101 protein-coding genes and 1 tRNA gene (2 of these 102 running past the window's edge) are annotated in these 115,343 nt (G+C 72.7%); 53 read left to right on the top strand and 49 right to left on the bottom strand.

From position 1 onward, the window contains the following. From GFH48_RS04380 to GFH48_RS04335, 10 genes are all read left to right on the top strand, one after another. Positions 1-712, top strand: the 3' portion of a protein-coding gene (locus tag GFH48_RS04380) for an NmrA family NAD(P)-binding protein (protein WP_153286984.1). Its footprint begins 194 nt before the window's first position; only the last 712 of its 906 coding nucleotides appear in the window; its start codon lies off the left edge, out of view; its stop codon occupies positions 710-712. A 188-nt stretch (positions 713-900) separates the two neighbouring features. Beyond that, positions 901-2,184, top strand: a complete 1,284-nt coding sequence (locus GFH48_RS39870) for a methyltransferase domain-containing protein (RefSeq protein ID WP_322746974.1) — start codon at positions 901-903, stop codon at positions 2,182-2,184. 458 nt (positions 2,185-2,642) lie between these two features. Continuing rightward, the gene (locus GFH48_RS38450; RefSeq protein ID WP_194280491.1) at positions 2,643-2,870 is read left to right on the top strand and encodes a hypothetical protein; all 228 of its coding nucleotides are present in this window, start codon (positions 2,643-2,645) and stop codon (positions 2,868-2,870) included. Positions 2,871-2,969: 99 nt separating this feature from the next. Further along, a complete protein-coding gene (locus GFH48_RS04365) occupies positions 2,970-3,659 on the top strand; it encodes a M24 family metallopeptidase (protein WP_153286983.1) in 690 nt (229 codons plus the stop codon). 278 nt (positions 3,660-3,937) lie between these two features. After that, on the top strand, positions 3,938-4,666 hold the full coding sequence (locus GFH48_RS04360) for a DUF1684 domain-containing protein (protein ID WP_381920611.1): 729 nt from the start codon (positions 3,938-3,940) through the stop codon (positions 4,664-4,666). Positions 4,667-4,713: 47 nt separating this feature from the next. Beyond that, positions 4,714-6,234, top strand: a complete 1,521-nt coding sequence (locus GFH48_RS04355; RefSeq protein WP_153286981.1) for an ABC transporter substrate-binding protein — start codon at positions 4,714-4,716, stop codon at positions 6,232-6,234. Beyond that, positions 6,234-7,199 (top strand): ABC transporter permease, encoded by a 966-nt coding sequence (locus GFH48_RS04350; RefSeq protein ID WP_153286980.1) that lies wholly within the window; start codon positions 6,234-6,236, stop codon positions 7,197-7,199. The genes GFH48_RS04355 and GFH48_RS04350 overlap by 1 nt, the downstream gene beginning before the upstream one ends. Next, on the top strand, positions 7,196-8,074 hold the full coding sequence (locus GFH48_RS04345; protein WP_228120344.1) for an ABC transporter permease: 879 nt from the start codon (positions 7,196-7,198) through the stop codon (positions 8,072-8,074). The genes GFH48_RS04350 and GFH48_RS04345 overlap by 4 nt, the downstream gene beginning before the upstream one ends. After that, positions 8,071-8,871 (top strand): ATP-binding cassette domain-containing protein, encoded by an 801-nt coding sequence (locus tag GFH48_RS04340; RefSeq protein WP_153286979.1) that lies wholly within the window; start codon positions 8,071-8,073, stop codon positions 8,869-8,871. The genes GFH48_RS04345 and GFH48_RS04340 overlap by 4 nt, the downstream gene beginning before the upstream one ends. After that, positions 8,868-9,632, top strand: a complete 765-nt coding sequence (locus tag GFH48_RS04335; protein ID WP_153286978.1) for an ABC transporter ATP-binding protein — start codon at positions 8,868-8,870, stop codon at positions 9,630-9,632. Before GFH48_RS04340 ends, GFH48_RS04335 begins: the two co-directional genes overlap by 4 nt. A 242-nt stretch (positions 9,633-9,874) precedes the next feature. On the opposite strand, the gene GFH48_RS04330 is transcribed toward GFH48_RS04335, so the two are convergent. Beyond that, positions 9,875-10,429, bottom strand: a complete 555-nt coding sequence (locus GFH48_RS04330) for an AAA family ATPase (protein WP_153286977.1) — start codon at positions 10,427-10,429, stop codon at positions 9,875-9,877. A 191-nt stretch (positions 10,430-10,620) separates the two neighbouring features. On the opposite strand from GFH48_RS04330, the gene GFH48_RS04325 reads away from it, so the two are divergent. Beyond that, entirely contained in the window at positions 10,621-10,806 is a 186-nt protein-coding gene (locus GFH48_RS04325; protein ID WP_187285469.1) for a CsbD family protein, read from the top strand. Positions 10,807-11,045: 239 nt separating this feature from the next. Here GFH48_RS04325 and GFH48_RS04320 read toward each other — a convergent pair whose 3' ends face one another. Beyond that, positions 11,046-11,816 carry an SDR family NAD(P)-dependent oxidoreductase gene (locus tag GFH48_RS04320; RefSeq protein ID WP_153286976.1) on the bottom strand — a complete coding sequence of 257 codons (771 nt, stop codon included), beginning with the start codon at positions 11,814-11,816 and terminating at the stop codon, positions 11,046-11,048. A gap of 194 nt (positions 11,817-12,010) precedes the next feature. Next, entirely contained in the window at positions 12,011-12,559 is a 549-nt protein-coding gene (locus GFH48_RS04315) for a hypothetical protein (protein ID WP_153286975.1), read from the bottom strand. Between the two features lie 456 nt (positions 12,560-13,015). Here GFH48_RS04315 and GFH48_RS04310 point away from each other — a divergent pair, with 456 nt between their 5' ends. Beyond that, positions 13,016-13,666 carry a DUF4360 domain-containing protein gene (locus GFH48_RS04310; protein ID WP_153286974.1) on the top strand — a complete coding sequence of 217 codons (651 nt, stop codon included), beginning with the start codon at positions 13,016-13,018 and terminating at the stop codon, positions 13,664-13,666. Positions 13,667-13,760: 94 nt separating this feature from the next. On the opposite strand, the gene GFH48_RS04305 is transcribed toward GFH48_RS04310, so the two are convergent. After that, the gene (locus GFH48_RS04305) at positions 13,761-13,967 is read right to left on the bottom strand and encodes a hypothetical protein (RefSeq protein WP_153286973.1); all 207 of its coding nucleotides are present in this window, start codon (positions 13,965-13,967) and stop codon (positions 13,761-13,763) included. Between the two features lie 223 nt (positions 13,968-14,190). Here GFH48_RS04305 and GFH48_RS04300 point away from each other — a divergent pair, with 223 nt between their 5' ends. From GFH48_RS04300 to GFH48_RS04285, 4 genes are all read left to right on the top strand, one after another. Beyond that, positions 14,191-14,427, top strand: coding sequence for a chaplin (locus tag GFH48_RS04300; protein WP_153286972.1), 237 nt, complete (start codon positions 14,191-14,193; stop codon positions 14,425-14,427). Between the two features lie 1,538 nt (positions 14,428-15,965). Then, positions 15,966-16,844, top strand: a complete 879-nt coding sequence (locus GFH48_RS04295; protein WP_153286971.1) for a hypothetical protein — start codon at positions 15,966-15,968, stop codon at positions 16,842-16,844. Between the two features lie 103 nt (positions 16,845-16,947). Further along, positions 16,948-17,199, top strand: a complete 252-nt coding sequence (locus GFH48_RS04290; protein WP_153286970.1) for a hypothetical protein — start codon at positions 16,948-16,950, stop codon at positions 17,197-17,199. An 11-nt stretch (positions 17,200-17,210) separates the two neighbouring features. Then, entirely contained in the window at positions 17,211-18,410 is a 1,200-nt protein-coding gene (locus GFH48_RS04285; protein ID WP_153286969.1) for an SPFH domain-containing protein, read from the top strand. 214 nt (positions 18,411-18,624) lie between these two features. On the opposite strand, the gene GFH48_RS04280 is transcribed toward GFH48_RS04285, so the two are convergent. The 13 genes from GFH48_RS04280 to GFH48_RS04225 form a co-directional block, all read right to left on the bottom strand. After that, positions 18,625-18,864, bottom strand: coding sequence for a hypothetical protein (locus GFH48_RS04280; protein WP_153286968.1), 240 nt, complete (start codon positions 18,862-18,864; stop codon positions 18,625-18,627). A gap of 510 nt (positions 18,865-19,374) precedes the next feature. Further along, positions 19,375-20,997 (bottom strand): NADase-type glycan-binding domain-containing protein, encoded by a 1,623-nt coding sequence (locus GFH48_RS04275; RefSeq protein WP_153286967.1) that lies wholly within the window; start codon positions 20,995-20,997, stop codon positions 19,375-19,377. Further along, positions 20,994-21,551: a phage tail protein gene (locus tag GFH48_RS04270; protein WP_153286966.1), complete on the bottom strand. Its 558-nt coding sequence runs from the start codon at positions 21,549-21,551 to the stop codon at positions 20,994-20,996. Before GFH48_RS04270 ends, GFH48_RS04275 begins: the two co-directional genes overlap by 4 nt. Then, positions 21,548-23,506: a putative baseplate assembly protein gene (locus tag GFH48_RS04265; RefSeq protein ID WP_153286965.1), complete on the bottom strand. Its 1,959-nt coding sequence runs from the start codon at positions 23,504-23,506 to the stop codon at positions 21,548-21,550. Before GFH48_RS04265 ends, GFH48_RS04270 begins: the two co-directional genes overlap by 4 nt. After that, positions 23,506-23,946, bottom strand: coding sequence for a GPW/gp25 family protein (locus tag GFH48_RS04260; protein WP_153286964.1), 441 nt, complete (start codon positions 23,944-23,946; stop codon positions 23,506-23,508). Before GFH48_RS04260 ends, GFH48_RS04265 begins: the two co-directional genes overlap by 1 nt. Before the next feature lie 40 nt (positions 23,947-23,986). Next, positions 23,987-25,894, bottom strand: a complete 1,908-nt coding sequence (locus GFH48_RS04255) for a VgrG-related protein (protein ID WP_153286963.1) — start codon at positions 25,892-25,894, stop codon at positions 23,987-23,989. After that, positions 25,894-26,631 (bottom strand): CIS tube protein, encoded by a 738-nt coding sequence (locus GFH48_RS04250; RefSeq protein WP_153286962.1) that lies wholly within the window; start codon positions 26,629-26,631, stop codon positions 25,894-25,896. Before GFH48_RS04250 ends, GFH48_RS04255 begins: the two co-directional genes overlap by 1 nt. A 58-nt stretch (positions 26,632-26,689) precedes the next feature. Beyond that, complete coding sequence (locus GFH48_RS04245) at positions 26,690-27,115, bottom strand: phage tail protein (protein WP_153286961.1); 426 nt, start codon at positions 27,113-27,115, stop codon at positions 26,690-26,692. Between the two features lie 43 nt (positions 27,116-27,158). Then, entirely contained in the window at positions 27,159-27,539 is a 381-nt protein-coding gene (locus tag GFH48_RS04240; protein ID WP_153286960.1) for a hypothetical protein, read from the bottom strand. Positions 27,540-30,779: 3,240 nt separating this feature from the next. After that, positions 30,780-30,938 carry a DUF6760 family protein gene (locus GFH48_RS38445; protein WP_194280490.1) on the bottom strand — a complete coding sequence of 53 codons (159 nt, stop codon included), beginning with the start codon at positions 30,936-30,938 and terminating at the stop codon, positions 30,780-30,782. Continuing rightward, entirely contained in the window at positions 30,935-31,420 is a 486-nt protein-coding gene (locus GFH48_RS04235) for a hypothetical protein (protein WP_153286959.1), read from the bottom strand. The genes GFH48_RS38445 and GFH48_RS04235 overlap by 4 nt, the downstream gene beginning before the upstream one ends. Next, positions 31,420-31,863 (bottom strand): phage tail protein, encoded by a 444-nt coding sequence (locus GFH48_RS04230; RefSeq protein WP_153286958.1) that lies wholly within the window; start codon positions 31,861-31,863, stop codon positions 31,420-31,422. Before GFH48_RS04230 ends, GFH48_RS04235 begins: the two co-directional genes overlap by 1 nt. 93 nt (positions 31,864-31,956) lie before the next feature. Then, positions 31,957-33,537 carry a phage tail sheath subtilisin-like domain-containing protein gene (locus GFH48_RS04225; protein WP_153286957.1) on the bottom strand — a complete coding sequence of 527 codons (1,581 nt, stop codon included), beginning with the start codon at positions 33,535-33,537 and terminating at the stop codon, positions 31,957-31,959. Between the two features lie 230 nt (positions 33,538-33,767). Here GFH48_RS04225 and GFH48_RS38440 point away from each other — a divergent pair, with 230 nt between their 5' ends. From GFH48_RS38440 to GFH48_RS04210, 3 genes are all read left to right on the top strand, one after another. Beyond that, the gene (locus GFH48_RS38440; protein ID WP_194280489.1) at positions 33,768-35,414 is read left to right on the top strand and encodes an eCIS core domain-containing protein; all 1,647 of its coding nucleotides are present in this window, start codon (positions 33,768-33,770) and stop codon (positions 35,412-35,414) included. 197 nt (positions 35,415-35,611) lie between these two features. Then, a complete protein-coding gene (locus tag GFH48_RS04215) occupies positions 35,612-37,039 on the top strand; it encodes an RICIN domain-containing protein (RefSeq protein ID WP_153286956.1) in 1,428 nt (475 codons plus the stop codon). Positions 37,040-37,178: 139 nt separating this feature from the next. Next, entirely contained in the window at positions 37,179-38,588 is a 1,410-nt protein-coding gene (locus GFH48_RS04210) for a hydrolase (RefSeq protein ID WP_153286955.1), read from the top strand. 129 nt (positions 38,589-38,717) lie between these two features. Here GFH48_RS04210 and GFH48_RS04205 read toward each other — a convergent pair whose 3' ends face one another. The 3 genes from GFH48_RS04205 to GFH48_RS04195 all read right to left on the bottom strand — a co-directional run bounded on the left by GFH48_RS04205 (position 38,718) and on the right by GFH48_RS04195 (position 42,472). After that, entirely contained in the window at positions 38,718-40,910 is a 2,193-nt protein-coding gene (locus tag GFH48_RS04205) for an ATP-binding protein (RefSeq protein WP_153286954.1), read from the bottom strand. Continuing rightward, on the bottom strand, positions 40,907-41,662 hold the full coding sequence (locus GFH48_RS04200) for a DUF4255 domain-containing protein (RefSeq protein ID WP_153292711.1): 756 nt from the start codon (positions 41,660-41,662) through the stop codon (positions 40,907-40,909). The genes GFH48_RS04205 and GFH48_RS04200 overlap by 4 nt, the downstream gene beginning before the upstream one ends. 147 nt (positions 41,663-41,809) lie before the next feature. Continuing rightward, a complete protein-coding gene (locus tag GFH48_RS04195; protein ID WP_153286953.1) occupies positions 41,810-42,472 on the bottom strand; it encodes a helix-turn-helix transcriptional regulator in 663 nt (220 codons plus the stop codon). 189 nt (positions 42,473-42,661) lie between these two features. Here GFH48_RS04195 and GFH48_RS04190 point away from each other — a divergent pair, with 189 nt between their 5' ends. Next, positions 42,662-45,490 carry an AAA family ATPase gene (locus GFH48_RS04190; RefSeq protein WP_153286952.1) on the top strand — a complete coding sequence of 943 codons (2,829 nt, stop codon included), beginning with the start codon at positions 42,662-42,664 and terminating at the stop codon, positions 45,488-45,490. A gap of 293 nt (positions 45,491-45,783) precedes the next feature. On the opposite strand, the gene GFH48_RS04185 is transcribed toward GFH48_RS04190, so the two are convergent. Beyond that, positions 45,784-51,213, bottom strand: coding sequence for a hypothetical protein (locus GFH48_RS04185; RefSeq protein ID WP_153286951.1), 5,430 nt, complete (start codon positions 51,211-51,213; stop codon positions 45,784-45,786). Between the two features lie 416 nt (positions 51,214-51,629). On the opposite strand from GFH48_RS04185, the gene GFH48_RS04180 reads away from it, so the two are divergent. After that, positions 51,630-51,896, top strand: coding sequence for an SH3 domain-containing protein (locus GFH48_RS04180; protein WP_153286950.1), 267 nt, complete (start codon positions 51,630-51,632; stop codon positions 51,894-51,896). 40 nt (positions 51,897-51,936) lie between these two features. Here the strand turns inward: GFH48_RS04180 and GFH48_RS04175 are convergent, their stop codons facing one another. From GFH48_RS04175 to GFH48_RS04160, 4 genes are all read right to left on the bottom strand, one after another. Further along, positions 51,937-52,404, bottom strand: a complete 468-nt coding sequence (locus tag GFH48_RS04175) for a peroxiredoxin (protein WP_153286949.1) — start codon at positions 52,402-52,404, stop codon at positions 51,937-51,939. Next, a complete protein-coding gene (locus GFH48_RS04170; RefSeq protein WP_153286948.1) occupies positions 52,401-52,781 on the bottom strand; it encodes a DoxX family protein in 381 nt (126 codons plus the stop codon). Before GFH48_RS04170 ends, GFH48_RS04175 begins: the two co-directional genes overlap by 4 nt. A 171-nt stretch (positions 52,782-52,952) precedes the next feature. Beyond that, entirely contained in the window at positions 52,953-53,417 is a 465-nt protein-coding gene (locus tag GFH48_RS04165) for a cyclic nucleotide-binding domain-containing protein (protein ID WP_153286947.1), read from the bottom strand. A 268-nt stretch (positions 53,418-53,685) separates the two neighbouring features. Further along, entirely contained in the window at positions 53,686-54,264 is a 579-nt protein-coding gene (locus tag GFH48_RS04160; protein ID WP_153286946.1) for a TetR/AcrR family transcriptional regulator, read from the bottom strand. Positions 54,265-54,580: 316 nt separating this feature from the next. Here GFH48_RS04160 and GFH48_RS04155 point away from each other — a divergent pair, with 316 nt between their 5' ends. Together GFH48_RS04155 and GFH48_RS04150 are read left to right on the top strand one after the other, a co-directional pair. Continuing rightward, positions 54,581-56,029, top strand: a complete 1,449-nt coding sequence (locus GFH48_RS04155; RefSeq protein WP_153286945.1) for an MFS transporter — start codon at positions 54,581-54,583, stop codon at positions 56,027-56,029. A 383-nt stretch (positions 56,030-56,412) separates the two neighbouring features. Continuing rightward, on the top strand, positions 56,413-56,784 hold the full coding sequence (locus GFH48_RS04150) for a hypothetical protein (protein ID WP_153286944.1): 372 nt from the start codon (positions 56,413-56,415) through the stop codon (positions 56,782-56,784). Positions 56,785-56,808: 24 nt separating this feature from the next. Here the strand turns inward: GFH48_RS04150 and GFH48_RS04145 are convergent, their stop codons facing one another. Both GFH48_RS04145 and GFH48_RS04140 read right to left on the bottom strand, forming a co-directional pair. Further along, the gene (locus tag GFH48_RS04145) at positions 56,809-57,276 is read right to left on the bottom strand and encodes a hypothetical protein (RefSeq protein WP_153286943.1); all 468 of its coding nucleotides are present in this window, start codon (positions 57,274-57,276) and stop codon (positions 56,809-56,811) included. A 286-nt stretch (positions 57,277-57,562) separates the two neighbouring features. Then, complete coding sequence (locus GFH48_RS04140; protein ID WP_153286942.1) at positions 57,563-58,477, bottom strand: EamA family transporter; 915 nt, start codon at positions 58,475-58,477, stop codon at positions 57,563-57,565. 68 nt (positions 58,478-58,545) lie between these two features. Between GFH48_RS04140 and GFH48_RS04135 the strand changes: the two genes are divergently transcribed. The 12 genes from GFH48_RS04135 (at position 58,546) to GFH48_RS04080 (ending at position 67,434) form a co-directional block, all read left to right on the top strand. Beyond that, positions 58,546-59,400, top strand: coding sequence for a LysR family transcriptional regulator (locus GFH48_RS04135; RefSeq protein ID WP_153286941.1), 855 nt, complete (start codon positions 58,546-58,548; stop codon positions 59,398-59,400). Between the two features lie 101 nt (positions 59,401-59,501). Further along, entirely contained in the window at positions 59,502-60,821 is a 1,320-nt protein-coding gene (locus GFH48_RS04130; RefSeq protein ID WP_153286940.1) for a tetratricopeptide repeat protein, read from the top strand. Between the two features lie 123 nt (positions 60,822-60,944). Next, on the top strand, positions 60,945-61,109 hold the full coding sequence (gene rpmG, locus GFH48_RS04125) for a 50S ribosomal protein L33 (RefSeq protein ID WP_153286939.1): 165 nt from the start codon (positions 60,945-60,947) through the stop codon (positions 61,107-61,109). 47 nt (positions 61,110-61,156) lie between these two features. Further along, positions 61,157-61,417 (top strand): type B 50S ribosomal protein L31, encoded by a 261-nt coding sequence (locus GFH48_RS04120; protein WP_153286938.1) that lies wholly within the window; start codon positions 61,157-61,159, stop codon positions 61,415-61,417. A 38-nt stretch (positions 61,418-61,455) separates the two neighbouring features. Beyond that, on the top strand, positions 61,456-61,578 hold the full coding sequence (gene ykgO / locus GFH48_RS04115) for a type B 50S ribosomal protein L36 (RefSeq protein ID WP_148014371.1): 123 nt from the start codon (positions 61,456-61,458) through the stop codon (positions 61,576-61,578). 403 nt (positions 61,579-61,981) lie between these two features. After that, on the top strand, positions 61,982-62,461 hold the full coding sequence (locus GFH48_RS04110; protein ID WP_153286937.1) for a DUF5707 domain-containing protein: 480 nt from the start codon (positions 61,982-61,984) through the stop codon (positions 62,459-62,461). Between the two features lie 134 nt (positions 62,462-62,595). Further along, a tRNA-Arg gene (locus tag GFH48_RS04105) sits at positions 62,596-62,665 on the top strand. A 537-nt stretch (positions 62,666-63,202) separates the two neighbouring features. Next, complete coding sequence (locus tag GFH48_RS04100) at positions 63,203-63,853, top strand: GntR family transcriptional regulator (protein ID WP_153286936.1); 651 nt, start codon at positions 63,203-63,205, stop codon at positions 63,851-63,853. Positions 63,854-63,901: 48 nt separating this feature from the next. Further along, positions 63,902-64,651 (top strand): PIG-L deacetylase family protein, encoded by a 750-nt coding sequence (locus GFH48_RS04095; RefSeq protein ID WP_153286935.1) that lies wholly within the window; start codon positions 63,902-63,904, stop codon positions 64,649-64,651. Then, positions 64,648-65,373 carry a 4-carboxy-4-hydroxy-2-oxoadipate aldolase/oxaloacetate decarboxylase gene (locus GFH48_RS04090; RefSeq protein WP_153286934.1) on the top strand — a complete coding sequence of 242 codons (726 nt, stop codon included), beginning with the start codon at positions 64,648-64,650 and terminating at the stop codon, positions 65,371-65,373. The genes GFH48_RS04095 and GFH48_RS04090 overlap by 4 nt, the downstream gene beginning before the upstream one ends. Then, positions 65,370-66,458, top strand: a complete 1,089-nt coding sequence (locus GFH48_RS04085) for a 4-oxalomesaconate tautomerase (RefSeq protein WP_153286933.1) — start codon at positions 65,370-65,372, stop codon at positions 66,456-66,458. Before GFH48_RS04090 ends, GFH48_RS04085 begins: the two co-directional genes overlap by 4 nt. A 10-nt stretch (positions 66,459-66,468) precedes the next feature. Then, a complete protein-coding gene (locus tag GFH48_RS04080; RefSeq protein ID WP_153286932.1) occupies positions 66,469-67,434 on the top strand; it encodes a catechol 2,3-dioxygenase in 966 nt (321 codons plus the stop codon). Between the two features lie 114 nt (positions 67,435-67,548). Here the strand turns inward: GFH48_RS04080 and GFH48_RS04075 are convergent, their stop codons facing one another. Next, positions 67,549-68,220, bottom strand: coding sequence for a response regulator (locus tag GFH48_RS04075; RefSeq protein WP_153286931.1), 672 nt, complete (start codon positions 68,218-68,220; stop codon positions 67,549-67,551). Next, the gene (locus tag GFH48_RS04070; protein WP_153286930.1) at positions 68,189-69,490 is read right to left on the bottom strand and encodes a sensor histidine kinase; all 1,302 of its coding nucleotides are present in this window, start codon (positions 69,488-69,490) and stop codon (positions 68,189-68,191) included. Before GFH48_RS04070 ends, GFH48_RS04075 begins: the two co-directional genes overlap by 32 nt. Positions 69,491-69,772: 282 nt before the next feature. Here GFH48_RS04070 and GFH48_RS04065 point away from each other — a divergent pair, with 282 nt between their 5' ends. Both GFH48_RS04065 and GFH48_RS04060 read left to right on the top strand, forming a co-directional pair. Continuing rightward, the gene (locus GFH48_RS04065; protein ID WP_153286929.1) at positions 69,773-70,543 is read left to right on the top strand and encodes an ABC transporter ATP-binding protein; all 771 of its coding nucleotides are present in this window, start codon (positions 69,773-69,775) and stop codon (positions 70,541-70,543) included. Continuing rightward, positions 70,543-73,113, top strand: a complete 2,571-nt coding sequence (locus tag GFH48_RS04060) for an FtsX-like permease family protein (protein WP_153286928.1) — start codon at positions 70,543-70,545, stop codon at positions 73,111-73,113. Before GFH48_RS04065 ends, GFH48_RS04060 begins: the two co-directional genes overlap by 1 nt. A gap of 108 nt (positions 73,114-73,221) precedes the next feature. Here GFH48_RS04060 and sthA read toward each other — a convergent pair whose 3' ends face one another. From sthA to GFH48_RS04045, 3 genes are all read right to left on the bottom strand, one after another. Beyond that, complete coding sequence (gene sthA, locus GFH48_RS04055) at positions 73,222-74,625, bottom strand: Si-specific NAD(P)(+) transhydrogenase (RefSeq protein WP_153286927.1); 1,404 nt, start codon at positions 74,623-74,625, stop codon at positions 73,222-73,224. A 422-nt stretch (positions 74,626-75,047) separates the two neighbouring features. Further along, on the bottom strand, positions 75,048-76,376 hold the full coding sequence (locus GFH48_RS04050; RefSeq protein WP_153292710.1) for an enolase C-terminal domain-like protein: 1,329 nt from the start codon (positions 76,374-76,376) through the stop codon (positions 75,048-75,050). Between the two features lie 78 nt (positions 76,377-76,454). Next, positions 76,455-77,411: a 5-dehydro-4-deoxyglucarate dehydratase gene (locus GFH48_RS04045; protein ID WP_153286926.1), complete on the bottom strand. Its 957-nt coding sequence runs from the start codon at positions 77,409-77,411 to the stop codon at positions 76,455-76,457. A 106-nt stretch (positions 77,412-77,517) separates the two neighbouring features. Between GFH48_RS04045 and GFH48_RS04040 the strand changes: the two genes are divergently transcribed. Continuing rightward, on the top strand, positions 77,518-78,306 hold the full coding sequence (locus tag GFH48_RS04040; protein WP_153286925.1) for an IclR family transcriptional regulator: 789 nt from the start codon (positions 77,518-77,520) through the stop codon (positions 78,304-78,306). Positions 78,307-78,340: 34 nt separating this feature from the next. Here the strand turns inward: GFH48_RS04040 and GFH48_RS04035 are convergent, their stop codons facing one another. Genes GFH48_RS04035 through dnaK form a run of 6 tightly spaced genes read right to left on the bottom strand, consistent with a single transcriptional unit; the run spans position 78,341 to position 85,060 of the window. After that, positions 78,341-78,607: a UBP-type zinc finger domain-containing protein gene (locus GFH48_RS04035; protein WP_153286924.1), complete on the bottom strand. Its 267-nt coding sequence runs from the start codon at positions 78,605-78,607 to the stop codon at positions 78,341-78,343. Positions 78,608-78,648: 41 nt separating this feature from the next. Next, positions 78,649-81,291: an ATP-dependent chaperone ClpB gene (gene clpB, locus GFH48_RS04030; protein ID WP_153286923.1), complete on the bottom strand. Its 2,643-nt coding sequence runs from the start codon at positions 81,289-81,291 to the stop codon at positions 78,649-78,651. After that, positions 81,282-81,677 carry a chaperone modulator CbpM gene (locus tag GFH48_RS04025; RefSeq protein ID WP_153286922.1) on the bottom strand — a complete coding sequence of 132 codons (396 nt, stop codon included), beginning with the start codon at positions 81,675-81,677 and terminating at the stop codon, positions 81,282-81,284. The genes clpB and GFH48_RS04025 overlap by 10 nt, the downstream gene beginning before the upstream one ends. Beyond that, positions 81,674-82,615, bottom strand: coding sequence for a DnaJ C-terminal domain-containing protein (locus tag GFH48_RS04020; RefSeq protein ID WP_153286921.1), 942 nt, complete (start codon positions 82,613-82,615; stop codon positions 81,674-81,676). Before GFH48_RS04020 ends, GFH48_RS04025 begins: the two co-directional genes overlap by 4 nt. A gap of 6 nt (positions 82,616-82,621) precedes the next feature. Then, positions 82,622-83,155 carry a nucleotide exchange factor GrpE gene (locus GFH48_RS04015; RefSeq protein ID WP_153286920.1) on the bottom strand — a complete coding sequence of 178 codons (534 nt, stop codon included), beginning with the start codon at positions 83,153-83,155 and terminating at the stop codon, positions 82,622-82,624. A gap of 9 nt (positions 83,156-83,164) precedes the next feature. After that, positions 83,165-85,060, bottom strand: a complete 1,896-nt coding sequence (gene dnaK, locus GFH48_RS04010; RefSeq protein ID WP_153286919.1) for a molecular chaperone DnaK — start codon at positions 85,058-85,060, stop codon at positions 83,165-83,167. A gap of 274 nt (positions 85,061-85,334) precedes the next feature. On the opposite strand from dnaK, the gene GFH48_RS04005 reads away from it, so the two are divergent. Further along, on the top strand, positions 85,335-87,161 hold the full coding sequence (locus GFH48_RS04005) for a PucR family transcriptional regulator (RefSeq protein WP_228120339.1): 1,827 nt from the start codon (positions 85,335-85,337) through the stop codon (positions 87,159-87,161). A gap of 207 nt (positions 87,162-87,368) precedes the next feature. Here GFH48_RS04005 and GFH48_RS04000 read toward each other — a convergent pair whose 3' ends face one another. Further along, positions 87,369-87,989: an L-threonylcarbamoyladenylate synthase gene (locus tag GFH48_RS04000; RefSeq protein WP_153286918.1), complete on the bottom strand. Its 621-nt coding sequence runs from the start codon at positions 87,987-87,989 to the stop codon at positions 87,369-87,371. A 997-nt stretch (positions 87,990-88,986) separates the two neighbouring features. Here GFH48_RS04000 and GFH48_RS03995 point away from each other — a divergent pair. Beyond that, a complete protein-coding gene (locus GFH48_RS03995) occupies positions 88,987-91,257 on the top strand; it encodes a M4 family metallopeptidase (RefSeq protein ID WP_153286917.1) in 2,271 nt (756 codons plus the stop codon). A 75-nt stretch (positions 91,258-91,332) separates the two neighbouring features. Here the strand turns inward: GFH48_RS03995 and GFH48_RS03990 are convergent, their stop codons facing one another. Continuing rightward, positions 91,333-92,436: a PP2C family protein-serine/threonine phosphatase gene (locus GFH48_RS03990; protein ID WP_153286916.1), complete on the bottom strand. Its 1,104-nt coding sequence runs from the start codon at positions 92,434-92,436 to the stop codon at positions 91,333-91,335. A 270-nt stretch (positions 92,437-92,706) separates the two neighbouring features. On the opposite strand from GFH48_RS03990, the gene GFH48_RS03985 reads away from it, so the two are divergent. Continuing rightward, entirely contained in the window at positions 92,707-93,054 is a 348-nt protein-coding gene (locus GFH48_RS03985; protein ID WP_153286915.1) for a PRC-barrel domain containing protein, read from the top strand. A 239-nt stretch (positions 93,055-93,293) separates the two neighbouring features. Further along, entirely contained in the window at positions 93,294-94,535 is a 1,242-nt protein-coding gene (locus tag GFH48_RS03980) for an NAD(P)/FAD-dependent oxidoreductase (protein ID WP_153286914.1), read from the top strand. Positions 94,536-94,814: 279 nt separating this feature from the next. Here GFH48_RS03980 and ligA read toward each other — a convergent pair whose 3' ends face one another. The 4 genes from ligA to GFH48_RS03960 all read right to left on the bottom strand — a co-directional run bounded on the left by ligA (position 94,815) and on the right by GFH48_RS03960 (position 98,818). Then, on the bottom strand, positions 94,815-96,920 hold the full coding sequence (ligA, locus tag GFH48_RS03975) for an NAD-dependent DNA ligase LigA (protein WP_407698609.1): 2,106 nt from the start codon (positions 96,918-96,920) through the stop codon (positions 94,815-94,817). A 100-nt stretch (positions 96,921-97,020) separates the two neighbouring features. Beyond that, positions 97,021-97,407 (bottom strand): roadblock/LC7 domain-containing protein, encoded by a 387-nt coding sequence (locus GFH48_RS03970; RefSeq protein WP_153286912.1) that lies wholly within the window; start codon positions 97,405-97,407, stop codon positions 97,021-97,023. Between the two features lie 197 nt (positions 97,408-97,604). Then, positions 97,605-98,471: a hypothetical protein gene (locus GFH48_RS03965; protein WP_153286911.1), complete on the bottom strand. Its 867-nt coding sequence runs from the start codon at positions 98,469-98,471 to the stop codon at positions 97,605-97,607. Continuing rightward, the gene (locus GFH48_RS03960) at positions 98,468-98,818 is read right to left on the bottom strand and encodes a hypothetical protein (RefSeq protein ID WP_153286910.1); all 351 of its coding nucleotides are present in this window, start codon (positions 98,816-98,818) and stop codon (positions 98,468-98,470) included. The genes GFH48_RS03965 and GFH48_RS03960 overlap by 4 nt, the downstream gene beginning before the upstream one ends. A 160-nt stretch (positions 98,819-98,978) precedes the next feature. Here GFH48_RS03960 and GFH48_RS03955 point away from each other — a divergent pair, with 160 nt between their 5' ends. The 3 genes from GFH48_RS03955 (at position 98,979) to fusA (ending at position 103,046) form a co-directional block, all read left to right on the top strand. Beyond that, on the top strand, positions 98,979-99,344 hold the full coding sequence (locus tag GFH48_RS03955; RefSeq protein ID WP_153286909.1) for a hypothetical protein: 366 nt from the start codon (positions 98,979-98,981) through the stop codon (positions 99,342-99,344). Between the two features lie 168 nt (positions 99,345-99,512). Continuing rightward, positions 99,513-100,259, top strand: a complete 747-nt coding sequence (locus GFH48_RS03950; protein WP_153286908.1) for an alpha/beta hydrolase — start codon at positions 99,513-99,515, stop codon at positions 100,257-100,259. Positions 100,260-100,934: 675 nt separating this feature from the next. Further along, positions 100,935-103,046, top strand: coding sequence for an elongation factor G (gene fusA, locus GFH48_RS03945; RefSeq protein ID WP_194280488.1), 2,112 nt, complete (start codon positions 100,935-100,937; stop codon positions 103,044-103,046). A 762-nt stretch (positions 103,047-103,808) separates the two neighbouring features. Here fusA and GFH48_RS03940 read toward each other — a convergent pair. Continuing rightward, a complete protein-coding gene (locus GFH48_RS03940; RefSeq protein WP_153286907.1) occupies positions 103,809-104,690 on the bottom strand; it encodes an RNA polymerase sigma factor SigF in 882 nt (293 codons plus the stop codon). 244 nt (positions 104,691-104,934) lie between these two features. Here GFH48_RS03940 and GFH48_RS03935 point away from each other — a divergent pair, with 244 nt between their 5' ends. Continuing rightward, positions 104,935-105,891, top strand: a complete 957-nt coding sequence (locus GFH48_RS03935; RefSeq protein WP_153286906.1) for a sensor histidine kinase — start codon at positions 104,935-104,937, stop codon at positions 105,889-105,891. 99 nt (positions 105,892-105,990) lie between these two features. Here the strand turns inward: GFH48_RS03935 and GFH48_RS03930 are convergent, their stop codons facing one another. After that, a complete protein-coding gene (locus tag GFH48_RS03930) occupies positions 105,991-106,569 on the bottom strand; it encodes a Dps family protein (protein WP_153286905.1) in 579 nt (192 codons plus the stop codon). Positions 106,570-106,632: 63 nt separating this feature from the next. Continuing rightward, positions 106,633-106,803 carry a hydrophobic protein gene (locus GFH48_RS03925; protein WP_153286904.1) on the bottom strand — a complete coding sequence of 57 codons (171 nt, stop codon included), beginning with the start codon at positions 106,801-106,803 and terminating at the stop codon, positions 106,633-106,635. Positions 106,804-107,585: 782 nt separating this feature from the next. Here GFH48_RS03925 and GFH48_RS03920 point away from each other — a divergent pair. From GFH48_RS03920 to GFH48_RS03890, 7 genes are all read left to right on the top strand, one after another. Then, positions 107,586-107,909 carry a hypothetical protein gene (locus tag GFH48_RS03920; RefSeq protein ID WP_153286903.1) on the top strand — a complete coding sequence of 108 codons (324 nt, stop codon included), beginning with the start codon at positions 107,586-107,588 and terminating at the stop codon, positions 107,907-107,909. A gap of 177 nt (positions 107,910-108,086) precedes the next feature. Then, entirely contained in the window at positions 108,087-108,263 is a 177-nt protein-coding gene (locus tag GFH48_RS03915) for a hypothetical protein (protein WP_148014566.1), read from the top strand. Positions 108,264-108,428: 165 nt separating this feature from the next. Continuing rightward, complete coding sequence (locus GFH48_RS03910) at positions 108,429-110,123, top strand: PP2C family protein-serine/threonine phosphatase (RefSeq protein WP_228120337.1); 1,695 nt, start codon at positions 108,429-108,431, stop codon at positions 110,121-110,123. Positions 110,124-110,641: 518 nt separating this feature from the next. Continuing rightward, entirely contained in the window at positions 110,642-111,007 is a 366-nt protein-coding gene (locus tag GFH48_RS03905; RefSeq protein ID WP_153286901.1) for a PRC-barrel domain containing protein, read from the top strand. Between the two features lie 210 nt (positions 111,008-111,217). Beyond that, positions 111,218-111,589 (top strand): STAS domain-containing protein, encoded by a 372-nt coding sequence (locus GFH48_RS03900; protein ID WP_153286900.1) that lies wholly within the window; start codon positions 111,218-111,220, stop codon positions 111,587-111,589. 46 nt (positions 111,590-111,635) lie between these two features. Continuing rightward, entirely contained in the window at positions 111,636-112,145 is a 510-nt protein-coding gene (locus GFH48_RS03895; RefSeq protein ID WP_153286899.1) for an ATP-binding protein, read from the top strand. A gap of 291 nt (positions 112,146-112,436) precedes the next feature. Then, positions 112,437-113,642 carry a cysteine desulfurase-like protein gene (locus GFH48_RS03890; protein ID WP_153286898.1) on the top strand — a complete coding sequence of 402 codons (1,206 nt, stop codon included), beginning with the start codon at positions 112,437-112,439 and terminating at the stop codon, positions 113,640-113,642. Positions 113,643-113,888: 246 nt separating this feature from the next. Here GFH48_RS03890 and GFH48_RS03885 read toward each other — a convergent pair whose 3' ends face one another. Both GFH48_RS03885 and GFH48_RS03880 read right to left on the bottom strand, forming a co-directional pair. Then, a complete protein-coding gene (locus GFH48_RS03885) occupies positions 113,889-114,914 on the bottom strand; it encodes a MerR family transcriptional regulator (RefSeq protein WP_407698698.1) in 1,026 nt (341 codons plus the stop codon). Between the two features lie 221 nt (positions 114,915-115,135). After that, positions 115,136-115,343, bottom strand: the end of a protein-coding gene (locus GFH48_RS03880; RefSeq protein WP_153286896.1) for an ATP-binding protein. 1,826 nt of this gene lie beyond the right edge of the window; only the last 208 of its 2,034 coding nucleotides appear in the window; the start codon falls outside the window, past its right edge — the gene reads right to left on this strand; its stop codon occupies positions 115,136-115,138.

Here is a 115,343-nt window from a genome sequence, read left to right as displayed (position 1 = left end):
GCTGCGGGGGGTCGGGAGGATGTACTTCGCGATGCCCGTGTCACCGGACCACCTGCTGGCGACGACCGTGGTGGCCACCGTGGCCCGCGACTGCGCGGAGCTGGACGTACTGGTCGGCATGTCCCAGATGACGGTGTCGCAGATGACCGCGACCAGCACCGCGGAGTCGAACCAGCAGCGGCTGCACTGGCTGGGCGAGCAGGTGCTGAACTGGTCGGGTCTGCCGGTGGTGCACATCCGCCCCACGTCGTTCCTGGACAACCCTCTCTTCACCACGCTGGCGGCACGGTCCATCCGGGAGAACGGCACCATCGCGCTGCCCTTCGGCACGGGGCGCACCTCGCCCGTCGCCGTCGACGACGTCGCCCGATCCGTCGCCGCGGTCCTTCTCGATCCGGCTCCGCACATCGGCCATGTCTACGAGCTGACCGGCCCCCGCTCGGTCGACATGACCGAGATGGCCGAGGAGTTCTCGCGAGCCCTCGGGCGTCAGGTGTCCTACGTCGACGTGCCGCTGGACCGGTGGCGGAGCGAGGTGCTCGCGCGGGCGGGCCTGCCGCCGCACACCGAGCAGCACATCGCCACCATGGCCCGGCTGCACCACGAGAACCGCTACGACCGGACCTCCGGCGACGTCGAACGTCTGACGGGGAGGCCGGCCCAGTCGGTCGAGGCGTTCGTGGCCGCGCACAAGGACATCTACCTGGGCTGACCCCGCCACGATCCGCGGGCCCGGAGCGTTCGCCGGAGGGAGCGACCCAGTGTCACGCGCTCAGCGGAGCGCACGGGACGCGGCCCTCGATCGAACAGCGAATGCGAACCGACATACGCGCATTGACTTGCACCTACGATGTAATCACCCTGGTCAGGGTTGTATCTGCCGACTGAGGGGGCGAGGCTGTGGGCGTACTGGTGGTGCAGCACCTGCGGGAGGAGGGCCCGTACGCGGTGGGCGAGGCCCTGGCCGCCGCGGGGCTGCGGATGCGGCCCTGCCGGGTGTGGGCGGGGGACCCGTTGCCCGAGAACCTGGCCGGAGTCGAGGCGCTCGTGGTGATGGGCGGCCCGATGGCCGCGTACAGCGACGCCGGCTTTCCCACCCGGACCGCCGAACTCGACCTGCTGCGCGCGGCGCTGGCCGCGGAGGTGCCGGTGCTCGGGGTGTGCCTCGGCGCGCAGCTGCTGGCGGTGGCGGCGGGCGGCACCGCCCGTACGGGGACCGGGGCACAGGTGGGCTGGGGCGAGGTGCGGACGCGTCCGGCGGCGGCCAGGGATCCGCTGTTCACGGGTACGCCCGAACGGCTGCGTGTACTCCACTGGCACGCCGACACCGTGGAACTTCCGCCCGGGACAGTGCCGTTGGCGTCCTGCGAGCGGTATCCGGCGCAGGCCTTCCGGGTAGGGGGAGCCGCCTGGGGGCTCCAGTTCCACCTGGAGGCGGACGAGGCGGCCGTGGCCGCGTTCGTGTCGGCGTTCCCGGAGGAGGCCGCCGCCGCTCCGGGGCTGCGGGAGGCCGCGCCGGTCGAACTCGCCGCACTGGCTCCGCACCGGGACCGGGTGTTCGGGAGGTTCGCGGCCCTGGTGGCCGCGCGGGCCGAACGCACCGCGACCCGGACCTTCTTCACTCCGAGGGCCGCCGCCTGGGAGACACGCTTCGCCGCCGACGGGCCGCGATACGAGGCGGCCGTCGCCCGTCTGGGACTGAGCCCGGGGCAGACGGTCCTGGACCTGGGCTGCGGCACCGGACGTGCCCTGCCGGCCCTGCGCGCGGCGGTGGGCGACAAGGGTGCGGTGCTCGGCGTGGACGTCACCTCGGCGATGCTCGTGACCGCCGCGCGCGAGGGCCGCGCCGGCCATGCCCGCCTGCTGCTCGCCGACTGTCACCGTCTGCCGCTGCCGCCCGGCGCGGTGGACGGGATCTTCACCGCCGGACTGCTCGACCACCTCCCCGACCTGACGGCCGCCCTGCGTGAATGGGCGAGGGTCACCGCGCCGGGCGGCGCGCTGCTCCTGTTCCATCCCTCCGGGCGCGCCGAACGGGCTCGCCGTCACGGCCGCCCGCTGAGCCCCGACGACCCGCTGGGCGAGCCGAACCTGCGGCCCGCGCTGGACGGCAGCGGCTGGCAGCTGGACCGGTACGAGGACGCCGCCACGCACTTCCTGGCGCGCGCCGTCCGCACCTGCTGAGGCGCCCGGACCTGCGGATCGCGTCGTCGTGTGCGAGGGCGGGAGCCGTGTATGCCTCGTGGATGAGAGCCGGAGAGGGGAGATCGGCAGGCAGCTGGGAGATCGACGGGGCCGCCGGACCGATCCGCGCGGGTGAGCGGCTTCGTACCAGGAGCGAGCGGGCCGAGGGGCCCGGACCGCGCTTCGGAGGCCACATCGCGTGATCACCCTGGTTCTGATCGGACTGCTCGGCGGATTGATCACCGCGGTGTCTCCCCGCATCCTCCCGGTGCTCCCCGTGGTGTTCCTGGCCGGGGGTCCCGCCGCCGACAGCACTCAGGCCGCCGGGCGCAGCCGCCCCGGTCGCGTCCGCGGAAGGCGGCGACAGGGCCGGCGCCCCTGACACGTCCGGGGGCGGCGACGTCCTCCTGGAGACACGGCCCGCACCCCGGGCACCGCGTAATCGCAGGCCCTACGCCGTGTTCGCCGGCCTGGTGCCGAGCTTCAGCTTCTTCACCCTGCTGGGCGTCACCATCATCTCCGCGCTGGGCCTGCCGGAGGACATCCTTCGCCACGTCGGCCTGGTGCTGCTGGTGCTCATCGGGCTCGGTCTGGTGTTCCCGGCCGTGGAGCGTGTCCTAAAGAGGCCCTTCGCGCGGGGAGGGAGAGCGGACGTCCGTGCACGCGTCCGGGGCCGCGAGCGGTGACACGCCGCCGGTCCTGCCCGTCCGGGAGTCCGACGGGCGCGGCCCGGTCCCGGTGGCGACCGGAGCCACGGAGACGGGACACACGACGATGGGGGACCTGTGACCGACGAGGCCACCCGTGCCGCACGTCTGCTGGACGCCCAGGCCAAGGCCGCCCTGCTCTTCGCCGAGATCGAGGCGAGGGGCCTGGTCGCGCCGGGCGAGGGCGAGCGAGCGGTCAGCGACCGGATCCGCGACCTGGCGAACGACCTGTTCGGTCCGACGCGCCACTGGCACAAGCGCATCGTCCGCTCCGGACCGAACACCCTCCATCCGTACCGGGAGAATCCCCCGGACCGGGTCATCGGCCCGGACGACATCGCCTTCGCGGACTTCGGCCCGATCTTCGAGGAGTGGGAGGCCGACTTCGGCCGCACCTTCGTTCTCGGCGACGACCCCGTGAAGCACCGGCTGCGGGACGACCTGCCCGAGGTCTTCGCCGCGGGGCGCCGCGCCTTCGAGGCCGACCCGGACATCACCGGCGCCCGCCTGCACGCCGAGATCGGGCGACTGGCCACCGGACGCGGCTGGGAACTCGGCGGGCGGCACGCCGGGCATCCGGTGGGCGAGTTCCCGCACGAGAAGATCGACGGCGCCGACATCGAGTCGTACATCGCCCCGGGGAACGACACCCCGCTACGGCGTCCCGACCGCGCCGGACGCGTCTGTCACTGGATCCTGGAGATCCACCTCGTCGACCGCGACCGGGGCTTCGGCGGCTTCTACGAGGAACTCCTCGACCTGGGCTGACCAGGGCCGGCGCGGGAGCCGGCGGCAGGAGAGGGCGGGGCGGGCGGGGTCGGAGGCCTGCCCCGCCCGCGGTGTTCCGCCCCGCCCGCGGTGGCCGGAACGCCGGAAGAGGACCGCCGAGTCAGAACCATCACACCGGAGTCGTCTCACCATGTGACTCTGGCATTTGACATTAGATCCTCTTATGGATGATAAAGAAGTTGCTTTGGCCATTCATATGCGCGGCGGGACCCTCGCGGCGTGAGGCCGGCGACCCGTCCGAGTGAATGAGTCCCACCGTGTCCCAGTCCATCGCTGACCAGCCCGCCGCCGACGCCGTCGGGCAGTGGCACGCGTGGCGCGCCGAGCGTCATCGGGCCCTCACCTCACCGGCCGGGAATCTCGCCCTCGTCGAGACCCGCTGGCTCCCCGCCGGTGCGGCCCCGGACGCCGAGAAGGCCCTGGACGGTCAGCCGGACACCGTGACGGTCACCACGCTGCGGCGAACGGATCTCGTCACCGGCGGGTCCGAGGACGGCCTGCGTCTCTGGGACGCGGACGCTCCCGCCATCCGCCACTTCGACCGGGTCGACACCTTCGCCCACGACCCGGCCTGGGTGCTCCACGCGACCTACACGCCGGTGTCCGGTGCCCGCCGTGTGTCCTTCGAGCACCTCAGGGACAACGGCGGCACCCGCGACCTGGTCGTCCCCGGCGACATCACCCTCACCGTCGACGGCCGCGAGTACACCCTCAGCGCCTTCGACGACGACGGCACCCTTCTGCTCGTCTTCGGCGATCCCACCAACGGGGACACCACGTACGGCGCCGGCCGCTTCCTCTTCGTACAGCGCACGCAGGACGAGCGCCGCGTCCTGCTCGACTTCAACCGCGCCTTCGTACCGCCCTGCGGGTTCTCGGACCAGTACAACTGTCCGATGCCGCCGCGGCAGAACCGCTTCCACCTGCCCGTCGAGGCGGGCGAGAAGCTCCCCGTCTTCCGCGCCGGCTTCTCCGCGCAGCACTGAACCGTCCCGCAGCCTCCCGCACCGCAGCACGAAAGCGCACCTTCACCATGAGCATCAAGAAGACCTCCCTGTACGGCACCGCGACGGCGGCCTCCCTCGCCCTGGCCCTGACCGCCTGCGGCGGCTCCGGCACGGGCGGCTCCGCCACGGGCGGCTCCTACGACAAGGGCGCCACCGTCAACATCGGCTCCCTCTACGAGCCGCAGAACCTCGACAACACCGCGGGCGGCGGCCAGGGCGTCACCGAGGCGCTCAACGGCAACGTCTACGAAGGGCTGTTCAAGCTCACCGACGACGGCAAGGTGGACAAGCTCCTCGCCCGGGACTACAAGGTCAGCGGCGACGGACTCACGTACACCTTCACCCTGCGCGACGGCGTGAAGTTCCACAGCGGCAAGGCGCTCACGAGCCAGGACGTCAAGTACAGCCTGCAGAAGGTCCTCGCGGACGACTCCCAGTCCGCCCGTAAGAGCAACCTCGAGGTCGTCAAGGACATCGCCACCCCCGACGCGCGGACCGTCAAGGTCACGCTGTCGAAGAAGTCGATCTCCTTCGTCTACAACCTCTCCTACGTCTGGATCATCAACTCCCAGGCCAAGAACCTGAAGACGACCGAGGACGGCACCGGTCCGTACAAGCTGGGCAGGTGGACCCGCGGCTCCGCCCTCGGCCTCGACCGGTACGCGGGCTACTGGGGCGACGCCGCCAGCAACCAGAAGGTCGTCTTCCACTACTACAAGGACGCCACGGCGCTCAACAACGCGCTGCTGACCAACGCCGTCGACGTCGTCACCAGCGAGCAGTCGCCGGACGCCCTGGACCAGTTCAAGAGCAACCAGAACTACAAGGTCAGCGACGGCAATTCCACCACCAAGCTGCTGCTCGCCTTCAACGACAAGGCCAAGCCCTTCACGGACGTCAAGGTGCGCCAGGCCGTGTCCTCCGCCATCGACGACAAGAAGCTGCTGGAGTCGGTCTGGGCCGGCTACGGCAAGCTCATCGGCTCGATGGTGCCGCCCACCGACCCCTGGTACGAGGACCTCACCAAGGTCAACGCCTACGACCCGGCGCACGCCAAGCAACTGCTGGCCGAAGCCGGGTACGCGAAGGGCTTCAGCTTCACCCTCGACACCCCGAACTACGACCCGCACCCCACCGCCGCCACCTTCATCAAGTCCCAGCTCGCCAAGGTCGGCATCACCGTCAAGATCAACACGATCACGCCGGACGAGTGGTACACGAAGGTCTACAAGAACCACGACTTCACGGCCACGCTCCAGGAGCACGTCAACGACCGTGACCTCGTCTGGTACGGCAACCCCGACTTCTACTGGGGCTACGACAACAAGCAGGTCACGCAGTGGGTCGAGCAGGCCGAGGAGGCCTCCACCACCGCCGATCAGACCGCACTGCTGAAGAAGGTCAACGAGAAGACCGCCCAGGACGCGGCCAGCGACTGGCTCTACCTCTACCCGCAGATCGTCGTCGCGAGCAGCAAGCTCTCGGACTACCCGCTCAACGGCCTCAACTCGCAGTTCTACGCCTACGACATCAAGAAGAAGGGCTGATGGCGCGCTACCTCCTGCGCCGACTGGCCTTCCTCGTGGTGTCGCTGGCCCTGGCGAGCGTCGTGCTGTTCGTCCTGCTGCGCCTGCTCCCGGGCGACCCCGCCAACGCGCTCACCTCGGTGGGGGCCAGCCCGGAACAGATCGCCGCGGCACGGCACTCCATCGGGTCCGACAGGCCGCTGCCCGAACAGTTCACCCACTGGCTCGGGCAGCTGGCCCACGGTGACCTCGGCACCTCCTTCGTCAGCTCGCTGCCCGTCGGACCCGAGGTCACCTCCCGGCTGGACGTCACCGTCCCGCTGACCCTCGCCGCCTTCGTGCTCGCCGTGCTCATCGCGGTGCCGGCCGGGTTCGTCGCCGCGTACAAGCGACGCACCTGGTACGGCGCGCTCCTCAGCGCGGTGTCCCAACTGGGCATAGCCATCCCGGTGTTCTGGCTCGGCATGATCCTCATCGCCGTGTTCGCGCTGAACGCGGGCTGGCTCCCGGCGGGCGGCTTCCCCCCGGACGGCTGGTCCGAGCCCGCCGAAGCGATCCGTTCCCTGGTGCTGCCCGTCGTCACCATCGCCCTGGTGATGAGCGCGTCCCTGATCCGCTACGTCCGCTCGGCCACGCTCGACGTCCTCGGCAGCGACTACCTGCGCACCGCCCGCGCCCTGGGATCGTCCTTCGGACGCGCCATGTGGCGGCACGGCCTGCGCAACAGCTCCGTGCCGGTGATCTCCGTCCTCGCCATCGAACTCGCCTCCACCCTGCTCGGCGCGGTCGTCGTGGAGTCCGTGTACGCGCTGCCGGGCCTCGGCTCGATGCTCGCCACCGGCATCGCCCAGCACGACTACCCCGTCGTCCAGGCCGTCCTGTTCGTCTCCACCCTCGCCGTCCTGCTCATCGGCTTCGCCGCCGACCTCGTCCAGCGAGTCGTCGACCCGCGACTGCGCGGACGGCTCTCCGGAGGTACCCGATGACCGCGCCCGACGTGCTCGGACCGGTGCTGTCCGCGAAGGCACCGGCCGGCGGCCGGAGACTCGGCCGTTCCGCCACGCTCGTCGTCGGCTGTGTGCTCGCCGGACTGATCGCGCTGCTCGCCGTGGTCTCCCTGTTCTGGCTGCCCTACTCCGCGGACGACACCTCCGGCGGACGGCTCGCCGGGCCCGGCGGGGGACATCTGCTGGGCACCGACAAACTCGGGCGCGACCTGTTCACCCAGGTCATGACCGGCTCACGGATCGCCGTCGAGGCCGGCCTCGGAGCGGTGCTCCTCGCCGCCGCCATCGGCGTCACCCTGGGTGTGCTCGCGGCGTTCGCGCAGGGCTGGCTCGACGACACGCTCTCCGCGTTCCTCGACATCCTGATCGCCTTTCCCACGCTGCTGCTCGCGATGCTCATCGTCGCCGCGCGCTCGGCGACCCTCGGCTCCGCGATCCTCGCGATCGGACTCGCGCAGAGCGCGGTCGTCGCCCGGCTGGTCCGCATCCTCGTCAAGCGGGTCCTGGCACAGGACTACATCACCGCCGCCCGTACCTCCGGCACCTCCTGGCCGCGTACGGTGCTCGGCCACGTCCTGCCCAACATCTGGCCCACCCTCGTCGTCAACCTCGCCCTGCAGTTCGGTCTCGCCGTGCTGGCCGAGGCCGGCCTGTCGTACCTGGGCCTGGGCGCACCGCCGCCCAACGCGTCATGGGGCCGCATGCTCCAGGAGGCACAGGCCACCTTCACCACGGCCCCCGCCGGAGCCCTCGCCCCGGGCATCCTGCTCGTCCTGCTCGTGATCGGTGTCAACCTCATCGCCGACGGTGTACGGGAGACCCTCGACCCGGCGACCCGCCGGAGGCGCACATGACCCTGCTCGACGTACGTGGCCTGACCGTGACCGCCGCGGACGGCCGGACCCTGGTCGACGACCTGTCCTTCACCGTGGCGAGCGGCGAACGGCTGGGGCTCATCGGCGAATCCGGTTCCGGCAAGTCGCTCACCACTCTGGCCGTGCTCGGCCTGCTGCCCGACGGCATGACCGCAACCGGCGGCATCGACCTCGCGGGCACCCAGATCGTGGGCGCCACCGAGAAGAGACTCACCTCCGTACGCGGCCGGGACGCCGCCGTCGTCTTCCAGGAGCCCCTCACCGCGCTCGACCCGCTGATGCGGGTGGGACGGCAGATCGCCGAACCCCTGCGCAGACACACCGGTCAGAAGGGAGCCGGCCTGCGCGACGCCGTGCGCGACGCGCTGGCACAGGTACGGCTGCCGGAACCCGAACGGATCGTCCGCGCCTTCCCGCACGAGATGTCCGGCGGACAGCGACAGCGCGTCGCCCTGGCCATGGCACTGGCGTGCGCCCCCAGACTGCTGATCGCCGACGAGCCGACCACCGCGCTGGACGTGTCCGTGCAGGCGGAGATGCTCGACCTCCTCGACACCCTCGTCCGGGAACGGGAGATGGCGGTCCTCTTCGTCAGCCACGACCTCGCCGTCGTGGCCAGGGTGACCGACCGCGCCCTGGTGATGAAGGACGGCCGGGCCGTCGAGGAGGGCCCCGTCCACACCCTCATCCGCTCGCCGCGCGAGGAGTACACCGGAGCGCTCGTGGCCAGCGCGCGCAGACTGCAGTCGGCCCTGGACCTGAGGAGCGCGCGGTGACGCCCGTACTGGAACTGAAGGACGTGGCACTGCGCCACCGGGGGAGCGCGGCCAACGTGGTCGAGGGCGTCTCGCTCACCGTCGAGGCCGGGCACAGCCTCGCCCTGGTCGGTGAGTCCGGGGCCGGCAAGACGACGCTGCTGCGCCTGCTGCTGGGTCTGTCCCGCCCCACCGCGGGCAGTGTCCGCTTCGACGGCGCCGAACTGTCCCCGCGCGACCGGGGGCAGCTGCGCCGCTTCCGGAGCAGTGCGCAGTGCGTCTTCCAGGACCCCTACTCCTCACTCGACCCACGCCGTCGCGTGGGTGCCATCGTGGCGGAGCCGCTGCGCTCCCTGGGCATCGAGACCCGGGCCGGCGCGGTACCGAAGGCGGCCGAGGCGCTCGAGCGGGTCGGCCTGCCCGCCGACGCCGCGGACCGCTACCCGCACGAGTTCTCCGGGGGACAGCGGCAGCGGATCGCCATCGCCCGCGCCACGGTGTGTCATCCGCGGGTGCTGCTGGCCGACGAACCCGTCAGCGCGCTCGACGTCACGACCCGGGTCAAGGTCGTCGACCTGCTCGCCGACCTCAAGCGGGAACAGGGACTCACGATCGTGATGGTCTCCCACGACCTGTCGGTCGTCGCGTCCCTGTGCGAGCGCACCGCCGTACTCGAACGCGGCCGCGTCGTCGAACAGGGCGACACCGGCCAGGTGCTGGGTGATCCCGCGCACCCCTACACCCGCCGTCTGCTCGACAGCGTGCCGCGACTCCCGGTCTGAACCACCCTCGGATCAGGCCGGGTTCGCCGGATCAGGCAGAATCCGTACGTCGGCGTCCGTCGGTCGTCGACCGCCGGGTGGTGCGGACAAGAGGGGGAACCGGCCGCGCCGGCCACGGCCGCAAGGTCACCCTGCCGGCCGGACGCACCGGACTACTGCTCAAGCTCGCGTGACCGCGTGACCGCGTGACCGAGTGGCCCTGCTGATCCGCGTCCTGTCGCGGCGTACCGGACCCAGGGCGTTCAGCCGTCGGCTCGCGGGGTCCCGGACCCGGCCCCGCTCAGGGTTCGCAGCCATGCGTCCGCTCGGCGTGGTGAGCGGAAGCGGATGACGTGGAGCGGCGCGAAGTGGGGATCCTGGGTGCGCCGGTCGATCTCCGACCGTCGCGCGCCGTGCTGGGACCAGGCCCACCACGCCGGGTGATCGCTCCTGAACCAGCCGGTCAGGGTCTCCACGTTGCCGCCGAAGATGCGTTCGCGCAGCAGCGTCCGACGCAGCGATCTGCGCAGGATGCGGGGCATGATCACGGATCTCGGGTAGTCGAGCCAGACCACCGTGTCGGCGTGCGTCCACAGCAGATCGCGGACTTCCGGGTAGCCGAAGGAGTCGAAGACCCATCCCGGGGTGGCCGAGATCGTGGACACCTGCTGGTGCAGGTCGGGGTTGGACGCCCACTGCGGGCCGGTGAACTTCAGGGCGTCCATCTCGTGGAAGGGCAGCTGAAGCCGCGCGGCGAGGGCCTGGGCCATGGTGGTCTTTCCGGCCCCGGTGATGCCGGCCACGAGGATGCGTTTCACCGGGGAAGGGTATCCGCCGCTTCGCGGTGCGATCACGGAGGGATGTCTCCCACGAGAGGTGGACCGGCGGATGGTCTCCGCGTGCCCGGCGGCTCGTCGGGGCCGCGGTGATGGGGGTGGCCGGCTCCGGATGCGGGAGCCGCCGACCGCCCCTAGCGTGGCAGGCGTATCCCCCCAACCAAGGAGTGATCATGGGCAAGAGTTCCATGGACAAGGCCAAGGGCAAGGCCAAGGAGATGGCGGGCAAGGCCACCGGCAACGAGCGCATGGAAGCCGAGGGCAAGACCGACCAGGCCAAGGCCAACGTCCGCGAAGCCGCGGAGAAGGCGCGTGGCAAGGCCGCAGGTGCCCGCGACTCACTCCGCGACAAGCACTGACCCGCTTCACCCCGCACGAAGGACGCCCCTCGGCCCCCGGGTCGAGGGGCGTCCCTCTGCCTTCGGGCTGCCTTCAGGAGCCCTCGCCCGTACGGGCTCGACGCCTTCGGGGCGTCGGTGTCCCTGTTCGGGCCGGGCCTTCCCGCGCCGCGCCGGCGGCAGGGTGTCACCCGAACGGCCGTGGACAGAACCCGAGGGGACCGGGGCCGGTGCCGGGACCCCCAGTGCCGGCGCCGTGGCTACACGCTGTAGCCCCCGTCCACCCCGAGCGCCTGTCCCGTGATGAATCCGGCGCGGTCCGAGGCCAGGAAAGCCACCGCCTCCGCGATGTCCGACGCCTCGCCGAAGCGGCGCAGCGGGATGTTGTGGCGGGCGATCCCCAGGGCCGCCTCGTCGAGTTCGCCGGAGGAGATCAGCCGGGCGGCCATGCCGTCGGTCAGCATGCCCGGGGCGACGCAGTTCACCCGGACCCCGTACCGGCCCTCCTCGGCCGCCAGGGCGCGGGCGACGGCCTCGACGGCTCCCTTCGTGCCGGAGGAGAGCCCGTCGCGGACCGGGAACCGACGGGTGGCCACGGTGGTGACGGCGACGATGTTGCCCCGGCTCTCCCGCAGCCGTGGCAGCGCCGGGTGGACGAGATGGAAGAACGCCAGCGCGTCCGCGTCGAGTTGGGCCCGAAACTGACGAGGCGTCACCTGGCTGAGGTGCACCATCGGGACGTGCGGGCCCGCCGCGTACACCACCGTGTGGAGGCCGCCGAAGGTGTCGGCGGCCTCGTCGACGGCCTCCGCCGTGGCCACCTCGTCGGTCAGATCGAGGGGCAGCGCGCGGACTTGACGCCCGTGCCCGCGCACCTCGGCGGCGAGCGCGTCGGCTCCGGCCCGGCTGGTGCGGTATGTGAACACCACGTCGCTGCCGCGCTCGGCGAGCGTACGGACGACGGCCGCGCCGATACCACCGGTGCCGCCCGCGACGAACGCGGTACCGGCCCTGCTGGAGAAATCCGTCATGGTCCTCACGATTCCGGGGAGTTGGGGACGGCGACCTGCCGGGCCTCGCCGGTCACCCGACTCGGCCCTCACCGTGCGGCGCCGTGCCGCGCCGTCGCATCACCTGAACACACCCCGCACGGCGGGGGAGCACCGTCGTTCGACGCACCGCGCCGGCCACCGCCCGCTGATCCCGGCGTGTCTTTGGGCAGGGTCTAGCGATCCGCGGCCGGGTTCCCCTCGACCCACTGGATCAGCAGGTTCCGTACGTAAGGATTGCCCTCCTGCGCCGCGTGCGCCAGCCGTTCGGCGCTCGCTCGCGCGGCCCGCCAGGCCACCGGGGTGTCCTCGGCGTGCGCGTCGTCGGCGGCGGCCAGCGCGTCGGCGGCCAGGCCCCTGAGTTCCTCGTCGAGATCGTCGTGCGCCGCGGCCCGGTAGGCCTCCAGACGCAGCGCCGCCAGGTCGGGGCCCCCGGGCGAGGGGGTCGTGTGCGCCGGGGGCTGGGCGTAGCCGCTGACCGCTATGACCACGCAGAAGGTCGCCACGTCCCGGCGGCTTTCCCGCTGCCCCCGTTCCACGGCGGGCGCGAGCCACGAGGCGGCCTTCCAGTGCGAGACCGAGGTGGCCGCGACCAGCGCCACGATCAGTGCCGCCACGGGAATCCAGCCGCCGAGGACGTAGCCGACCGGGCCGAGCACGAGGAAGCAGGCTCCGCTGAGCATCCATATGCGACGGCGGCCGATTCGCAGGTGTCGGGACTCCATGACGTTCAGTGTCGCAGGAGCGGGTGCGTGGCCGTGCGGCGGCGGGGGGATTCGAGGAGAGTCCGAGGGCGGGGAGGCCGGGACGGCGGTCCGCGCGTACCGGGCCGACGCCGTACGGAGTGACCCGGCCGGACGCGCCGAGGTGCCCGGCGTCTGCGCCGGCCGTCACCGGCGCGCTGCGTGAACGGGCCCGCCGAGTGAATGGCCGGAGATCGCCCTGACCTCGGGGCGCCGGGGTACATACGATGCGGTCGATCCCGGACTTCACGGCTCCTTCACATTTCCGGGTCACCCATGCGCATGGACTTGTCATGTACATGGTTCAACTGTTCACGCTTGATCCAACGCACTGGTCTGCGACGGACCCTCCCGTACGCGGGAGGAGCCGCACCCCCCAATTCGCGGCGGCACACGTTCCGTGCCGCCGCAGACGCCAACGCAATGGATGGGAGCACCATGGCTGGTGGGCTGCTTCTGGGTGGCGCGATAGCCGCCCTGTTCGCCTCCGCACTGCCCGGACATGATCCGTCGTCCGGGATCGTCGACCCTCCTCCGGACAGGATCGTCATCAAGGTCGCCACGGTGAACGGCTCCGGCTGCCCGCAGGGCACCGCCGCCGTCGCGGTGTCCCCGGACAACACGGCCTTCACCGTCACCTACAGTGAGTACCTCGCCCAGGTGGGCGGCACCTCCGAGCCCACCGCGTTCCGCAAGAACTGCCAGCTCAATTTGATCGTCCACGTGCCGCAGGGCTTCACGTACGCCATCGCCAGCGCCGACTACCGCGGCTTCGCCTCGTTGCAGCGCGGCGCCAGCAGTACCGAGAAGGCCTCGTACTACTTCCAGGGCTCCTCGAACACGGCGGCCATCACGCATCCCTTCGGTGGCCCCTACGACGACAACTGGCAGGCCACCGACGTCACGGACTGGGCCCAACTGGTCTGGGCCCCCTGCGGTGTTCAGCGGAACTTCAACATCAACACCGAGCTGCGCGTCAACGCCGGCACGTCGGCGCCGGGCAGCACCAGCTTCATGACGATGGACTCCACGGACGGCGACATCAGCACCGTCTACCACCTGGCCTGGAAGGAGTGCCCCGGATCGTGACCCGGGGTCGCTGACCCGGCGACCCCGGCCCCTCGGGCCCTTGACCGGCTCCGCCGCATCGGAGCCGGCCAAGGGAACGTCGTCCGCCGTGACCCTAGGGCAGCAGCTTGTCCAGGGCGGCGGGCCCCTCCTGCGCCAGCTTGCGTTCGGCCCAGGCGAGGTTCTCCGGGGTGATGTCGCGACCCGCGGCGAGCACCACGTCCTCGGCGGTGACCTCGCCGCCGGCGCCGGTGTGGAGCAGCGCGTCGGGGGTCGCCCTCTCGTCGGACGGCACGGTCGAATCCGGTTGGCTCGTTGACATGATCTCTCCCTGTTCCACCTGACCTGTTCTCACGCTACGGGCATTCCGGGCACCCCGCGCGACGCGTCCCGTGCCGGTCCGGGACGTCCCGCCCGTGCCCGGACCGGGGCCAGGAGGAGGTCCGCGGGGCCCGGCGACCCGTTCGGACGTACAACGATGTCGGTCGACTTCGACGCGGGTGATGGTGGAGGAACCGCACTCCTGCGACTGATCGGAGCTTGTAATGCGTATTCGTCTGATGGCTGCCGCCGGGCTGGCGAGCGTGGCCCTCGCCGCCGCCGCCGGGACCGCCTCCGCCGCCGACCCCAACCCGGTCGGTGCCGCCGTGGGCAGCCCCGGTGTCCTGTCCGGCAACGTCATTCAGATCCCCGTCGACCTCGGCCTCAACCTCTGTGGCAACTCGGTCGACGTGGTGGGCCTGCTGAACCCGGCGTTCGGAAACGCCTGCGCGAACAACTGACCCGCCAGGGCCGCCGGGCAGGGTCTCCTGCCCGGCGGTGCGCGGCCCGGCGCGGGGTTCCGGCCGGCTGCCGCCCCGCTCGTTTCCCTTCCCCACGTGTTTCCCGTCCGCCGAGTGTTTCGCTCGACGGCGCGATGATCCGGGCCGTACGGACCCGGCCGACCCGCCGGACGGCCCCGTTCCGAACGTTCCGGTCCCCGTCTCGGAGCCCCGCGTGATCCCGGTCGTGGTGGGCGGTCCCTCTGCCGGACTCGTGCGTGATCCCGGTCGTGGTGAATGGTGCCCGTTCCCGACCCATCCGCGATCGCGTCGTGGTGAGCGGCCCCCGCGCCGTACCCCATGCGTGATCCGCGCGTCGCGGCGAGCGGTCCGGGGTGCCCGGTCCTCGGCCGTCCGCACCGGCCGTGGCGTCGCCCACGCGCCGCTGCCCGCCCGCCCGCCCTCGCCGCGCCCCGGCGGCGGCCGATTCCGGCCGAGGCGTGGACGACGGCTGGGCCCCGATGCCTCCTCGAACTCCCTCCGGACGAGAGTCCGTTCCGGCCCCCAAATGACTTGGCCGGCCCACCCGCCCCGCCGTCGGACCGCGTCCCTGATGAGAACGGGCGGGACCCGGGGGAGCCGCGAGCGTCTCGTCCAGGAACTGGTCCGCTGACCCGGCGGGAGCGGCGCGGGCGAAAACGCGCCGCGCCCCACCAGAGCCCCCGAGCCGGACATCTCTCCCGGAACCCGTGGGACGGTCGCGGATCCGGCCCCGCCAGGCGGCGATCTCGACACCCTCGGCGACACCGGACTCGTCGGCACCGCCGCCGGTGACGACCGGGACGCGGTCACGCGGCTCGTACGCCCGGACCGCCCGCCCGGATCACCGCGTCGGCCGGGCCCGTCCACGCCCTCGGCGCGGGCCGCCGTCGCGTGGACGCCGCGTGCCAGTTCGTACTCGGGGCCCGTACGCGGGCCCGTATGCGCGGCGGTCTGCCCACCAGCCGGCAGCACCGGCATCGGGCCCGGTCGGGAACGCACGCCTCGGCCGACCGGGTCGCGCCGTCGGTCAGCAGGTCCGCCGAGTGCCGCGCGGCGCCCCTCCCTCGTCCCCTGTGGTGCGCGCGGAGCCGTCCGCTCGCCTGAGACGTTGCCGCGCAGGGGCGTCACGACGTGCACGGTGAGGCCGCGGGGGCGGAGTGGTCCGGGCGATCCTGAGCCACGGCCCGCCCGGACGGCCTCGCGACCCTGGCGGTCGGGGCCGGAGTCAGGGCCGCTCGAACCGTCCACCGGCCGCGCTGCCGTCGAGCCGCCCGTCAGCGGCCGCCCGCTACAGGGTGTCCGGCCCCGCTCGGGAGCGCGCCGGTGCGATCAGTGCCGTGTCACCGGCGCGTACGCCACCCGGCCCGGTCGTCCTGGTGCCGGGGGATGCGGGGGCAACTGCCGTGGTCCGGAAGGTGAGTGGACGGCCAATGATTCTGCATTGGCCTGTACATGCCCAATTTGACCGGCCAGACTGTGCGCCGAAACCAGCACCCCCCACCCGAGGAGCACCCCTCATGCGCATGCCCGCCCGGCAACGTTGTCACGCCGTTCTGGCCGGTCTCGTCACCCTCGCCACGGCCGCCACCCTCTCGGTCGCGGCCACCGCTCCCGCCGCCGCCGCGGACACCTGGACGGAGGTCGGATCCGACCGTGCCGATCCGCTGACCGAGAGCCAGGGCCTCGCGTCGGTCGAGGTCCCGGCCGGCAGCCCCAACCGGTACACGGGGATCGGCACGATCCCGTTCGGTCTCACGGTTCGCGGCTGGAACCACGTGGGCGACCCCGACGCCTCGTACAACGGCTACTACGTCGAGCCGTACCAGGCGGACTCCGGCAACGCCAAGATGTTCCGGGTGCAGGCACCGGGCGGCGCCTGGTCGGAGTACGTCCACACGCTGAGCCCGGGGGAGGCGCTGAACAACTCCTTCGACACCATCTCGCCCAACGGTTCCTGGATGGTGTCGGGCGAGTGGGGCACGATGAACCGGCTGCTGGTGTTCCCGACCCCGGGCGTGAACCCCGGCACCTCCCCCTCCGCGAACCTCCCGCAGGCCTCCACCATCAACCTCGACCACGCCGTGCGTGACGTCCAGGGCTGCGACTTCGCCACGTCGACGCAGCTGTTGTGCTCCTCCGACGACCCGGAGGGCGCTCTCTTCGGCATGACCAAGCCGCTGCTGCGGATCGACCTGTCCGCGGAGCCCGGCTCCGCCGACGTGAACGGTCACGTCACGGCCCTGCGTCAGCTTCCGCTGCGCAGCTCCTGTTCGGGCAGCTTCGAGGCCGAGGGCATCGACTACGACCGGCGCACCGGTACGTTGCGCGTGATCGTCGTGTCGCCCGGCTTCTGTGTGCTCACCGACAGCAAGACCTACCGGTTCACCAAGAGCTGAGCGCACCCCGGCCACGACACGGGAGGCCGGCCGGAGCGTAGGCGTCCGACGCGGGGAGGTCTAAGGTCGGAAGCAGAACCAGAATGATTGGGGGCGGCCGGTAGTGGTGCAGGACGAGGCCGTGATCGGCTGTACCGGGGAGCTCCTCGTCGGCACGCGGGGAGCCGCCGGTCCCGGCGAGATCCTGGTGCGGGTGAGAGGCGGATCCGAGACCTTCCTCGCCTGGTCACGGGAGCCCCTCCCGAGAGGGGCGACCGTGCTTGTGATCGAATCCCGTGGATGCCGTGAGGTCGACGTCATCGAGTGGGCCGATCCGTTGGACGCGTTGGGCGGCGATCCCGCCGACGCCGGTTAAGGAGTAGAGCGATGTTCGGTTACCGCGTTCCCGCACCCGACGAGGCGATGCTGATCTCGGGCGGCAGGCGGGGACTGGGGGGCGCGCCGTTCCGCGTGGTGACGGGGCACGGCAAGTTCGTGCTCCCGGTGTTCCGCAAGACCCGTTTCCTCACCCTCTCGATGTGTGAGGCGGAGGTCACCGAGACCTGTGTGACCAAGCAGGGAATCGCGCTGCACGTCCGCGCGGTGATCGCGTTCAAGGTCGGCAACGACCACGAGAGCATCATCAACGCGGGCCAGCGGTTCCTGTCCGACCAGGACCAGATGTCGGTGCTGACCGGCCGGATCTTCGCCGGCCATCTGCGCGCCATCATCGGCTCGATGACGGTCGAGGAGATCGTCACCGAGCGGCAGAAGCTCGCCGCGGAGGTCCTGGACACGTCGAAGATCGAGATGGCCAAGATCGGTCTGATCGTGGACTCGCTGCAGATCCAGTCGATCGACGACGGCGACACCGGTTACATCGAGGCCATGTCCGCGCCGCACAAGGCAGCCATCCAGCGGCAGGCCCAGATCGCGCAGGCCCAGGCCACCCAGGCCTCGGTCGAGGCCGAGCAGGTGGCCGCGCGCAACCAGGCCGAGTACGCCCGCCAGACCGCGATAGTGAAGGCGGAGTACTCGGCCGAGGTGGACCGCGCGCAGGCCCAGGCGGCCCAGGCCGGACCGCTGGCGCAGGCCCACGCACAGCAGGAGGTGCTCGCGGCGCAGACCGAACTGGCCCAGAAGGCGGCCCAGTTGCGTCAGCAGCAGCTGGTGGCCGAGATCGTGAAGCCCGCCGAGGCGGAGGCCGAGCGGATCAAGGTGCTCGCCATCGCCGACGCGGAGCGCATGAAGATCCAGGCCGAGGCGGCGGCTTCGCACGACCGGGTGGCGCTGGACCGGATGCTGATCGACCAGCTCCCGCTGATCGTGAAGGAGGCCGCGGGCGGTCTCGCGGGCGCCAACGTCAACGTCCTGAACGGCGCGGACGGCCTCGGTGAGATCGCCGCGGGCCTGGTCGCCCAGGGTCTGACGATCCTGGACTCGGTCCGCCAGAACCTGAACGGCAACAACTCCGACGGCCGTTCCGGGAAGCCGGAGGCACTGCTGGAGCTGCCCGGGTACCTGCGGACGCCGGACAAGGGCGCCGACGGGAACGAGTCGCAGGACGGCTCGCCCTCGAAGGGCTGATCTCGAAGTGCCGCCCCGGGAACGTGACTTCGGCAGCGTGGCGTAGACGATGCGGCGCGCTGCCGGCGTCCCGCGTCGAGTGCCGTCGCTGTGGCACGGTTCCCGGGGCGCGGACCCCCGACCTCTTCGGCGTGGCTGTCGCCACGGATGACCTCGACGGGGGAGCGCCGTGCGCCGCGGGCGACGGCGCGCTTCCGCGTGGTGCGACGGAACGTCAGCTGAGCCATCCGGTCGCGCTGTTGCCCGGGGGAAGCGAGGGCGGAAGTGCCGGAGGCAGCGGTCGCGGGCTGGGGACCGAAGTGCCGGAGGGCCTCGGGAGGAGACCGCCCGACGAGGGGTCGGTGTTGAGGATCCATTCGAGTTCGCGTTGGATCCTGCGGGCCTCGTTGCGGACCTGAAGCGGTATGTCGCCGCGTTCGGAGATCAGTTGGGCGTAGATCGGTGCTTCGTGCACGGGTGGCGCTTCTCCTCGTGTCTGGTGCCGTGCCTCTACGGTAAGGCCGCGGCGACTTCACGGGAGTCATCCTCCCAGTTCGGCCAGAACCGGAAGAACTCGACCACGGAGTGGCACGTTCAGGGGGACGGCCCTCGGCCCGAACGCCGGTGACCTTCCCTGGGCTGCGACGGCCGGTCGGTTGCGCGCGAGTCGTACGGAGGTCGCTCTCGACGGCCGCATCGAGGACGCGCCGCGTCAGGCCGACCGCTTCGGCCGGGTCCGCCGGCGAACGTGCTCCGGCGTATCGCCCGAACACCCCGGTCCGTGAGCGGACTTCACGGGCCGGGGCCGCGAACCGAGCGTCCCCACGCGGAAAGTGCCTTCCCCGGTGACGGCGCGACCTCCGGACACGCCCCGTCGTCCCGGCGCGAGAAGGCACGCTCGCGTCTCCGGCCGGCCCTCCGCCACACCCCGAACGGAAACGGTGGGGCCGGCGATACCGGTGACCCCAAGTCACCGGTACGGGGCCTAGGAGCCGTTGGAGCTCGACGGGCCGAAGAACTCGATCTCCGCTATGGACACCTGCTTGGACGCGGCGGCGCCGTAGGCCGAGCGGATGATGAAGCGGACCGCGGTGACATCACCCGCGCGGAACTTGCGGCTCTGGCCGCCCGCACCCTGGTCCAGCGTGAGGAAGCGCGTGCTGGTGCTGCCGTCCGCGGTGGTCACACGAGCCTCGATGCGGTGCGGGAGCGCCGACTGGGAGAGCTGGTCCGCGCGGGTGGAGACGCCCGGCGTGATGACCAGGTCCAGCAGCCTGGTCGGCTGTGCGAAGCGGGCCTCCAGCCACTCGCCGTCCCCGGACTGCGAGACGCCCGGTCCCCACCAGGTGTTGTTGAGCTTGTCGAAGGCGAGCCCGGCTCCGTGACCGGGGAAGGAACGGGACGCCTTGTAGCTGTCGGGGCCGATCGGGGCCCGCTTCGAGAAGTGGTCCCTCACCGCCTGCACCGCCGTACCGGTGTTCATGGCGGCGACCACCACCAGGGTGAGCACGACCGCGCCGACCACCCAGTTCATGACGCGCCCGAAGCCGCGGCGCAGCCGGGGCCGGTCGCCTGCCCACGGCGGCTGCCCGTCGCGGGAGTCGAGCAGCCGCCGCCACCAGGGCAGCCGCCCCGGGGTCCGGCGCTCGCCGGCCATGGGCAGCGCGCACCGGCCGCAGAAGTGCCGGTCGGGACGGTTGGCAGTGGCACACCAGGGGCACGGCACACCCCCTTCCGCTCCGGGCTCGCCACCCGGGGCACGGACCTGCGGGCGGTTGGCGACGGGGAGGCCCGGCAGTACGGGTGCCACCGACGGCGTCACCGGCCGCTCCCGCGGATCCGCCACCGGCACCAGCAGCGACCTGGCCCGCTCGGCCGCGGTGTCCCGGGAGTCGGCGGGGGCCGTGGACGGCAGTGGCTCGGTGTCCGCGGCGGCGTCGTGCTCCGCCACGGCGCTGGGGGACGAGTCGGGAAGGGCCGGGTGGGCGCGCGGGACGTCGTCGCCGGTCCCGTCCGGACCGCCGTGGACCGGGGCCGTCGCGGCCCGCGCACCGACCGACCCGTCCGAGCCCGCGTCGCCGTGGTCCACGTTCCCGTTGTTGCTGTTGCTGTTGCTGTTGCTGTTGCCGTTGCCGTTGCGGGCGTCGGCGTCGGCGTCGGCGTCGTCCGCGTGCACGGTGTCCGGGCCGCCCCTGCCCGGCTGTCGCCCGCCGGCTCCGCCGTCCGTGTCATGGGCCGTACGCGCCGTCCCCGTACCGGCGCCCGGTACGGGGAACGCGTCCCACCCGGGCTCACCCTCGGCGGGCGCGGTGCCGTCGGCCGTCGCGCCGGAGGCTCCGGACGCGTCGGAGACCGCGGACCGTCCGCCCCGGGCAGCCGCGGCCGGTGGCGCCTCCTCGGTGGCCACGGCGACGGGGTGCCGGGTCTCCGCCGCCACCCCCGCCCGGGAACCGGCCGCGCGGGCGGCGGCCGGCGCGGCCGGACTCCCGGCCCAGTCGAGCACCGCGCCGCAGGAGTCGCAGAAGGACTGACCGGGCTCCGCCCGAGTACCGCATTCGGCACAGGCGGGGGCACGCCCGGGCTCGGTGCCTGGGGTCTGGGTGGTCATCTCTCGGAAGTCCTTTCGGCGGCGGTCACCTGGACCGTGTAGGGCATGTGCGCGGGGCGGGCGGCCGCCACGAGGCTCTCCAGCCGGTACTCGTCCGCCGGCGTCGGATCGGGCAGCCGCAGGGTGACGTGCAGCCGGGGGAGGCGGTCACCGGGGACCGGGCCGAGCGGACGGGGATCCCAGGCGGCGGCGCCGCTCTCGGTGATCTCCGGCTCGGCACCGAAGGCGAGCCGCACCGCTTCGGCCAGACCGCGACGGGTGCCGCGTACCCGGTGCAGATACGCGGCGGCGGCGACGGCCGCGCGCAGCCGGTCGTCCGGTTCCGAGCCGTCGAGCTCGGCGCCGACCCAGGTGCCGAGCCAGCGGGCGAAGTCGGCCGGCGCGAGCGCCGGGTCGAAGTAGCTGTGCAGACAGTCGAGGGCGAGCAGGATCGGCGCCACGACCTCGTCGAGGCCCGCGACGAAACGCAGCGCGAGATCGTCGTCGGCGAAGACCGCCGGGAGCATCGCGCCGATCGGCGCCGAGGACTCCAGACCGTCGACGGAGCCCCTCATGAACCGTCACCGATGACGCGCACCCGGTGGTCGAACGAGAAGACCAGGGAAGGGGCTTCGAGATCGATCCGGTCGGTCGGGTCGCCGCGCTTGCCCGTCAGCGGGTCGGCGGGGTGGAGTTGCACGGCGTCGACGAGTTCGACGCCGGGGACGCGCTGCAGCACCGCGAAGACCTCGCCCGACTGCACGGGACGTCCGAAGGGCCAGCCGGTGCCGTTCGCGCCACCGGTGAGCGGGTCGAGGTGGCGGTAGAGCGCGTCGTGCGCCTGTCGGCGGACCCGGTCGGTGTCGACCCCGCGGAAGGCGTGCACGGTGGCCACGACGGTGACGCCCTGGTAGAAGGGCGGCCCGACCGCGAGCCGGGTGCCGATCAGCCGCCGCTCGTCGAGATAGCGGGTGATGCGCTGCAACAGGGCGTCACCCGGCACGAGTTGCTCGAAGCGTAGCCGCCCGCCGGGGTCCGGAACCGCCTGCGGGACGACCAGGACACGGACCGCGTACGCGCCGTGCTCGCCCTCGTCGCCCTCCAGGCAGGTGATACGGGCGGTCTCGGGCGCGGCGCGCCGGGCGAGTTCCTCGTAGTCGCGCAGGGTCACGGCCCGCTCCTGGGCCCGCAGGGTGATCGGCGCCCGGGTCTTCGCCTCGGCGACGGTCTCGCCCTCGACGCCACCACGCGCCGCCTCCCGGTTGACGACCTCCGCGACGTACGGCACCGAGCTGCGCAGCACCTGGACGGCACCCCGGGCCACGTTGCCCGCCCGGCCGCCACCGGTGCGGTAGCGGCGGGCGCGGATCACGGCGCCTTTGGGCGCCACCGACCCGTACTGGCGCAGCGTGCCGTCGGGTTCGCGGACCGCGGGTCCGAAGGAGATCTCGCCGGTGGCCGCGTCCAGGGCGATGTGCCGGTCACCGGGGCCGGACGCGGCGAAGTGCGGGACGACCTCCCAGTCGGTCCATCCGTCACGCTCGGCCGTCTGCAGCAGGACCGGCGGGGTGTCCCCGACGACGGGGAAATGGGCGAGCCGCAGCCGCTGACCCGGCAGTCCGGTGGACTCGCCGAGCGCCTCGTCCTGGACCGTCTCGGCGTGGATCGCCGGGGCCGTGCCGCCGAGTGTGAACGCCTCCGCGGCCTGGACGGTCGGCGAGGTGGTGTAGAAGGGCTGGTCGGGCAAGGGTTCGGTGACCCGGCAGCGCAGCCAGCCCGCCTCCTGGCCGCCGGTGCGGGAGAGCGTGTGGCCGCCGGGGACGTGCAGGACGACGTCACCGGGCCGGTTCAGACCGCCGGTGCCGTCGCGGTCGACCTCGCAGGCGGTCCAGCCGTCCTCGGTCCACGCCTCCCAGACCAGCGGCGGCTGACGCGGGTCGACACCGACACCGTCGACGCGGCTGTCGAGCTCCAGGGCCACCGCGCAGTGCGGTACGGCCGTGGTGAGCCCGAAGAGCGTGCAGTCGCCGGGGCCGGGGGCCTCCGCGAAGCACAGCACGTCCTTGCCCTCCGCGAGGTCGGCCGTCCGGTCGGCGACCGGAAGCCCGCTGTGCTGCACCACGAGATGACGCAACGCGGTGGGTACGACGGTCAGTTCACGTTCGGTCGCGAAGACGACGGCCTCCTCGCTCTCCGTGCGCAGCGTCGCGGCCTCGGTGCCCACGGGCAGCACGATCGGCTCGTCGTGCGGCGCGGACAGCCAGAAGGTGACGTCGGTACGGGCGGCCGAGGGAGGGAAGAGAGTGATGCCCACGAGGTCCAGGAAGGCCAGATGGTTCTTCTCCGGGACCCGGTTGAGCCGGTAGACGATCTGGTCGGCCATGTGGGCGACCGTCTCCACGAGGGTGACGCCGGGGTCCGACACGTTGTGGTCGGTCCATTCGGGGGCGCGCTGCTGGATGTAGCGCTTGGCGTCGTCGACGAACTGCTGGAAGCGGCGGTCGTCGAGATTCGGGGAAGGCAGTGCCATCAGCGGTCGCTTTCAGGGGAGTTGCCCGAGCCCGGGGCGTCGGGATCCTCGTGGGAGGGGATGACGTAGAACGGAAAGACCAGACTGCGCGGGTTGTTGGTGCCACGGATCGAGTAGCGCACGTCGATGAAGAGCACGCCCTGGTCCGCGCCCGCCGTCACCTCGACGTCGTTGACCTCGATCCGCGGCTCCCAGCGGTCCAGGGTGGTGTACACCTCGTGCTGGATGCGCCCCGCCGTCGCCTCGTTGACCGGGGAGAACACCAGGTCGTGGATGGCGCAGCCGAACTCGGGCCGCATCGGCCGCTCGCCCGGCGCGGTGGCCAGCACCAGCCGGATGGCCTCCTCGATCTCCCGCTCCCCGCTGACCAGCGCGATACCTCCGGTGGGGCCGATGCGCATGGGGAACGCCCAGCCGGATCCGACGAACTGCTCGGCCATCAGAGGGACACCCGCCTGTTCCTGACGAACTTCTCGGCCATCACGGCAGTGGATAGGGCTTGTTGTTGACCATCACCAGGCCCTGCAGCGGGATGGTGACGGCCCGGACACCGACAGCGGCGACGGAGTTGACCTGGACGGTGCCGCCCGCGGTGAGCATCGCGGCGCCGACCGCCTTGAGGTTGAGCGCTCCCATCGCGTCGACCGTGACCGCCCCGCCCAGTGACTTCAGGTTGACCAGGCCGCGGCCTTCGATGTCGAGAAGCCCACCGCTCTTGATCGTCAGGCGCCGGCGCGCGCTCAGGGTGAGGTCCGTTCCCGCCTCGACCGACACCGACCTGCTGCCCCTGATCGTGACGGACCCCTTGCTGTCCACGGTGATCTCGGTCTTCGTGCGGTCGAGGTTGATGGTCAGCTTGTCGTTGCCGGACGCGATGCGCACACCCTGCTTGCGGGCACCGGTCTGCTGGCTGAGCAGGTCGACACGATTGCCCTTCCGGTCGGACAGGGTGTGCCGGATCGCCTGCTTCCTGATCCCGTCGTGCAGTGGAACGTCACTGACGACGGTCGGTCTGTCCTTGCCGTTGTAGAGCCCGCCGACGACGAACGGGTGATCCAGGGCGCCGCGGTCGAAGGCCACCAGCACCTCGTCACCGACGTCGTACGGGAACACCCCGCCGCCGCCCTTCCCGCCCAGCTGCACGGTGCGCGTCCAGTCGCTCTCGTACAGGTCGTCAAGCCAGGGGAACTGCAGCTTGACCCGGCCCTGTCGCAGGGGGTCCTGGACGTTCGTCACCAGGGCGTTGGCCACGCTCGGCAGCTTCGGCGTGCCGGCCGTACCGCCTCCGGAGGTCAGGCCGTACAGGGAGCGCCACTGCCGGCCGCTGACGGTCACCCAGGTGCGGTAGGGCTCGTCGTTGCCGAACTCGTGCCGTACGGAGGTGACCGTGTACTGGCCCTCGAAGGGTTTGCCGACGTCGGTGAGCGCGATCGGGACGCCGGGGCGCAGTTTGGGGTTGCCCCAGACCACGACCTCCAGCTCGGCGAAGGACGAGGTCACGTCGTCGGCCAGGGCCTCGGCGGCGAACTTCACCTCGGGCTGGCGGTCGTAGGGCGTGTCGGTCTCGACCAGTTTGGCGGGCTTGAACTTCTTCGCCGTGTCCTTCGGCGTGATGCCGATGGCGAAACCGGCGTTGGCCGTGGCGGGTGCCGTCGCGGTCAGTTTCTTCTTGGTGCCGACGTCCCAGCCGCGGGCCTCGGTCTTGGCGACCTGGTCGGCGGAGGTGACCGCGGCCCGGCAGCGCAGCACGTCCACGCCGCCCTGGAGCACGAAGGGACTCTTCTCGCCGGGAGTGCTCGTCGAGGGCGCCCCGGACGCGGGGTCCGGCCTGACGAACTGGAACCTCCCCTGCGAGTCGAGCGACATCACCATCTCGTTCTCGTCGGCGAGCCGGGCCAGGAAGTCCCAGTCGGTGACGTTGGCCTGGCTGATGAAGTCGTACACGGTCCGGGTGGACCCGACCTTGGCGCCGACCGGGATGCCGTTCAGGGCGACCAGTTTGCGGACGATGTCGGAGGCCGTCTGATTGCGGTAGGCGGCCACCCGGCGCTGGCGCATCAGACGGTGCCCCAGGTCGTATCCGCGCACCACGGTGAACGTCCCCGTGCCGTCGTAGTCGGTCTCCATCCCGGTGACCTCGCCGGTCAGCAGCGGGGAGGACGCCCCCTGGCCGTCGGCCACCGGTGCGAGGACCACCTCGGTGCCGCACTGGACACCGAGGTCGCCGAGCACCAGCCGGTCCGGGTCTCGGAAGGTGAGCCGGAACGCGCCGGGCACCCCCGCCCCGAGGTCGACCCAGCAGCCGACCAGATCGGAGGCGATCTTGTCCGGGAGCGGGCTGCCGCCCACTGTGACGTGGACGACGCTGGAGTACGAGGCCTGCACCATCAGAGACCCACCTCCTCGGCGGCCGGGAGCACGAGTTCCGTGCCGTTCGACAGGCGGGACGGGTCGTCGATGCCGTTGACCTCGGCGATCGCCCGCCAGGCGGCCGCGTTCCCGTACTCCCGCCAGGCCAGCGACTGCAGCGAGTCGCCGGCCACGACCCGGTGCACGCGCTGCGCCGTGAGCGCGCCGGACGTCGGGTTCTGGCCCTTGGTCTTGCTCGGTATCTCGTGCAGACGCACCTGGCAGGTGGCCCGGATGGGCACCCCCGTCGTGCCGAAGAGCGAGTAACTCGCCTCCACGGAGCCGACGTAGGCGGTGAAACGCGCGGTCGAGAACGACCCCCACTGGAAGACCACCCACGGCGTGGACGGCTGCTTGGCGGCGATGCTCTTCGTCGTCACCTCGCAGCAGGAGAACAGCGCCTCGACCTTCTTCAGCACCGTGTTGGCGGTCGGGTCGTCGGAGGAGTCGAGGAAGACCTCGACGGTCAGTTCCCGTGGCTCGGGACCCATGAACTCCGGGAGGGAGCCGTCGCGCACGGCCGCGGTCGGGGTGGTCTTCCACCGGGCACGCCGGCTCAGTGAGAGCGTGGAGGGGTTGAAGTCGAAGTTGAACGTCCTGATCAACGCGCCCGGTGTCGTGCTGTGTCCGATGGGCGGCTCGTGGATGGCGAGCGTGGCACGTACGAGACTCTTGCCCGCACCGCCCTTGCTGCCCTTTCCTGCCTTGCCTGCCATGTTCTTCGCCGTCCCTAGTCCCTGAAGTCCCGAGTTCCCGGCCTTCCCCGGTCCGTCCCTAGTCCGTGAAACCGTGGTGGGTGATCTCCAGGACCTCGGTGGCGACGCCCGGACTTGCCGGATCCAGGGAGGGCCCCTGCCAGCTCACCGGCAGCACGTCGATCAGCCCCCAGCGCGCGACCTCCGAACCGTCCGCGCGCAGCGCCGCGATCTGCGCGGTCGGCCGTTCGACGCCCGTGGTCACCGACGAGATCCAGGCGGCGACCTTGGAGGTGTCCGGGGTGAGCGGGCGGGTCAGACGGATGTTGGAGAAGGTCACGCGGGACGGAAGCTGCCACACGAACCCGTTGTTGCCGCCCTCCTGGCGCTGCTCGATCTCCACCTGCGACGAGAGTCCCTCGCACCCGTTGAAGTAGCCGAGGCTCTCGCCGTCGATCGTCAGGGTGAAGAAGATGGTGGATCCCGGGTCGAGATCGGTGGGCATCGGGGGTGGGCCTTTCTCGGAACGGACGTACGGAGTGGGGAGGTCAGCGGCGGGGATCGCGCAGCTTGCCGATCCGCTCGCGTTCGAGGCGGAGTTCGGTCCGCAGCAGGCGGGTGATCGGTCCGGCCAGCTTGTGCGTCAACTCGTCGATCTGACCCGGGGTCAGGGCACGGGGGTTGAAGTCGACGGGGGTGTAGGCGGGCGGGGCCTGCTCGCTCTCCCCGCTCCGGTTCCCCGAGGACGAGGGTGGGGACGGGGGCTCGCTCGCGGAGTACGCGGGCGGCGGGCCGGTCGGCGGAGGAGGCGGGGGCGGTGCCGTCGGGTTGACCACCCGCTGGACACGCGGAGTGACCGGAGGAGCGACGGGCTTCGGGGCGGGTGGCGTGGGCGCGGCCACCGAGACCCGCTGCACCGGGAGAGCCATGGGCGGGACGGCGGGAACCGGCGTGAGAGGTACGGCCGTTCGGGATGTCGGGCCCGCGGGGTTCCCGGAACTCGCCGGATGCGCCGAGGCGACCGGACCGGTCGTTCCGGCTGATCCGGTGGAGGCGGGTGAACTCGGCCCGCCGAGCGGACCGTTCGGAGGCTTCGAGCCGGTCGTCGGCCGGAGGGGCGAGGCGCCGCCGCCGCTGTGACGTGCCGTCGTGGCACCCGCACCGGTGGTGGGGTACGCCCCGGCCGACGCGGGTGCCGCGGCAGCGGGCGGCAGCGTGGGCGTGCCCGGAGCGGTGAGGCGCTGCACGACGGGGGTGTCGCTCCGGCCCGCCGGACCGGTCGCGGCCAGGGGAAGGCCGCTGCCGACGGACACGGGGAGGCCGCCGGTGGGCAGCGCGTGCGGCGGAGGGACGCGGGTCGTCGCGCGCTGAACCACCGGGGGAGCGGCGGTGGTTCCGGCGGAGGCCGGTGCCGGAACCGGTGGGGCGGTGGCTCGCGCCGGTGTGCCGTGACCGGTGCCGGCGAGCGGGAGCGACAACACGCCACCGGACGCCTCGGGTACGGCGTCGAGTCGCCGTACGACGGGGGCGCCGAGGCCGAGCCGCTGTACCGGCGTGCCGTGCGGACGGAGGCCGGCGGTGGGAGCGGCGGAGGCGGGCCGCGCCGCCGCCTGTGAAAGCGCGGGTGCCGAGGGGCGGGGTGCCGACGGCCCGGACGGTTGGGCGGAGGACCGCCCGGCAGGCGCGGGAGGGGTTGTGCCCGGTCGCGAGTTCGCGTCCAACGGGGGCACCGATGAGCCCTGTTGACCTTCCTGCGCGGAACCACCGCTGGACGTGACGGAGTTGTCGCGGACCGATCGCCGCACGGAAGGCGTGCCGAGGCGGGCCGGACCGACCGGGACGGGGGCCCCGACGGCAGGACGCGGGCCGACGGGGGCACCGGCCGCCGCGGGACGGGTAGGGCCGGGGCCGGGAGGACCCGCCGCGGGCACATGGGCGCTGGGCACCGGAGTGCCGGGAACGGACGGCGTCGGCGCACCGGCCACCGGGGACACGGCCGGGCGCGTGACGGCGGGCGGCGTCGACGACGCGGCGCGCGATGCGGCGCCGGAGGCGGGCACGGCAAGGCGTTGGACGGCGGGGGCGACGACCGCCGTCGAGCCCGCCGTCGCCGCTCCGGAACCGGGCGCGGACGCGCGACGGACGGGCGCGCCGGGGCCGTTCGGACGGCTACCGTCCACCGCGAAACCGGCCGGCGGGGGGACCGGGGCGACGGCGCCCGCTGCCGGTGAGCCGGGGAGCGTCGCACCAGGGACGGGGAGAGCCGGGGGCGCCGGCTGGACCTGCGCCGAGGCGTCACTGACCCGTGAGCGGTCCGCCGCCGCGGGGGCCTGCGTGGTGAGCCGCTGGACAGCGGGAGCGCCGGGCCCCGACGGGCCGGCGGCGGGGGTGACCGCGACGGCGGTCGCGGCCGGCAGGGAGCCGGACCGCGCGGCCTGACCGCCGCCCCCGCCCGGCTCTTGTCCGGGCACCGCGCGCCGGACCCCGGCACCGGTGGCGCCGGGCAGCCGGGCGCCCGCCGTCGAAGGCAACATCCCCGAAGCGGTGGGACGCCGGAGCGCCGGCGTGCCACCGTGAGCCGCGGCCCCGGTGGCCGGGGAGCGCTGGACGGCCGGAGCCGTCGCGGCACCACCGGGCAGCGGGGCGGTCCCGGTGATGCCGCCTCGCGGCCCCGGCGCGGCACCCCCGGACCGCTCGGCGCGCGGGGCGGACCGGCCGCCCCCCGAACCTCCGGCGCCCGAGGGCCCGTTGGCGGGGGCGGTGCGGCGCAGGGGTACAGCGGTGGTGGTCCGGCGCTGGACCGCCGTGGTCGGAGGCGCCGCGGGCAGGGCCGACGTCAACGCCCGTGCGGGGGCGAGCGCACGGACAGGCGGACGCGGCGGCACGGCCGGGGCGGACGGCTGCTCGGAGCCGTTCCGTCCGGCAGGGCGATGCCGGTCACCGTCCGTACCGGGGGTACCGGACGAGGCAGGGACCGGGGCGGTTGAGGAGACCGCGCGTTGTACCGGCAGGCCGACGCCCGGGTTCCCGAGGGCTCCGGTCCCGGCGGACGGAGTACCGGAGGAGGCTCCGCCGCCGGGCGCCGCCGATCGCGCCGCCGGGGTTCCCGTCGCGCGTACCGGCGCCGGGTGTCCCTGCTCCGGCCCCGCCACGGGCGGGTCGAGGCGTACGGCCGGTGCCGCGTCCGACGGCGGGGAGGACAGCGGCGCGCCCAGGGCGGAGCGCCGCCGTGGCTTGCCGGCGGTCGGGACGTCGGCGGGCGGTCTCGGCGGCGGGGACACCGGGGCCGGGCCGTCGACGGCCGGCGCGCCGGGCACCGTACGGCCTGTGCCTCCGGACGTACCACGCTGGACCGGCAGGCCGGGTCCCGTGGTGGCGCCGCCGTTCGAGAACCGTGGGACGGAGACGGAGGGGACGCCGGGCCCCGTGTCCGCCGGGGACCCGCCCGGCGCCGCATCCGCGGGACCCGGGCCCGCGGGGGTGACGGCCGGCCCGGAGAGCGGGGGAGCGGACGTCACCGTGGGTACCGAGGGGCCCGTCGCCGTACGGCGCGGCACGGACGGAGTCACCACGGGCAGCGCCCGCCGCTGCACCGCGGGTGCGGCCGGTGCCCTGGTGAGCCCGGTCGGTGCCGGGGGCCGGGTGGCAGCGGACGGTACGGCGGTCACCCTCGGGCCCGCCGACCCGGTCGCCGTCACCGGGAGGCTCGCGTGCCGCAGGGACGACGCGCCGAGGCGGTCGGCCGGCTCCTCGGGCGCCGCCACCGGCAGGGCGAGCGACGGGAGTTCGAGACCGGAGGCGGGCAGCGCGGGGGTGGCGAGCACGCCTCGCACCAGGCCGCCGGGCGCGCCGTCCAGCACGGCGTGCGAGAGCGTGCCGGTGAACGACGGGTTCTGCCAGGTCGTCAGCCGGCCGCCGAACCCGGAGTCGGCGACGGAGCCCCGGCCTGCGGTGGCGCGCTGGATGGGAGGCAGCGAGGGCCAGGCGGCCGCCCGTACCGGACGGTTCCCGTCTCCCCGGCCGGCATCGCCCGCCGCGGGTGCCGCACCGGTGCCCGCCCCCGGAGCCACGCGGTCACCCGGGCCGGCGGCCGGTCCCGCGGCGGACACGACGCTCGTGCCCCGGTCGCGTCCGCCGCCCCGTAGCCGATCAAAGACGCCCACTCCGCGTCACCTCTCCCCGGCGCCGCGATGCACGAGTGCCGCGATCTGTTCCGTGTAGCGGCGCCGGTCGCGGTGTTCGAGGTCCAGGATGGTCTCCAGGCTCCAGTGGAAGTGGTAGGCGATGTACGCGATCTCCTCGTGGATGCGGTCGGTCGCGTACGTCACGATTCCCCCAGGCGGCTCCCGCCGAGTTCGACCTCGAACGGCTCCTCGCAGTGCGGGCAGGTGACGGCGGCACGGGTGTGGCCCTCGGCGTTGACCTGGCGGTAGAAGTCCTGCAGGAACGCGAGGTCGGAGGCGAACATGTTCTCCACCACCCCGTCGTGCACGAGGGGCAGCGTGCCGAGCCGGGTGATGACCCGGCCGAGGAGTACGACGGACAGGTACGCCGGGTTCTCCTGGACACGCATGTCCCGCAGCGGGATCAGCTCGTCCCGCGCGGTGGCGAGCCGCATCACCCCGAGGCGGTGCACCGCGCCGGACTCGTCGACGTAACCGCGCGGCAGCTCGAACTCGAACTCTGTGCGCAGGGGTTGGGGGGCCGCGGCCGGGGCCGGAGCAGCGGTCTGCTCCGGCCCCGGCCGGGCTTCCGCCTCCGGCGCCGGTTCGGCGACGGCCGCGGCCGCCCTGGGAGCCGTACGGCGCATTACTCGATGACCAGTTCTTCGAAGGTGATCGTGACGGTCTCGGTGAGCGCGGCGGCCTCACCGGCCTTGACGGTGCTGGTGTCGATCTTGCTGCACCAGGCGTTGCGCATGTTGTACCGCTTGACCGGGTTGTTCTGATAGTCCATCACCATGATGGTGGCGTTCTTGCGGGCGGTGCTCATCTGACCGGCGACCGACTCGGTGATCCACTGGTTGAAGGCGGCCGACTGGGTCATACCGCGCACCACCGTGCAGGTGCCGGCCTTCTTCACCCCCGGCAGCTTCTTGGTGACGGGGATGCCCTGCGAGGAGACCTGCTGGTACTCGATGACGTCCTGCTCGATGCTGAGGCCGCTGACCTCCGCGAGGTACTCGACCATGACACCGTCGATCTGCAGGCCGAAATTGTGCGATGTGAGGGCGTCACCCGGCTGGAGACTCATCTGTTCTGTGTCCTTCTGAGGGTTCTGGTATGTACGGGGAGCGGGGGTCGACCGCCGGGACGGTCACGCCGGTGCGGACCGCCGGTGCGAGAACTACTCCTCCAACTCGCCGTTGCCGCTGGAGAACTGGGCCAGCCGGAAGATCACGAACTCGGCGGGCTTGACGGGCGCGATGCCGATCTCGCAGATGACCCGGCCGAGGTCGACCGACTCCGGCGGGTTGGTCTCCTCGTCGCACTTGACGTAGTACGCCTCCTCGGGCCGTGAGCCGAACAGGGCGCCGTTGCGCCACTCGTTGACCAGGAAGGCGGACACGTTGCGCCGGATCCGGGCCCACAGGGCGTGGTCGTTCGGCTCGAACACCACCCACTGGGTGCCGATCAGGATCGACTCCTCCAGGTAGTTGAAGTACCGGCGGATGTTGAGGTAGCGCCACGCCGGGTCGGAGGACATGGTGCGGGCGCCCCAGACACGGATGCCGCGGCCGGGGAAGGCACGGATGCAGTTGACGCCGATGGGGTTGAGCAGGTCCTGCTCGCCACGGGTGATCTGCAGCTCCAGGTCCACCGCTCCGCGTACGACCTCGTTGGCGGGAGCCTTGTGCACGCCGCGCTCGGAGTCGTTGCGGGCCCAGATGCCGGCGACGTGACCGCTCGGCGGGATCATCCTGGTCTGGCCGGTCGCCGGGTCGAAGGCCTTGATCCAGGGGTAGTAGAGAGCGGCGTACTTGGAGTCGTAACCGGCCGTCTCCTGACGCCACACGCGGATCTGGCGGGCGTTGAGGCCCGGCGGCGGGTCGATGACCGCGACCCGGTCGCCCATGAGCTCGCAGTGCGCGATCAGACCGAGCTGGACGGCCTTGACGGCCTCCAGGTCGATCGCGCCGCGCTGGTAGGCGGCCATCAGGTCGGGCACGGCGACCATCGAGACCTCGTCCACGGCCTCCAGGCCGCCGAAGCCGGTGCGGTCGGCCGAGTCACCGAGGTACTGCGCGGGGCCGGGGTGACCGTCCCGCTCGCCGGCCGGGACGGCCGGCGCGGAAGGCGACGGAGCGGCGAGCGCCACCGTCTGGTTGTCGGGCCGGACCAACTGCGCGGCGGGTGCGGCCTCCTGCACGGCGATGAGCCTGGAACGCTCCTTCACCTGCGTGACCACGTAGTTGCGGCCGCCCTTCTTGGCGGTCACGTCGAAGGTCTCGACGGGCTTCTCGCCGTCCTTGACGATCAGCCGGAAGCGCTCGGCGGGGCCCTCGCCCTCGGGGTCGGCGACCTCGACGCTGAGCGAACCGCCCGCGACGGCGCTGACCGTGAAGGTGCCGAGCTGCTTCGGCTCGCCGGGCGGCAGCGCGGCCTGCGCCGCGGATCCCGTCACCGCGGCCGGAGCGGACGCGTCGCCGTTCACGCCACCGGGCGTCCCGCCGACCCGGACGACATAGGCGGCGGACCCACCGTTGTTGAAGAAGCCGTAGACGGAGTGCGCGAGGTAGTACCCGTCGGTGAACTCACCGAAGGCCGCCACGTACTGCGTCCAGTTGGTCACCAGCGTCGGCTCGTTGAGCGGCCCCGCCGGGGCGAGCCCCACGAAGGCCGCCACCGAAGTGCCCACACCCTCGATCGGACGGGAGCCGCTGGCCACCTCCTCGACGTAGACGCCCGGCGACAGGTAGGACGGCATGCTCTGCTCTCCTCGGGGTACGAGATGGGACGTCATTCACCCTCACGCGCGAAGCGCGTCCCCCGAAACGTCCTGCGGTACCTGTGCGGGGGCAGTTCTGTTGCCCGCAGGGGCAACCCGACGTGCCGTCCGCGCTGTTGCCCTCATCGTTGCCCCGGAGTTCGTTCCCCCGGCCCCCTTCGTCCGGTAGGCCTTGGAGGCTGCTGCACCCGCGTTCGAGGGGAGTCCCAGTGCACGCACAGGACAAGGACACCGACCAGACCCGTGGCCGGGCGGGTGCGGCCGGCCGGGCCGCCCGGGCCGCCGCGCCGGGGCCCGCCGGCCGGCTCCAGGTGCTGCAGCGGGCCGCGGGCAACGCGGCGGTGGCCCGCGCCGTCGCGGAGCAGCGCCACGACCACGACGCGAACTGCGGCCACGGGCCCTCTGTGCAGCGCTCCGCGGTCCACGAGGTGCTGCGCTCTCCCGGCCGGCCGCTGGACGCCCCGCTGCGGGCCGAGATGGAAGGCCGTTACGGCGGGGAGGACTTCAGCGGCGTGCGCGTCCACACCGACTCGGCGGCCCGGCAGGCGGCGGCCCGGATCGGCGCGAAGGCGTTCACCTCCGGAGCCGACGTGGTCTGGGACGGTCAGGACAAGCACGTACTCGCCCATGAGCTGGACCACTACCGCCAGCAGAGCCGGGGTCCCGTGCCCGGCACCGACAACGGCTCCGGACTGATGGTGTCCGACACCGGGGACTGGGCCGAGGTCCAGGCGGAGGAGAACGCCCGGCGGGTGATGAGCGGGGCACCGCCGGTCCAGCGCGCGGTCGCCGACGGCGCGGGCGGCGACGGGCCGGGGGCGGTGTCCGGAGCGCCGGCCATCCAGCGCACGGTCTGGACGTACAACGCCAGCACCCGGACCCACGACGGCATGGGCGGGCGGCAGCCGGGCGTCTGGCAGGACGAGGGCAACCCGGCCGCCACCGCCACCTCGGCGCAGTTGGGCGTCGGGTCCGGCGCGCATCACGGTGACACGTTCGACGACACCACCGGGCGTCACTTCGGCAGCGGCAACGTCGCCTTCTCACAGCGCGGCAGCATCCCCGACACGCCACAGGCACACCAGGACGGCACCGCCTACAAGGAGCGCGAGGCCCATGTGCGCAAGGCGCTGGTGGAGACCAAGAGGCGACTGGCGACGGCCATCACCATGGTGAGTGGCAGCGCCGCGCCCAGCGGCCGGGCGCTCGACGCGCTCCGGTCGGCCTTCCCCGCCTTCCAGCGGGCCACACCGCAGGAGATCCGGCCGCTCCTGTCACACATCGCCGAAGTGCTCCGCCGGGTCCGGACCGGCCTGGACGCGGAGGGCGCGCAGATCGCGCTGGCCGGGGAGACCGCCTGGTACGACCTCGGTGCGCTCGGCTCCAACCAGCCCAACGTGGCCGGGTGGGTGGCCCCCACCGTCGGCGAACGCCTCAAACCGCACGACATGAAGAGCGAGGAACTGCCGACCATGGACGCGGGGCGCGAGGGCGCGATCAACCTGCGGCCCCTCGGTGAGAACGTCTGGTACATCATCCACGAGGCCACGCACCGGTTCGCCGGCACGCTCGACTACCAGTACAGCTCCTACGAGCACGAGCTCGCCGAGGACCGGGCTGATGTGGGAACGGCCGAGTCACTGGAATGGAGTCAGCGGCAACTCGCCGAGTACTCGGCGGACCGGCTGGGCAAGCGGGTCGCCCGGGACGCGGACCAGTACACCGGCCAGGATGAGTCGGCTCACCCCGCGAAGCAGCTCAACTGGTACGCCATGGGTCGCCGGGCCCTTATGAACGCCGACTCCTACGCGCAGTTCGTCTTCGTGGCGACCGGGGGGACGCTGCCCCGGCGCTGACAGCCGCTCGCGGGCCCGGCCGGCTCCCGCGAACCAGCCCATGGCCGCGGGAGGAGGGGGTCGCGCGACGGGGCCGGGCGGTGCGGCCGAGGTGCGGGCGTGACTGCCCACGAGGCCACTCTCACCTGCCTGTTCGTCCGGCGACCGTTCCCCTGTGACTGCTGACCCGCGTCGTCGTCGCGGCTAGCGTCCGGGCAGTGAGCATGTGGACCTCCCTCGAACCCGCGTCCGCGACCGTGGACCCGGGCGCCAGCACGCGCGTACGGCTGCGCCTGCGCAACACCGGTGACATCGTCGACGAGTACCGTTTCGAGCCGGTGGGTGACATCGCGCCCTGGACGACGGTGGAGCCGGGGACGCTGCGGCTGTATCCGGGGACGACGGGGACGGTGGAGCTGACGTTCGCGCCGCCCCGTACCTCCGACGCGGCGGCGGGCTCCAACGCCTACGCGGTACGGATCACGCCGACCGAGCACCCCGAGGCGACGACCGTTCCCGAGGGGAACCTCACCATCACTCCGTTCACCGAGGTGCGGGCCGAGTTGGTGCCGCCCACGGTCAAGGGGCGTTTCCGGGGGCGGCCCAGGCTGGCCGTGGACAATCTCGGCAACACGAAGCTGACGGCGTCGATCAGTGGCAGTGACAACGGGGATCATCTCTCGTACGACATTCATCCGGGCAGCGTCCAGATCGAGCCGGGGCGGGCCGCTTTCGTCAGGGCGACGTTGAAGCCGCGGCAGATCATCTGGTTCGGTTCGAAGGAGCAGCGGCCGTATTCGCTGGCGGTGCAGCGGTCCGGGGTCAAGTCGCAGTCGGTGGAGGGGACTTATGTGCAGCGCGGGTTCTTGCCGCGCTGGCTCGCCACGTTCCTGGGCGTGTTCATGGCCCTCGCGATCACCTTCGTGATGCTGTGGCTGGCGTACAAGCCACAGGTCCGCAGCGCCGCCACCGAGAAACTCCAGGAAGCGGGGATCAGTACTCTTCCCGCACCCACCCCGAGCCTCTCGGTGGCGCCGAGTCCGGATCCGGTCCAGGAGTCGGCTCCGCCCCAGGCGCAGCAGACGCCGGAGAACGGCGGGAGCGGGGGCGCGGGAGGCGGTGGTGCGGTGGCCAGTCCCAAGGCGACGAAGAAGAAGGCGACCGGGCCGCTGCCCGCGTCCGGTGTCGTACTGCGGAACGTCACGACCAAGAAGTGTGCCGACATCCCGGGTTACGACAAGGGGCAACCGACCGGTCCGGTGCGGGAGTTCGTGTGCGACGGCACCTCCCGTGACAACCAGCTCTGGGACCTCGAAGTGCGTGGGAAGGGCGGCGGGCCCGAGAAGTCGGACCTCTTCCAGATCCGCAACGTCAAGGACCAACTGTGCATGGACCTGCCCGACTACGGTGCCAAGCCGCCGCGGACGGGGGTGTTCGAGTTCCAGTGCGACGGCACGACCGCCGACAACCAGCTGTGGTGGCTGGACAGCCAGGAGAGCGGCCACTACTGGATCCGTAACTACTCCAGCAACCACCTGTGCCTGGACGTCTCCGGCTACAGCACCGGCGGCGACGACACCCCGCTGACGATCTACTTCTGCAGCAACACGGACGACCAGGAATGGGACATCGTGCACCCCACCTGACGCCACCGGCGGCCGACCTCGCTACCGCGGAGGGCAGTTCGGGCCGTCGGGAAAGGGCAGTCGGCCGCGGCCCTTCGGGGCACGCACCGTGCCCCGACGCCTGCTGACGCGAGCCCACCCATGGCCATAGCGTCGACAGGTGAGCCTATGGACTTCGCTGGAGCCTGCCTCCAGCACTGTGGATCCCGGTGGCAGTACCAAGGTGCGGCTGCGGCTGCGCAATACCGGCGACGTGGTGGACGAGTACCGTTTCGAGCCGGTGGGTGACATCGCGCCCTGGACGACGGTGGAGCCGGGGACGCTGCGGCTGTATCCGGGGACGACGGGGACGGTGGAGCTGACGTTCGCGCCGCCCCGTACCTCCGACGCGGTGGCGGGCCCCAACGCCTACGCGGTACGGATCACGCCGACCGAGCACCCCGAGGCGACGACCGTTCCCGAGGGGAACCTCACCATCACTCCGTTCACCGAGGTGCGGGCCGAGTTGGTGCCGCCCACGGTCAAGGGGCGTTTCCGGGGGCGGCCCAGGCTGGCCGTGGACAATCTCGGCAACACGAAGCTGACGGCGTCGATCAGTGGCAGTGACAACGGGGATCATCTCTCGTACGACATTCATCCGGGCAGCGTCCAGATCGAGCCGGGGCGGGCCGCTTTCGTCAGGGCGACGTTGAAGCCGCGGCAGATCATCTGGTTCGGCTCGAAGGAACAGCGGCCGTATTCGCTGGCGGTGCAGCGATCAGGGGTCAAGTCGCAGTCGGTGGAGGGGACTTATGTGCAGCGCGGGTTCTTGCCGCGCTGGCTCGCCACGTTCCTGGGCGTGTTCATGGCCCTCGCGATCACCTTCGTGATGCTGTGGCTGGCGTACAAGCCACAGGTCCGCAGCGCCGCCACCGAGAAACTCCAGGAAGCGGGCGTCAGCACGCTGCCGCCCAGCCCCTCGGCGTCCCTCCCGCTCCCGCAGCCCTCGATCCCCGCCCAGGCTCCGACCCAGGAGGCACCGGCCCCGACTCCGACCGAGAAGCCGGCCGGCGGCGGCAGCGGGAGCGACGGCGGTTCCGAGAAGAAGAAGAAGGAGACCAAGGCCCCCGAGGTGACCGCGGCGACCGCTGTCACCCGCCTGGCCGCGGACGATCCCGGCGTGCGGCACATCTGCTACCGGGCCTACGAGACGGGCGAGGGCTGGCAGAAGCCCGTCTGTGACGGCGCCATGGCGGGCACGGTGGGGCAGAGCCGCCCGATCAAGTCCCTGAACCTCGCCGTGTCCGGCACCAAGGGCGTGAACGGCAACGAGTTCGTCCACGTGAAGGAGTGGCTCAACCCCTGGACGAGCGTGGCCGACGGTGTCGACCTGTACCTCGGATCCACCAAGGCGGACGACCCGTACATGCTGGCCTTCGGCGTCAACGTGGGTGAGGGCACCATCTGCCAGAACGCGCACATCCACGACCAGGCCTGGCTCGGCCTGCAGTGCAACAAGCCGCCCTCGTACATCTTCGGCGGCACCATGGACCAGACGCTCTGGCTCGAAGCCGTCAAGTTCACCGTGTGACACGTCCGCGCCCGGCCGGTTCAGGGGGAACCGACCGGGCGGCAGGGCGCTTCGACGTGACCGTGCACGCGAACGTGGACCGGGTCGCGAACGTGGATCGGGTCGCGCGAGCGGTACCGCGGTGCCGAACTACCAGGTGCCCTCGCCCGGCACCAGCCGGCCCGCCTTGCGGTACTCGCGCCGTGCGCCCTCCAGCAGGTCGGCCGTGGTGACCTCCGCACCACGGCCCGCGGCCGTGTAGGCGGCCGTGACCACGGCGCTGCGGATCGAACCGCCCGCGAGCTCGAAGTCCCGGGCGACAGCGTGCGGGTCGATGCCGTCGGCGCGCGGCACGTGGGTCAGGGCGTGCCGCCACAGAGCCAGTCGCTGGTCCGCGTCCGGGAACGGGAAGTCCACCACCAGGTCGAGCCGGCGGGTGAACGCCTCGTCGATGTTGGCGCGCAGGTTGGTCGTCAGCAGCGCGATGCCGTCGAACGACTCCAGCCGCTGGAGCAGATAGGAACTCTCCATGTTGGCGTACCGGTCGTGCGCGTCCTTGACCTCGGACCGCTTGCCGAACACGGAGTCGGCCTCGTCGAAGAGGAGGACGGCGTCGGTGCGGTCGGCCTCGGTGAAGATGCGTTCCAGGTTCTTCTCGGTCTCGCCGACGTACTTGTCGACGATGGAGGAGAGCTGCACGACGTAGAGGTCGAGGCCGAGTTCGGCGGCGACGACCTCGGCGGACAGGGTCTTGCCGGTGCCGGAGTCACCGGCGAACAGACCGAGGACACCTCGGCCGCGACCGCCGCCCGCGCTGAGCCGCCACTCCCCGAGCACGCGGTCGCGGTGGCGGGCGCGCAGGGCCAGCTCGTGCAGTTGCAGGAGCGGTTTGTCGGGCAGGACGAGATCGTCCCAGCCGACGTCGGGACGGATCCGGCGGGCGTGCCGTTCGAGGCCCGAGGCGGACTGCTGCCGGGCGGCCAGGCGCAGATGGGCCGCGGTGAGCGTGCCGCCGTCGAACGCGGCGAGGTCGCGGGCGGCACGGGCGGCGCGCGCGATGCGGTCGCCGCCGAGCCGGTACGGCGCGACGACCGGGGCGAGGTCGAACCCTGGCGCGGGACCGATTCCGGGCGGGGAACCGATTCCGGGCGGGGGATCGAATGCCGGTGTGGGGTCGGATCCGGGCCCGGGATGCGCAAGGGGACCGGTGCCGGTGGCCCGCTCCCGTACGGACATCGTGTCGTCGGCCGGCTCCGCCGAGGGCCCGGCCGCCGGTCCGGGCTCCGCGCCGAGCGCCGTCGCCCACGCCTCCACCGCACCGGCCCGCAGCCGGGGAGCGTCCAGGACGAGGGGGTCACCGTGGTCGCACCAGTGCGGATCGTAGGGGCGGGGATCGGTGAACAGGACGGACACGTCCCGCACCGTCAGTGCCCGCATCAGCGGCGCGGGGTTCTCCGGCAGCGGTGACACGACGATCGCGCACTCCCGCAGGCGCGCCTCGCGCAGGAGTTCGGCGATCGGCTCCTGTCCGGCGCTACCGCCGGGGGTGAAGTGGAGGGACTCCCGTCCGGACCGGCGCAGGGCGGCCGCCGCGCAGGCCAGCCCGTCCCCCGTCCGGTGCTCGCGCAGGTACACGGGGAGCGGGACGCGGGTCAGCCGGTCGGCGAGCCGCAGCAGGAAGTCCTCGTCGTACGGCTCGCCCGGTACGGGAGCCCGCAGCGGGCGGACGTGGCCGCTCAGCGCCGCGTCGGGGGTCTCGTCACCCAGCAGGTGCGCGACCAGCCGGTCCGGGACGCGCAACGACCGGCTGAGGAAGGGACGTTCGGGTTCCTCGACCACGACAAGGCCCAGCGCGGAGAGCGGAGCCGAAGGGTGGAACCGGGCCCGTGCCGCGGCCTGGTGCGCGGGAAGTCCGCACAGGTCCAGGGCGAGCCCCGCGGTGGCCCGGCGGCGACCGACGTCGTCGTTGAGGTAGCCGTACAGTGGCTCGAAGGTGCGCTCGACGTCCGGCGCGAGGGCGATGAGCAGGATACGGACGTCCAGCTCGGTCAGCCGCAGGCGCCCGGCGAGCAGGTCCAGCCGGTCGCCACGCTCAGGGCCCCAGTCCTGGGACACGGAGCCCTGTCCGGCCGGCTCCAGGAGATGCCGTACCGCCTCCTCGGACAGATACAGGCCGCGCAGCGGGTCGGACGCGGTGGGGTCGGTGGCACTGCGCTGTTCGACCAGCAGCGCGACCCGCTCGCGCAACCGGGACAGTCGGGGCAGGAGCGCGTCGGCCGGCTCCCCGGGCGCCTCGGCCGGGACGGGGCCGGCGGCGACGGTCCCCGTGACGTGCGGGGTCATCCGGCCGCCCGCTCCGCGCCGTGACGACCTGGGTACTTTCCGCCGGGACGACCCGGGTTCTCTCCATCGGGACGATCCGTGATCGGGCGCTCCTCGTCCGCCGGGCTGCCGGACGGTGCCGGTGGGCCGCTCAAGTGCCTTGCCCGGTGGTGCCGTTCGGGCGACCCCTCCAGTGTGCCGTCCATGCCGCGTACGCGTACTCCGGCGCCCTCCGTGACCGGCGGCCCCGCGTCGTACTCCGGGAACGCCGGGAACGGCGCGGTCACCACCAGGTCCAGCGAAGGCTTCAGCTCGCCGCCGAGCGCGGACCAGATCTCCGCCAGGGACCGTGACTCGGTGTGCAGACCCGCGACCGTCAGCGGTACGGACAGGCCCAGCGCGCCGAGTGCGCCGGGGAGTTGCTCGGGGGGCAGTACCTCGTGGGGGAGCAGGGTGGCCAGCACCGCGGACAGCAACCGGTGTTCGTCCTGCGGTTGTTTGGTCCAGGCCGTCACCAGATAGGAGAGCCGGAACCAGCGGGGCGGCTGGCGGCGGCGCAGCACGACACCGCGCTCGTCACGCACGGCCATGGCACCGCGTTCACGGCGCCTGACGTCCTCGCGGATGTCGTACAGATAGGTGTTGATGGCGGGCGCGTTGCGCCGGGCCGCCCACTCGCGGGTCGGCGCGTCGAAGGAGACGTCGATGCCGGAACCGGCCAGGGCACCGCTGTTGAGGAGTCGCTTGAGGACCTCGTCGACCTCGTGAATCACCGTCGTGCTCCCGCCGCGCCGTACTGTGCCGAGCTGTGCTGTGCCGAGTTGTGCCGTGCCGAGTTGTGCCGTGTTGTGCTGTGCCATGTGTCCGCCGCGCACCACTATCGTCCCGTTCGACGGGCCCGGTGCGAGGGGCGGTCGGGCTCAGATGTAGCCTTCCCGTAGGGCATAGGCCACGGCATGCGCGCGATTGCGCAGATGGAGCCGGGTGGTCAGCCCGTGCATCACGTTCTTGACGGTCCGTTCGGAGTAGGAGAGCTTGCTCGCTATCTCTCCGGTGTCCATTCCCTCGGCGATGAGCCTCAGGACGTCGATCTCACGCGGTACCAGGCCGGACAGCGGAGCCCCGGGCCGCCCGGCCGCGGTCCGCTGGAGCGAGCCCACCTGAGTGATGAGGCGTCCCAACAGATCCGCGGGCAGGTCACCGTCACCTCGCGAGGCGGCGAGCACGGCCTGCACCAGACGGTGCGCGCTGGCCTCGTGGCGCCAGACGATGGCGCCGACACCGCACTCGATGACGTCCAGCAGCTCGGCCTCGCGGATCGCGCCCACCACCAGGACGGCGTGTGCCCCCTCGCTGCGCACCAGCCGGCGCAGCCGCGAGAGCGTCGTCTCGTCCGGGCTCTCGTTGACCAGGACGGCCACCGCGCCGGGGCCGGCCTCCGTACCGTCCAGGAGATCGATCACCGGGTGCTGTCCCAACTGGCTGCGGACACCTGCCTGCGAGATCGGATCGGGTGCCTGGACCACCACCGGAACGCGGTTTCCGGAGTCCGCCGCGCGGGATCCGGCCTGCCGGTGTGACACGCCTGCGTCAGTGGTCCGTAATGAACTGCGCAACCGTTTCTCCCAAATCCACGTACTGGTCGCCCTTGTGCCGTCAGTGACTGGAGGGCTTGTCCCAGACTTCTGCGCCTGGTGTGCCTCGCGCAATCGTGGAGGACCACGAGACGTACCACGAGATCGATCATGAAAAGTTCACGACAGGAGGCAGCGATGAGTGCCGAACTCGAAACGCTGCGGGAACGCCGGGAGGCCCTGGAGCTGGTGGCCGCCGAGACGGACCGTGCCCGTGCCGGGTCCGGCCGTCTGGTGCTGCTCAGAGGTGCCACCGGAACGGGGCGTACCGCCCTCCTGGAGGCCGTCGCCGGCCAGGCGGCGGCACGCGGGACCCGGGTGCTGCGCGCCCGCTGCTCGTCCGACGGGGACACCGCCGCCTTCGCTCCGGTCCGGCAACTGCTGGCGTCCGGAGCCGAGTTCGAGAGCGGGGTCGAACCCTGCCCGGACCCTGCCGACACCCCGCACCGGTGGACCCGCGCGGAACACCTGTGGGACCAACTGCGCGCGTACGCCGTGGACTCGCCCCTGCTGGTCGCCGTGGACGACGTGCACTGCGCCGACGAGTCCTCGCGCCGCTGGTTCGTCGAGGCCGCCCGCCGGATCGACCGGCTCCCCGTCCTGCTGGTGGCCACCGAGCGGAGCCAGTACGACCTCGACCCGCCCCCGGCCGGCCTGGCGCACGCGCTCTCGCCCACCCTCGTCCGCACCCACACCGTCACCCCGCTGAGCCCCGAAGCCGCCGCGCAGCTGGTGCGTTCGGAGTTCGGCACCGCCCCGCCCGGCTGGGTGGACGACTGTGTACGGGCCGGCGCGGGCAGCCCGCTGCTGTTACGCGCCCTGCTCGACGACCTCCGCGCGCGGGAGCCCGACGGCGTCCCGCGCACGACCCTGCCCGAGTCCTGCGCGGCGCTCTACCCGGGCGCGTATCCGGCCGCCGTGACCTGGTGGCTGGACAGCGCCGGACCGGCGACCGCGGGAGTGGCACGCGCCCTCGCGACACTCGACGACGACGCGCTGGAGGACGAACACCCCCGGGAGACCGCCGAACTGCTCGCCCGGATGGCGGACGCGGACCCCGCCCGGGTGCCCGGCTGGCTCACCGCCATGACCCACCTCGGTCTGCTGCGCCCCGGGCCCCGGGGACGACCGGGCTACGCCCACCCCCTCTTACGCGACGCGGTGCTGAGCGGCTGGCCCAGCACCCGACGGCAGGCCGCCCACCGTACGGCGGCCGAAGTGATGCTCCGCCGCGGCGATCGCGCCGAAACGGTCGCCGGACAGCTCCTGCGGGCATCGGCCGTCGGGGCGCCCTGGGCCGCGACCGCGCTGCTGGACGCCGCCGACCTCGCGGCGCGCGACGCCAGACCCGACGACGCCGTGGCGTTCCTGCGCCGGGTCCTCGACGAACCGCTCACACCGGCCCGCCGCACCACCGCGCTCACCGAGCTGGGCTCCCTGGAGTTCGCCGTCGCCCGCTCGTCCGGCGGGATACCGCGGCTGACCGAGGCGACCCGGCTGCCGGGCATGCCCCAGGACCGGGTACGGGCGGCGGTGGCGCTCGGCACGGTACTGGCGCGGCGCGGCAAGGCGCGCGCGGCGATGGACGTGCTGCGCGGCCTGGACGAGCAACTCGCGGACCACCCGGACCTGATCAGGCTGCTGCAGACCGCCTCCGCGCTCCTCTCGGACCACGACCAGGGAATCCGTGAGGAGGCCTACCGCTGGCTGTACGGCGCCGCCGAGAGGTCCCCGGACCTGGTCGGCACGGCCGGCCGCGCGCTTCTGGTGCGCTACGACGCGACCGCCGGTCTGGTCTCCGCCGCCACGGCCATGGAACGTATCCGCGCCCTGCTCGACGAACCGGTCGACGCCCTCGCGGAGCCCTTCCTGCTCGGTACGGCCGCCGCCGTCGCACAGTGGGCGGACGAACTGGAGGAGGCGGAGGGGCTGGTACGCCGGGGACTGGCCCGGCAGCGGCCCTCGCTGCTGCACCCGATGCACGAGGCACTGCTCAACGTACGGGCGGACATCGCCGCCGTCCGCGGGCGGTACGCGGAGCTGCTCGTCGACCCCGAGGTCCGGCGGTCCGGGGGAAGAGCCCGCCCGGGGCCCGCCAACGCGCACGCGCACGCCCTGATCGCGCTCGTCGAGACCGGCCGCACCGAGGAGGCGTCCCGGCTCGCCGACAGCTTCGATCTCCGGGACGCCCAGGACTCCTGGGAACTCAACCGGTTCCTGTACGCGCGCGGCGTGCTGCGGTCGGCGGCGGGCGATCCGGCGGGCGCCCTAGACGACTTCCTGGAGTGCGGGCGGCGGCAGACGGCGCGGGACGTGGTGAGCCCCGTCGTCACGCCCTGGCGCACCGCGGCCGCCGCGTGCCGTACCGCGCTCGGACGCCCGCAGGACGCCCTCGCCCTGGCCCGGGAGGAACTGCGGCTCGCCCAGGTCTGGGACACTCCCCGGCTGGTGGGGCGGGCCCTGTCCGGGCTCGCCACGGCCACCGGTGGCCGCCGTGGCCTCGAACTCGCCGACCGTGCCGTACGTCTGCTGCGGGACGCGCCCGCGCAGACCGAGCTGATCTCCGCGCTGATCGCGCAAGGGCGCCAGTTCGTCGCGGCGGGAGACCGCGCACGGGCCCGTGACGCCCTGCGCGAGGCGGCCGAACGCGCCGAACGGCTGGGCGCGGTGCGCCTGCGGGCGCAGGCCGAGGACGCCCTGCCGGAAGGCCGCTCCCGCGGCGCGGCGACGGCACTCACCGGCTGGGAGGCGCTGACCGGCAGCGAACGCCGGATCGCCGCGCTAGCGGCCGGCGGCCGGACCAACGCCGAGATCGCGGAGCTCCTGCACCTGGCCCGGCGTACCGTCGAGACCCATCTGACCAGTGCCTACCGCAAACTCGGCATCCGCCGCAGGGCGGAGCTGACCGCCGTGATCGAAGGGCGGGCGGCCGACCCGGGTGATCCGGCGGAGGTCCCGGGCGGCTGAGGAGGCGGGCTCGCGGTCCGCGCGCCGGACTGTTCGGACCGTGCGCCGGGTCGTACGGGTCGCCGTCGCCGTGTGCCGGGTCGTACGGGTCGTACGGGTCGCCGGGCTGTACGACCCGGGGCACGCAAAGCTGTACGGGATGCCGTCCCGGGCTGTACGGGGCGTCGTGCGCCAGGCTGTACGGGATGCCGTGTCCCGGGCTGTACGGGCGGTACAGGCCGCCGGGCGCCGGGCGGTACGGGGGCCGCCGTCGTGCGCGGGGCGGTACGGGTCGCCGCGCGCGGCGGTGCGGGTCAGGAGGGGGTGAGCCGTCCGTCCGGGTCGTGGAGCTTGCCGTGCCGGGACGGGTCCCGGAGCATGTGGCGGACCAGGGGCGCCGGTATCCGCACCACCACCGGGACGGGCAGGGTGAGGTCCCGTACGGCGACGGACGCGCCGGACCGCCCCCGTCCGCTCACCCGGGCCACCACCCGCACGTCCAGGGTGAACTGCACGAGCGCCGACTCGGACTTCGGCTTGTGCAGCGGCATGGAGCCGGATCCGTGGGCGGCCGTGTCGGCGGCTCCGCCCGTCCGGTCGGAGTGGCCGAGGAACTGGTTCATCCGGAACTCGTCCGCGTTCAGCACCCCCGCGCCACCCAGCCCCCGTACCGACTTGCCGTGCTCCGCCGCCTGTTGGTGGTCCGTGCCGGTGGGCCGGAGCGCGTCCGGGGAACTCTGCGCCACCGTCTCGAAGGTCATCTTGTCGCCGATCCCCAGGACCCGTCCGCCGCGCAGCCTGGCGTGCAACGAGGTGCGCAGATCCTGCCCGCGCACGCCGGAGGCGTGCACGACCGGCAGGTCGGCCCCGGCCGCCGTCAGCAGCGGCAGGGCGGAGATCAGCCACTCGGTGGAGACCGCCTCGCGCTGGGTGTACGCCGCCGCCTCGCCCGTCCGGCGGTAACGCTCGCCCCCGTGCGCCGCCCGCACCGTGTCGTCGATCACCCGCCGGATCTCCGGCGCCCCGCGGAACCCGTTGACCTGCGCCTCCATCGGCAGACTCACCCCGCGGGCGTGCCAGGGTCCCAGCCGGCTCGCCGCGGCGTCGTCCGGCCGCAGGAACGCCTGCCCCGCCTCGGCGCGAGGCACCGGCCGCAGCCGGGACAGCGCGTCGAGGTCGTGCGCCAGGACCCGGTGCACCAGGGACTGGCCGCCGAGCGTGGCCAGCCCCACCCGGCCCCGGGACGAGTGCAGTTCGAGGGTCGCCTCGATCGGTACGCGCATCCTGACCGAACGGGCGGAGGCCTCCGCGACCGTTTTCACACCCAGTTGGCTCCGCCCGACGGCCGCGGACCTGGTCACGTCCGAGACACCGACGCCGAGCCCGCCGGACGCGCCGACGCTCCTGAGCGGACCGCCGCCGCCCTCCGGTTTGCCCGCCCCGGCCACGACACCCTCGACCGTGCGTACGTCGCCGGTCGCGGAAGCGCGCGCCTTCTGCGCGGCGGCCGAGGTGATGTACTCCATGTCGCGACCGTCGGCCGCCCCGCCCTCGGGCGTGCCGGGCCGGGTGCGGCGTACGCGGAACACGGCCCAGTACGGCGTCCCGCGACCGCGGAACAGCTCGACGGGAACACCGCCGTCCATGGCCCCGGAGAGCAGTCCGGCGGACCCGTCCCGGTCCAGGACGCGCAGCAGCCGCTGCGTGTTGTCGTTCGGATCGGCCAGTTGCCGCCGGGGCAGCAACGCGTCCGCGAGGGCCCGGTCCCGGCGTCCGACGTCCGTCCGCAGCCGTTCGAGCAGCGGGACGAAGTCGGGCAGTTCCTCGATCATGCCGAAGCCGAGGGGCAGTTCCTGGGCCAGCCCGGGAGCGGCCGCCGCGGTCGTCCGTCCAGCCCGGTCATCGCTCCGCGACGAGCCCGCCGGCTCCGGACCGGTGCCCTCCTCGCGCGAGGCCCGCGCACCGCCGGCGGCGGTCTCCGCGGCGGCCCTGGAGCCGGACGGCCCCACCGCGGACGAGGGCTTCCGCCCGTCGGCCCCCGGCAGGCGCAGGCCCGCGGCCCGCACCTGCTCCGCGGTGAGCCAGAGCGCCGCCGCGGCGGGCAGGGTCCGCTCGCCCTTCGCCACGTACGGGCCGCCTCCCGTGACCTTGACCTCGCCGACCATGCGGACCACCAGGTCGCAGTGGATCAGGTAGAGAGGACGGCTGCGCGGTGTGTGGGCGTTGCGCTCGACGGTTCCGCCCAGCGTCGTCGCCACGGAGCCGCTCGCGCCCAGGCTCCGGCCGGCCGACACCCCCTCGCCGATCCGCCACTCGGTGCCGTTCTCCGCGCCGAGGAGACCTCCCTGCACCGTGGTCGTGGTACCGCGGCCCTCCTGTCCGGTGGCCTGGTGGCCGCCGAGGACGAACGTCTCGGTTCCCGGTCCGGTGCCCTGCGCGACCACCTCCGGGTTGACGAGGGCGAACCGCGTTCCCACCGCGCCGTCGAGTGCCGCGAGCCTGCGCGGGTGGCGCAGGTTCTTCACCACCCAGCCGGAGGAGACCGCCTGACGCAGTGCCGAGGTGATGGCCTGGGGGCTGAAGCGTTCCTCGATCGCCAGCCGCGGCGCGAGACCCTCCGTCTCCAGCGCCCGGTCCGCACCCGACTCCCGGCCGCGGACCGCGGCCCGCGACAGCAGCTGGAAGGCGAGGTCCCGGACCGGGCCGCCGTCTCCCAGGGTCTCCACCAGTGTCCAGTCCCGGACCGCGCGGCCCGCGATCGACCGGGGTGTCGTCGTGGACAGGTCGCCGATGCCGGACGCGGTGAACTGCCGCTGCGGCGCCGCCAGTCCGGCCGTACGGGTCCTGGTGCGGGCCGTCAGCCGGTCCTTCGCCGCGGTGTCCAGGGTGAACGCCGTCGGGGTGAGCAGACGTACGTCCTGCTCGGCCTGCGCCAGGGCCTCCGTGTCCGCGCTCGACGCGATGAGTTCGGCCTCGGGCGCGTCCCGGCCCGGGGCGCCGGGGGTGAGGACGCGCCGCGCGGTCCGCTCGCGGGTGGTCATGGTGACATCGACGTCGAGGCGCAGCGCGCCGCCGAAGGAACTGGTGCTCTCGCCCCCGTTGGTCAGCACGTCGGTGCGTGTCGTCGGGCCCGCCTGGTTGCGCCGGGAGCTCTGCCGGGTCCGTTCGCCGCGCAGCGACGCGGACAGCACTCCGGGCACGAGCCGGAACTGGCCCAGCGCGAGTCCACCGACGGAACGTGAACTGGAGCGCCCGCTTTGGGAGTTGCTGGTGACACCGGAGTGACTGCGCACCAGCCAGTCCTTGGTGTCCCCCAGATGTCCCGTCTCACGGAGCGCGCCGACGACCCGGATCTGCACGTCGTGCGCGTGCCACCGGCTCTTGCGCCGCAGCCGCACCCGGATGCCGGAGGAGAGCAACTGATCCTTGTTGACACGCAGGTTGGTCTCCGACAGCACGGTGATCAGCTCACGGTAGTTGCGGCGCTGGACCTCGGCCTCCTCCCGGCTCACCTTCGCCGCCGGACCGGGACCGAACGAGGGCAGACAGCCCGCGAGCCGCGGATCGGCCGCGAAGAGCCGCTCGATGCCGGACAGCAGCGGGCCGGTGTCGAGCCGGCTGATCGTGACGCTCGACCCCATGGCCCCGAAGGGCAGATGACGTCGGGTGTCCTGCCCCGTGCGCGAACTGCCGCCCTCCGCCGTGTCCCCGGACACCGCGGGGTCCCCGGCCCTCTTCCCCCTCGCGGTGTCCTCGCCGGCCGGTCCACCGTCCGTACCGGCGGGCCCCGAGAACATCGGGCCCGCTGTGACCCCGTCGGGCAGCGCGAGCCCCAACGCCTGTGCCTCGTCGGCCCGGAGGCTCACCCACACGTCCATCGAGTGGTGCGCGGTCCGCGTTCCCGCGCGCACCCTCATCGCGGGCGAGAGCGGTCCGGTGCCCTCGACCCGGAACCGTACCCGGCCGAAGTAGAGCACCTTGTCGCCCCGGATCTCGGCGCCCTGACGGCTCGTCACCGTCTGTTCGGCCACCGTGAACCGCGCCTTGCGGGCGCCGGCCGTGGGCATGACCGTCGCGCGCACCGCGGCGGCACCGCCCAGGACTCCGAACCCGGCCGCCGGGCCCGCGCCGAAAGTGCCGCCGCGCCCCTTGGCCGCCGAGTGGGACACCGTGTGCTGCGCCTGCTGGTGCGTGCGCAGCTGCGTCCCGCCGATCGCCCACGAGGGCGCCAGGCCGGTGAGGTCGGCGCGCATCCGGTAGGTGCCCGTGGCGCTGCCGTCCTTGGCGACCAGGTCCTCGCCCGTCACCCAGCCGCCCAGCAGTCGCGGCAGATCCTCCAGCACGGTCGTGGTGGAGGTGGCGTCGTGCAGCCGGGCCCGGCCGGGGGCACCCGGTGAGGTCAGGGAGGGGTGCAGCACGGAACTGACGGTGTCGAACAGCCCGCCACCGCCCGGTTCCGGCGCCGCGGTGTCGTCCAGCGCGACCGGGGCCAGGGAGTCGGCGAGCCGTACACGGTTCGCCGACGGCGCGTCCAGGGGCCGCAGCCGGCCCGGCGCCAGGGTCTCGGCCGTCACGGGTACCAGGTGTTCCGTGGGCACCCGCATCATCAGCGTCCCGCCGCCGCCGAAGGTCCGCGCGGGCTCACCCTGCCGCTTGATCCGGACGCCGTAGCGCACCCGTCTCGGTATCTCGACCGACCCCTTGTCGCTGCGCAGCACACGCGGCTCGGACACGGTCTTCTGCACCCGGGTGTCCGCGGAGGACAGGAACGGCTGCGCGTTCGCCATCACCGCACCGCCGAGCCATACGCCGGGGACCACCGGTGCCAGCCCGAACGCCATGAAGTTGACACCCTGGCCGGCCGAGCGGCCCGAGCTGTGGCTCACCGTGCCCGAGGTGTTGTGCTGGGCGTCCACCTTGACGGCGCCACCCTCGGCCACGCGCGCGGCCTGCGCCGACTGCCGGGGGCCGGCCTCGGTGCCGGGGGCGGAGGTGTCGTCGCCGTCGTGGCCGTCGGCGCGTGCCTTGCCCTTGCCCGTGGTTCCGGCGCTCTCCGCCCTGGCCAGGAGGGCGGCCATGGCCTCGGACTGTGCGGCCGCCGCGGCCCGCGCCTTCGCCGCCTCGGGGGAGACGAAGGTCTCGGGCAGGTCGGCGCCGTCCCGGGAGACGGTGACGGTGACGTCGTACCATCCCTTCCCCTCCGGCCCCTCGACGGTGAAGGAGCGCCCCTGCCCGTAGAACGTCTCGGGGCGCCCGGCCAGCTCCTCGCGGATCTCGGCCACCGTGCCGTCGGACCGTCCGACGACCGTGCCGAGGGTGGTGGAGACGAACTCGTGCCCGGTCAGCCGGTACGCCGTGGAGAGGCCAGGAGCCCGTAACTCCCGTAGATACGGGGGCAGTCCGAGGGGGACATGAGGTGCGGCGGGGGCGGTTCCGGCCGGCGGGGGTCCCGGCCGCCGCCGGCCCGTCCGGCCCGAACGCGCCGCGGTGGGGCATGGCGGACGGCCCTGCGTCCCCTCCCCGGTCTCGTCCTCCTCGCGGAGGGCCGGCAGCACCGTGGGCAGCTTGGTGGCGGCCCCGTTCTCCGGCAGTTCCTCGACCGTGGCCGGGACGGCGGGTCCGCGGCGTGCGGGGAGCCCGGTCCCGGCCACGCCCTCGACGGTGGGGGGCCGCCCGCGCAGCGCGCGCGCCGTCGCGGCGTTCCCCGCGGTCCTCTGCAGGGCCAGCAGGGCCTGGGGAGTCATACCGGGGGCCGTCGGCGCGGACAGCGGGTGCGCCACCGGGGTCTCGCCGCCGCTCCTGCCGGACGTGCCCGTACCGATCGGTCCCCGGCCGCGGTCGCCCGCCCCGCCGCTCCCGCCCGACGTCTGCCGCTGCCTACGCACAGTGAGCCGTCCCGTCGTGGGGCGGCACACCCGGCCCCATCGGATCCATCCGCTCGGGAGCGTAACCACGGCGGCGGCCGCCCAGGGAGCAAGATCACGGACTGGGCCGGATGGACGTCCGCCGACCACCGAGGCGTCGCCACCAGTACACCCGGGCTCCATGTCCGGTGTCCGCGCGGTCACTTCGACCAGGGCGGAAAGCCGTTGCCGCCCGGTGACCGCGGACCCACCGTGACGGTGTCATGGCACGAACGACCAGCCACAGGGGATCTCTCGTGCGCCGAATCCCGGTCACCGTCGCCACCCGTGCCGCGGCACTCGCGTTCCTCGCCCCGGCGGGCACGGCCACCGCCGCGCAGGCGGCGCCCGCCGAGCAGTCGTACACCGTCGTGCCGTACGAGAACGTCAACGTCCGCCGGTTGCCGACCGGGGACAGCGCGTATCCGGCCACCCCGACCTGGGACATCGGGGCCGGCTTCGTCAACGTCGTGTTCCTCCAGGGGGACGACCACGCCGGGCTGCCCGGCCCGCCCCGGTGCTGACCTCGGACGAGCGGGCCGGTACGCGCGCCCCCCGCGCGGCTCAGTCCCTGGCCGCGCGCAGCGCTGCCAGGGCCCGGTCGGCGTGGGCGCTCATCCGCAGTTCGCTGCGGACGACCTCCAGGACCGTACGGTCCCGGCCGATGACGAAGGTGACGCGCTTGGTGGGCGCAAGCGAGAAGCCGCGCTTGACGCCGAACCGCTCGCGGACCGTTCCGTCGACGTCGGACAGCAGCGGGAAGCCCAGGCTGTTGCGTCCGGCGAACTCCTGCTGCCGGTCGACGGGGTCACCGCTGATGCCCACCGGTCGCGCGCCGACGGCGGCGAACTCGGCCGCCAGATCACGGAAGTGGCACGCCTCGGCGGTGCAGCCCGCCGTGAGGGCGGCGGGGTAGAAGAACACCACCACCGGTCCGTCGCCGAGCAGTTCGGACAGCCGCCGGTCCGTACCCGTCTCGTCCGGGAGGACGAAGTCCTCCACCTTGTCGCCCACTTCGACCGTACGTGTCATGCCCGGCCCTTCCCACTCCTGGCGACGCCGCGTGCCCACAGCACCAGCGGTACCTGCAACGGAAGCCGGGCGAGGGCCGCGGCCTTGAGCGGCGCGGGACGGTGACGCCAGTCCACGGCCATCTGCACATTGGCGGGGAACACCCCGACGAAGAACGCGGCCGCGGCGAGCGCGGCGGTACGCCGTGTACGGGGCAGCGCCACCCCGGCGGCCAGCGCCAGTTCGGCGGCCCCGCTCACATACGTCCAGGTGCGGGGCGATCCCGGCAGAGCGCGCGGAATCGTCGCGTCGAACTGCTTGGGTGTCACGAAGTGACCGACCCCCGCCGTCGCCAGCAGACCGGCGAGCAACAGGGCTGAGCGTTCCGAGCGTGGCACGGTTCCTCCTCCTGAGGTCTCCGCGAGATATTACTGGACGGTAAGCGGAAGTGCGGCGGGCGGTTCCGTCTCCGTCGGGCGGGGAGAGGGGAGAAGGGGGAGGGAGGGGATGGCAGGAGCGGAGAGGAGTGGGGGGAAGGCGGCGACGTCCGGGGGCGGGGGCGTGCGGGGCTAGCGGAGGCTGCCGCTGCCGTGGGGGGCGTAGAGGTCCAGCAGCCGGGTGCGGGCCGAGCGCAGGCGGTGGGCGAGGACGTCGCCCACCCATTCGGCGACCGCCAGGCCCAGCGCGGGGTCGTCGTGGCACATGGCCCGAACGGCCGTGGCGTCGAACTCGTACGCGCGTACCGGTGTCGTCGCCTCGGCGCCCAGGTGGTAGGCGTGCGGCGCGAACAGCCAGGACCAGCCGACGAGTTCGTTGTGCCGGAGCGACTCGATGACCGCCGGCCGGCGGTCGGGCACCCGCATGTCGAGGTCGACCGTGCCGGTGCGGACGATCCAGAACCGGTCCGCCTGCCCGCCTTCCTCGAAGAGGCGGGCTCCCTGCGGGAAGGACACCTCGCGGGCGATGCGCATCAGGCGCTGCCGGTGCTCGGCGGGCAGCGCCCGCGGCATGCTGGACGTGGGGGAAGCGTTCATGCCGGCCTCCAGGACGGGCGAACGGACCTGTCGCCTCCAGCATGTGCCTCTGTCCCGTTCCGGAGGAAGGGGCTACCGGCCCCGGCGTGGGGACATTCGGTACCCGCGCTGTCAACAGGCCGCCGCGGAGGGTGACTTCGCCCGCCGGGCTGACGAAGTGCCCGTCAGGACAAGCTGGTTCGCGGTGCGCGGACGTCGTCCGGCGGCGCGTCGACGTCGTCCGGTCACGGCGGTCCCGGGAGCGCGGTCCGACCGCCCCTCGCCCTCGTCAGTGCGCGGCGCGGACGCCGTCGAGGGCGACGGTGAGGACGCGGTCGCGCTGGGCGTCGTCGAGGAAGTTCGTCGAGGTGATCCCCGCGACCATGCGCAGGAGGTCGTCGAAGTCCATGTCGGCGCGGGCCTCGCCGGCCTTCTGGGCCCGCTCGAACAGCGGGCCGCCCGCCTGGTACATCGAGTCCCGGCAGGCGAGGAAGATCTCCGACTCGTTGTTGAGCGCCTCGCGGATGGCCCGCTTGGTCACGGTGTAGTCCACGAACCGGCGCAGCCACGAGGTCAGCGCCTCCCACGGTTCCTGGGTGGCGACGTCCTGCGCCACCCGGCACAGGGCGTCCACCTCGTCCGCGTACACGCTCTCGAAGAGATGGCGGCGGGTGGGGAAGTTCCGGTACAGCGTGCCGATGCCGACCCCCGCGCGACGGGCGATGTCCTCCAGGGACGCCTCCGCGCCGTTCTCCGCGAACGCCTCACGCGCGGCGGCCAGCAGGGCGTCGTAGTTGCGCGCGGCGTCCTTGCGGTGCGGACGCTGGGACGCCACGATCCCGCTGATGGAGAGCGGCTGGGCCGTCACGAGTGCCTCCCGGCAGCGAAATGGTTGAACCGGAGGTGCTCCTCCGGTACAGTGGAGGTATACCTCCACTTTAGCAGTCGGGGCTACGTTCCCGTCGAGGCGTGCGGCCGCACGCCTCGACGACGTACCCGCGCCCCCCTGTGACCGGGCAGTGGGCCCTGTTCCGCCCGCGCCGCCCGTCCGACCTCCCTGTTCGCAGGTTTCCTGGCGGCCGCCGCACGCGGTCGCCCCGCGCTCACGGCCGCCCGTCGGCCCTCCCTGTCGCACGACCATGGCCGGCCGATCCCGGCCGCGTCCCGTTCCGAGAGGCTTTTCCATGCCCAGGAAGTCCACCCGCCTCACCTTCGCGGTCCTCGCGACCGGCGCGGGGGTGTTCTCCATGCTCCAGTCGTTGATCGCGCCGGCCCTGCCGACCGTGCAGCATGCGATGCACACCTCGCAGTCCACCGTGACCTGGGTGATGACGGCGTACCTGCTGTCCGCGTCCGTCTTCACCCCGATCCTCGGCCGGGTCGGGGACCTCGTCGGCAAGAAGCGCACCCTCGTCGCCGTCCTCGTGACCGTGACGCTCGGCTGTCTGCTCGCCGCACTCGCGCCCACCATCGGCGTACTGATCGTCGCCCGGGTCGTCCAGGGCATAGGCGGCGCGCTGTTCCCGCTGTCCTTCGGCATCATCCGGGACGAGTTCACCCCGGCCGAGGTCGGCCCGAGCATCAGCAACCTGTCCGCCGTGATCGCGGCGGGCGGTGGCGTCGGCCTGGTGGCGGCCGGGCCCATCGTGTCGGCCCTCGACTACAAGTGGCTGTTCTGGCTGCCGGTCGGAGTGGTCGCGGTGACCACCCTGATCGCGCTGCGCTGTGTCCCCGAGTCCCCCAAGCGCGCCGAGGGGCGGGTCAGCTGGCTCGGTGCCGTACTGCTCTCCGGCTGGCTGGTGGCCCTGCTGCTGCCGCTCAGCCAGGCGACCCGGTGGGGCTGGGGATCGGGCCGGGTGATCGGTCTGTTCGTCGCCGCCGTGGTGCTCTTCGCGCTGTGGCTGTACGCCGAGGCCCGCTCCGCCAGCCCGCTGATCGACCTGAAGGTCATGCGGCTCCCCGCGGTGTGGACCACCAACGCCGCCGCCCTCCTGTTCGGCGCGGGCATGTACGCGATCTGGTCCTTCCTCCCCGGCTTCGTGCAGACCCCCCGTTCCGCGGGGTACGGCTTCGGGGCCAGTGTCACCGGGGCCGGGCTGCTCATGCTCCCGATGCTGATCGCGATGTTCTGCTCGGGAGTGCTCAGCGGCCGGCTGGAGCCGGTGCTGGGCGCCAAGCGGCTGCTCACGACCGGTGCCGCGCTCGGCGCCGTGGCCTGCGGCTTCCTCGCCGCCTGGCACGATCGGCAGTGGCAGGTGGCCTTCGCCGCGGGTGTCTTCGGCCTCGGTATCGGCCTGGCCTTCGCCTCGATGGCCAACCTGATCGTCGGCAGCGTCCCCGCGGAACAGACCGGCGCCGCGACCGGTATGAACGCCAACATCCGTACCATCGGCGGATCGATCGGCGCGGCCGTGACCAGCGTCCTGGTGACGGGGCGTCTCCAGCCCTCGGGCCTGCCCTACGGCTCCGGCTACACCCACGGATTCAGCCTGCTGGCCCTGCTCTGCCTCGGCGCCGCGCTGGCCGCCCTTCTCGTGCCGGCCCGGCGGACCGGCCGTATGCCCGCCGCCCGGGCCGCCTCCGAACTGCCGGGCACGGAGAGCGAGGCCGTCGCGTCCGGCGCCCGGAACTGAGGCGGGGACCGAGGCGGACGGCCGAGGGAACCCGGGTTGCAGGGGGCGTCGTACCGGCGCCGGCCCGTAGGCCGGTGCCGTACGGCGGCCTCGCACCCGTGGGACCGGCGGCGTGCGTGCCGGTCCCGAGGGTGCGAGCCCGCCGTCACCGCCCACACGGCCGAATCGCTGTCCCGTCCGTACCGGTGGGCGGCGCCCGTCCCGCCCACCGGTACGGCCCGGCGGGTGACCCGTACCGCCGGGACGACATCCCGGCGGTAGGAGAAGCCGTTCGTCCTACGGTGCTACCGGAGCGTGACTCCAAATGGGCGGCGCCCTCACCCGACCCGGTGAGCGGCCGCACGGGCGCGTACCACCGGCGTGCGCGTGGCCGTTGTTCCGTCATGGACAGCACACACACGGCCAGGCGACGCCGTCCGGAGGAAGACCTCGCGGGCCGGCCGCACGCCGAACCGGTGGCCGGCCACCAGGCGCACACGCCGATCTACGCCCAACTGGTCGCGGAGTGGCGGGCGAAGGGCCGTACGACACCGGATCGCCGCGAGGTCTTCGAGGTGCTGTGGGCCTCTTTCGCCGCCCCCGACCCCTCGGGGAGCGAGCCGTGGCCGGCCGGCTCCCGGGCGGACCGCCGACCGGTGGGACCGCCGCCCCGGCCCTCGGACCCCCGGACGGAGCGGGTCTCGGGCGAGGAAGAGGGAGAAGCGGCCGAACAGGTGCCCGCCGTGCCCGTACCGCGTGGCCTGCCGGGCCGCTGACCCCCGCTGCCGCCGTCCGGCTCCTCAGCACTCCCGGGACGGCGCCAGGACGGCGAGAGTCCCGTTGGCCTGCTGCAGGGCCAGCTCCAGACAGGCGGCGGAATGGAGGTCCCCGGTTCCGTCCGGCGGGATGAGCCACTCCAGGAAACGCGCGGAGCGGTAGGGCGGAGGGACGGCGACCCACGATCCCTTGCCGGCGTACCGGATACCGGACCCGACCCAGCGGCTCTCGGGGTCAGGCGCCAGGAAGAAGCCCACGCGGCGGGCCGCGGTGTCCACCAGGGTGGGGCCCGGGGCGTTCAGGGGGTCGTGCCACAGGATGTCCAGGGCGAGCAGGCCGAGTTGCTCGGGCACGCTGAGGACGTCCCAGAAGCGGCCGGCCGCCATCAGCGCGGTTCCCGGCTCCTGATCCCATTCCCGCTTGCAGACCCGAGGGTCCGAGGCCGCCGCCGCGAGCCACTCGACAGCTTGCCTCCACGCTGCATCCGGCATGACCAACTCCCGCGTCATCACAGGCTGTTCGAGCATGTGTGGAGCGACACCCGGGTGCGGACCCGCACCCGGGCGCCGACCCGGCGTGTTCATGCTGGTAGATATTTCTATTCTTCGGAAGGGGTGGCGCGGTCTGGCGTTCACCGTCGGCCCGCTCGGACGTCATCCGAACGGTCCGTGGAGCACGACCGCGAGACCCAGCAGGACGGCTGTCGCGGCCCCGTGGGGGCAGGGCCCGGTGCGCGCCCATGACCCGCGGAGCGACCGTGCCCACGGCTTTCCCCGGTCAGGTGCGCGACACACGAATGCTGAGCGCGTTGGCGGCGACGACGGCTCCGATGCCGGCCCACTCCGGCCACCCCAGCCCCTGGCCGAGCACGAGCCACCCGACCAACCCGGCGAGAACAGGGTTGACGCTCATGAAGAGACCGAAGGCCGGGGCCGCCACCCGCCGCAGGGTGAACAGGTCCGCGAGGCAGGGCACCGCCGAGGACAGCACTCCGGCCGCGACGGCGTACCCGACGGCCGCCGGTGTCGGCGGATGCCGCACCACGACGGCGAGCCCGACGGGCAGGAACACCAGGGCGGAGATCGCCGCGGCGGCGGCCGGCCCGCCGGCTCCGGGGATGCGGCGCCCGACCGTACGGTTCAGCAGGATGTACGCCGCCCAGCAACAGGCCGCCAGCAGCGCCAGGCCCATCCCCAGGAAGTCGGCGGACGGCCGCGGACGCATCAGCGTGACGACGCCCGCCACCGCGACCGCCGCACAGCACACGTCCGCGCGGCGGCGCGAGGCGGTCAGCGCGATCCCCAGCGGGCCGAGGAACTCCAGGGTCACCGCGAGGCCCAGCCCGACGCGGTCGACGGCGGTGTACAACGACAGGTTCATCGTCCCGAACACCAGCGCCAGCAGCAGGACCGGCCACCACTGACGCCGGGTGAAGGTCCGCGGCCGGGGCCGGCCGACGGCGACCAGGACGATCGCGGCGACGTACTGGCGCACGGCCACCACACCGACGGGACCGAGAACGGGGAACGCCAGCGAACCGATCGCGGCGCCCGTCTGGTTGGACAGGCCGCTGCCGACCATGGTGGCCACGCCGGAGAGCCGCGTGCCCCCGGGCAGGGGGAGGGAGGGAGCCAGGGGCGTCGGGGGAGTGTGCCGGTCGGCCGCCGCCGGGTGTGCGGAGAGTGCTCGCATGCCCCGATCGTGGAACCGGACCACCCTTGCGCAAAATGCATTCGCGGGATCAACCATACGCTTGAGTCATGGATGTGGAACTGCGGCAGTTGCGCTGTCTCGTCGCGATCGTCGACGAGGGCACCTTCACCGATGCCGCCATCGCGCTCGGCGTCTCCCAGGCGGCGGTCTCCCGCACCCTGGCCTCACTCGAACGCGCCCTGGGGGTACGGCTGTTGCGGCGCACCTCGCGCGAGGTCGCGCCGACGGCGACCGGGCTGCGCGTACTGGCCCACGCCCGGCGGGTCCTGGGCGAGGTGGCCTACCTGGTCCAGGAGGCCACCACGGGCCGCGCCTCGCTGCGGATCGGGTACGCGTGGTCGGCGCTGGGCCGCCACACGCTCGCCTTCCAACGCGAGTGGGCGCGCTCGCACCCCGGCACGGAACTGCGGCTCGTCCGCGTCAACTCCCCGACCGCCGGACTCTCCGAGGGGGCCTGCGACATGGCCGTGCTGCGCAGGGCGCCGGACGACCGCCGCTTCGACACGGCCATCGTGGGACTGGAACGGCGGCTGTGCGCCATGGCCGCCGACGATCCGCTCGCCCGGCGCCGCTCGGTGCGGCTCGCCGACATCGCCGCACGCGTCCTGCTCGTCGACCGCAGGACCGGGACGACCACGACGGAACTGTTCCCCGCCGATTCCCGCCCGGCCACCAAGGAGACCCACGATGTCGACGAATGGCTCACCGCGATCTCCACGGGCCGGTGCGTGGGCATGACGGCCGAGTCGACCGCGCACCAGTACCCGCGCCCCGGAGTGGTCTACCGGCCGGTGCGCGACGCCGAACCCCTCGCCGTACGCCTCGCCTGGTGGCGCGACGACCCGCACCCCTCGACCCGGACCGCGATCGAACTGCTCTCGGAGCTGTATCGCGACGCCTGAACCCGCGGCGGGCCCGGTGAACCGCCGCACCCGCCGTCCCGGGAACCCGGCACGGACAAACAGGTTGAGAGTGCCTGGTCCGGCCGGAGATGATCCCCACCATGTTCTCCCGCAAGAACCGCCGACCGAAGTCCGCCGACCTGCTGAAGGCCTGGGAGTGTCTGGACGCCGGAGACATACCCGCCGCCCTGCGACTGGTGAAGCCGGGCGCGGAGACCCTGCCGCTCGCGGAGACGGCGCTCGTGGTCGGCCGGGCCGCCGCGATGGCCGGCTTCGACGACCTCGGGAAGGCCGCGGCGGCGCTCGCCGAGGACCCCGGGAAGGGACAGGCCCTCTACGACTTCGGGTACGCCTGCGTCGAACGCGGACTCCCCTCCCTCGCGATACCCGCCCTGCGTGACGCGCTGCGCGGAAACCCGGGCGCGCTGACGGTGATGCGCGAGCTCGTGTCCGCCTATGAGCGCGAGGGCCGGCACGGCGAGGCCGTCGAGGTGCTGACACGGCACGAGAACGACTTCGCGCCGTGGCCGGACCGCTACCTCCTCGTCTTCAACGCGATCATGGTGGGCGACCTCGCGCTGGCGAGGCGCCAGCACGCGCTGCTCCCGGACCCGGCGGACCCACGATGGGTGCCCACGCGCGACCGGCAGCGCCGGATGCTGGAGCGGGCCGCGAGCGCGGAGCCGGTGAGCCCGCTCGGTCCGACCGATCTGCGCGGATGGCAGTTCGTGATGGGCGGCACGATCCTCGGCACGCTGTCGCCGTTCGGCTTCGGCGCCGGGATGACGGGCCGGTACGCGTGGCTGCAGGACTCCTACGGCCAGTGTCTGGAGGGTCTGCTGCGGCTGAGGGCCCTGCTGGACGCCGCCGGGGCGCGCCCCCGGTCGGTGTCGCTCCTGCCCGACCGCGACAGCCGGATCCTCGGTCTGGCCGCCGCCAAGGTGCTAGGCGTCCCCGCGGAGCCCTTCGCCCCCGGGCGGGAGGACACCGTCGTGGTCGCGTACGACCTGAACGGCTCGGCGCAGGCCGAAGGAGGCCCCGAGATCCTGGGGCAGCTCTTCGACCGGGCACCGGGACAGGTGCTGCACGAACACGCGAGCAACTGGACCGACGTCCCGGTGATCACCGCCGACAGCGTGACGCTGCTGCACCAGTCGGTCGTCGCGCCCTGGGGCGAGCAGCTGCGCGCGGGGGAGGACGGCGAGGTGGAGCGGGGGCCGGCCGACGACCGGCCGGCGGAACGGATCGCCGCCGAGATCGTGGGAGCCGATCCGTCGCGGGGGGAGGGCGACGGCCGAACGCCCGCCGACCCGCTCGCCGCGTTCACCGACTTCGTCGCGGCGGTCCACGGCTCCTGGCTCCGGGGCGACCGGGCACGGCTGACCTCGTCCGGCCCGGTCCCCAGCGCCAGGTTCGCCTGACCCGGAACGGACTCCGGGAGCGCCCGCGACGGTGGGAATGCGGCGAGGGGGGTCACTGTTACACCACTCGTAGCTGGCATGCGCGAGTCAAGATCCTCGCGGTGCGAGCGGAAGGAGGACCTCATGGCACGCAGCAGTGCCCGTCCCGTCGTCACGCTGAGGTCGACGGCCGGGACCGGCGTCACCTACGTGACCCGCAAGAACCGTCTCAGTGACCCCGACCGGCTCGTCCTGCGCAAGTACGACCGGGTGGCGGGGGAGCACGTCCCGTTCCGCGAGGAACGCTGAACCGACCCCGGCGCGGCCGGGTGGGCAGTGGCAAGGAGGGAACACGCGTGAGGCCCTTTATCCATCCCGAATCCAGACCGGTCGTCTTCCGTGACCGGGCCGCGGACGTCGCGTTCCTGACGCGTTCGACGGCGCGCTCGTCGCGGACGATCGAGTGGGAGGACGGCAACACCTACCCGCTGATCGATGTGGAGATCTCGTCGGCCAGTCATCCGTTCCACACGGGGAACTCGCGGGTCGTGGACACGGCGGGCCGGGTGGAGCGCTTCGAGCGCCGCTACGGCCGCGCGGCCGCGCCTCGGCACTGACCGCGGGCCCGCTTGCCGAGCAGAAGGAGAGCAGAGCTGTGAAGGTACGTAATTCCCTGCGCTCGATGAAGTCGAAGCCCGGGGCTCAGGTGGTTCGCCGGCGGGGTGTGACCTTCGTCGTCAACAAGAAGAACCCGCGCTTCAAGGCCCGCCAGGGCTGACGAGGCGCCCGGGGGTGGACAGAGAGACGGCCGGCCCGGTCCTCGCACGGCGCGAGGACCGGGCCGGCCGCTCGTCGGAAGGCCGCGGCCACCGGGAGGTGCCGAACACGCCCGCCGGTCCCCGCGGGAGCGACGCATCCACCGCAGCGACGCATCCACCGCAGCGACGCATCCACCGCAGCGACGTACTCACCGGAGCGCGCCGAGGCGGGTTGAGTAGCCGTACTCATGCCCGGCGCCCCCGGTGACGCACACCATGGATCTCACACGGCACGACGCACACCGCTGGCTGATGGACCGTCAGCTCTGGTTCCGATCAAGGAACTCGGTGCTCGCCGCGCCGAACCGGCCCCGCGTGCGCGGTGGTCGGCCCGTCGCTCTTCTCGTCATGGGGGAAACACACATGTCCAAGCGCCTGGTCGTCTCCGCGCTCGCCGGTGCCGTCGTCGTGGGCGGTGGCGCGGCCGCCACCGTCGCCCTCGTCGGAACCGCCGACGCGGCCGCACCGGCGGGAGACCCGGTGATCGGGAAGTCCGCCTCGGACCCGGTGGTCCTGGGGGACACCGGAACCGACGCCCTCACGTTCACCACGTCCGTGTCCGACGACTCGGGCATCAGGGGCGTGAAGGTGCTGGCCTGGCCGAAGAGTTCGTACCTGGCACCCAAGGCGTCCGAGATGGCGCATGTGGAGAGCGCCACCTGCGAGGCGTCCTCGGCGACCACGTCGGTGTGCACCTACCGGGCCCCCGTCGGCGGACGGAAGGACGCCGCCGGCATCCCGACCGGTACCTGGTACATGGCGGTCCTCGTCACCGCCGAGGACCACGGCACGACGTTCTCCGCGAAGGCGTCGGCCTTCACCGTCACGCGTCACGCGGGCTGAGTGTCATCCGGACCGCGTCGGTCGGGCGACAGAAGGGCGAAAACGGGCCGCCGCCACGGGCGAGTTGTGTCCCACGGCGCTACTCCGTTACAGTCGATCTTGAGCACGCCGCCGGATCTCCGGTAGCGGGCCCGGCGTCGGTGGTCCAAGGAAAGACGTCCCGCTTCCTGCGGGGAGATGCAGGTGCAAGGCCTGCCCGGCGCTCCGCACAGCCCCGCCCTCCGGTTCGGAGGGCGGGGCTCATGTGTTTTCCGACCCCGAGTGCGCGCCCCGCGCGGTGCGCGGTCGACGGCGAGGCCGTCGTTCTCGCGCCCTGACCGGTGGGTGAAGCCGAGGGGCGCCCGGCGTTCGGGATGCCCACGCGTTCCTGGCGCGCACGCCAGGGGCGGGTGTCTCGACGGTCCCGCCTCGCCCCCCGGGTGGTCACGGCCTTGAGGGCGACGGGGAAGAGGCGCTCGGAGCGGTGTCCGAGCCGTCGCCCGGCCGGCCGCGGACGCCGCCCTCGCAACGTGCGGGCAGGCGGCCCGAGTTCGCGGTGGAACCGCGGACCGATCGTGTCCGGCCGGCGTGGAACCTCGCGAGACCCATGGGGCGCTTGGGCCGGTTCGGCGCCGGTGTGGCGCCGGTGTGGCGGACAACCGCCGTGCTCCGCACGCGTGTCGGCAACATACCGGACAAAATTGTTGACAATCCTCTCGGGCTGGTTCTAGTTTCGACAGGCACTCACTCAGGGAGGGCACGATGCCGAAGGAAGCCCGTCCGGGCACCGGCGAGCAGGCCAGGAAATACGCTCTGGCACACCTGCGGCAGGCGATCCTGCTGGGTGAGATGGCGCCGGCCCAACGGCTCGTGGAGAACGAGCTGGCCGACCGGTTCGGTGTCACCCGGGCCAGCGTCCGGGCCGCACTGATCGAGCTGGAGTCCGAGGGGCTGGTCGAGCGGATCCGCAACCGCGGCTCGCGGGTGCGGGTCGTGACGGTCGAGGAAGCGGTGGCCATCACCGAATGCCGCATGGCCCTCGAAGGCCTGTGCGCGGCCAAGGCGGCCGTCACCGCCACCGAGGACCAGCTCACCGAACTGGCCGTCCTGGGAACGGCGATGTCGAAGGCGGTCGCCGACGGCGAGCCCATGGTCTACTCCGGGCTCAACCACGAACTCCACGACCGCATCCGGGAGTTCTCCGGCCAGCGGGTCGCCGTGGAGCTGCTGGAGCGGCTCAACGGACAGCTGGTGCGCCATCGTTTCCAGCTCGCCCTGAGGCCCGGACGTCCCCAGCAGTCCCTGAGCGAACACCTGGCCATGATCGAGGCGATCAGGGCCCGGGACCCGCAGGCGGCCGAAGCGGCCGTCCGCGGCCACCTCGCGGGAGTCATCGACGCACTGCGCCAATGACGTCTCGGAGGTGGGCCCACCGGCCTGTCCACCAAGGAGATGAGAGCCATGACGCACGGCAAGGCGCCCACCACGCCACGTTCGACGCTCGTCATCACCGCGCACGCCGGGGACTTCGTCTGGCGGGCCGGGGGAGCCATCGCCCTGGCCGTCTCCCGCGGGGAGAAGGTGACCATCGCGTGCCTCACCTACGGGGAGCGCGGTGAGTCCGCCCGAGCCTGGCGCGAGGGAAGGAAGTTGGCCGAGATCAAGGAGATGCGCCGTACGGAGGCCGAGGCGGCGGCCGCGGCGCTCGGCGCCGAGGTCCGCTTCCTCGACGCGGGCGACTATCCCCTGCCGGTGACCCAGGACCTGACCGACCGTCTCGTACGGATCTATCGTGAGACCCGGCCCGACGTGGTGCTGACCCATCCCCGGGACGACCCCTACAACGGCGACCACCCGGCCGCCGCGCGGATGGCGCTGGACGCGCGTGTCCTGGCCCAGGCCGGCGGCTACCCGTCCGAAGGCGAGGCCATCGGCGCCCCTCCGGTGTTCTTCTTCGAGCCGCACCAGCCGGAGATGTGCGGCTTCAGGCCGGAGGTCCTCCTCGACATCACCCCGGTGTGGGAGGCCAAGCGCGCGGCCATGGAGTGCCTGGCCACCCAACAGCACCTGTGGGAGTACTACACCGACCTGGGAAAACGGCGCGGCGTACAGCTCAGGCGCAACGCGGGTCCCCACCTCGGCCCGCCCCACGCCACCTACGGCGAGGCCTACATGCGTCCCTACCCGCAGGTCACGGAGGAACTGGCGTGAGCGGTCTGATCATCACCGATCCGCCGCGCGCGCACGCCGGGGACGTCGAGGCGCTGGCCGGCCACGGCGTGGCCACGGTGCACGAGGGCATGGGCCGGCGCGGCAGCCTCGGCCCCGGGTTCCGGCCCGTCCAACAGGACGTACGCATCGCGGGAACCGCGGTCACGGCGCTCTGCCCGCCCGGCGACAACCTCATGATCCACGCGGCGGTCGAGCAGTGCGCGCGGGGCGACATCCTGGTCGTCGCCACCACCTCGCCCTCCACCGACGGCATGTTCGGCGAACTGTTCGCCACCGCGCTCCAGTACCGCGGGGTGCGCGGACTGGTCATCGACGCCGGGGTGCGCGACACGGCCGACCTGCGCGCCATGGGCTTCCCCGTGTGGTCGACGGCGGTGTGCGCGCGGGGCACGGTCAAGGCCACGGCCGGCTCGGTGAACGTGCCCGTCGTACTGGGCGGTCAGATCGTCCGGCCCGGGGACGTGATCGTCGCCGACGACGACGGAGTGATGTGCGTACCCCGCGAGGAGTCCGGCGCTGCCGTCAGGGCGGCCGGAGCCCGCGCCGCCAAGGAGGAGGCCACCCGGACCGCCTTCGCCGAGGGCCAGTTGGGCCTGGACCGCTACGGCCTGCGCGAGACCCTCGTACGGCTGGGGGTGCGGTACCGGCCCTACGAGGAGTGCGCGGGCGCCCCCGACGTCTCCGACGGAACCGTGTCATGAGCGCGGGCGAGGAGGTGCGCTGCATGCTCATGCGCGGGGGCACCTCGAAGGGCGCCTACTTCCTGGCCGACGACCTCCCGCCCGGTCCCCGCGCACGCGACGACCTGCTGCTGCGGGTCATGGGCAGCCCCGACCCGCGCCAGATCGACGGCCTCGGCGGAGCGCACCCGGTGACCAGCAAGGTGGCCGTGATCTCCGCGTCGGCCGGCCCCGAGACGGACGTCGACTACCTGTTCCTCCAGGTCGGCGTCGACCGGCCCGAGGTGTCCGACCGGCAGAACTGCGGCAACCTGCTCGCCGGGGTCGGCCCGTTCGCCGTGGAACGCGGTCTGGTCGGGGCGGGGGACGAACGGACCTCCGTACGGATCCGCATGGTCAACTCCGGGGACCTCGCCGTCGCCACCTTCGCCACGCCAGGCGGCCGCGTCGACTACGCCGGCCCGGCGGAGATCTCCGGTGTGCCGGGGACCGCCGCCCCGGTGATGGTCGAGTTCCCGCCGGGCCCCCGTCCGCTGCTGCCCACCGGGCACGCCCGCGACCTCGTGGCCGGCACCCCGGTGACCTGCGTGGACAACGGGATGCCGACCGTACTGATCGCGGCGTCCGCCCTGCACGTCACCGGCTACGAGGAACCCGGGGACCTGGAGGAGGACCGGGCGCTCGGCGACCGGCTGCGCGCGATCCGGCTGGAGGCCGGGAAGCTGATGGGACTCGGTGACGTGGAAGGGGCCACCGTTCCCAAACTCAGCCTGCTCGCCCCACCGTCGCACGGCGGCGCCGTCATGACCCGTACCTTCATCCCGGTGCGCTGCCACCCCTCCATCGGGGTGCTCGGCGCCGCCGGCGTCGCGGCGGGCCTGCGCGTGGTGGGCGGTGTGGGAGAGGGCATCGCCCGGCTGCCCGCGCACGGGGACCTGCTGCGCATCGAGCACCCCGCGGGATTCCTGGACATCGAGGCCGACATCGGCCACCGCGCCGCCGGTGCCACTCCGGTGGCCCGGCGCACCGCTGTCGTCCGCACCGCACGAAAGATCTTCGACGGCACGGTCTACCCCCGGCCCGCCGCAGCCGCACCTCGTCCGTGAGGAGTCCTGGATGGCCCCGCCCCATGGCGACATCGCCCACCTCGGGCACGTCGAACTGCTCACCCCGGACCTGGACGCAAGTCTGCGGTTCTTCACCGACTATCTCGGCCTGACGGTCAACGGCAGCCAGGGCGCCTCGGTCTACCTGCGGACCTGGGACGACTACGAGCACCACAGCCTCGTCCTCACCGCCCACGAGACCTCGGGCCTGCGCCGCACCGCACTGCGCGCCTCCAGCCAGGAGGCCCTGCGGCGCCGGGCCGGCGAACTGGAGGTCGCGGGCCACGAGGGCCGCTGGACCGAGGACGAGCCGGGTCTCGGCCCGCTGTACGTCACCACCGACCCCGACGGTCACGAGGTCGCCCTGTACTGGGAGTCGGAGTGGTACCGGGCCCCGGACGAGCTCCGGCCGGGTCTGAAGAACCAGCCCCAGGCCAAACCGGGCCACGGAGTCGGCGTACGTCGTCTGGACCACGTCAACTACCTGGCGGCGGACGTCGCCGCCGGCGCCGACTTCCACCAGCGTCTGCTCGGGGCCCGGCCGACCGAGCAGATCCGGCTGGACGTCGGCAGGATCACCGCGAAGTGGCTGACGTACACGAACAAGTCGTACGACGTCGTCTACAGCGAGGACCGGACCGGTTCGCGCGGGCGGCTGCACCACGTCGCGTTCGCCACCGACACCCGTGAGGACATCCTGCGCGCGGCCGACCTCGCCCTGGACACCGGGGTGTTCATCGAGACCGGACCGCACAAACACGCCATCCAGCAGACGTTCTTCCTCTACGTCTACGAACCGGGCGGCAACCGTGTCGAACTGTGCAACCCGCTCACCCGGCTCGTCCTGGCTCCCGACTGGCCGCTGATCACCTGGACCGAGGCCGAGCGGGCCAAGGGACAGGCGTGGGGTCTGAAGACCATCGAGTCCTTCCACACACACGGCACACCGCCTCTCGACCAGGCGAAGGACGGCTGAGACGAGCGTGACGGGACGGGCGGGACGGGCGGGACGGGCACGCGGGGCGACCGGCCTCTCCTCGTCGACGGTGGCGGGGCTGCCGGCCCCGGCTCGCGCGCAGGCGCCAGGCTCTCAGGCGGTGTTGCGGGGGACGACCAGCCCGCAGTCGTAGGCCAGGATGACCGCCTGCACCCGGTCGCGCAGCCCGTACTTCTCCAGGATGTGGGCGACGTGCGTCTTGACGGTGGTCTCCCCCACGCCGAGTTCGCGCGCGATCTCCGCGTTGGACAGCCCCCGGGTCAGGGCGCGGAGCACGTCGAGCTCACGGCCGGTGAGGGCGTCGAGCCGCGACGGCACCTCCGGCGCCGCGGGGGCGGCGAGATGGGCGAAGCGGTCCAGCAGCCGGTGGGTGACGCGCGGCGAGAGGACGGCCTCCCCCGCGGCCACCGTGCGGATCGCGCCCACCAGGGAGTCGGCGGGACCGTCCTTCACCAGGAAGCCGCTGGCCCCGGCACGCAGGGCGTCGACGACGTGCGCGTCCAGGTCGAACGTGGTCAGGATGACGACTCGGCTGGGCGACCCCGCCCGCGCGATGAGGCGGGTGGCCTCCACACCGTCCCGGCGCGGCATCCGGATGTCCATCAGCACCACGTCGGGGCGCAGCGCCTCGGTGCTCTCGACGGCGCCGACGCCGTCGGAGGCCTCACCGACGACGCTGATGTCGGGTTCGGCCTCCAGGATGAGCCGGAATCCGGTCCGGATCATGGGCTGGTCATCGACCAGCAGGACGCGGATGGGTGTCATGCGGAGAGTGCCCTTCGTGCGGATGGGGATCGGGGGAGGGGACGGGGACGACGGCGTGCACGCAGTAGCCGCCACCGGGCCGGCCGCCGGTGTGCAGGGTGCCGCCCACGGCACCGATCCGCTCCCGCATGCCGACCAGACCGTGCCCCGTGCCCCGCGTGGGGGCGGGCGGACGCGCGGACCGGCCCTCCGGTGGCGGGCCGTCGTCGCAGAGCCGGACGGTGAGCCGCTGCCGGTCGGGCTCCCAGGCGACGCTGAGCGCGGTACGGGTGTGGCCCGCGTGCTTGAGCGTGTTGGTGAAGGCCTCCTGGACGACGCGGTACACGGCGAGCTGTGATCCGGCCGGGAGGCCGGCGGGGGTTCCCGTGCTGCTGAACTCGACATGAAGACCGGCGGCGCGCACCGAGTCGACCAGCGTGGGCAGGGCGCCGATGGTGGGCTGCGGCGGTTCCCTGTTCGGGTCGGTCTCCGCGTCCTCGTCGGTCCGCAGCACGTCGAGGAGTCGGCGCAGCTCGGTGACGGTGGCCCGGCCGGTCTCCTCGATGGTGCCGTGCAGTTCGTGGGCCTTGTGACGGTCACGGTCCTGGACCCGGTCGGCGGCGATGGTCTGCACGACCATGAGACTGACGTTGTGGGCGACGATGTCGTGCAGTTCGCGGGCGATCCGGGCCCGCTCCTCCATGACGGCGGCGCGCGCGTTCGCGGCCTGTTCGCGTTCGAGCGCCGCGGCCCGTTCCAGGGCCTGGTTCTGGATGGCGGTGCGGGCCCGGGCGAGCCGCCCCAGCGCCCACGCGGCGACCAGCAGCACGGCGTCGGTCAGCAGGGTGGTGACCCGGTGGCCGTCCGAGGCGAGGACCGCCTCGGTGACGGCCACCGCCGGGACGAACCCCGATACGACGCAGGTGGCCGTCCGCGGGGCGCACCGCACGGCGGTCAGGAAGACACCGGTGGCCACGGCCGTGTAGGTCGGCCCGATGGACATCCCGCCGTCCCCGGAGAGCGGTGGCACGTAGCGGAGGCCCTGAAGCGCGGCGGCGGCCGCGGACATCACCAGCAGCGCGGGCACCGGGAACCGGCGGTGGACGGCGAACGGCAGGGCGGACAACAGGACGAGCGGCGGCCACCCGCCGTCCGGCACGCGCAGTTCGGGCCCGTCGGGCGGTATCGCCAGGGGGAGTACGACGCACGCGGCGGTGAACAGCAGGGCCAGACCCGCGTCGATGACGGCCGGGGGCACGCGACGCCCGGCGAACGAGTCCATCAGCTCCATGGACCCCACGGTAGACGCCCGTTCGACGGGGCCGGTCTGCCCAGGGGTTGAGAGCGGACGGTCGTTCTCCTCCCTGACGGCATCGTCCGTTCGGAGGAGACGCGCCGCGTGACCGGCGGCCCGGCGGCACCGCGCCTCCTCCGAACGGCGGGGGCCGCCTCGCCGTCTCGCCCGGCCGGCGGAGCCGCGGGTTCGACGGTTCGGCCGAGGCCGTGCCCCCTCGTCGCCGATGCACTGGAGGCACCACTCAAGGACAACGGAAAAGTCGTACGAGGAGTCACAGTGCGGTCTTGGGACCAACAACCGGCGGACCCCGCCGACGGGCGGTACGCGGTGCGGCTGAGGGACGTGACCAAGCGGTTCGGACAGGGACCGACGGCCGTCCTGGCGCTGGACCGGGTCGGCGCTGACATCACGCCGGGTACGTTCACGGCGGTGATGGGACCGTCGGGCTCGGGCAAGAGCACGTTCCTGCACTGCGCGGCCGGCCTGGACCGGCCCACCTCCGGAGTGGTCCGCCTCGGCCCGCACGATCTGGCGGCGCTCGGGGAACGACGGCTGACGGAGCTGCGGCGCACCCGCGTCGGCTTCGTGTTCCAGGCCTTCAACCTCCTTCCCTCACTGACCGTCGAGCAGAACATCACGCTGCCGCTCCGGCTGGCCGGACGACAGGCGCAGGCGGACTGGTTCGACCACATCGTCTCCGCCGTCGGCCTGCGCGAACGGCTGACCCGGCTGCCGGCCCAGCTGTCCGGCGGCCAGCAGCAGCGGGTGGCGATCGCCCGCGCCCTGGTCACCCGTCCGGAGGTGACCTTCGCCGACGAGCCGACCGGGGCGCTCGACCCGGAGACCGCGCGGGACATCCTGGGGCTGCTGCGGCAGGCGGTCACCGATCTGCATCAGACGGTGGTGATGGTCACCCACGATCCGATGGCCGCCGCGCACACCGACCACGCCGTCTTCCTCAGCGGCGGGAGGATCGTCGACGGCATGGACGCGCCGAGCGCGGACCGCGTCGCCGACGTGATGTCCGGCCTGCGCAGGGCCGCCTGATGCTGCGTCTCGCCCTGCTGACGCTCAAGACCCGCAAGGGCGGCTTCGCCGGCACCTTCGTCGCCCTGCTGCTGGGCGCCGCCGTCCTCAGCGCGTGCGGGATCCTGCTGGAGTCCGGCGTACGGGCCGGTTCCTCCCCCGAGCGTTACGCCGCGGCCGACGTCGTCGTCGCGGGCCGTCAAGAAGTCGCACTGACCCTGAAGGACCTCGACGGAACGACGGTCGAGGAGTCGCAGCCGCTGCCCGAACGCGTACCGCTGCGCGCCTCGGCGGCCGCCCGGATCGCCGGAGTCGACGGAGCGCGGTCCGTGATCGCGGACCGCGGCGCCACCGTGCGGCTGGTGACCGCCGCGGGGCGGCCGGTGCCGGGGCGTCACGGCGCGGCGGTCGAGGCGCACAACTGGTCGAGTCTCGGCCTCGGAGACTTCCGGCTGACCACCGGTCACGCGCCAGGGGCTGCCGGACAGATCGTCCTGGACACGGAGACCGCCGGCCGGGCGGGTGTCCGCCCCGGGGACGAGATCCGTCTGATGAGCGCCTCGGTGCCGCGCGCCTTCGAGGTGAGCGGACTCGTCGCGCTGAAGGACGGCCGGTCACCGCGCCGGTCGGTGGTGTTCCTGGGCGACGCGGACCTGCGCCACTCGCTCCCCGGCGCCTCCGTCGAGGCCTTCGGCGTCCTCGCCTCCCCGGGCACCTCGCCGCAGCGGCTCGCCGACGCCGTCAGGTCCGCGCTCCACGACGACACCCTCGCCGTGCACACGGGCGAGGGACGCGGACGGGCGGAGTTCCTCGATGTCACCGTCAGCGGCTCCAACCTCGTCGTGCTGGCCGCCGCGGTCGGCGGCAACGTCCTGCTCGTCGCCGTCTTCGTGCTCTACGCCACGACCTCGCTGTCGATCCGGCACCGTCGCCGGGAGATCGCCCTGCTGCGCGCGATCGGCACCACACCCGGCCAGATCCGGCGCATGGTCGCCGTCGAGGCGGCCGCCACGGGCCTGGCCGCGGGTGTGCTGGGCTGTCCGGCAGGGCTGCTCCTCGTCCACCAGCTCCGCGACCGGTTCGCCGGACACGGCGTCGTGCCGCCCGACTTCGGGCTCGTCGTCAGCCCGCTGCCGTTTCTCGCGGCGGTGCTCGTGACCGTCCTGACCGCCTTGGCCGCGGTGGTGTCCGCGTCCCACCGGGCGACCCGGATCAGGCCCACGGAGGCTCTCGGCGAGGCCGCCGTGGAGACACCGGGCCTCGGCCGCGGGCGCAGGATCACCGGGTACGCGCTGCTGGTGCTGTCCGCGGGGATCTTCGTCACCGGGACGGTCCGGGACACCGACTTCTTCACCCTCGTCGGGCTCGCCGACTCCCTCGTGCTCCTGCTGGTGATCGCCGTGGCGGTCCTCGGCCCGCTGGTCGCCCGGACCGCCGTACGCCTGCTCGGCCCGCTGCTCGGCAGAACCGGTGTCACCGGCTGGCTCGCCGCCGCCAACACCCGCGCCAACGCCGGCCGGCTGGCCGGCGCGATCACTCCCCTGGTGCTCGCCGTCTCCTTCGCGTCGACCGTCGTCTTCGCGCAGACCACCGGACTCCGCGAGTCCGCCGACCAGTTGCGGGCGGGACTCCTCGCCGACCACGTCCTGACCGCGCCGGCCGGGGTGTCGCCCGAGCTGGCCCGGAAGGTGCGGGGCATGAAGGGGGTGGCGTCGGCCACCGGACTGGTGACGTCGAAGGCGGTCGCCGCGGGCAGGCTGCTCGGCGCGGACGAAGCCGTCTCGCTCGGCGTGCAGGGCGTCGATCCCCGGGCGCTCGGCACCGTCCTCGACCTGCGGCCGGAGAAGGGCGACCTCGGGGACCTGTCGCGGGACACCGTGGCGATCAGCACCACCGCGGCCTCCTGGCTGGGTCTCGGCGTCGGGGACACCGCCCGCCTCCACCTGGGTGACGGCACCCCGTTCCGGGGGAAGGTCGTCGCCGTCTACGCACGCGGGTTCGGATTCGCCGACCTGACGATGGACCACGACCTGCTGCTCGCCCACACCACGGGCAAGGCCGACCGGTCCGTGCTCGTGCGCTCGGCTCCCTCGGCGCCCGGTCTGACGCGGGCGCTGTCGGACGCGGCGGCGGCCTATCCCGGCACCGTGCTCCGGGACGGTCTCGCCGTCGACGACCAGCTGGCCGAACAGCGGGCGAACGCCTGGGTCAACTACCTGGTCGTCGGCGTGATCATCGCCTACACGGCGATCACCGTGGTGAACACCCTGGCGATGGGAACCGCCGCGCGGCGCCGCGAGTTCGCGCTGCTGCGGCTGTCCGGCACCACCCGCCGGCAGGTCGCGGGCATGATGCGACAGGAGAGCGTCGTCGTCATCGCGAGCGGGGTGGGCGTGGGAACGCTGCTGGCCGTGTTCCCGCTGGTCCTCGTCTCCCTCGCGACGAGCGGGTCGCCGCTGCCGGCCGTGCCGGGGCTCGGTTTCCTGGCGATCGCCGGTTCGACGGCCGTGCTCGCGGCCGCGGGCACGATGGTGCCCACGCGGCTGCTGCTGAGGATCAGGCCGGTCGAGGCGATCGGCGCGAGGGAGTGACGGCGGGGCGCGAAAGCGGCGCTTGACGGGAGGAGACGCACGCCGAGACGGCGACGACGGCGGGGCGGGGCGTTCGCGCCCCGCCCCGCCGTCGTCGGCCGGGGCCGGTCAGTCCTTGAGCCGGTCGATCTGGCGGATCTTGTTGGTGGCGTCCAGGGCGGCGACCTTGTAGGACTCCGCGAGCGTCGGGTAGTTGAACACCGCGTCGACCAGGTAGTCGACCGTGCCGCCGCATCCCATCACCGACTGGCCGATGTGGATCAGCTCGGTGGCCCCGGTGCCGAAGCAGTGCACGCCGAGCAGTTTGCGGTCGTCCGGGGAGACCAGCAGCTTGAGCATGCCGTGCGAGTCACCGATGATCTGGCCCCGGGCCAGTTCGCGGTAGCGGGAGACACCGACCTCGAAGGGCACGCACTCCTCCGTGAGCTGGTCCTCGGTACGTCCGATGAAGCTGATCTCCGGGATGGTGTAGATGCCGATCGGCTGGAGGTCGTGCATGGGGTGCACCGGTTCGCCGAAGGCGTGGTACGCCGCCGTGCGGCCCTGTTCCATCGACGTCGCGGCCAGCGCCGGGAAGCCGATGACGTCGCCGACGGCGTAGATGTGCGGCACCTCGGTGCGGTAGTTCTCGTCGACCTTGATCCGGCCGCGCGGGTCGGCGGACAGACCGGCCTTGTCCAGGTGGAGTTCGTCGGTGAGGCCCTGCCGGCCCGCGGAGTACATGACGGTGTCCGCGGGGATCTTCTTGCCGCTCTCCAGGACGGTGAGCGTGCCCCGCGGATGACGTTCGACCGCGGCGACCGTCTCCCCGAAGCGGAAGGTGACGGCCAGGTCCCGCAGGTGGTACTTGAGCGACTCGATGATCTCGACGTCGCAGAAGTCGAGCATCGAGGCCCGCTTCTCGACCACGGTGATCTTGCTGCCGAGGGCGGCGAACATGGAGGCGTACTCCATGCCGATCACCCCGGCCCCGACGATCACCATGGAGCGCGGCACCCGCTCCAGGTCGAGGACGTTGTCCGAGTCCATGATCGTGCGTCCGTCGAACTCGACGGAGGCGGGCCGGGCCGGGCGGGTACCGGTGGCGATCACGATGTGCTCGGCGGTCAACAGCTGTTCGTTGCCGTTCGCCTCGGTCACGGCGACGGTGTGGTCGTCCACGAAGCTGCCGGTGCCGGCGAAGAGGGAGACGTGGTTGCGGGAGAGCTGATTGCGGATGACGTCGACCTCACGGCTGACCACGTGCTGGGTGCGCGCGGTCAGGTCGGCGACGGTGATGTCCTCCTTGAGCCGGTAGCTCTGGCCGTACATGTCGCGCTGGGTGAGACCGGTGAGGTAGAGGACCGCCTCGCGCAGGGTCTTGGAGGGGATGGTCCCGGTGTGGATGGACACCCCGCCGACCATGTCGGGCCGGTCGACGACGGCGACCCGGTGGCCGAGCTTGGCCGCGGCTATGGCGGCTTTCTGCCCACCGGGGCCGGATCCTATGACAAGCATGTCGAAGTCGCGCACTCTCCGGAGTCTGTCAGGCCGAAGTCCGTCCCCGGAAGGGTGAATGGGCAACGGACCACTTCACGGGGAAAAATACGGTGGTCAACGCCTCCGGCGCCGACGGCCGATGGACCAGGTGCCGGAGGCCGACGCGGCTGACGCACGGGACGGCAGGGGCCTGGATCCACCGCTGTGGAAGCCGACGCATCGGATGCCGGAGGCCGGGATCCACCGCCGGTGGAAGCTGACGCACGGGACGCCATAGACGTACGCACCGCCGCTCGGGCCAAGTCGCGCCGGACGCCGGACGCCGGACGCCGGACGCCGGACGCCGGACGCCGGACGCCGGACGCCGGACGCCGGACGCGGGACCCCGGCCCCCGGTGCACCGCCCCGCCGTCACGTACCGGACGGCGGACGCACGTACGCACGTCGGCCGGAGGTCACCGCACCAGGCACGGACGCTTGCCGTCGAACTCCCAGTCGGGGACCAGGAAGCGCATCCCGACGGCGTCGTCCCGCGCCCCCAGCGCCTTCTCCCGGTAGAGCTCGTGGGCCGCCAGGAGCCGGTCCATGTCGACGCGGACCCCGAGCCCGGGGGCGTCCGGGACGGCGATCTCCCCGTCGACGATGCGCGGCGGCTCGACGGTGAGCCGCTCCAGCCCCTCCTGCCAGATCCAGTGCGTGTCCAGGGCGTTGTAGGCGCCCGGCGCCGCCGCTCCGCAGTGGGTCACCATGGCCAGCGAGATGTCGAAGTGGTTGTTGGAGTGGCAGCCCCAGGTCAGGCCCGTGGCGTGGCACAGCTGGGCCACCCGCACGGAACCCCGCATGGTCCAGAAGTGCGGGTCGGCGAGCGGGATGGAGACCGACTGCAGGGCCAGGGCGTGGGTCAACTGCCGCCAGTCGGTGGCGATCATGTTGGTCGCCGTGGGCAGACCCGTGGCACGGCGGAACTCGGCCAGGATCTCCCGCCCCGAGTAGCCGTCCTCGGCCCCGCAGGGGTCCTCGGCGTAGGCGAGGGTGCCGACCAGGGGCGTGCACAGCTCGACCGCCTCGCGCAGCGACCACGCGCCGTTCGGGTCGAGGGTGATCCGCGCCTCGGGGAACCGGTCCTTCAGGGCCCGTACGGCCTCGACCTCCTCGGCGCCCCGCAGGACACCGCCCTTCAGCTTGAAGTCCCGGAAGCCGTAGAGGTCGTACGCGGCCTCGGCCTGGCGGACGATCGCGCCGGGGGACAACGCCTCCTCGTGGCGGATCCGGTACCAGTCCGTGGTCGCGTCGGGTTCGCGGACGTACTCCAGGTCGGTGCGGTCGGGGTCACCCACGTAGAACAGATAGCCGAGGACCCGTACGGAGGCGCGCTGCTGCCCGTCGCCGAGCAGGGCCGCCACGGGTACGTCAAGGTGCTGCCCGAGGAGGTCGAGCAGCGCCGACTCGACGGCGGTCACGGCGTGGACGGTGGTCCGCAGGTCGAAGGTCTGGGCACCGCGTCCGCCGGCGTCCCGGTCGGCGAACCGGGCCCCGATCTCCCGCAGCACGCGCTGGTAGTCACCCACCTTCGCCCCGACGACCAGCGGCACGGCGTCCCGCAGGGTCCGGGTGATCTTCTCGCCGCCCGGTACCTCGCCGAGCCCGGTGCGGCCCTCGGAGTCGGTGAGGACGACCACGTTGCGGGTGAAGTAGGGGCCGTGCGCACCGGAGAGGTTCAGCTCCATGGAGTCCCGTCCCGCGACCGGATAGACGGAGAACGCGGTGACGGTCGGCCGGCTGATGCCCATGGTCTTCGGAGTCCTTGCGTACGGGGTGAGTGGGAGGGAGTCGGGGGAGCGCGGACGGGGCGCCCGGGGCGGTCAGACGGGCCGGGGCGCGGCTTCGGCCAGGAGCTGTCCGGCGTCGAGGATCTTCGAGAGGAGGGCGAGGTCGTCGGGGCCCGGGTCGGTGAGCGGCGCCCGGACCGGACCGACGGGCAGGCCGCGCAGCCGGGCGGCGGCCTTGACCAGCGAGACGGCATAGCCCGGCACCCGGTCGCGCAGCTCGACGAGCGGGACGTAGAAGTCCCGCAGCAACCCGGTCGTCCGCTCGTCGTCGTCCCGCAGCGCGGTGAAGAAGGCGTTCGCGATGTCCGGAGCGAAGGCGTGGACCGCGGAGGAGTAGGCGGGCACCCCCACGGTGGCGTAGGCGCGGGCCTGGATCTCGGCGGTCGAGGCGCCGTTGAAGAACAGGAAGTCGTCGGGCGCGGCGAGCGTGAGCCGCTGGAGCCGGTCGAGGTCGCTGTGGCCGTCCTTGAGACCGATGACCGTGGGGATGTCCGCGATCCGGCGCAGGCTCTCGGCGCTGAAGGCGACCTGGCCGCGCTGGTAGGCGATGAGCGGCAGGGACGTCCCCGCGGCGATCCGGCGCAGTTGCTCCACCAGACCGTCCTGCGGGGCGGCGACCAGGTAGTGCGGCATCACCAGTGCGGCGTCCGCGCCCGCCTCCTCCGCGATCCTGGCGAACCGCAGCGCCTGTGCCCAGCCGTAGCCGATGCCCGCGACCACCGGCAGCCGCCCGTCGGCGATCTCGACCGTGGCCGCGACGACCGCGCGGTACTCGTCCTCGTCCAGGGAGAAGAACTCACCGGTTCCGCAGGCGGGGAAGACCGCGCCCGGCGCGGTCGCGAGCTGGGCGGTCAGATAGGCGCGGTACGACTCCACATCGAGACCCCCGTCGTCCCGGAAGCTCGTGAGGGGGAACGACAGCACCCCGCCCGCCATGCCGTCCCGCAGCCGCCGCGCCACATCCGCGGACTCCGTGCTGAACCGTGCCATGATTCTCATCCTCATATGCAGATGACGTTTATGTATGCAGATGAAGGTTAGGTGGATGAACCATTGTGGGTCAATGGGACGGCGCGGCGGTTTTACGATGGGCCCCATGTCCGAGAGCAGAGGGGTCCGCGCCGTGAAGTCGGCGTCCCGCACGGTCGCCCTGCTGGAACTGCTCGCCGGGCGGGGCGACAGGCCCGCCCGGCTGGACGAACTCGCGACGGAACTGGACGTGCCGCGCAGCAGCATGTACCAGCTGCTGCAGACCCTCGTCGACTGCGGCTGGGTGCGTTCCGACACCACCGGATCCCTCTACGGCATCGGGATCCGCGCCCTGCTCACGGGCACCGGCTATCTCGACGGTGACGCGCATGTGCGGGTGGTGCGCCCCCTCCTCGACGAGGTTTCGGACACGCTCGGCGAGACGATCCACCTGGCGCGGCTCGACGGCCCGGACGTCGTCTATCTCGCGACCCGCGAGTCCCACGAGTACCCGCGTACCCTCAGCCGGGTCGGCCGCCGGGTCCCGGCCCACGCCGGAGCCCTCGGCAAGGCACTGCTCGCCGAACGCCCCGACGAGGAACTTCCGCTCCCCGCCGATCCGCTGGCCGCCCTGACGCAGAACACGCACCGGGACCGGGCCGCGCTGATCGCGGACCTCGCCGGGGTGCGCGAGCGCGGCCACTCCGTCGAGCGCGAGGAGACGGTGCCCGGTATCGCGGGCTTCGGCTTCGCTCTGCGCTACGACACCCCGGCCGTCGACGCCGTCAGCTGCTCGGTCCCCGTCACCCGGCTGACGGACGGGCACGAGGCCCGCATCGTCTCCGTCATGCGGGAACTGCGGGAGAGGATCGAAACCCTGGTCACCCCGGCATCGGGCGCGCCCGACTGGCGCTGACCGGGGGAGCGCCGGCACCTGGCGCCTGCGCACCTCAGACCAGGGCCTCGTCGACGTAGCACCAGCGCCATTCCTCGCCCGGCTCGAACGACCGCACGATGGGGTGACCGGCCGTGGCGGCGTGGGCCCGCGCGTGCTGGAGCGTCGAGGAGTCGCAGCACCCGACGTGCCCGCAGGTCAGGCACATCCTCAGATGCAGCCAGCTGGAGCCGACGTGCATGCACTCGTCGCAGCCGTCCGGGGTACGCGGTGTCACCGGGCGGATGTACGACAGATGCGGGTCGGGGCGTACCTCGGCCATGACGAGCCTCCGTCCTCCGCCTTCCGCGGTGCCCATCGCGCTCACGCGGCCTTCCGGACGTCCGGTACCGCCGGTTCGCCGTAGGTGACGACCAGTTCGCCGTTCCGCGCGTCGACCCGGATCGTCGATCCGTCCCGCACGTCACCGCGGATCAGGGCCCGGCCCACGAGGGTCTCGACCTCGTGCGAGATGTACCGGCGCAGCGGGCGTGCTCCGTACACGGGATCGAAGCCCTGCCGGGCGATGAGTTCGAGGGCCGCGTGGGTGAGGTCGACGGTGATCTGCCGTTCGGCCAGACGCCTGCGCAGGTCGGTGAACTGGAGCTCCACGATGCGCTCGATCTGCGGCAGGCCCAGCGGCTTGAACAGCACGATGTCGTCGATCCGGTTGAGGAACTCGGGCCGGAAGTGGCTCTGCAGCTCGCCCAGCACCAGGGCCCGCGCCTCCGGCTTGATCTCGCCGTCTGCGGTCACCCCGTCCAGCAGGTGCGCCGATCCGATGTTGGACGTCATGATCACCACGGTGTTGCGGAAGTCGACCGTACGGCCCTGCGAGTCGGTGATGCGGCCGTCGTCCAGGACCTGCAGCAGGGTGTTGAACACGTCGGCGTGGGCCTTCTCCACCTCGTCGAACAGGACCACGGAGTACGGCTTGCGGCGGACCGCCTCGGTGAGCTGGCCGCCCTCCTCGTAACCGACGTATCCGGGCGGCGCTCCGACCAGCCTGCTGACGGTGTGCCGCTCCTGGTACTCGCTCATGTCCAGGCGGACGATGTTCTCCTCGGAGTCGAAGAGCGCCGCGGCGAGCGTCTTGGCCAGTTCGGTCTTCCCGACGCCGGTGGGGCCGAGGAAGAGGAACGAGCCGATGGGCCGGCGCGGGTCACGGATGCCGGACCGGGCCCGGATGATGGCGTCGGCGACCAGCTTGACGGCCTCGTCCTGGCCGATCACCCGCTCGGTGAGGATCTCGTCGAGCCGCAGCAGCTTCTCGCGCTCGCCCTCCTGCAGCCGAGTGACCGGGATACCGGTCCAGGCCGCCACGATCTCCGCGATCTCGTCCTCGGTCACCACCTCGCGCAGCAGCCGGTTGTCGCCCTGCTTGGAGTCGAGCCGCTCCTCCTCGGACGCGAGGCGCCGTTCCAGCTCGGTGAGTCTGCCGTAACGCAGTTCGGCGGCGCGGTCGAGGTCGTAGCTGCGTTCGGCCTCCTCGGCCTCCTGCCGCACCTGCTCCAGTTCCTGCCGCAGCTCCTGCACCCGGCGGATGGCCTGGCGTTCGGCGTCCCACTGGGCGTGCATCGCGTCGGACTCGGCGCGCAGGTCGGACAGTTCGCGGCGCAGCTCCTCCAGACGCTTGGCGCTGGCCGCATCGCTCTCCTTGGCGAGCGCCGCGTCCTCGATCTCCAGCCGGGTCACCCGCCGCGTGATCCCGTCCAGCTCGGCGGGCATGGAGTCGATCTCGGTCCGCAGCCGCGCGCAGGCCTCGTCGACCAGGTCGATGGCCTTGTCGGGCAGGAACCGGTCGGTGATGTAACGGTGGCTGAGCGTGGCAGCCGCGACCAGCGCGGTGTCCTGGATCTTCACACCGTGGAAGACCTCCAGCCGCTCGCGCAGCCCGCGCAGGATGGACACGGTGTCCTCGACACTCGGTTCGTCCACCACCACCTGCTGGAAACGGCGTTCGAGCGCGGCGTCGGACTCGACGTACTTGCGGTACTCCTCCAGGGTCGTCGCCCCGATCATGTGCAGTTCGCCGCGGGCCAGCATCGGCTTGAGCATGTTCCCGGCGTCCATGGCACCCTCGGCACCACCGCCCGCGCCGACGACCGTGTGCAGTTCGTCGACGAAGAGCAGGATGCGCCCCTCGGCCGCCTTGACCTCGCTCAGTACGGCCTGCAGCCGCTCCTCGAACTCGCCGCGGTACTTGGCGCCCGCCACCAGGGAACTCATGTCGAGCGAGAAGATCGTCCGGTCGCGCAGCCCGTCGGGCACGTCACCCCGCACGATGCGCTGCGCCAGACCCTCCACGATGGCCGTCTTGCCCACGCCCGGGTCACCGATGAGCACCGGGTTGTTCTTGGTCTTGCGGCTCAGGATCTGGATCACGCGGCGGATCTCCGCGTCCCGGCCGATCACCGGGTCCATCCGGCCGCCGCGGGCCTCGGCCACCAGGTCACGGCCGTACTTCTCCAGGGCCTCGTACGACGCCTCGGGGGTCGCCGAGGTGACGCGCTGGTTGCCGCGGATACGGGTCAGCGCGGCCAGGAACGCGTCCTCGGTGACACCGAACCGCTTGAGCAGGCGTCCCGCGACCGTCCGGGAACCCTCGTCCGCCAGCGCCAGCAGGAGGTGCTCGACCGACACGTACTCGTCCTTGAGCCGCTTGGCCTCCTGCTCGGCCGAGTCCAGCACCCGGGCCAGCCGCTGCGTGACGTACACCTGACCGGGCGTGGCACCGGGCCCGGTGACCTTCGGTCTGCGCGCCAGTTCGTCCGAGAGGGCGGAGCGCAGGGCCTGGGTGTCGGCCCCCGTGCCGTCGGCCAGGCGCGCTATCAGGCCGTCGGGCTGGTCGAGGAGGGCGAGCAGCAGATGTTCACCGTCGACCTCGGTCTGGTTCAGCCGGCCGGCGATCGTCTGCGCCTCCTGCACCGCCTGCTGGGACTTCTGGGTGAGCCGGTTCATATCCACGATTCATCCCTCCTGGAGCCGGCGTTGCTGCGCCTCAGCGCGTCCTCCAGCTCACTGATCCGGTCGAGCAGATCGACCACCAGACCCAGGGACGCGTAGTTGAGGGGGAGCGCGGCCCGCAGACGTTGGATGCGGGCGAGGGCGACGGGAGCGGACGGTTCGAACCACAGCCTCCCCGACGCGTCCCGGGTGGCGTCGACGAGACCGAGGGCGACGAACCGCCGTACGAGATCCGGGTGGATACCGGAGCGGAGGGCGACGGCGTCGAGACCGAGCCGCAGGGGCGGACCGAGGGTGGCGGCGCGTACCCGGACGTTGAGGACCGGCGGAGCCGCCGGAGCGGCGGTGCGGCGGCCCGCGCCGCCGGGACGGGGGGCGCTGGTCATCGGGGCCTCCTCGGGTCGAACGCGGACGCGGCGGCCAGCTCCTCGAAGAGCTCGCGTTCGCGGGCGGTGGGCTCGGGCGGCACCATGATGCGGATCTCCGCGTAGAGGTCACCGTCCTGGCCGCGCGGGTTGGGCATGCCCTCGCCGCGCAGCCTCAGCCGGCGGCCGCTGGAGGAGTCCGGGGGGACGGTGACCTTGGCCGTGCCGCCGGGGGTGGGCACCGGCACCGTCGCGCCGAGCGCGGCCTCCCACGGCGTCACCGGGACGACCACGTGGATGTCACGCCCCTCCAGGCGGAAACGTCCATCGGGTTTGATACGGACCCGGAGGTACAGGTCGCCGGACGGGGCGTCACCGCTGCCGTGCCCGCCCTCCCCGGCCAGCCGGATGCGCTGGCCGTCCACCACGCCGCGCGGCACGGTGACGTCGTAGCCGCGCTGCCCGTGGGGGCCGCCCAGCGTGATGCCGCGCCTGCCGCCCCGGTACGCCTCCTCGACACCGAGCTGGATCTCGGCCTCCTGGTCGGCGCCTGGCACCGGGCCCCAGCCGCCGCCTCCGCCACCACGTCCGAACATCCCGCCGAACAGGTCCTCGAAGTCGACGCCCGAGCCGTCGAAGCCGGCGCCGTCCGCGCCGTGGAAGCGGACCCCGCCGCCGCCCGGCCGGCCGCCGCGGGCGCCCGCGGCGGCGGCCACCCGCTCGTCGTAGTCCTCCGGGATCTGCCGGAAGTCGTCGCCGAAGCGGTCGTAGCGCTGCCGGGTCCTGGGATCGGAGAGGACGCTGTAGGCGTCGTTGAGCTCCTTGAAGCGCTCCTCGGCACCCGGATCCTTGTTGACGTCGGGGTGGTGCTTGCGCGCCAGCGTGCGGAAGGCCTGCTGGATCTCCTCGGGACTCGCGGTGCGCGCCACCCCGAGCACGTCGTAGTAGTCGCGTGCCATCGGGCGTCACTCCTGCCGCTTGCTGACCATGACGAACGCGGGGCGCAGCTGGTTGCCGTCCGCCCCGTAGCCCGGACTCACCACCTGGGCCACGGTGTTCGGCTCGGCGCCGGGGTCGTCGACGACCCCGACCACCTCGTGTCTGGTCGGGTCGAAGGGCACCCCGGTCTCTTCGTGGCGCGGGTATCCGAGGCCACGCAGCACCTCGACCGCCTGGTCGCGAACGGTCTCGATGCCCTTGAGCACGGCGGAGGGGTCGGCGTCGGCGTGCGCCAGGGCCCGTTCCAGGTTGTCGAGGACCGGCAGCCAGGCCGCCGCGGTGCGGGCCCGTTCCTCAGCGCGCACGCGTTCCAGCTCCTTCGCGTGCCGCTTGCGCAGGTTGTCCAGATCGGCGAGTGCGCGGCGCCAGTTGTCTCTCAGCTCGTCGACCTCGGCGGCCCGGTCCTCCGGCCCGGGGGCGGCCGGAGCCGCGGGGGAGGCGGGGCTTTCGGTCCGCTGTTCCTGTTCGGGGGGCGTCACGGGCTCCTGTCCGGTGGCCATGACCGCACCTCAGTTCTTGTCGAATTCGGCGTCTATCACGTCGTCGGAACCCGTCGGGGCGCTCGTGGTGTCCTGCGCGCCGGGCGCGGCCTCCGCGGCCTGGCCCGCGCCCGCCCGGTGGGCGGCGAGGGAGGCCAGCACCTGCTGCAGCTCGGAGGTCATCGGCCGGACCTTCTCCGGCGACGCGTCCTGCTGCACGGCCTCGCGGGCGTCGGAGACGAGCATGTCCGCGCGGGCCCTCTCGTGTTCCGGCACGGCCTCGCCCAGCTCGCCGAGGCGGCGCTCGACCTGGTAGGCGACGGCGTCGAGTTCGTTGCGCGCGTCGACGGCGTCGCGCAGCGCCTGGTCCTCGCCGCGGTGCTGTTCGGCCTCCTGGACCATCCGTTCGACCTCGCCCTGGTCGAGGTTGGACCCCTCGCTGATGGTGATGCTCTGTTCCTTGCTGGTGTCCTTGTCCCGCGCGGTCACGTTCAGGATGCCGTTGGCGTCGATGTCGAAGGTGACCTCGACCTGCGGCTCGCCGCGCGGTGCCGGACGTATGTCCTTGAGCTGGAAGCGGCCCAGGACCCGGTTGTCCGCGGCGAGTTCGCGCTCGCCCTGCAGTACGACGACGTCGACGGCCTCCTGGCTGTCCTCCGCGGTGGAGAAGGTCTCGGAACGGCGGACCGGGATCGTGGTGTTGCGCTCGATGAGCTTCGTCATGACCCCGCCGCGGGTCTCCACGCCCAGCGACAGCGGCGTGACGTCGAGCAGCAGGACGTCCTTGACCTCGCCCTTGAGCACGCCCGCCTGGATCGCCGCGCCCAGCGCCACGACCTCGTCGGGGTTCACGCTCATGTTCGGGTCCTTGCCGCCGGTCAGCCGGCGGACCAGGTTCTGGACGGCCGGGATCCGCGTCGAGCCGCCCACGAGAATGACCTCGTCGATGTCGTTCTCGCTGACCTTGGCGTCGGTCATCGCCTGCTTGACCGGTTCCAGGGTCCGTTCCACCAGGTCCGCGGTGATCTGGTCGAACTTGGACCTCATGATCGTCTCGGTCAGGTGCTTGGGCCCGGAGGCGTCCGCGGTGATGAACGGCAGACTGACCTGCGTCTGGGTGACCGAACTCAGCTCGGTCTTGGCCTTCTCCGCGGCCTCGAACAGCCGTTGCAGGGCCTGCGGATCGTTGCGCAGGTCGATGCCGTTCTCCTGCTGGAAGGTGTCGGCGAGCAGGTCGACGATCCGGCGGTCGAAGTCGTCGCCGCCGAGGTGGCTGTCCCCCGCGGTCGAGCGCACTTCCACCACGCCGTCGCCGACGTCCAGAATGCTCACGTCGAAGGTGCCGCCGCCCAGGTCGAAGACGAGCACGGTCTCGTGCTGCTTCGTCTCCATCCCGTACGCCAGCGCCGCCGCCGTCGGCTCGTTGATGATGCGCAGCACCTCGAGGCCCGCGATCTTGCCGGCGTCCTTGGTCGCCTGGCGCTGCGCGTCGTTGAAGTACGCCGGCACGGTGATGACCGCTTCGGTGACCCGCTCGCCCAGCTGCTTGCCCGCGTCGTCGGCGAGCTTGCGAAGCACCTGCGCGCTGATCTCCTCGGGCGAGTACAGCTTGTCGCGCACCTTGAAGCGGGCGACCCCGCCCTCGCCCTCGACGACGTCGTACGCCACCGCCTTGGCCTCGGCGGACACCTCGTCGTAGTGCCGGCCGATGAACCGCTTGGCCGAGTAGATGGTGCCCTTGGGATTGAGGATCGCCTGGCGCCTGGCCAGCTGGCCCACCAGGCGTTCGCCCCCTTCGGCGAAGGCGACGATGGAGGGCGTCGTTCGCGAGCCCTCGGCGTTCGGTATGACAGTGGGTTCACCGCCCTCCCACACGGCGATCACCGAGTTGGTGGTGCCCAGATCGATTCCGACTGCCTTGCCCATGAGGAACTCCTTCGCCTGCCGCCCCGGAATCCGCCCCTGTCCGGTGACGGCGGTCGTGTTCAGGCCGGGTCCGCGCGCGCCGGTGGGCGCACCTGCCGCGGGCGCCCGGAGCGCACCCGCGTGGTGGCTTCCGTCCCTGCCAGACTGTTACGGGGCGCGGAGGGGCGCCTGCGCCCGGCGGGGTGAAATTCCGGCCCCGTCCTCGACCTGGCAGGACAGGTGGCACCACCTGGTACGGCAGGCGACCGAAAGGTGCAAACGGTACTATTGCGGCATGCCTGGCATGGCCGACGACGCCTCCGGTGCGGGGCACCAGCGCGTCGGACCGCGCGGCTCTCCCAGCCAGGTGCCCTCCACCGCCCCGGCGTCCTGGGGCCGTAAACAGCTGGCGAGCCTGTACGACGTGTTCGTGCTGGCCGTGACGATGCTGGACGCCCCGGGAGCGCAGGAGATCCTGCGGCTCGCCATGGACGCGGTGCCGCGCCTCACCGGCTGCCGGCCCGAGGGCTGCTACCTGCTCAGGGACGGACGTCTCGAACTCGACGCCACACCGGGCGCGACCTCCCTCGACGGCCGGGCCCCGAGAGAGCTGCCCGCGGCGATCCGGCAGCTGGGCGCGCTGGACGGGGAGGACGGCACCGTCCGGTTCCGGGAGGGCGGCTGGGGGTGGGCGGCGGGCCTGCGCGGTTCCCGCGGCCTCCTCGGTTACCTCGTCGTCAGCGCCCCCGAGCCGCCGTCCGACGACGAACGCCTCCTCCTGTACGCCCTCGCGCGGCCGACCGCCGCCGCGCTCTACAACGCCGACGCCCGCAGCCGCGACCGCGAGTACGCCCGGCAGCTGTTCCGGGCGATCGAGGAGCGGGACGCGGTCAACGAACGCCTGACCACGCTGGTCGCGGAGCTGGAGGCGCAGCACACCGTGCACGACGTCCTCGCCCGGGCCCACGACGGCGACGCGGGGGAGGACGGTATCGCCGAGGCCGTGTACGAGCTGACCGGCCTCGCCACCTGCGTCGAGGACCGCTTCGGCAACCCGCTCGCGCGGGCGGGACCCGGCGTGGACGGAGCCCATGAGAAGCCCGATCCGACGCTGCGCGAACAGCTCCTGCACCGCGCGATGCGGACCCCGGACCCGGTCCGGCACGGGGGTCGTCTCATCGGGGTGGCCCGCCACCACGGGGAGATCCTCGGCACGATCGAACTCGTCGACCCGGGGGGCGCGGCGGGCGACGCCGAGGTGTTCGCGCTCGGCCACGCGTGCACCGCGCTGGCCCTGGAGCTGGCCCACCGGCGCAGCCTGGCGGAGACCGAACTGCGCATGAGCCGGGACCTCGTGGAGGACCTGCTCAGCGGAACCGACGAGGACGGCGCGTACGCCAGGGCCGAGGCTGTCGGTCACGACCTGCACGGACCGCACCATGTCGTGGTCGCCCAGTGGCAGGCGACGGCCGCCGGAGACCGGTTCCTGGACGCCGTCGACCGGGCGGCGCGGGGCCTCGGACTGCGGTCGCTGCTCGCCCGGCGCTCGGACATGGCGGTCCTCGTCGTCCAGGGCGGGCCGCGCGACCCCGGACTGTACGGTGCCGTCGCCGGCGAGGTGGGCTCGTGGCGCGGCGCGGTGGGCGTCGGAAGCCTGTGCGAGACGACGGCCGGCCTTCCCCACTCCTACGAACAGGCCGTCAGCGCGCTGCACGTACGACGGCAGTCACAACCGCCGTACGGCACGGCGGTCTACGAGGAACTCGGCCTCTACCGCATTCTGGCCAGGGGCAACGACGCACGGGACGTCACCTTCTTCGTCCGTGAATGGCTCGGCCCGCTGCTCGACTACGACGCCACCCACGGCACGGACCTGGTGCACACCCTCACCCGGTACTTCGACCACGGCGGCAACTACGACGAGACGGCGCGGGCCCTCGCCGTCCACCGCAGCACGCTGCGGTACCGGTTGCAGCGCATCCGGGAGGTCGGCGGACGGCGGCTGGACGATGTGGACAGCCGCTTCAACCTCCAAGTGGCCACGCGGATCTGGAAGGTGAGCGGTCCGGCGGCCGAGGGGAACCCGCACTCCGGCTCGCTTCCCGGCGGGGAAGCGCGATGACGAGCCGTACGTATGGGTGAGTGCGCCGCAACACCCCTGCCGGACCGGGGAATTCGCCCGCGGTGAGGCCGCGTGCCGTACAAGTCCCGCGGAGGCGGGTCGCGATGTGCCGACCGGTGGACTCGCCCGGTCCGCTCGGCACTCCTGACGTGCCGACGGCTCCGCGCCGTGCCCGGGGCGGGAGGCGCCGGTGCCGGGCGGGCCCCGCTACTCGAACCGTGACGGATCGCCCGCCCCTCGGCGTACGATCTCGGGCTCGCCCTGCGAGAAGTCGATGACGGTGGTCGGCTCCACGCCGCAGTCACCCGAGTCGAGGACCGCGTCCACCACGTGGTCGAGCTCGTCCTTGATCTCCCAGCCCTGGGTCAGCGGTTTCTCCTGATCGGGCAGGAGCAGGGTGCTCGACAGCAGCGGCTCGCCGAGCTCGGCGAGGAGCGCCTGGGCGACGGCGTGGTCGGGAATCCGGACACCGACGGTCTTCTTCTTCGGGTGCAGCAGTCTGCGCGGTGCCTCCTTCGTCGCGGGAAGGACGAAGGTGTAACTGCCCGGGGTCGAGGCCTTGACCGCGCGGAACACCGAGTTGTCGATGTGCACGAAATGGCCCAGCTGCGCGAAGTCCTGGCACATCAGGGTGAAGTGGTGCCGGTCGTCGAGCCGGCGGATGGAGCGGATGCGATCGAGCCCTTCCCGGTTGCCCAGCTGGCACCCCAGGGCGAAGCAGGAGTCGGTCGGGTAGATGACGAGACCGCCGCCGCGGATGATCTCGGCCACCTGGCCGATGATCCGCGGCTGGGGGTTCTCCGGATGCACGTCGAAGTACTTGGCCATGAGCCGAGCTTAGATCGCCCGGCGCCCGCGCTCAGGAACCTGCCGGGAGCAGGCTGCGTTCGGTGGCGCGGTGGCGCGGTGGCGCGGTGGCGCGGTGGCGCGGTGGCGCGGTGGCGCGGTGGCGCGGTGGCGCGGTGGCGCGGTGGCACACGCGGCACACGTGTCACCGCGTACGGACTCCATCGCGTCACGGTGGCGCCGGTGGCTGACCGCTCGGCGCCCGGCACCTGTCGCCGCGGTGCGTGCGCCCCAGCAGACCCCGTGCCCGGCCCCTGTCGCCGTCATGCGTGTGTTCCAACCCCTGCGCCCGGCGCGCGTCCCGGCCGCCCGGCGGACCGTGTGACCCTCCTCGGGCTCCCCGGGCTCCCCGGGCTCCCCGGGCTCCCCGGCACGCGGGCCGGGGTGGCGCGGCCTGGCCGCCGTGCACGGTCGCCGCGTACGGCGGCGGCTCCGGTAGCCGATCGGCGTGCGGCCCTTCGCTCCGTCCGGCGTGAGCCTTCGCTCCGTCAGGTGTGAACCTGCGGGCGGGCAGGCGTGGGAACAAGCGCGGGCGCGGACCGAGTTCGGCGGCCATGCCCGGCGTCCGCGTCCGTGTCCGCGTCCGCGTCGGCATCGGTTCCGCTTCCGCTTCCGCTTCCGCGTCCGGTCCCGCTCCGCCCCCCTTCCTCGGGGCCGTCCGGCGGCGGCCGTACGGACCGTCCGGTGGAGGCCGAAAAGAGCCCTGGTCAGCGGTGAACGTCCAGCAAGCAATGGTCAGTTTCAGCCGTAACTTTGTCACCGCCATGACAAATAACCCCACGTGATGCCAGTCTGCTCACGAACGTTCACCGTTCCTTCACTCCCCCCACCTCTCGCGCGCCGCCGAGTTCGGACACACCCCCGTGTGTCGCCTCGTGCAGCGCCCCTTCCTGCTCAGCGCGTTGCCCGCCGGCCCCACCCCGCCGGCCCGCTCGCTCGGCCTCGACCACAGGCCGATCGTCGCCAGAAGGAGAAGCCCTTGTCACGGCCACGCCACTCCTCGCACCGCCGCAGATACACGGCGGTGCTGGCGCTCACCACCGCGAGCACCCTGCTCGCCGCCGGTTTCCAGGCCGGCACCGCGTCCGCGGCCCCCCATGGCAGCGGTCACGCGAAGATCGTCGCCACTCCCCGGGCCGGTGCGGCCCCGGCGAAGCTGTCTCCCGCCCAGCACGCCTCGCTGCTCAAGAGCGCGACCGCCGCGGTCGGCGACACCGCGAGGATCCTCGACCTCGGCTCCAAGGAGAAGCTGATCGTCAAGGACGTCGCGAAGGACGCCGACGGCACCACGCACACCCGCTACGAGCGCACCTACGCCGGCCTGCCGGTCCTCGGCGGCGACCTCGTCGTGCACACCAAGGCCGGCCGCAGCACCGTGTCCGAGGCCACCGAGGCCACCATCAAGGTGCCCGCCCTCACCGCCAGGGTCACGCCGGCCACCGCCGCCCGGAAGGCACTCACGGTCGCCGAGAGGGCCGACGCCACGCGCCCCGAGGTCGACGGCGCGCCCCGGCTGGTGATCTGGGCCGCCGGAGCCAAGCCGACGCTGGCCTGGGAATCGCTGGTCGAGGGCACCCAGGACGACGGCACCCCGAGCGAGCTCCACGTCATCACCGACGCCACCTCGGGCAAGGACGTCTTCCACTACGAGGGCGTGCACACCGGTACGGGCACGGGCCAGTACAGCGGGGCGGTACCGGTCGGCTCCACGCTCTCCGGCTCGACGTACCAGCTGGTCGACGGTGACCGCGCGGGCCACCGGACCTACGACCTGAACCAGGGCACCTCCGGCACCGGCACCCTGTTCACTGATGACAACGATGTCTGGGGGGACGGCAACCAGAGCAACCGCCAGACGGCCGGGGTGGACGTCGCCTTCGGCGCCGCGGCCACCTGGGACTACTACAAGGACGTCTTCGGCCGCAACGGCATCCGCAACGACGGGGTGGCCGCCTACAGCCGGGCCCACTACGGCAACGGGTACGTCAACGCCTTCTGGTCCGACACCTGCTTCTGCATGACGTACGGGGACGGCTCCGGCAACACCCACCCACTGACCGCCCTCGACGTCGCCGCGCACGAGATGAGCCACGGCGTCACCGCGGCCACCGCCAACCTCACCTACTCGGGCGAGTCGGGTGGCCTCAACGAAGCCACCTCGGACATCTTCGCCGCGGCGGTGGAGTTCCACGCGAACCTGGCCGCCGACGTCCCCGACTACCTCGTCGGCGAGAAGATCGACATCAACGGCAACGGCACCCCGCTGCGGTACATGGACAAGCCCTCCAAGGACGGTGCGTCCCGTGACTACTGGGACTCGTCGCTGGGCGGCGTCGACGTCCACTACTCCTCGGGACCGGCCAACCACTTCTTCTACCTGCTGTCGGAGGGCAGCGGCGCCAAGACCGTCAACGGGGTCTCGTACGACAGCCCGACCTATGACGGCGTGCCCGTGACGGGCATCGGCATCGGGAACGCCCAGCGGATCTGGTACCGCGCCCTCAGTACGTACATGACCTCCAGCACCAACTACGCCGGAGCCCGCGTCGCGACCCTGCAGGCCGCGGCCGACCTCTTCGGCGCCTACAGCGACACCTACCTCGCCGTGGCGGCCGCCTGGGCAGGGATCCACGTCGGCGACCGGATAGCGCTCGGCGTCAACGTCTCCCCGATCGGCGACCAGACCAGTGGCGTCGGCCAGCAGGTCTCGCTGCAGACCAGCGCGTACACCACCAACTCCGGCGCCGGTCTGACGTACGAGGCCACCGGTCTGCCGGACGGTCTGAGCATCAGCGACACCGGACTGATCTCCGGGGTGCCCACCACGACCGGAACCAGCGCCGTCACCGTCACGGTCACCGACAGCACCGGTGCGGCCGTCTCGACCGGCTTCGACTGGCGGATCGCGAACATCTACGTCAACGGGACACGCGTCGACATCCCCGACGTCGGGCCCGCGGTCGAGTCGCCGATCACCGTCACCGGCCGGGGAGGCAACGCCTCCGCCACCACCCAGGTCTATGTCAAGATCGTCCACACCTACCGGGGTGACCTGACGGTGGACCTCGTCGGCCCGAACGGCACCGTCTACTCGCTGCTGAACCACAGCGGCGGATCCGCCGACGACGTCGACCAGACCTTCACGGTGGACGCCTCCGCCCAGCCCGTCGACGGCACCTGGATCCTCAGGGTCCGGGACACCGCCGCGATCGACGTCGGCTACATCCAGCAGTGGCGGCTCACACCCTGATCCCTGCCGTCCCGTCCCCGCTGAACCGGCTCGCCCGTCCGGACCGCCTCGCGCGGACCGGGCGGGCGCGCCCGTTCACCCCGTGACGTGCTCCGTCCTGGGGGTGAGGACGAGCATGGTGACATCGTCGCGCACCGCGCCGCAGAACTGCAGGAGGTCATCCCACAGACGGGTGGTGAGTTCGGACGGGGACTCCTGCGCGAACAGGGCCAGGCGTTCGGCCAGGGGGTAGAACGCACCCGTCGCGTCCCGGCTCTCGGTCACTCCGTCGGACCCCAGGAACAGCCGGTCGCCGGGTTCGAGCAGGACCGTGCGGACCTGCGGCGGAGAGACCTTGAAGAAGCCGAGGCCGAGCGGAGCTCCGGGAGCCACGGACAGTTCGACAGCCTCTCCGCCGCGCAGCAGATACGGATGCGGGTGCCCGCACGAGGTCAGCCGCACGGTGTCCGCGGTGGCGGAGAACTCCAGCAGGAGGGCGGTGGCGAACAGCTCGGGGTGTTCGGTCTGGGCCGAGTCGATGATCAGCCTGCGGTCGAGGCGGCCCGCCGCCGAGGTCAGGTCGCGCTGGTCGAGCACCGACTCGCGGAACGCCCCGAGGAGGGAGGCGACCGTACCGACGGCCTGCAGACCGTGCCCCTGCACGTCTCCCATCACCGCCCGTACGCCGTAGGGCCCGTCGCGCACGTCGAAGAAGTCGCCGCCCACCAGCGTCTCGCGTTGCGCCGCGCGGTACAGGCCCACGCAGCGCACGGGTCCGACGGACTCGGGCAGTGGCGGCAGTACGGCGAGCTGGGCCGCCTCGGCGACCGTGCGCACCGTGACCAGGTCGGCGTCGCGACGGCTGCGCACCAGGGCAAGGACCACGCTGAGCGCCGCGATGAACACGATGGTCAGCAGGTCGGTGTTGCCCGGATGGTTGAGCTGGAACGCCGGAACGACCAGCAGGACGACGACGATGCCGCCGTAGACCGCCGTCACCAGCGGCCCGTAGGAGAGCACGGCAAGGGACGGGACGACGCCCAGCAGGAATCCGATGTCCACCGGCCGCCTGCTCGCCAGTTCCGTGGCACAGACCACCACCAGCAGAACCGGCGGCAGCACCCGCACCCAACGCGGGGGCGGTGCTCCGCGCAGCCAGCCGCGCTCGTCACCGTCCCGTCGCCGTGGGTCGCCGCCCATAGCACTCCTCCCTCCTCCACCACGCTCCTACGTCCGGGGCCCGCGCGCATCACGGTGGCGGATTTCAGGAGCCGAACGGAGAGGAGGATCCGGGCGGTGGTTGAAATTCGGAACTTCCTGCCCGGAAATCCGTACGGCGAGAAGCGTGTCGCAGCCGGAGAAGAGGACACCCGATCCAGCGAACGTGCGCGCGCACGGAAATGGGCGCTCGCACAGAACGCGGACCCGAGGAGAACGGGGACCCGCGCACACCAGCGGAAGGACTTCTTCGTGAACGAGAACCTGTGGGCCTACGCTCCGACCGCCGGGCACACCCCGGACGCCGATCTCACCGGATACCGGGTGGACGCGAGCGACGGCCACATCGGCAAGGTCGACAAGCACTCCGATGAGGTCGGTTCTCAGTACATCGTCGTCGACACCGGCATCTGGATCTTCGGCAGGGAAGTGCTGCTGCCGGCCGGGACGATCACCGCGATCAGCCACGAGGACAAGACCGTCCAGGTCTCGCGCACCAAGGACGAGATCAAGTCGTCGCCCGAGTTCGACAAGGACAAGCACCTCGGCGACCCGCACTACCGCGACCAGCTGGGCGGACACTACGGCTCCGGTCACTGACACCGTTCGCCGGCACGCACTTCTGCCACGCCGGTGCCGCCCCTCCCCGGGGGCGGCACCGGCGTCCGTGCGGTCACGGAGTGTCCCGGCAGGCCGGGCGAAGGAGTGATCCGCGCGCTCGCGCATCCGGACGGGCGGCGCGACGGGTAGACCGGTTCAGGAGAGTGCGGGGTCGCGCCGGCTGAGCCGTGCGCCCGGACACCCCGCGCCGACGGAGCCGCTCAGTGAAGGAGACTCTCATGGCCGCCACCCGCGGTGTGCCCGATGTGCTGGTGGTGGGCGCCGGTCTCGCCGGTCTGGCCTGTGCCCACGACCTGGTCCGGGCCGGATTCGGCGTCCGTGTCCTGGAGGCGTCGGACGGCGTGGGCGGGCGCGTGCGGTCGGACCGCCACGAGGGGTTCGTGCTGGACCGAGGCTTCCAGGTGTTCAACACCTCCTACCCACAGGTGCGACGCCGCCTTCCGCTGCGCGAACTGCGGCTGCGGCCCTTCACCCCCGGACTCCTCGTCCACACCGACGACGGTGTGCTGCGCTTCGGCGACCCGACCCGCAAGCCGCACCGGCTCGGCGATCTGCGCCCCGGGCGGTTCGCGGGGAGCCGGGACCTGCTCGCCCTGGGCGCCCTGTCGGCCCGCGACATGTTCGCTCCGGTCCGTTCGCGGGCCCGCGGCGACGACCGCACGACGCGCACCGCGCTGGCGGACGCAGGATTCTCCGAGGAGTTCGTCGAGCGGTTCTTCCGGCCGTTCCTCTCCGGTGTCTTCCTGGAGGACGAGCTGGAGACCTCCAGCAGGGTCTTCCACCTGGTCTGGCGCAGCATGCTGCGCGGCACCCTGTGCCTGCCGTCCGAGGGCATCGGGGCGGTGCCGCGCGTGCTCGCCGCCGGCCTGCCGCCGGAGGCCGTGAGTCTCGACACCCCGGTGGCCCGGCTCACGGACACCGGGGTCGCCCTGGCCGCCGGCGGCGAACTGCCCGCGCGGGCCGTGGTGGTGGCCACCGGACCCGGCCCGGCGACCGCACTGCTGCCGGGGCTGGACGTACCCGCGTACCGGGTGGTGACGACGTACTACCACGCCGCGGCGCACTCCCCGCTGGCCGAACCCACCCTGCTGACGGACGTGCGCAGGAGATTCCTCAACACCTGCGTCCTGAGCGAGGTGGTGCCCGGCTACGCCCCCGCCGGGCAGGCGCTGATCGCCACGTCCGTGCTGGGTGCCGACCACGCGGGCCGCGAGGACGAGGTGCGCGGCGCCCTCTCCGAGGTGTACGGGACCGACGCCGGCGCGTGGCGTCTCCTGAGCGCCCGCACCGTGCCCGACGCGCTGCCCGCCATGCCGCCACCGCACCCGCTGAGCCGCACCGCCCGGTTCGCTCCCGGCCGGTACGTGTGCGGCGACCACCGCGCCACCGGGTCCGTCCAGGGGGCACTGGCCTCGGGCGCACGGGCGGCCCGCGCGGTGGCGCGGGACCTGGCGTCGTGACCGTGCGGCAGGCCCGCGGGCCTGCCGCACGAGAAGAGCCCCGACTGGACGGGGGAGACCAGCCGGGGCCGTGTGCGGTGGCCGACGGAGGGCGGCGCCTCTCGGCGGGGGGCTCCATGGGGCTTCAGCCGGACGATCGTCCCCATGGGCTTCGGGTAGGGCCCGGGGACTCTGTCCCCTCCGCGGCCACACCCGGACCAACGGCCGGACGGCGCCGGTTGTTCCCGGGCCGTCGCCGGCACCGCTGTGAGGTGCGGACCACCCGCGGACGCGGCGTCCTCAGCCGAGGAAGTCGGCGACGAGCGTGGCGAACTCCTCGGGGCCGGCCAGACGGATGCCCAGGTCCTCGGCCTTGGCGCGCTTGGACCCGGCGTTGGCTCCCGCGACGACCAGGGTGGTCTTCTTGGAGACGCTGGAGGAGGAGCGGCCACCGGCGCGTTCGATGAGCTCGTTCATCTGGTTGCGGCTGAGCTTCTCCAGGGCGCCGGTCATGGCGCCGGTGACCACGACCGTCATCCCGGACAGTGGGCCGCCGCCCGGTCCGCCCGCCCCGTCGGCGTCCCCGTCGTCGCCGGTGGCCTCGCCCGGTTCGGTCGCGGGGGCCGGCGCGGTGGCGCCCGGTTCGGTCATGTTGACCCCGGCGGCCGTGAGTCTGTCGATGAGCGGGGCCAGTTCGGCGAGCTCGGCGACGATGGACGGGGCCTTCTCGGTGCCGATGCCCTCGACCCGCTGCAGCGTCTCGGCATCGGCGGCGCGGATCAGGTCCATGGTGGCGAAGTACCGGGCGATACGGCGGGACATGGAGCGTCCGGTGCCGCGGACACCCAGCGCGCACAACACGCGTGACAACGGCTGTCCCTTGGCCGCGGTGATCGCGGCGAGGAGGTTGTCGGTGCTGGTCTCACCCATCCGCTCCAGCCCCAGGAGCTGCTCGCGGGTGAGGGCGAACAGATCGGCGAGGTCGGCGACCAGGCCGGCTTCGACGAGCTGGACGACGCGCGTGGAGCCGAGGCCCTCGATGTCGAGCTGGTCGCGTCCGGCGGCGTAGGAGAGGGCGGCGACCAGGTGGCAGTTGCGGCCGTTCGCACAGCGCCAGCGCTGCTCACCGGTGTCGATGGCGGACCCGCAGCGCGGGCATGCCTCGGGGAAGACGATCGGCTCCTCGGCGCCGGTGCGCAGATGGGCGACCGGGGCTTCGACACGGGGGATGACGTCACCGGCGCGGTGCACCATGACGTGGTCGCCCAGGCGCAGATCGCGGCGGGTGATGTCCGCGGGATTGTGCAGCGTGGCGTAGGTGATGGTCGAACCGTCGATCTCGACCGGCTCCAGGACGGCGCGCGGGGCGATGATGCCCGTGCGGGCCACGTTCCACTCGACCCCCAGCAGCCGGGTGATCTTCTCGACCGCGGGCAGCTTGTAGGCGATGGCCCAGCGCGGGGCCCGCGAACCCGATCCGGCGGCCCGCTGATCGGCGGCCAGGTCGGCCTTGATCACGATCCCGTCGATCCCGAAGGGCAGCTCCGCTCTAAGCGCCGCGATCTCCTTGACGCGGGCCAGGACCTCCTCGGCGGTCTCGGCGATGACGCCGGGCACGGCGGTGGTGGCCGTGGTGTTGACCCCGTACACGCCGGCCAGAGCCATGAGGTCGCTGTGCGCCAGCTCGGTCAGGCGCTCCGCGAGAGCGCCGTCCGTGTCGGGCAGCGGCAGCAGGCCGTACCCGAAGAAGGTCATCGGCACGGTGTAGGCGCGGTCCTTGGCGCGCAGGGTGCCCGCCGCGGCGTTGCGCGGGTTCGCGAACGGCTGTCCGCCGTGCTGGGTGCGCACCTCGTTGGCGTACTCGAACTGGGCGGTGGACATCAGGACTTCACCGCGCACCTCCACCGTGACGGGCTCGGCGAGCCGCTGCGGCAGGCCCTCGACGGTGCCGACGGCGTGCGAGACGTCCTCCCCGGCCGTCCCGTCGCCCCGGGTGATCAGTCTCTCCAGGCGGCCGTGGGTGTAGCGGGCGGCGATCGCGAGGCCGTCCAGCTTCGGCTCCACGCTGAACCGGGTGGCGTCATGACCGGTCCGGCGGGCCAGCGACGCGGTCCACGCGGTGAACTCCTCGGCCGAGAAGACGTTGTCCAGGCTCAGCATCGCCACCGTGTGCGGGACGTCGCCCTCCACGGCGCCGCCGGCGACCTTGCCCGTCGGCGAGTCGGCGAGCACCTCCCCGGGGTGCTCCGCCTCCCACGCCGCGATGCCGCGCACCAACCGATCGTAGGCGTCGTCGTCCAGTACCGACGTGCCGCCCGTGTAGTAGGCGGCCGACGCCCGCACCGCGTCCTCGACCGCCTGCGCGTAGGCGACGGCGTCCACGATCACTGCAGCTGGTGATGTCATACCCGTCATCCTGCACGCCACCACTGACAACGCCCTGGTCCGGCCGTCGGCCCGGCCGGAAAGGCGCCGTGCCGCGCGCCCGGGAGGGGGCGCCACGAGGTCAGGAGGTGACGTCGGATTCGAGATGCCCGGCGAGTTCCTCGACGACGGCCGGGATCGCGCGGCGGAGCGCGGCGAGGTCGAGTCCCTCGTCGGCCACCACGACGAGCAGCGCGCGGCTGCCGACAGCCGTGACGATGACGTGCCCGGTGCCGCACCGGGCGCTCATCTCCCGCAGCCCGCCGGTGCCGCCCTGTTCGGCGAGACGGTGCCCCAGGGAGAGGGTCGCCGCGGCGACGGCCGCCATCGACTCGGGGTGCATCTTCTCGGCGTCGGCTGCGACCAGCAGTCCGTCCGCCGTCGCCAGGACGCTCTCGGTGACGCCCATCACGGTGTCCCGCAGGGTGGCCAGAACGCCGTGGACCGGATCTGCTGTGGCTGCACTCATGGCTTGACCTGATTCCTTTTGCGTGAAGGACCCGCTGCGGCAAGTGGTGCGGGCCGGCAGCCGATGAAGCTGCTCGAGCGGGGTACGGCGTTGCGTGCGAGGGGTGTCTCCCGGCGGCGGGGCGTGGTGCGACGAGTTCCGCGTCATGGTGTCGAGGCCGGGGCGACGGTCGTACGGGCGGTTGTTCCGCGGGTGGCTCAGCGGGCTGTCGGCGGTCCGGGGCTCTCGGACGGTTGGAGGGAGTTGGTGCCGGGGACCCGCCGGGGAAGCTCCCCGCCGCCGGGAGCCGCCATGTCCGGGAGGGTCTCGCGCGGGGGCAGGGAGCGTGGCGCGGTGCTGGGCCGTCCGGGGGCGGGGGCGCGGGTCTCGCGTTCGATGGTTCCCTCGTCCTCCAGTCGCTTCAGGTCGAGCAGGACGGGATACAGGCCGCGGCCGAGCGTGAAGGCGATGTCGCGGGAGGTGCGCCGTCCGTCCGCGGCGTCCAGGACAGCCTGAAGGCGTGCGGACCGTCCGGGTGTTGCCTCGACGGCCTCGGCGGCCGGGGTCCGTCGTACCCGGGAGCGCGCCCGTTCACCGGCCGAGCCCCGCTCGTCGGAGAGCACGGCGAGCCGGTTCGAGGATTCGCGGATGAGCCGCTCGGGGTGGACGGTCCGTCCCGACCGGACGACGGGCATCGCCTCGGACACCTCCCAACTCTCCGGTGTGGTGAGGGAGAGGGCGAAGGCCCCGTCGAACACCGCCGCGGTGCAGACGACTTCGAACTCTCCCGCGCCGATCAGCCCACGGCCGGCCAGTTCCGCGGCCGTCCGGTCGTGGTGGGGGTCGGCGGCGCAGACGGCCGCCCACGCCTCCTCCGTGACGCGCCCGGACCGCAGCAGCAGGCCCTCGACGGTGGGTGCCCCCGGGGTCTCGACGGCGACCACCAGGCCGGCGCGCAGATGGATGGCTCCACCTGGCGTGCCCGTGACCAGGACGGTGCAGTTACGTTTCTGCTCCCCCAGGGAGGCCAGCAGGGAAGAGACGTTGCGGGGGGCGGTCGGCTGTCTGGTGTTCAGCTCGGTCATGTCAGAAGAGCGTCGGCGCGCTGGGTCAGGTCTCGCAGGGCCCAGGCCACACTGGTGCGGGAGCGGTCCACCGTCGCGGTCAGCAACAGGGGGTCGCCCTGCCGCCCGACGCGTAGGACCACCTGGTGTTCCCGTTGTGTGGACACGATCACGCTCTCCACTTCGCCCTCGAAACCTGCTCTGTTGAGGCGGTCGCCGGCCAGAACGACGAGGTCGTGCGAGTCCTCGCCCGAGTGGGTGTCACCGGCCGCCGCGTAGACGAGACCCGTCACGGCGTCCACGAGCGCGGCACCGGTGACACCCGGCGCCGTGAGGAGACCGCTGAGTCCTTCTTCGAGCGTCGGCATCGGTTCCCCCCTTCACTGATCGCTCCATGCACAGTACTTTAAGAGATAACTAGCGCACCAGTGAACGAATGTGACGTTCCTTGGTCTCTTGCGCAACACAACCAGATCGAAATCTTCGGTGGTTCTGACACCCCGGAGACCAGGAAACGAGGGCACCCAGGTGAACATCGAGACCACTCTCAAGGAAGCCATGGCCATCGACGGGGCTCTCGGGGTCGCGCTGGTCGACTACGACAGCGGCATGGCCCTCGGCGTGCTCGGCGGCGGCCCCGGTCTCGACCTGGAGCTCGCCGCGGCGGGCAACACCGAGGTCGTCCGGGCCAAGCAGCGCACCCTCGCTTCCCTGAACATGCGGGACTCGATCGAGGACATCCTGATCACCCTCGGTGAGCAGTACCACCTCATCAGGCCGCTGACCGGCGCGAACGGCACCCTTTTCCTCTACCTGGCGCTCGACAGGGGCCGCAGCAACCTCGCGCTGGCCCGGCACAACCTCAAGCGCCTGGAAGCGGACCTGGACGTCTGATCCCCCCGCCGTCCTCGTCCTCCGGCACCCCGCGCGCGGACCCCTGCCGCGGAGTCCGCGGGCGGTCCGTGAGCGGGTGACCAATCCGCGGGGCGCCCGGCGACGGATGACCCACGGGCGACGGGACACCGTACCCGCCGGCGGAGCCGGGCCACAGGAAGAGGTGCGATGGACAGCCGTACGCGGAGGACGCCCGTGGGCGCGCCGGATGCCCGGCCGGCCGGGGACGACGGTCCGGCCCTGGTGCCGCTCCGGCACCGGAGCGCGGCGAGCGCGGCCGTGCTCGTCCTGCACGGAGGCAGGGCCGACAGCCTGGCACCCTCACGGCCCTGGCACGTGGCGGCGCTGCGCATGCGGCCCGTCGCCCGCGCCGTCGCCACGGCGGTGCCGGACGACGAGGTCTTCCTCGGCAGGGTCCGCTACCGCCACCGGGGATGGAACGGCTCTCGCGCCGACCCCGTGCGGGACGCCAGGCGGGCCCTGGCCGAACTCACCCGGCTCGTCGGGGAGGTGCCCGTGATCCTCGTGGGCCATTCCATGGGAGGCCGCACCGCACTGCGCGTCGCTGACGCACCGCAGGTCAGGGGAGTGGTGGCGCTCGCCCCCTGGTGTCCGGAGGGCGAACCGGTGGCCCAACTGCGGGACCGGAAGGTGATCGTGCTCCACGGCGACCGGGACCGGGTCACCGATCCGCGGGCGTCCGTCGCGTTCGTACGCCGTGCCCGGGACGCCGGTTCGGACGCCGGTGTCCTGCTGGTGAAGGCCGGCGACCACGCCATGCTCCGGCGGTACGGCACCTGGCACCGGGCCACGGGGGCGGCGGTCGCCGAACTGCTGACGCCGGGCGGACCGGCCGGACCGGCCGACGGACTGCTCGCCACGGCGTTGTCGGCGCCCGCGGGCGGTGTGCTCTGACGTGAGCCGTGAATTGCCGGCCGTGAGCGGTGAGCGGTGAGCCGTGAGCGGTGAGCCGTGAGCTTTGCGGTTTGGGTGGCGGGTCGTGAACCACGAACGGTGGATGACGACCGTGCACCGTGACGTGCCGGTCTCGGCCGGCGACGCGCGCGCGGCGACCCGCGGACCCCGACGCGTGCGCCGCGACCGGCAGGGCCGCGGCAGCCGAGATACCCGGTGATGTACGGAGTGCGGGCGACGGGGAAAACCCGGTGCCCCGACCCCGCCGGATTCCCTACACTCGCCACACATCGCGCGCCGCAAGCGGAGCCGCGAGCATCGCCGACGGCGTCACGCCGGTCCGGCGGACGGCTCCGCCGGACATCGTGGCGCGCCGTCATGAACCGAGGGGAGCCGAGCCGTGCGACACCGCATCGCTGTCGTCGTTCCCCCCGCGCGGTACGAGGTGATCCTCGTGTCCTCGTGGAACCGGTGCCGGCCGCGCGGCCCGCACCGGTCCTCCGCGACGAACTTCTGACCCCTGCCCGTCCGCCGACGGGTCGACCGGCTCCGTACGCCCCGCCGCGCGGATGCCGTCGCCCCGGCCTGCCAGGGGTCCTTGAACGGTCCGACCACGGGCCGCCTCGTCCGGCAATCGCGCCGTTCCGTTCCGGATCGTCCCGAAAGGCCGTGGCCGTGCGCACCGACCTGCACCGTCATCCCGAAAATCCACCGACCGCCGTCCGCAACCTGGGCATCCTCGCCCACGTCGACGCCGGCAAGACCACCCTCACCGAGCGGATCCTGTACGTCACCGGGACCACCCACAAGCGCGGTGAGGTCCACGACGGCACGACCGTCACCGACTTCGACCCGCAGGAGCGCGACCGTGGCATCACCATCTTCGCCGCGGCCGTCAGCTGTGACTGGGACGGGCACCGCATCAATCTGATCGACACCCCGGGACACGTCGACTTCTCCGACGAGGTGGCGCGTTCGCTGCGGGTCCTCGACGGGGCCGTCGCGGTGTTCGACGCCGTCGCCGGAGTGGAGCCGCAGAGCGAGTCGGTGTGGCGGCAGGCCGACCGGTACGGCGTGCCGAGGATCGCCTTCGTCAACAAGCTGGACCGTGCCGGCGCCGACCTCGACGCGGCCGTCGACTCGATCCGGGAGCGCCTGCATCCGGCCCCGCTGGTCGTCCAGTTGCCGATCGGTACGGAGTCCGGTTTCACCGGTGTGGTGGACCTGCCGCGCATGCGGTCGCTCGTCTGGACCGACGGCCGGGACACGGCCGAGGAAGGCCCGGTGCCGGAGACTCTGCGCGCCGAGGCGGACCGCCGTCGACGGCTCCTGGAGGAGGCGGTGGCGGAACTCCACCCCGCCGCGCTGGAGGAGTTCTGCGCCGAGGGCCGCGTCTCCGCGCCGACCCTGGTCGCCGCGCTGCGCGACCTGACCCGGTCCGGTGACGGCGTCGTGGTGCTGTGCGGCTCGGCCTACCGCAATCGTGGCGTCGAACCGCTGCTGGACGCGGTCGTGGCCTATCTGCCCTCGCCGCAGGACGTGCCCCCGGTACGCGGCACCTGGGCCGGCGCGGAGCAGGAACGGGCCGCCGACCCGCAGGCGCCGTTCACGGCACTGGTGTTCAAGGTGAACGTCACGGGCACGGGGCGGCTGACGTACCTGCGCGTGTATTCGGGAACGATCGGGAAGGGAGAGACGGTGTGGGAGTCCGGCGCGCGGCGCGTCGAGCGGATCGGCCGGATCCTGAGGGTCCAGGCCGACCGTCACGCCCCGCTGGAAGGGGCGGTGGCCGGTGACATCGTCGCGGTGGTGGGGCTGAGGTCGGCCCGCGCCGGATCGACGCTGTCCGCACCCGGGGCTCCCTTGGTGCTCGAACCGCCGGCCGTCGCCGAACCCGTCGTCTCCGTGGCGGTCGAGGCCGGCGGGAACACCGACGCGGACCGCCTGGTGCAGGCGCTGGCACGCCTGGCCGAGGAGGATCCCTCGCTGGTCGTCCGTACCGACCCCGAGACCGGTCAGACGGTGCTGTCGGGGTTGGGGGAGCTGCATCTGGAGGTGGCGGTGGAGAAGATCCGGCGCGCGCACGGGCTGGACGTGCGGGTCGGCAGGCCGCGGGTGGCCTACCGGGAGACCGTCGTCCGCGGGGTGTCCGGACTGGTCCACCGGCACGTCAAACAGGACGGTGGCGCGGGCCAGTTCGCCCATGTCGTCATCGACGTGGAGCCGATGGAGGCCGGCCGGGAGACCCCCGGTGACCTCGCGGACGACGGCGCGACACGGTTCGGGTTCCGTTCGGCCGTGGTCGGCGGGCGGGTACCGCAGGAGTACGTCCGTGCGGTGGAGGCCGGTTGCCGGGACGCGCTGGCCGAGGGTCCGCTGGGCGGCAATCCGGTCACCGGGGTGCGGGTCGTCCTGACCGACGGAGCGACCCATCCGAAGGACTCCTCGGAGATGGCGTTCCGCACGGCCGGGCGGCTCGCGCTGCGGGAGGCGCTGCGGGCCTGCGCGATGGTGGTGCTGGAACCGGTGGTCGACCTCACGGTCACCGTGCCCGACGACGCCGTGGGCGGGGTGCTCGGCGACCTCGCGGCACGGCGCGGGCAGGTCTCGGGCTCCGTCACGCGTGCGGGCGCCGTGGTGATCAGTGCGGTCGTGCCGCTGGCCGAACTCTTCGGCTACGCGACGCGGTTGCGCAGCCGCACCCGGGGCCGCGGAGTCTTCACCACCCGGCCCGCGGGTTACGCCCCGGCGCCCAGCCCGGCGTCCCACGGGACACCCACGCGGTGATCCACGGGACCGGGATCCGGGTGATCGGCGGGACGCCGACCCGGTGACGTACGGGACGCCGACCCGGTGATGCGGGGCGGCGCCCGGCTGACCGGTACACGGATCCGCCCGCGGCGAAGTCGCCGGTCCGGGTACCGGTCGGCCGGCACCCGGACCGGCGGCCGTTCCACGGGTCCGGGCCGGCGCGCGGGCCGCTGACCCGTGCACCGGCCCGAACCTGTGCGGCAGTCCGGCCCGCGTCCGTCCTCGCCCCGCCCGCGTCCGCCCCGCCCGCGTCCGGGCCGCCCGTGTCCGGGCCGGTGACCCACGCACCGGCCCGGACGCCCGTATGCCGGCCCCGGCGCACCCGGACCTGTGCGGCTCACGCAGGTCCCGCCCGAACGAGGGCGGGCCCGGTGACAAACAAAATCGCCGCGGAATCCGGGCGAGCCCGCTGACAACAGGATCACCGCGGAACCGGGCGGCCCCGGTGACCGCGTGGCCGCGGAATGAGATGCGTGCCCGAACTCATGTGCATGGTCCGCCCGGACCGGGGCACCAGGAACCACAGGCCGCTCGAGGAAGCCCACCCCCCCCAGGGCGCCCCGAGCCCCCCGGCCCCGCCCGCAGTCACCCCCCGACTGCGGGCGGGGCCGTTCTGCGGGGCGCCGGCGCGTAGTCGGAGACACTCGGGAACGCGTCATGCCGGGGGTCTTTCCCGCACCGGAATTCCGGTGCGGGAAAGACCCCCGGCATGACGGGCCCGGGACGGAGCCCGGTGTGTCAGGCGACCGACGGGTCGAGCAGTCCGCTGCGCAGTCGCTTCAGGATGCGGGTGATCAGACGCGAGACGTGCATCTGCGAGATGCCGAGCTCCTCGCCGATCTGGGCCTGGGTGCGCTCCTCGACGAAACGCATGTGGATGATGCGGCGCTGACGCTCGTCGAGGCCGGCGATCAGCGGCGCCAGGGAGTTGAAGTCCTCGACCAGTTCGAGCGCGGGGTCGTCCTCGCCGATGAAGTCCGCCAGCACGCTCTCCCCGTCCGCGCCGTTGTCGGCCGTGAGCGCGGCGTCCAGGGACGAGGAGTTGTAGCCGTTGGAGGCCTTGCGGGCCTCGATGACCTCCTCCTCGGAGAGGGACATCAGCTCGGACAGCTCGCGCGTGGTCGGTGTCCGGCCCAGACGGGTCCGCAGCTCCTCGGTCGCCTTGGCCAGTTCGATGCGGGCTTCCTGCAGACGCCGGGGCACGTGGACGGCCCAGCTGGTGTCGCGGAAGAAGCGCTTGATCTCGCCGACGATGTACGGGACGGCGAAGGAGGTGAACTCGACCTCGCGGGTGAGTTCGAACCGGTCGATCGCCTTGATGAGCCCGATCGTGCCGACCTGGACGATGTCCTCCATCTCGTCCTGGTTGCGGCTGCGGAAGCGGGCCGCCGCGTACCGCACCAGCGAGAGGTTCATCTCTATGAGGGTGTTGCGCGCGTACTGGTAATCGTGGGTGCCTTCCTCCAGCACCGCCAGCCGGTCGAAGAACTGACGCGACAGGGTGCGCGCGTCCTTCGGGCTGACCTTCAGAGGCTCGTTGATGAAGGGGAGCGCCTCCCCCTCGGTCGTCACCGCATGCCGTGCCGTGCCCGTTCCCATCGCTGCCGTCACGGCTGCCATGCGGTCCACCCCAAATCGTCCGAAGGAACTGAAGACAGGGCTCGTCTGCCCTGCCTCATGCGAGTCATGCCGGCCAACACACCGAAATTCTGAAACTTGTTCGCTCCCGGGCGTGCCGAGCCGGTTCCACCACTCCTTCCCGCCGGACGGGCCTTTCGGATGCGCCCCGTTCCAGTGGACGGCGGGTGCCGGGCCGGGAGCGACAGCGCTTGCGTAAAATGGCCTTCGGGGTGATCGAGTGGACATGGAGCGGGGAGAAGACCTGGAGCTGTCCTCGCGGTCCCGGGCGGACGCCTTCGCCCACCCCGCGTTCTTCTACCGTTCCGACCGGGAGTACCTGGCCGCGGCGGTGGACTTCGTGACCGAGGGTGTGGCCGCGGGGCAGCCCGTGGCGGTGGCCGTGCCCGCGACCCGGCTGGAACCCATCAGGGCGGAACTCGGTTCCCGTGCCGACGGGGTCCGTTGGATCGACATGACCCGCGCGGGCCGCAACCCCGGCCGGATCATCCCCTCGGTCCTGCGCGCGTTCGCCGACGCCCATCCCCACCGCCGGGTGCGCATCATCGGGGAACCGGTCTGGCACGGCCGCACCGCGACCGAGTACCCCGCGTGCGTCCAGCACGAAGCCCTGATCAACACGGCGTTCGGCGGACGCGAGGCCACGATCCTGTGCCCCTACGACGCACGGGCCCTCTCCCGCGACGTGCTCGCCGACGCCCGCGCCACGCACCCCGTGGTGATCAGCGACGGCCGGTGGAGCGTCAGCCCTGCCTACGATCCCGAGCGCGCCCTCGCACGGTGCAACGAGGTGCTGCGCTGCCCGCCCGGGGCGGCGGCCGTCCGCTTCGACGCGGGGGCCCTGCCGGTCGCGCGCGACTTCGCGCTGCGCGTGGCGCGGGATCTCGGGATGGCGCGGGCCCGGCTGCAGGACCTGAACCTCGTCGTCGCGGAACTGACGACCAACAGCGTGGTGCACGGAGGCGGCTCGGGAACGTTGCGGATCTGGGCGGAGAGCGGGCAGATCGTCTGTGAGGTGCGGGACGAGGGGCGACTGGCGGATCCGCTGGCCGGCCGGCACCCGGTGCGCCCCGACCAGCTCGGCGGTCGCGGCCTCTTCCTGGTCAACTTCGTGTCGGACCTGGTCCGCGTCCACACCGGCACGGTCGGCACCACCGTACGCAGCTACGTCGCCCTGCACTGACCGCGTCCGCCCGGCGTCCGCGGCCCGTCGGCGGGCAACGGCGAGGGCCCGGACCCCTGGCACGGGTCCGGGCCCTCGCCCCGGGAAAGTGTCCGCCGGCTACCGCTGCTTCTCGCCGCTCTGCTGGGCGAGCCGCGCCGCCTGGCCCTCCGTACGCGCGGTGGCGGTCGCCAGGGTTCCGCCGGAGCTTTCGAGATGGGCGCGCACGAACCACTGGAACTGCTCCAGAGAGCGCAGTTGTCCGATGAGGAGGTCCTCGGTCACCGGATCGATCTTGCCGATCTCGGCGACGGCGGCGCGGTGCTCCTCGATGATCCCCGTGTAGACCAGGTCGAGGGCGCCGAGGTGGGCGATCGCGTCCGCCCGGCCGACGCTGTAGTCGTCCCAGGTGCGCTCGGACACCAGGACCCCCGGGGTGCCCTGGGGCACCCCGCCGAGGGCGGAGACGCGCTCGGCGGCGTCGTCGGCCATGCCCCGTACCGACTCCACCTGCGGGTCCAGCATTTCGTGCACGGCGATGAAATGCGGGCCCACGACGTTCCAGTGAATGTGCTTCAGCGTGAGGGAAAGGTCGTTGAGGGCGTGCAGCCGCGTACGGAGCAGATCGATGATCCTGCCACCGTCGCTCGTGCTGATTCCGGGGACCGTGTAGTTCGGGGTTGTGGAAGAAGCCGTCATTTCATTCTTTCTCTCGCGTCGTATTCCCTGGGGGCGTTCTCGGATGTCGCGTCGGCGGCGTGGCTACCAGCGGTACCAGCGTCCACGGCGGCCGCCGGCCGCTCCGGGACGTACCACGAAACCGAGCAGCCAGACGGCCAGCACGATGACAGCGATCCACCACAGGGCCTGGACGGCGAAGCCGGCGCCGAAAAGCAGCAGGGCGAGCAGAAGAACCACGAGCAGGGGAACCATCGATATCAACCTCCAGGGCCGCGAGTGCCCCGGTTCTTTTGGGCCACACATTCCCCCGGGCCTGCTCGCCCCGATGGCGCCGATACCGGATCACGCCCGTGACGAGCGCGAGGAGAAGGACGAGGAGGGGGGCGGGGGCGGATACGGGGGGCAGGATCAGGCGCGGGGCGCGGGGCGCGGGGCGCGGAGCACGGAGCACGGAGCACGGAGCACGGGCGGCGGTCACGACGCGGCTCCGACCGGGAGGCGGACGGGAGCGGCCGGGGCGCGTGCCATGGACGTCCGCTCTCGATGAAGCGCGGGCCGGTGCGGCGCGTACCGCCGGGGGAGCGGACCGAACGGTACGCGCGGACCCGGGTGGCGGGGCTCGACGACGGCCGTGGGAACAGCCGTTGGGACCCGTCCGGAGAGGCTGGACGTGGGTGCGGCGGCCCGTGCGGGACCGGCCCAGACGTCATTCGAACGGCTGAACGACTTTCTGGTGACTGGCTCGTTGTCCTGATCGTGAGCATCGTCGATGCGGAGATGAGGAACCGATGAGCCGACACCGCAAGGGGCGCAGGCACCGCACGGTGAACATGACGCCGCGTCCGGTCGGACGGGCCGGGGCGCCGCGTGCCGTGCCACCGGCGACGGCCGGTCGTGAGGAAGTGACGGCCGGTCCCGGGACGCCGGCGACCGGCCGCGAGACGCTGGTGGCAGGTCGTGGGGAACCGGCGGGCGGTCGTGAGGAAGCGAGGGCGGGTCGCGAGGCACCGGCGACCGGGGGCGAGGGCGTGTCCGTGGCCGCCCGTGCCCCGCTTCCGGAACAGAGCCAGGGGGACGAGGAGCAGCCCGCCGTTCTGCGAAGGGTGCGGGAGAGCGGACTGAGCCGCCATGCGGTGCGTACGTGGGAGCAGTTGGCCGTCACCGGTGTGAAGGGGTCGGGCCTGGACGAACTCTGCGCGGCCGTCGGCTTCCAGGAGGCCACCGTCCTGCGGCATCTGAAGGGGCTGGCCGACCAGGGACTCGTGGTGCGGGAGGAGTCCCTCTGGCGGGTCGCCGGTGCGGACCGGGAGCCGGGGGCGCCGGAGCGTGAAGGGGCGCCCGAACCCGTCGTCTCCTGAGGGTGCGGCAGGGCGCGCCCGGCGCAGGTGTCCCCTTCGCCGGGCGCGCCCTCGCGCGCTCGGCGCCCGAGTTGCCCGCATTCCTCCCGGGCGGCCGACGAGGGCGGCGGCGAGGTTGTGTCGGCGGGCGTCTTGGGGGCATCCGGACGTCACCAGTACTTCGGAAGAGGAGACATCATGCTCGGCATCGTCGCGGCGGTCCTGCTGTTCATCGCGTTCCTGATCAACGCCGCGGACATCTCAACGAATGACGTGTTCACGTCAACAAATGTCATGCTCATAGGCCTCGCGCTGCTCGCCCTCCACGTGGCCGGGATCGGCAGTGGCTGGGCGGCCCGTGGCCGCAGGCGCTGACCCGGGGCGGGCGGGGATACGCGAACGGGGCCGGCCCGTGGGGCCTGACGGGACCCGCGGCGGGCGACTTGCCGTGACGCGGGCCGGCACGAGATGGTTGCCGGAAGGCAACTGTTCCCGTCCTCGGAAGGAAGGTTGTGGGCACGCGGTCACGCGCCCTTGCTCGTGGACACTTCTCAGCAGCCTCCCGCCGGCCCGCGCGGTATCCATTCCGGTACGACGTGGGGCGCCGCCCCCTACCCCGTCCTGGTCGCCGACCCGTTCGGTGACGTCGTCGAAGTGAACGAGGCGGCGGCCACCCTGTTCCCGACCGCCGTTCCCGGCGCGTGGCTGCGCCGGGTGGTCCCGGAGTGGATCGCGGACGCGCACGCCCGAACCGGTTCCCCCGCCGCGAAGACCGGTGACGCCGCCGGATCGACCGCGTCGTCCGCGTCGCCATCGGCGTGTCCCGCCCACGGCCCGGTCGGCGACCGGACCTTCGAGGCACGTCCCACCCGCACGGACGACGGCGACGTGGTGTGGTGGCTCGTCGACGACACCGACCGGCGGCTCGCCGAGGACGCACTCGCGAGCGAACGCACGCGTACCGCGTTCCTGGCCGACGCCTCCAGCGCGCTGCTGTCGTCACTCGACGTCGAGCGCTGCATGGAGGTCACCGCGCGCCTGGCCGCCGAACACCTCGCCGACGCCGCCGTGGTCGTCGCTCCGCCGCGCGGCGGGAAGGTGCCGCTGGCGCACTGCGGGCCCGACGGCGACGTGGTGCACCGGCAGGTCCGGGCCGACCTGGAACAACTGCCCGGTCTGACCGACGCCCTGCGCGGATTCCCGCCCGTGCCGTCGCCCTGGATCGACCCGGCCGCCGTTCCCCGCTGGGCCGTCCCGGACCGGTTCACGGATCCGGTCGGCTCCGCCGTCGTGACACCCCTGCCAGGCCACGGAGTCCCGGCGGGCGCGCTCGTGCTGCTGCGCTCCGGCCGCCGGCCGGCCTTCACCGCGAGTGAGGAGACCTTCGCCCGCCTCTTCGCCTCCCGGGCGGGTGCCGCGATGTCGGCAGCCCGGATGTACGCGGAGCAGGCGGCCATCACGACGGCCCTGATGCGTGAACTCCTGCCACCCCGGCTCCACGGCGTGCACGGTGTGGAGTTCGCCGGGAAATACCTCCCCTCGGGTCAGGCCGACCGTGTGGGGGGCGACTTCTACGACGTCCATCCCGGCACCGACGAGGGGCAGGAGTCCCTGGTCGTCCTCGGTGACGTGTGCGGCAAGGGCCTGGACGCCGCGGTGCTCACGGGCAAGGTCCGCAACACGGTGCAGGCGCTCGTGCCGTTGGCCGGGGACCATCAACGGCTGCTGGGGCTGCTCAACGGGGCGCTGATGAACTCCCATCACACCCGTTTCGTCACCCTGGCCCTGGCCTCCGTCGTCCGCAGCGGCGCGACGGTCCGGCTGCGGGTCACCAGCGCCGGACATCCCGCTCCGCTGATCGTCCGGGCCGACGGTCGGGTCGAGACGGTCGAGACGCGCGGAACGCTGGTCGGCGCCTTCTGGGACATCGGTTCCACCACGGCCCAGGTCGAACTGGCCCCGGGGGAGACCTGCCTGTTCTTCACCGACGGCATCACCGAGGGGCGGGGCGGGCCGTCGGGGGACGAGCTGTTCGGCGTCCGGCGGCTGGAGTCCGCGCTGGCCCGCTGCGCGGGCCTGCCCGCCGAGGCCGTGGTCGAGCACGTCCAGATGCTCGCCGCACAGTGGGTCGGGCGCGGCGCCCACGACGACATGGCGACCGTCGCGGTCACGGCACCGCACCACGCGCACCTGAGCGCGGTGAACGGCCGCTCCCGGGGCAGGTACACCGCATGACGAGTCCGTCCGTCCGCCGCGACGGCCGCGACGGTGCCGTGCCCGAACGCGCCCGCGGCCGCTTCCGGCCGGCGGTCCGCGCGGGCGACGAGCGTGGTGCCGCCGCCGCGGTCCGGGCACCCTGGGACCCGCCGCCGGCGCCGAGGCGGTTCCGCCCGGCGTGATCGCCCGGTGCGGGTGAGGACCGGCGCGCACTGGGCGGCGGAGCGGCCGGCCCCTGGAACGGCTCCTGGGCACCCCGGCCCGCTCCACCACCTCACCACGCCCCGCGCCGTACGCGGCGGTGCGCGACGACCCGGCAGGGACTGACCTTTCGAACGGCCGTACGCGGCTGTCACGCGCCACGGCGAATACGCCGACGCGCCGGAATGTCCGCCGAATGCGATCCGGATAGCAGGGTAATTGCAGCTCTGGAGCACGCTGGAGACGGTTTCACCCTCCCGCGGTCTCCCTCCACCGGGGTTTCCCCATGGGTGAGTTCCCGGCGGAGCGAACCGGCTACGCAGGAGGAAGAAAAGATGACGGTCGAAAGAATTTGGTCGTACGCGCCGCATTTCCGCGGCCCGGAGGCACAGGACCTCACGGGGTTCGCCGTCGAGGCGACCGACGGAACGATAGGACACGTGGACCGGCAGGCCGACGATTCCGGGATGCGTCATCTCGTCGTCGACACCGGTGTGTGGGTGTTCGGAAAGAGCGTCCTGGTACCCGTGGGTGTCGTCGCCGACATCGACTCCCAGGCGCAGAAGGTGACGATGGCATGCACCCGGGACGAGATCAAGTCGGCGCCGCGCTTCCGGACCGACAGCGAGACCCTGGACCCCGAATACCTCGCCCGGGTCGGCAGCTACTACCGGAGCCTGCCGCCGAGGCAGCCCGCCTGATGGCGGCCGCAGAGAACGGTCCCCGGGCCACGAGCCGTCGCCGCCACGCGGCGCGGCCGCCGCGTGGCCCGGTCCCACGGAATGGACGTCGTATCCGCAGCCGTGCAGCCGGGAACTCCTTCCGCGCCGTCACACCCATGGGACTCGTGATGCCCGTGATGCCCGGCCGGCAGGGTGCCCCTGCACCAGCAGACCAGAAAGAGTGTTCAGATGCCCGACGAGTTGGAGGCCACCGTCACGTACGCGGAGGCCCAAGACGCGTTCGTGGTGCGAGTCGGGGGCGACATCGACCACGAGAGCGCGCCCCAACTGGAGGAAGCCCTTGATCTCGCGCGACGGGTGGGCGCCGCCCGCACGGTCGTCGACCTGTCGGGGACCCTCTTCGCGGACTCCTCGATCCTGCACGTCCTCCTGGAAGCACAGCGTGCCCATCGGGCCTGCGGCACGTTCATGGTGGTGTGCGGGCCCTTCAGAGAGATCGTCAGGAGGCTGTTCGACGTGACGGGCACGGAAGGCTTCTTCGTCCTCACCGACAGCGTGCGGGCGGCGATGACCGTGCCGGATCCGACGGTCGGGCGATGAGCACGGCCGACCTCCCGTGACAGGGCGCAATCCGCGAGGGAACCGTATGAGAGCAGCTGAACGCAGGGACATCACCATCACGGACCAGAACGACGCACTCCGGCGCGCCTCTCTCGCCGCGCGGTCCACCCGGCCGCCGGCATCCTCGGAGTCGGCGGCCCAGGCGGCCGACGCCGCCGAGGTGACGAGCCCCGCGACGGCACGCAGCCATGTGGGGTCCCTCGTGCGCGCACAGTGGAGATCCGCGGACGGGATGCGTCAGGAGGCCGTCGTCGACCTGCTCCTGGTGGTCTCGGAGCTGGTCACGAACGCCATCCGGCACGGTGGGGGCCTGGCCGGATTCCGGGCGACGCCGACCGAGGAGGGTGTCCGGCTGGCCGTGCGCGACAACAGCGACGTCGTGCCGGCCGGCGCCTTCGGCCTCGCGTCCATTCCCGAGGGGTACCGGCCGAACGGGTACGGGTGGCCCCTGATCATCCGCCTCGCCCGCGAGGTCACCGTCGAACCGTCCCCGGGCGGCGGCAAGACGATCCGGGTCCTCGTCCCGCTGACATGACAAGGCAGGCGCCCACGGCGTTCTCCCCCTGTGCGGCGGGGCCCCGCGCGACCGTGCCTCGTACGGCGGGGCCGTCCGCCGGGGCACCTCGCGCGAGGACGCCCCCGTGCGACGCGGTGCCCCGCGTGACCGGAGGAGTACCCGGAGGCGGGGAGGCCGCCCCGTCTTCCCCGTCACGCGACCGCCTGCGATGATCGTCCGCGGACCGTGCCCGCACCCGCGGGCATCCGCCTCCCGGACGTGTCCGGCCGGACAGGGGCAGGATCCGACGTCGCCGATGAGGAGCCCGAGTTGACCTTTGACGTCGGCGCGCTGCGCGCCCAGATCCCCGCCCTGCGGGCCGGCCTCGCGCACTTCGACGGCCCGGGCGGAACACAGACGCCCGCCCCGGTCGTCGCGGCGATCGCCGACGCGCTCGAAGGCCCCCTCTCCATCCGGGGCAGTGTCGCGCCGGGAGAGGTCAACGCGGAGACGCTCGTCAGGGAGTTCCGGCGGGCCATGGCCGACCTGCTGGGCGCGGAACCGTCCGGGGTCGTCTTCGGCCGCAGTGCCACCCAGCTCACGTACGACTTCTCCCGGACGCTGGCGAAGGACTGGGCGCCCGGCGACGAGATCGTGGTCAGCCGTCTCGACCACGACGCCAACATCCGTCCCTGGACGCAGGCCGCGCGGTGGGCCGGTGCCGTGGTCCGGTGGGCCGACTTCGATCCGGCGACGGGAGAACTCCCGCCGTCGGCCGTGGGCGACCTGCTCACCGAGCGGACCCGGCTGGTCGCCGTGACCGCCGCCTCCAACCTCATCGGCACGATCCCCGACATCCCGGAGATCGCCCGGCTGGTCCACCGCACGGGCGCCCTGCTCCACGTCGACGGAGTGCACTACGCGGCACACGCCTTCGTGGACCTCGCGGAGCTCGGCGCGGACCTCTTCGTCTGTTCGCCCTACAAGTTCCTCGGCCCGCACCACGGTGTCCTCGTGGCGTCCCCGGACCTGCTGGAGACGCTGCGGCCGGACAAACTGCTGCCGTCCACCGACGTGGTCCCGGAGCGCTTCGAGCTCGGGACGCTGCCCTACGAACTCCTCGCCGGCACCCGCGCCGCCGTCGACCTGCTCGCCGGGTTCGCGACCGGCCCGGCCGAGGGACGCAGGGCACGTCTCGGAGCCGCGGTCCGGTCGATCGAGCGGCACGAGCGGGAGCTGCGGGACCGGGTGGAATCCGGGCTGGCCGAGCTGGACGGCGTCACGGTCCACTCGAGGGCCGCCGAACGCACCCCCACCCTGCTGCTGACCTTCGACGGCCGTGACGCGGTGGACGCCTACCACTTCCTGGGCGAGCGGGGCGTCCACGCTCCCGCGGGCTCCTTCTACGCGCTGGAGGCGTCCCGGCACCTCGGACTGGGCGACACCGGCGGCCTGCGCGTCGGACTCGCGCCGTACAACGACCAGGGAGACGTGGAGCGGCTCCTGGAGGGCCTGGCGGCGTTCCTGAAGTCCTGACCGCTCGGGCGCCGACTCACTCCCCCCGCGCGACGCCGGACGCGGACGCGGGGCGCCGCCGACACGGGCGGCCACCGGGTCCCGGGCCACGGGGCCGCGATTCCCGGTGGATCGGCCCGCGGCGCCGGACGCGGTGCGTCGCGAGGCGGAGGGCCGTCCTCGTACGGGGCGTGCTCGGTCGCTCCGACGACGCGGCGGGGTGCCGCGTCCGACGCCGCGCGGCCGCCGGGGATCGCGGGAAGGCCCTCAATGTTCCGGCGCGCCGAGCATCCGCAGCGCGTCGTCCAGCCGGCGCGGTCGCAGCAGTCCGGGTTCGGGGTCCCCGGCCCAGCCGGGGCCGCTGAGCAGGACCAGGCTCCGCGTCCGCGCTCCCCGAACGCCCCAACGCGTCCCGGCGACATGCCGGGCGAGGGGCGGGTTGGCCGTGGAGCGCGACTGCGACCACAGGACCACCGCCGAGGGGCCGACCCGTCGTACGGCCGCGGCCAGTGCCTCGGCGGGCACGGAGCCGCCGAGCATCAGGGCCGGCACCCCGCGCTCCGTGAGCACGGCGCCGAGCGCCTCGAGCGGCAGTGTGTGCGGCTCGCCCGGAAGGCAGGCCAGCAGGACGGGCGGCACACCCGTGGGCGGCTCCTGCGTCGCACGCACGTACAGGTGGCGGAGGGTGGCCGAGACGTGCCAGGAGAGCAGGTGCTCGACCTCGACGTACCGGTCGCCCGAGGACTCCCACTTGCGCCCGACCGCGCGGAGCGTGGGCACCATCACCTCGGTCCAGGCCGTGGCGAGGCCATGCGTCTCGACCGCGGCCGTCAGCAGGCTCTGAACGGCGGCCGCGTCCAGCCGTACGGCCGCACGCGCCAGGCCCCGGCACTCCTGTCGTACGTCTCCGAGCGGCAGACCGGTCCCCGACCGCGAGACCGGCGCGCCCGGGGGGAGGGCCGGCGCGGGCGCCGACTTCGGTACCCGCGGTCCGGCCGCGGGCCTCGCGAGGGCGAGCGCGGGGGACAGGGTACGGCCGCGGGCCCGCTCCTTCGCCGCGCGGGCGGCCTCGGCGGGCGGCAGGCCCGCGGCCGTGAACCGGCACATCTCCTGGAGCATGGCCACGTCCTCGGGCGTCCACCGCCGATGGCGGCCGTCGGTCCGCAGGGCGGGACCGATACCGTACCGGCGGTCCCAGGACCGCAGGGTCGTGGGCGACACGCCGAGTTTGCGCGCCAGGGCACCGGTGGTCTCACCCGCGTCCGCGGTCCGTGCCGCCGCGTGCTCGTTCACCCGCACGGGGCGGCCCCCACCGGCACGGCACCGGGCGGTGTCCGGGCAGGGGAGAACGGCCCGGCGAGGCGTCCGAGCGGACGGAAGCAGCGGATCTTCACCAGTGGTTCGCCTCGATTCGAGCACCGTCCGGGAGCGGCGGTCCGCCCGGCTCACCGCTACTTCTGCACCCGGGGGTCCCGCGGATGCAGAAGGACCCGGCCGCCTCGACCGGAGCCGGTTCAGGAGTCCCGGGCGGAGCCGTCGAGGAGCGTCCGCACCACCACCTCGGGGTCACAGAGCACCGACCGGAGCCTGACCTCCTCGTACGCGTCGCCCAGGAGCGAGCGGGCGGTGTCCTCGTACCGCTCACGCACCGGGCCCAGTTCCGGCGTGCCGCGCTGCGGGTGCCCCACCGCACCCCAGTACACCTCGCCGGCCCCGTACGCG

The sequence above is a fragment of the Streptomyces fagopyri genome (genome assembly GCF_009498275.1).
Taxonomy (GTDB): Bacteria; Actinomycetota; Actinomycetes; order Streptomycetales; family Streptomycetaceae; genus Streptomyces; species Streptomyces fagopyri.
This window is presented reverse-complemented; position numbering and strand designations above follow the sequence as displayed.

Coding starts and splice junctions, on each gene's coding strand:
- GFH48_RS04095 (WP_153286935.1), top strand. CDS start 63,902: ATGACGCACGGCAAGGCGCCCACCACGCCACGTTCGACGCTCGTCATC.
- GFH48_RS03970 (WP_153286912.1), bottom strand. CDS start 97,407: ATGAGTGCAGCCACAGCAGATCCGGTCCACGGCGTTCTGGCCACCCTG.
- GFH48_RS04165 (WP_153286947.1), bottom strand. CDS start 53,417: ATGAACGCTTCCCCCACGTCCAGCATGCCGCGGGCGCTGCCCGCCGAG.
- GFH48_RS04135 (WP_153286941.1), top strand. CDS start 58,546: ATGGATGTGGAACTGCGGCAGTTGCGCTGTCTCGTCGCGATCGTCGAC.
- GFH48_RS04285 (WP_153286969.1), top strand. CDS start 17,211: ATGTTCGGTTACCGCGTTCCCGCACCCGACGAGGCGATGCTGATCTCG.
- GFH48_RS04315 (WP_153286975.1), bottom strand. CDS start 12,559: ATGGAGTCCCGACACCTGCGAATCGGCCGCCGTCGCATATGGATGCTC.
- GFH48_RS03930 (WP_153286905.1), bottom strand. CDS start 106,569: ATGACGGCTTCTTCCACAACCCCGAACTACACGGTCCCCGGAATCAGC.
- GFH48_RS03895 (WP_153286899.1), top strand. CDS start 111,636: ATGAGAGCAGCTGAACGCAGGGACATCACCATCACGGACCAGAACGAC.
- GFH48_RS04100 (WP_153286936.1), top strand. CDS start 63,203: ATGCCGAAGGAAGCCCGTCCGGGCACCGGCGAGCAGGCCAGGAAATAC.
- GFH48_RS04325 (WP_187285469.1), top strand. CDS start 10,621: ATGGGCAAGAGTTCCATGGACAAGGCCAAGGGCAAGGCCAAGGAGATG.
- GFH48_RS04040 (WP_153286925.1), top strand. CDS start 77,518: ATGTCCGAGAGCAGAGGGGTCCGCGCCGTGAAGTCGGCGTCCCGCACG.
- GFH48_RS04015 (WP_153286920.1), bottom strand. CDS start 83,155: ATGGCCACCGGACAGGAGCCCGTGACGCCCCCCGAACAGGAACAGCGG.
- GFH48_RS04150 (WP_153286944.1), top strand. CDS start 56,413: ATGGACAGCACACACACGGCCAGGCGACGCCGTCCGGAGGAAGACCTC.
- GFH48_RS04060 (WP_153286928.1), top strand. CDS start 70,543: ATGCTGCGTCTCGCCCTGCTGACGCTCAAGACCCGCAAGGGCGGCTTC.
- GFH48_RS03925 (WP_153286904.1), bottom strand. CDS start 106,803: ATGGTTCCCCTGCTCGTGGTTCTTCTGCTCGCCCTGCTGCTTTTCGGC.
- GFH48_RS04320 (WP_153286976.1), bottom strand. CDS start 11,816: ATGACGGATTTCTCCAGCAGGGCCGGTACCGCGTTCGTCGCGGGCGGC.
- GFH48_RS04075 (WP_153286931.1), bottom strand. CDS start 68,220: ATGACACCCATCCGCGTCCTGCTGGTCGATGACCAGCCCATGATCCGG.
- GFH48_RS04130 (WP_153286940.1), top strand. CDS start 59,502: ATGTTCTCCCGCAAGAACCGCCGACCGAAGTCCGCCGACCTGCTGAAG.
- GFH48_RS04175 (WP_153286949.1), bottom strand. CDS start 52,404: ATGACACGTACGGTCGAAGTGGGCGACAAGGTGGAGGACTTCGTCCTC.
- GFH48_RS03940 (WP_153286907.1), bottom strand. CDS start 104,690: ATGGCAGCCGTGACGGCAGCGATGGGAACGGGCACGGCACGGCATGCG.
- GFH48_RS04260 (WP_153286964.1), bottom strand. CDS start 23,946: ATGGCCGAGCAGTTCGTCGGATCCGGCTGGGCGTTCCCCATGCGCATC.
- GFH48_RS04270 (WP_153286966.1), bottom strand. CDS start 21,551: ATGAGGGGCTCCGTCGACGGTCTGGAGTCCTCGGCGCCGATCGGCGCG.
- GFH48_RS04310 (WP_153286974.1), top strand. CDS start 13,016: ATGGCTGGTGGGCTGCTTCTGGGTGGCGCGATAGCCGCCCTGTTCGCC.
- GFH48_RS03980 (WP_153286914.1), top strand. CDS start 93,294: ATGGCCGCCACCCGCGGTGTGCCCGATGTGCTGGTGGTGGGCGCCGGT.
- GFH48_RS04045 (WP_153286926.1), bottom strand. CDS start 77,411: ATGGCACGGTTCAGCACGGAGTCCGCGGATGTGGCGCGGCGGCTGCGG.
- GFH48_RS04345 (WP_228120344.1), top strand. CDS start 7,196: ATGACCGCGCCCGACGTGCTCGGACCGGTGCTGTCCGCGAAGGCACCG.
- GFH48_RS04350 (WP_153286980.1), top strand. CDS start 6,234: ATGGCGCGCTACCTCCTGCGCCGACTGGCCTTCCTCGTGGTGTCGCTG.
- GFH48_RS04295 (WP_153286971.1), top strand. CDS start 15,966: ATGCGCATGCCCGCCCGGCAACGTTGTCACGCCGTTCTGGCCGGTCTC.
- GFH48_RS04185 (WP_153286951.1), bottom strand. CDS start 51,213: ATGACTCCCCAGGCCCTGCTGGCCCTGCAGAGGACCGCGGGGAACGCC.
- GFH48_RS04300 (WP_153286972.1), top strand. CDS start 14,191: ATGCGTATTCGTCTGATGGCTGCCGCCGGGCTGGCGAGCGTGGCCCTC.
- GFH48_RS03935 (WP_153286906.1), top strand. CDS start 104,935: ATGGAGCGGGGAGAAGACCTGGAGCTGTCCTCGCGGTCCCGGGCGGAC.
- GFH48_RS04190 (WP_153286952.1), top strand. CDS start 42,662: ATGAGTGCCGAACTCGAAACGCTGCGGGAACGCCGGGAGGCCCTGGAG.
- GFH48_RS04005 (WP_228120339.1), top strand. CDS start 85,335: ATGCCTGGCATGGCCGACGACGCCTCCGGTGCGGGGCACCAGCGCGTC.
- GFH48_RS04250 (WP_153286962.1), bottom strand. CDS start 26,631: ATGGCAGGCAAGGCAGGAAAGGGCAGCAAGGGCGGTGCGGGCAAGAGT.
- GFH48_RS03915 (WP_148014566.1), top strand. CDS start 108,087: ATGCTCGGCATCGTCGCGGCGGTCCTGCTGTTCATCGCGTTCCTGATC.
- GFH48_RS04235 (WP_153286959.1), bottom strand. CDS start 31,420: ATGCGCCGTACGGCTCCCAGGGCGGCCGCGGCCGTCGCCGAACCGGCG.
- GFH48_RS04080 (WP_153286932.1), top strand. CDS start 66,469: ATGGCCCCGCCCCATGGCGACATCGCCCACCTCGGGCACGTCGAACTG.
- GFH48_RS03905 (WP_153286901.1), top strand. CDS start 110,642: ATGACGGTCGAAAGAATTTGGTCGTACGCGCCGCATTTCCGCGGCCCG.
- GFH48_RS04145 (WP_153286943.1), bottom strand. CDS start 57,276: ATGCCGGATGCAGCGTGGAGGCAAGCTGTCGAGTGGCTCGCGGCGGCG.
- GFH48_RS03960 (WP_153286910.1), bottom strand. CDS start 98,818: ATGCCGACGCTCGAAGAAGGACTCAGCGGTCTCCTCACGGCGCCGGGT.
- GFH48_RS03950 (WP_153286908.1), top strand. CDS start 99,513: ATGGACAGCCGTACGCGGAGGACGCCCGTGGGCGCGCCGGATGCCCGG.
- GFH48_RS04205 (WP_153286954.1), bottom strand. CDS start 40,910: ATGACCCCGCACGTCACGGGGACCGTCGCCGCCGGCCCCGTCCCGGCC.
- GFH48_RS04070 (WP_153286930.1), bottom strand. CDS start 69,490: ATGGAGCTGATGGACTCGTTCGCCGGGCGTCGCGTGCCCCCGGCCGTC.
- GFH48_RS04140 (WP_153286942.1), bottom strand. CDS start 58,477: ATGCGAGCACTCTCCGCACACCCGGCGGCGGCCGACCGGCACACTCCC.
- GFH48_RS04230 (WP_153286958.1), bottom strand. CDS start 31,863: ATGAGTCTCCAGCCGGGTGACGCCCTCACATCGCACAATTTCGGCCTG.
- GFH48_RS04025 (WP_153286922.1), bottom strand. CDS start 81,677: ATGACCAGCGCCCCCCGTCCCGGCGGCGCGGGCCGCCGCACCGCCGCT.
- GFH48_RS04245 (WP_153286961.1), bottom strand. CDS start 27,115: ATGCCCACCGATCTCGACCCGGGATCCACCATCTTCTTCACCCTGACG.
- GFH48_RS04110 (WP_153286937.1), top strand. CDS start 61,982: ATGTCCAAGCGCCTGGTCGTCTCCGCGCTCGCCGGTGCCGTCGTCGTG.
- GFH48_RS03990 (WP_153286916.1), bottom strand. CDS start 92,436: ATGGGCGGCGACCCACGGCGACGGGACGGTGACGAGCGCGGCTGGCTG.
- GFH48_RS03965 (WP_153286911.1), bottom strand. CDS start 98,471: ATGACCGAGCTGAACACCAGACAGCCGACCGCCCCCCGCAACGTCTCT.
- GFH48_RS04265 (WP_153286965.1), bottom strand. CDS start 23,506: ATGGCACTGCCTTCCCCGAATCTCGACGACCGCCGCTTCCAGCAGTTC.
- rpmG (WP_153286939.1), top strand. CDS start 60,945: ATGGCACGCAGCAGTGCCCGTCCCGTCGTCACGCTGAGGTCGACGGCC.
- GFH48_RS04275 (WP_153286967.1), bottom strand. CDS start 20,997: ATGACCACCCAGACCCCAGGCACCGAGCCCGGGCGTGCCCCCGCCTGT.
- ligA (WP_407698609.1), bottom strand. CDS start 96,920: ATGACATCACCAGCTGCAGTGATCGTGGACGCCGTCGCCTACGCGCAG.
- GFH48_RS04225 (WP_153286957.1), bottom strand. CDS start 33,537: ATGCCGTCCTACCTGTCGCCGGGCGTCTACGTCGAGGAGGTGGCCAGC.
- GFH48_RS04155 (WP_153286945.1), top strand. CDS start 54,581: ATGCCCAGGAAGTCCACCCGCCTCACCTTCGCGGTCCTCGCGACCGGC.
- GFH48_RS04035 (WP_153286924.1), bottom strand. CDS start 78,607: ATGGCCGAGGTACGCCCCGACCCGCATCTGTCGTACATCCGCCCGGTG.
- GFH48_RS04255 (WP_153286963.1), bottom strand. CDS start 25,894: ATGGTGCAGGCCTCGTACTCCAGCGTCGTCCACGTCACAGTGGGCGGC.
- GFH48_RS03900 (WP_153286900.1), top strand. CDS start 111,218: ATGCCCGACGAGTTGGAGGCCACCGTCACGTACGCGGAGGCCCAAGAC.
- dnaK (WP_153286919.1), bottom strand. CDS start 85,060: ATGGGCAAGGCAGTCGGAATCGATCTGGGCACCACCAACTCGGTGATC.
- GFH48_RS04355 (WP_153286981.1), top strand. CDS start 4,714: ATGAGCATCAAGAAGACCTCCCTGTACGGCACCGCGACGGCGGCCTCC.
- GFH48_RS04085 (WP_153286933.1), top strand. CDS start 65,370: ATGAGCGCGGGCGAGGAGGTGCGCTGCATGCTCATGCGCGGGGGCACC.
- GFH48_RS04240 (WP_153286960.1), bottom strand. CDS start 27,539: ATGGCTCTCCCGGTGCAGCGGGTCTCGGTGGCCGCGCCCACGCCACCC.
- GFH48_RS04000 (WP_153286918.1), bottom strand. CDS start 87,989: ATGGCCAAGTACTTCGACGTGCATCCGGAGAACCCCCAGCCGCGGATC.
- GFH48_RS04340 (WP_153286979.1), top strand. CDS start 8,071: ATGACCCTGCTCGACGTACGTGGCCTGACCGTGACCGCCGCGGACGGC.
- GFH48_RS04305 (WP_153286973.1), bottom strand. CDS start 13,967: ATGTCAACGAGCCAACCGGATTCGACCGTGCCGTCCGACGAGAGGGCG.
- GFH48_RS04020 (WP_153286921.1), bottom strand. CDS start 82,615: ATGGCACGCGACTACTACGACGTGCTCGGGGTGGCGCGCACCGCGAGT.